Annotated in this window: 100 protein-coding genes and 2 pseudogenes (2 of these 102 cut by a window edge); 31 read left to right on the top strand and 71 right to left on the bottom strand. The window is 32.6% G+C overall.

Features of this window, described 5'->3' with window-relative positions; all coding sequences use genetic code 11:
- Both chbG and LQ682_RS02755 read left to right on the top strand, forming a co-directional pair.
- Positions 1-425: the 3' portion of a chitin disaccharide deacetylase gene (gene chbG / locus LQ682_RS02760; protein ID WP_016999838.1), read on the top strand. The gene continues 307 nt to the left of window position 1, outside the view; 425 of the gene's 732 nt are visible here — the last part of the coding sequence; the start codon falls outside the window, past its left edge; it ends in the stop codon at positions 423-425.
- Between the two features lie 21 nt (positions 426-446).
- Positions 447-1,850 (top strand): PTS transporter subunit EIIC, encoded by a 1,404-nt coding sequence (locus tag LQ682_RS02755; RefSeq protein WP_016999837.1) that lies wholly within the window; start codon positions 447-449, stop codon positions 1,848-1,850.
- 53 nt (positions 1,851-1,903) lie between these two features.
- On the opposite strand, the gene LQ682_RS02750 is transcribed toward LQ682_RS02755, so the two are convergent.
- Positions 1,904-2,245, bottom strand: a complete 342-nt coding sequence (locus LQ682_RS02750; protein WP_070045197.1) for a DUF4889 domain-containing protein — start codon at positions 2,243-2,245, stop codon at positions 1,904-1,906.
- 193 nt (positions 2,246-2,438) lie between these two features.
- On the opposite strand from LQ682_RS02750, the gene LQ682_RS02745 reads away from it, so the two are divergent.
- The 6 genes and pseudogenes from LQ682_RS02745 to LQ682_RS02720 all read left to right on the top strand — a co-directional run bounded on the left by LQ682_RS02745 (position 2,439) and on the right by LQ682_RS02720 (position 8,436).
- Complete coding sequence (locus tag LQ682_RS02745) at positions 2,439-3,329, top strand: fructose bisphosphate aldolase (RefSeq protein ID WP_103269113.1); 891 nt, start codon at positions 2,439-2,441, stop codon at positions 3,327-3,329.
- Between the two features lie 170 nt (positions 3,330-3,499).
- A pseudogene (locus LQ682_RS02740) lies at positions 3,500-4,788 on the top strand (oligosaccharide MFS transporter).
- Between the two features lie 5 nt (positions 4,789-4,793).
- Complete coding sequence (locus LQ682_RS02735; RefSeq protein WP_103269112.1) at positions 4,794-6,221, top strand: glycoside hydrolase family 32 protein; 1,428 nt, start codon at positions 4,794-4,796, stop codon at positions 6,219-6,221.
- Positions 6,222-6,407: 186 nt separating this feature from the next.
- Entirely contained in the window at positions 6,408-7,385 is a 978-nt protein-coding gene (locus LQ682_RS02730; protein ID WP_103269111.1) for a LacI family DNA-binding transcriptional regulator, read from the top strand.
- 135 nt (positions 7,386-7,520) lie between these two features.
- Entirely contained in the window at positions 7,521-7,775 is a 255-nt protein-coding gene (locus LQ682_RS02725) for an autorepressor SdpR family transcription factor (RefSeq protein ID WP_016999831.1), read from the top strand.
- Positions 7,776-7,794: 19 nt separating this feature from the next.
- Positions 7,795-8,436 (top strand): SdpI family protein, encoded by a 642-nt coding sequence (locus LQ682_RS02720; RefSeq protein WP_103269110.1) that lies wholly within the window; start codon positions 7,795-7,797, stop codon positions 8,434-8,436.
- Positions 8,437-8,609: 173 nt separating this feature from the next.
- Here the strand turns inward: LQ682_RS02720 and LQ682_RS02715 are convergent, their stop codons facing one another.
- From LQ682_RS02715 to LQ682_RS02705, 3 genes are all read right to left on the bottom strand, one after another.
- Entirely contained in the window at positions 8,610-9,044 is a 435-nt protein-coding gene (locus tag LQ682_RS02715) for a hypothetical protein (protein WP_135021587.1), read from the bottom strand.
- Between the two features lie 125 nt (positions 9,045-9,169).
- On the bottom strand, positions 9,170-9,574 hold the full coding sequence (locus tag LQ682_RS02710; RefSeq protein ID WP_239723841.1) for a universal stress protein: 405 nt from the start codon (positions 9,572-9,574) through the stop codon (positions 9,170-9,172).
- 20 nt (positions 9,575-9,594) lie between these two features.
- Positions 9,595-11,046, bottom strand: coding sequence for a SulP family inorganic anion transporter (locus LQ682_RS02705; protein ID WP_239723840.1), 1,452 nt, complete (start codon positions 11,044-11,046; stop codon positions 9,595-9,597).
- Positions 11,047-11,139: 93 nt separating this feature from the next.
- Here LQ682_RS02705 and LQ682_RS02700 point away from each other — a divergent pair, with 93 nt between their 5' ends.
- Positions 11,140-11,682: a recombinase family protein gene (locus tag LQ682_RS02700; RefSeq protein WP_103269107.1), complete on the top strand. Its 543-nt coding sequence runs from the start codon at positions 11,140-11,142 to the stop codon at positions 11,680-11,682.
- Positions 11,683-11,794: 112 nt separating this feature from the next.
- On the opposite strand, the gene betA is transcribed toward LQ682_RS02700, so the two are convergent.
- Positions 11,795-13,477: a choline dehydrogenase gene (betA, locus tag LQ682_RS02695; RefSeq protein ID WP_017000091.1), complete on the bottom strand. Its 1,683-nt coding sequence runs from the start codon at positions 13,475-13,477 to the stop codon at positions 11,795-11,797.
- Positions 13,478-13,516: 39 nt separating this feature from the next.
- On the bottom strand, positions 13,517-15,007 hold the full coding sequence (gene betB / locus LQ682_RS02690; protein ID WP_017000090.1) for a betaine-aldehyde dehydrogenase: 1,491 nt from the start codon (positions 15,005-15,007) through the stop codon (positions 13,517-13,519).
- Positions 15,008-15,213: 206 nt separating this feature from the next.
- Here betB and cudC point away from each other — a divergent pair, with 206 nt between their 5' ends.
- Positions 15,214-15,771 carry a choline uptake/conversion transcriptional regulator CudC gene (gene cudC / locus LQ682_RS02685; RefSeq protein ID WP_017000089.1) on the top strand — a complete coding sequence of 186 codons (558 nt, stop codon included), beginning with the start codon at positions 15,214-15,216 and terminating at the stop codon, positions 15,769-15,771.
- A 272-nt stretch (positions 15,772-16,043) separates the two neighbouring features.
- Here the strand turns inward: cudC and cysC are convergent, their stop codons facing one another.
- From cysC to LQ682_RS02620, 13 genes are all read right to left on the bottom strand, one after another.
- Positions 16,044-16,643 (bottom strand): adenylyl-sulfate kinase, encoded by a 600-nt coding sequence (gene cysC / locus LQ682_RS02680; protein ID WP_017000088.1) that lies wholly within the window; start codon positions 16,641-16,643, stop codon positions 16,044-16,046.
- A 24-nt stretch (positions 16,644-16,667) separates the two neighbouring features.
- On the bottom strand, positions 16,668-17,846 hold the full coding sequence (gene sat / locus LQ682_RS02675; RefSeq protein ID WP_103269106.1) for a sulfate adenylyltransferase: 1,179 nt from the start codon (positions 17,844-17,846) through the stop codon (positions 16,668-16,670).
- 15 nt (positions 17,847-17,861) lie between these two features.
- Positions 17,862-18,770, bottom strand: coding sequence for a sulfite exporter TauE/SafE family protein (locus tag LQ682_RS02670; RefSeq protein WP_103269105.1), 909 nt, complete (start codon positions 18,768-18,770; stop codon positions 17,862-17,864).
- Entirely contained in the window at positions 18,758-19,405 is a 648-nt protein-coding gene (locus LQ682_RS02665; protein ID WP_017000085.1) for an NAD(P)-binding protein, read from the bottom strand. Before LQ682_RS02665 ends, LQ682_RS02670 begins: the two co-directional genes overlap by 13 nt.
- A 5-nt stretch (positions 19,406-19,410) precedes the next feature.
- On the bottom strand, positions 19,411-20,175 hold the full coding sequence (locus tag LQ682_RS02660; RefSeq protein ID WP_239723839.1) for a sirohydrochlorin chelatase: 765 nt from the start codon (positions 20,173-20,175) through the stop codon (positions 19,411-19,413).
- A 14-nt stretch (positions 20,176-20,189) separates the two neighbouring features.
- Positions 20,190-20,960 (bottom strand): uroporphyrinogen-III C-methyltransferase, encoded by a 771-nt coding sequence (gene cobA, locus LQ682_RS02655; protein ID WP_017000083.1) that lies wholly within the window; start codon positions 20,958-20,960, stop codon positions 20,190-20,192.
- A gap of 14 nt (positions 20,961-20,974) precedes the next feature.
- Positions 20,975-22,681: an assimilatory sulfite reductase (NADPH) hemoprotein subunit gene (cysI, locus tag LQ682_RS02650; protein ID WP_239703753.1), complete on the bottom strand. Its 1,707-nt coding sequence runs from the start codon at positions 22,679-22,681 to the stop codon at positions 20,975-20,977.
- 15 nt (positions 22,682-22,696) lie between these two features.
- Positions 22,697-24,514, bottom strand: a complete 1,818-nt coding sequence (locus LQ682_RS02645) for an assimilatory sulfite reductase (NADPH) flavoprotein subunit (RefSeq protein WP_103269104.1) — start codon at positions 24,512-24,514, stop codon at positions 22,697-22,699.
- Between the two features lie 94 nt (positions 24,515-24,608).
- Positions 24,609-25,325 (bottom strand): phosphoadenylyl-sulfate reductase, encoded by a 717-nt coding sequence (locus LQ682_RS02640; protein ID WP_017000080.1) that lies wholly within the window; start codon positions 25,323-25,325, stop codon positions 24,609-24,611.
- Between the two features lie 234 nt (positions 25,326-25,559).
- Positions 25,560-27,182 carry a BCCT family transporter gene (locus LQ682_RS02635; RefSeq protein WP_064205066.1) on the bottom strand — a complete coding sequence of 541 codons (1,623 nt, stop codon included), beginning with the start codon at positions 27,180-27,182 and terminating at the stop codon, positions 25,560-25,562.
- Between the two features lie 329 nt (positions 27,183-27,511).
- Complete coding sequence (gene budA, locus LQ682_RS02630) at positions 27,512-28,213, bottom strand: acetolactate decarboxylase (RefSeq protein ID WP_103269215.1); 702 nt, start codon at positions 28,211-28,213, stop codon at positions 27,512-27,514.
- 28 nt (positions 28,214-28,241) lie between these two features.
- Positions 28,242-28,931 carry an LrgB family protein gene (locus tag LQ682_RS02625; protein WP_064205068.1) on the bottom strand — a complete coding sequence of 230 codons (690 nt, stop codon included), beginning with the start codon at positions 28,929-28,931 and terminating at the stop codon, positions 28,242-28,244.
- Entirely contained in the window at positions 28,931-29,311 is a 381-nt protein-coding gene (locus tag LQ682_RS02620; RefSeq protein ID WP_017000076.1) for a CidA/LrgA family protein, read from the bottom strand. Before LQ682_RS02620 ends, LQ682_RS02625 begins: the two co-directional genes overlap by 1 nt.
- 351 nt (positions 29,312-29,662) lie before the next feature.
- Between LQ682_RS02620 and LQ682_RS02615 the strand changes: the two genes are divergently transcribed.
- A protein-coding gene (locus LQ682_RS02615; protein ID WP_239723838.1) for an IS3 family transposase occupies positions 29,663-30,804 on the top strand; the annotation gives its coding sequence in 2 pieces (ribosomal slippage) (positions 29,663-29,933 and positions 29,933-30,804; 1,143 coding nt in all).
- Between the two features lie 309 nt (positions 30,805-31,113).
- On the opposite strand, the gene cidR is transcribed toward LQ682_RS02615, so the two are convergent.
- Positions 31,114-31,989: a cidABC operon transcriptional activator CidR gene (gene cidR / locus LQ682_RS02610; RefSeq protein ID WP_017000885.1), complete on the bottom strand. Its 876-nt coding sequence runs from the start codon at positions 31,987-31,989 to the stop codon at positions 31,114-31,116.
- 35 nt (positions 31,990-32,024) lie between these two features.
- Positions 32,025-33,359, bottom strand: a complete 1,335-nt coding sequence (locus LQ682_RS02605; RefSeq protein ID WP_103269214.1) for a sodium-dependent transporter — start codon at positions 33,357-33,359, stop codon at positions 32,025-32,027.
- A 224-nt stretch (positions 33,360-33,583) separates the two neighbouring features.
- On the opposite strand from LQ682_RS02605, the gene LQ682_RS02600 reads away from it, so the two are divergent.
- Positions 33,584-33,850 (top strand): type II toxin-antitoxin system Phd/YefM family antitoxin, encoded by a 267-nt coding sequence (locus LQ682_RS02600; RefSeq protein WP_064211819.1) that lies wholly within the window; start codon positions 33,584-33,586, stop codon positions 33,848-33,850.
- Positions 33,851-33,984: 134 nt separating this feature from the next.
- On the top strand, positions 33,985-34,773 hold the full coding sequence (locus tag LQ682_RS02595; RefSeq protein ID WP_338133590.1) for a nuclease-related domain-containing protein: 789 nt from the start codon (positions 33,985-33,987) through the stop codon (positions 34,771-34,773).
- A 164-nt stretch (positions 34,774-34,937) separates the two neighbouring features.
- On the opposite strand, the gene LQ682_RS02590 is transcribed toward LQ682_RS02595, so the two are convergent.
- The 9 genes from LQ682_RS02590 to LQ682_RS02550 form a co-directional block, all read right to left on the bottom strand.
- Positions 34,938-35,906: a sugar phosphate isomerase/epimerase family protein gene (locus LQ682_RS02590; RefSeq protein WP_103269212.1), complete on the bottom strand. Its 969-nt coding sequence runs from the start codon at positions 35,904-35,906 to the stop codon at positions 34,938-34,940.
- A 25-nt stretch (positions 35,907-35,931) separates the two neighbouring features.
- Entirely contained in the window at positions 35,932-36,972 is a 1,041-nt protein-coding gene (locus LQ682_RS02585) for a Gfo/Idh/MocA family protein (protein ID WP_103269211.1), read from the bottom strand.
- 11 nt (positions 36,973-36,983) lie between these two features.
- Complete coding sequence (locus LQ682_RS02580; RefSeq protein ID WP_017001009.1) at positions 36,984-37,700, bottom strand: ThuA domain-containing protein; 717 nt, start codon at positions 37,698-37,700, stop codon at positions 36,984-36,986.
- A gap of 20 nt (positions 37,701-37,720) precedes the next feature.
- Positions 37,721-38,797, bottom strand: coding sequence for a Gfo/Idh/MocA family protein (locus LQ682_RS02575; RefSeq protein WP_017001008.1), 1,077 nt, complete (start codon positions 38,795-38,797; stop codon positions 37,721-37,723).
- Between the two features lie 299 nt (positions 38,798-39,096).
- Positions 39,097-40,749: a Na/Pi cotransporter family protein gene (locus LQ682_RS02570; RefSeq protein ID WP_218688695.1), complete on the bottom strand. Its 1,653-nt coding sequence runs from the start codon at positions 40,747-40,749 to the stop codon at positions 39,097-39,099.
- A gap of 158 nt (positions 40,750-40,907) precedes the next feature.
- Entirely contained in the window at positions 40,908-41,276 is a 369-nt protein-coding gene (locus LQ682_RS02565; protein ID WP_017001006.1) for a Na-translocating system protein MpsC family protein, read from the bottom strand.
- 34 nt (positions 41,277-41,310) lie between these two features.
- Positions 41,311-41,802, bottom strand: a complete 492-nt coding sequence (locus LQ682_RS02560; RefSeq protein ID WP_218729557.1) for a carbonic anhydrase — start codon at positions 41,800-41,802, stop codon at positions 41,311-41,313.
- Between the two features lie 37 nt (positions 41,803-41,839).
- Positions 41,840-44,416 carry a DUF2309 domain-containing protein gene (locus LQ682_RS02555; RefSeq protein ID WP_103269208.1) on the bottom strand — a complete coding sequence of 859 codons (2,577 nt, stop codon included), beginning with the start codon at positions 44,414-44,416 and terminating at the stop codon, positions 41,840-41,842.
- Entirely contained in the window at positions 44,409-45,929 is a 1,521-nt protein-coding gene (locus LQ682_RS02550) for an NADH dehydrogenase subunit 5 (RefSeq protein ID WP_103269207.1), read from the bottom strand. The genes LQ682_RS02555 and LQ682_RS02550 overlap by 8 nt, the downstream gene beginning before the upstream one ends.
- A 408-nt stretch (positions 45,930-46,337) precedes the next feature.
- On the opposite strand from LQ682_RS02550, the gene mbcS reads away from it, so the two are divergent.
- The gene (gene mbcS, locus LQ682_RS02545; protein ID WP_103269206.1) at positions 46,338-47,918 is read left to right on the top strand and encodes an acyl-CoA synthetase MbcS; all 1,581 of its coding nucleotides are present in this window, start codon (positions 46,338-46,340) and stop codon (positions 47,916-47,918) included.
- A 98-nt stretch (positions 47,919-48,016) separates the two neighbouring features.
- Here the strand turns inward: mbcS and LQ682_RS02540 are convergent, their stop codons facing one another.
- The 6 genes from LQ682_RS02540 to mqo form a co-directional block, all read right to left on the bottom strand.
- A complete protein-coding gene (locus LQ682_RS02540; RefSeq protein WP_103269205.1) occupies positions 48,017-49,204 on the bottom strand; it encodes a thiolase family protein in 1,188 nt (395 codons plus the stop codon).
- Positions 49,205-49,235: 31 nt separating this feature from the next.
- Positions 49,236-51,494, bottom strand: a complete 2,259-nt coding sequence (gene fadB, locus LQ682_RS02535; RefSeq protein ID WP_239723837.1) for a 3-hydroxyacyl-CoA dehydrogenase/crotonase FadB — start codon at positions 51,492-51,494, stop codon at positions 49,236-49,238.
- Between the two features lie 45 nt (positions 51,495-51,539).
- The gene (gene fadE / locus LQ682_RS02530) at positions 51,540-52,745 is read right to left on the bottom strand and encodes an acyl-CoA dehydrogenase FadE (protein ID WP_017000995.1); all 1,206 of its coding nucleotides are present in this window, start codon (positions 52,743-52,745) and stop codon (positions 51,540-51,542) included.
- Positions 52,746-52,805: 60 nt separating this feature from the next.
- Positions 52,806-54,329 carry a long-chain-fatty-acid--CoA ligase FadD gene (gene fadD / locus LQ682_RS02525; protein ID WP_239723836.1) on the bottom strand — a complete coding sequence of 508 codons (1,524 nt, stop codon included), beginning with the start codon at positions 54,327-54,329 and terminating at the stop codon, positions 52,806-52,808.
- Between the two features lie 14 nt (positions 54,330-54,343).
- Positions 54,344-55,921: a fatty acid degradation protein FadX gene (fadX, locus tag LQ682_RS02520; protein ID WP_239703749.1), complete on the bottom strand. Its 1,578-nt coding sequence runs from the start codon at positions 55,919-55,921 to the stop codon at positions 54,344-54,346.
- Positions 55,922-56,500: 579 nt separating this feature from the next.
- Complete coding sequence (gene mqo / locus LQ682_RS02515; protein ID WP_239703748.1) at positions 56,501-57,985, bottom strand: malate dehydrogenase (quinone); 1,485 nt, start codon at positions 57,983-57,985, stop codon at positions 56,501-56,503.
- Between the two features lie 435 nt (positions 57,986-58,420).
- Between mqo and LQ682_RS02510 the strand changes: the two genes are divergently transcribed.
- Positions 58,421-58,723: a hypothetical protein gene (locus LQ682_RS02510; protein ID WP_017000990.1), complete on the top strand. Its 303-nt coding sequence runs from the start codon at positions 58,421-58,423 to the stop codon at positions 58,721-58,723.
- Between the two features lie 154 nt (positions 58,724-58,877).
- Complete coding sequence (locus tag LQ682_RS02505; protein WP_239703747.1) at positions 58,878-60,698, top strand: acyltransferase family protein; 1,821 nt, start codon at positions 58,878-58,880, stop codon at positions 60,696-60,698.
- 189 nt (positions 60,699-60,887) lie between these two features.
- On the opposite strand, the gene LQ682_RS02500 is transcribed toward LQ682_RS02505, so the two are convergent.
- From LQ682_RS02500 to LQ682_RS02490, 3 genes are all read right to left on the bottom strand, one after another.
- On the bottom strand, positions 60,888-61,409 hold the full coding sequence (locus tag LQ682_RS02500; RefSeq protein ID WP_239703746.1) for a VOC family protein: 522 nt from the start codon (positions 61,407-61,409) through the stop codon (positions 60,888-60,890).
- A 231-nt stretch (positions 61,410-61,640) separates the two neighbouring features.
- Entirely contained in the window at positions 61,641-62,636 is a 996-nt protein-coding gene (locus LQ682_RS02495; RefSeq protein WP_239723835.1) for an LLM class flavin-dependent oxidoreductase, read from the bottom strand.
- Positions 62,637-62,640: 4 nt separating this feature from the next.
- Positions 62,641-62,937, bottom strand: a complete 297-nt coding sequence (locus LQ682_RS02490) for a DUF3219 family protein (RefSeq protein WP_239703745.1) — start codon at positions 62,935-62,937, stop codon at positions 62,641-62,643.
- 278 nt (positions 62,938-63,215) lie between these two features.
- Between LQ682_RS02490 and LQ682_RS02485 the strand changes: the two genes are divergently transcribed.
- On the top strand, positions 63,216-65,165 hold the full coding sequence (locus tag LQ682_RS02485; RefSeq protein ID WP_239703744.1) for a PTS fructose transporter subunit IIABC: 1,950 nt from the start codon (positions 63,216-63,218) through the stop codon (positions 65,163-65,165).
- Between the two features lie 231 nt (positions 65,166-65,396).
- On the opposite strand, the gene LQ682_RS02480 is transcribed toward LQ682_RS02485, so the two are convergent.
- The 3 genes from LQ682_RS02480 to LQ682_RS02470 form a co-directional block, all read right to left on the bottom strand.
- The gene (locus LQ682_RS02480) at positions 65,397-66,014 is read right to left on the bottom strand and encodes an FAD/NAD(P)-binding protein (protein ID WP_239703743.1); all 618 of its coding nucleotides are present in this window, start codon (positions 66,012-66,014) and stop codon (positions 65,397-65,399) included.
- 156 nt (positions 66,015-66,170) lie between these two features.
- On the bottom strand, positions 66,171-67,094 hold the full coding sequence (locus LQ682_RS02475; protein ID WP_239723834.1) for an AEC family transporter: 924 nt from the start codon (positions 67,092-67,094) through the stop codon (positions 66,171-66,173).
- A 94-nt stretch (positions 67,095-67,188) separates the two neighbouring features.
- Positions 67,189-67,599, bottom strand: a complete 411-nt coding sequence (locus LQ682_RS02470) for a CPBP family glutamic-type intramembrane protease (RefSeq protein ID WP_239703741.1) — start codon at positions 67,597-67,599, stop codon at positions 67,189-67,191.
- Positions 67,600-68,122: 523 nt separating this feature from the next.
- Here LQ682_RS02470 and LQ682_RS02465 point away from each other — a divergent pair.
- Positions 68,123-69,367, top strand: a complete 1,245-nt coding sequence (locus LQ682_RS02465; protein WP_016999719.1) for a Glu/Leu/Phe/Val family dehydrogenase — start codon at positions 68,123-68,125, stop codon at positions 69,365-69,367.
- Positions 69,368-69,802: 435 nt separating this feature from the next.
- Here LQ682_RS02465 and LQ682_RS02460 read toward each other — a convergent pair whose 3' ends face one another.
- Entirely contained in the window at positions 69,803-70,687 is an 885-nt protein-coding gene (locus LQ682_RS02460; protein WP_103269195.1) for an osmoprotectant ABC transporter substrate-binding protein, read from the bottom strand.
- A gap of 229 nt (positions 70,688-70,916) precedes the next feature.
- Here LQ682_RS02460 and fni point away from each other — a divergent pair, with 229 nt between their 5' ends.
- The 5 genes from fni to LQ682_RS02435 all read left to right on the top strand — a co-directional run bounded on the left by fni (position 70,917) and on the right by LQ682_RS02435 (position 76,374).
- On the top strand, positions 70,917-71,972 hold the full coding sequence (gene fni, locus LQ682_RS02455; RefSeq protein ID WP_239723833.1) for a type 2 isopentenyl-diphosphate Delta-isomerase: 1,056 nt from the start codon (positions 70,917-70,919) through the stop codon (positions 71,970-71,972).
- Positions 71,973-72,283: 311 nt separating this feature from the next.
- Entirely contained in the window at positions 72,284-73,258 is a 975-nt protein-coding gene (locus LQ682_RS02450; RefSeq protein WP_064204412.1) for an SMP-30/gluconolactonase/LRE family protein, read from the top strand.
- Between the two features lie 114 nt (positions 73,259-73,372).
- The gene (mvk, locus tag LQ682_RS02445) at positions 73,373-74,296 is read left to right on the top strand and encodes a mevalonate kinase (protein ID WP_064204411.1); all 924 of its coding nucleotides are present in this window, start codon (positions 73,373-73,375) and stop codon (positions 74,294-74,296) included.
- Positions 74,297-74,301: 5 nt separating this feature from the next.
- On the top strand, positions 74,302-75,285 hold the full coding sequence (gene mvaD, locus LQ682_RS02440; protein WP_103268962.1) for a diphosphomevalonate decarboxylase: 984 nt from the start codon (positions 74,302-74,304) through the stop codon (positions 75,283-75,285).
- A gap of 12 nt (positions 75,286-75,297) precedes the next feature.
- Positions 75,298-76,374 (top strand): phosphomevalonate kinase, encoded by a 1,077-nt coding sequence (locus LQ682_RS02435; protein WP_064204410.1) that lies wholly within the window; start codon positions 75,298-75,300, stop codon positions 76,372-76,374.
- Positions 76,375-76,444: 70 nt separating this feature from the next.
- Here LQ682_RS02435 and LQ682_RS02430 read toward each other — a convergent pair whose 3' ends face one another.
- The 4 genes and pseudogenes from LQ682_RS02430 to LQ682_RS02415 form a co-directional block, all read right to left on the bottom strand.
- The gene (locus tag LQ682_RS02430; RefSeq protein ID WP_239723831.1) at positions 76,445-76,918 is read right to left on the bottom strand and encodes a peptide-methionine (S)-S-oxide reductase; all 474 of its coding nucleotides are present in this window, start codon (positions 76,916-76,918) and stop codon (positions 76,445-76,447) included.
- Between the two features lie 24 nt (positions 76,919-76,942).
- Positions 76,943-77,398 carry a MarR family transcriptional regulator gene (locus tag LQ682_RS02425; protein ID WP_016999726.1) on the bottom strand — a complete coding sequence of 152 codons (456 nt, stop codon included), beginning with the start codon at positions 77,396-77,398 and terminating at the stop codon, positions 76,943-76,945.
- Positions 77,399-77,582: 184 nt separating this feature from the next.
- Positions 77,583-77,759, bottom strand: a pseudogene (locus tag LQ682_RS02420) (type II 3-dehydroquinate dehydratase); the annotation flags it as partial.
- A gap of 27 nt (positions 77,760-77,786) precedes the next feature.
- Entirely contained in the window at positions 77,787-78,188 is a 402-nt protein-coding gene (locus tag LQ682_RS02415; protein ID WP_103268964.1) for a hypothetical protein, read from the bottom strand.
- A 258-nt stretch (positions 78,189-78,446) separates the two neighbouring features.
- On the opposite strand from LQ682_RS02415, the gene trhO reads away from it, so the two are divergent.
- On the top strand, positions 78,447-79,394 hold the full coding sequence (gene trhO, locus LQ682_RS02410) for an oxygen-dependent tRNA uridine(34) hydroxylase TrhO (protein ID WP_016999734.1): 948 nt from the start codon (positions 78,447-78,449) through the stop codon (positions 79,392-79,394).
- 78 nt (positions 79,395-79,472) lie between these two features.
- On the opposite strand, the gene LQ682_RS02405 is transcribed toward trhO, so the two are convergent.
- From LQ682_RS02405 to fadH, 6 genes are all read right to left on the bottom strand, one after another.
- Complete coding sequence (locus LQ682_RS02405) at positions 79,473-79,760, bottom strand: hypothetical protein (protein ID WP_345773117.1); 288 nt, start codon at positions 79,758-79,760, stop codon at positions 79,473-79,475.
- Between the two features lie 20 nt (positions 79,761-79,780).
- A complete protein-coding gene (locus LQ682_RS02400) occupies positions 79,781-81,454 on the bottom strand; it encodes a hydantoinase B/oxoprolinase family protein (protein WP_103268966.1) in 1,674 nt (557 codons plus the stop codon).
- Entirely contained in the window at positions 81,444-83,492 is a 2,049-nt protein-coding gene (locus LQ682_RS02395; RefSeq protein WP_064211374.1) for a hydantoinase/oxoprolinase family protein, read from the bottom strand. The genes LQ682_RS02400 and LQ682_RS02395 overlap by 11 nt, the downstream gene beginning before the upstream one ends.
- Before the next feature lie 19 nt (positions 83,493-83,511).
- Positions 83,512-84,051 (bottom strand): helix-turn-helix domain-containing protein, encoded by a 540-nt coding sequence (locus tag LQ682_RS02390; RefSeq protein ID WP_016999748.1) that lies wholly within the window; start codon positions 84,049-84,051, stop codon positions 83,512-83,514.
- A gap of 248 nt (positions 84,052-84,299) precedes the next feature.
- On the bottom strand, positions 84,300-84,812 hold the full coding sequence (locus LQ682_RS02385; protein ID WP_016999749.1) for a YfiT family bacillithiol transferase: 513 nt from the start codon (positions 84,810-84,812) through the stop codon (positions 84,300-84,302).
- A 98-nt stretch (positions 84,813-84,910) separates the two neighbouring features.
- Complete coding sequence (gene fadH, locus LQ682_RS02380) at positions 84,911-85,675, bottom strand: 2,4-dienoyl-CoA reductase (protein WP_070045032.1); 765 nt, start codon at positions 85,673-85,675, stop codon at positions 84,911-84,913.
- Positions 85,676-86,008: 333 nt separating this feature from the next.
- Here fadH and LQ682_RS02375 point away from each other — a divergent pair, with 333 nt between their 5' ends.
- Both LQ682_RS02375 and LQ682_RS02370 read left to right on the top strand, forming a co-directional pair.
- Positions 86,009-86,251, top strand: a complete 243-nt coding sequence (locus LQ682_RS02375; protein ID WP_218729533.1) for an AbrB/MazE/SpoVT family DNA-binding domain-containing protein — start codon at positions 86,009-86,011, stop codon at positions 86,249-86,251.
- Complete coding sequence (locus tag LQ682_RS02370) at positions 86,248-86,640, top strand: type II toxin-antitoxin system death-on-curing family toxin (RefSeq protein ID WP_218729532.1); 393 nt, start codon at positions 86,248-86,250, stop codon at positions 86,638-86,640. Before LQ682_RS02375 ends, LQ682_RS02370 begins: the two co-directional genes overlap by 4 nt.
- 80 nt (positions 86,641-86,720) lie before the next feature.
- On the opposite strand, the gene LQ682_RS02365 is transcribed toward LQ682_RS02370, so the two are convergent.
- The gene (locus LQ682_RS02365; protein WP_239723830.1) at positions 86,721-88,058 is read right to left on the bottom strand and encodes a hypothetical protein; all 1,338 of its coding nucleotides are present in this window, start codon (positions 88,056-88,058) and stop codon (positions 86,721-86,723) included.
- 373 nt (positions 88,059-88,431) lie between these two features.
- Here LQ682_RS02365 and LQ682_RS02360 point away from each other — a divergent pair, with 373 nt between their 5' ends.
- Complete coding sequence (locus tag LQ682_RS02360) at positions 88,432-90,051, top strand: BCCT family transporter (RefSeq protein ID WP_394877509.1); 1,620 nt, start codon at positions 88,432-88,434, stop codon at positions 90,049-90,051.
- A gap of 57 nt (positions 90,052-90,108) precedes the next feature.
- On the opposite strand, the gene lhgO is transcribed toward LQ682_RS02360, so the two are convergent.
- The 15 genes from lhgO to LQ682_RS02285 form a co-directional block, all read right to left on the bottom strand.
- The gene (gene lhgO, locus LQ682_RS02355; protein WP_239723829.1) at positions 90,109-91,311 is read right to left on the bottom strand and encodes an L-2-hydroxyglutarate oxidase; all 1,203 of its coding nucleotides are present in this window, start codon (positions 91,309-91,311) and stop codon (positions 90,109-90,111) included.
- A 10-nt stretch (positions 91,312-91,321) separates the two neighbouring features.
- Positions 91,322-92,608 carry a (Fe-S)-binding protein gene (locus LQ682_RS02350; protein WP_016998962.1) on the bottom strand — a complete coding sequence of 429 codons (1,287 nt, stop codon included), beginning with the start codon at positions 92,606-92,608 and terminating at the stop codon, positions 91,322-91,324.
- Positions 92,601-93,953: an FAD-binding oxidoreductase gene (locus LQ682_RS02345; protein ID WP_256933693.1), complete on the bottom strand. Its 1,353-nt coding sequence runs from the start codon at positions 93,951-93,953 to the stop codon at positions 92,601-92,603. Before LQ682_RS02345 ends, LQ682_RS02350 begins: the two co-directional genes overlap by 8 nt.
- A gap of 62 nt (positions 93,954-94,015) precedes the next feature.
- Positions 94,016-94,720 (bottom strand): FadR/GntR family transcriptional regulator, encoded by a 705-nt coding sequence (locus tag LQ682_RS02340; protein WP_239723828.1) that lies wholly within the window; start codon positions 94,718-94,720, stop codon positions 94,016-94,018.
- Entirely contained in the window at positions 94,721-96,646 is a 1,926-nt protein-coding gene (locus tag LQ682_RS02335; RefSeq protein WP_016998960.1) for a TRAP transporter permease, read from the bottom strand.
- A complete protein-coding gene (locus LQ682_RS02330) occupies positions 96,636-97,664 on the bottom strand; it encodes a TAXI family TRAP transporter solute-binding subunit (RefSeq protein ID WP_016998959.1) in 1,029 nt (342 codons plus the stop codon). The genes LQ682_RS02335 and LQ682_RS02330 overlap by 11 nt, the downstream gene beginning before the upstream one ends.
- A gap of 498 nt (positions 97,665-98,162) precedes the next feature.
- A complete protein-coding gene (gene tarL / locus LQ682_RS02325) occupies positions 98,163-99,851 on the bottom strand; it encodes a teichoic acid ribitol-phosphate polymerase TarL (protein ID WP_064211378.1) in 1,689 nt (562 codons plus the stop codon).
- Positions 99,852-99,884: 33 nt separating this feature from the next.
- On the bottom strand, positions 99,885-100,910 hold the full coding sequence (locus LQ682_RS02320; protein WP_239723826.1) for an alcohol dehydrogenase catalytic domain-containing protein: 1,026 nt from the start codon (positions 100,908-100,910) through the stop codon (positions 99,885-99,887).
- Complete coding sequence (locus LQ682_RS02315) at positions 100,903-101,619, bottom strand: D-ribitol-5-phosphate cytidylyltransferase (protein ID WP_239723825.1); 717 nt, start codon at positions 101,617-101,619, stop codon at positions 100,903-100,905. The genes LQ682_RS02320 and LQ682_RS02315 overlap by 8 nt, the downstream gene beginning before the upstream one ends.
- Before the next feature lie 85 nt (positions 101,620-101,704).
- Complete coding sequence (locus LQ682_RS02310; RefSeq protein ID WP_064211379.1) at positions 101,705-103,126, bottom strand: polysaccharide pyruvyl transferase family protein; 1,422 nt, start codon at positions 103,124-103,126, stop codon at positions 101,705-101,707.
- Between the two features lie 234 nt (positions 103,127-103,360).
- Positions 103,361-104,383 carry a lipoate--protein ligase gene (gene lplA, locus LQ682_RS02305; RefSeq protein WP_239723824.1) on the bottom strand — a complete coding sequence of 341 codons (1,023 nt, stop codon included), beginning with the start codon at positions 104,381-104,383 and terminating at the stop codon, positions 103,361-103,363.
- Between the two features lie 10 nt (positions 104,384-104,393).
- On the bottom strand, positions 104,394-105,284 hold the full coding sequence (locus LQ682_RS02300) for an SIR2 family NAD-dependent protein deacylase (RefSeq protein WP_103268972.1): 891 nt from the start codon (positions 105,282-105,284) through the stop codon (positions 104,394-104,396).
- Complete coding sequence (locus LQ682_RS02295) at positions 105,277-106,062, bottom strand: protein-ADP-ribose hydrolase (RefSeq protein ID WP_239723823.1); 786 nt, start codon at positions 106,060-106,062, stop codon at positions 105,277-105,279. Before LQ682_RS02295 ends, LQ682_RS02300 begins: the two co-directional genes overlap by 8 nt.
- The gene (locus tag LQ682_RS02290) at positions 106,063-106,395 is read right to left on the bottom strand and encodes a glycine cleavage system H family protein (protein WP_103268974.1); all 333 of its coding nucleotides are present in this window, start codon (positions 106,393-106,395) and stop codon (positions 106,063-106,065) included. It lies immediately after the preceding gene.
- A gap of 18 nt (positions 106,396-106,413) precedes the next feature.
- Positions 106,414-107,418 carry an LLM class flavin-dependent oxidoreductase gene (locus LQ682_RS02285; RefSeq protein ID WP_239723822.1) on the bottom strand — a complete coding sequence of 335 codons (1,005 nt, stop codon included), beginning with the start codon at positions 107,416-107,418 and terminating at the stop codon, positions 106,414-106,416.
- A gap of 265 nt (positions 107,419-107,683) precedes the next feature.
- On the opposite strand from LQ682_RS02285, the gene LQ682_RS02280 reads away from it, so the two are divergent.
- The gene (locus LQ682_RS02280; RefSeq protein WP_016998954.1) at positions 107,684-108,874 is read left to right on the top strand and encodes an NADH-dependent flavin oxidoreductase; all 1,191 of its coding nucleotides are present in this window, start codon (positions 107,684-107,686) and stop codon (positions 108,872-108,874) included.
- A gap of 83 nt (positions 108,875-108,957) precedes the next feature.
- Here LQ682_RS02280 and LQ682_RS02275 read toward each other — a convergent pair whose 3' ends face one another.
- Positions 108,958-109,932 carry a ketoacyl-ACP synthase III gene (locus tag LQ682_RS02275; RefSeq protein WP_016998953.1) on the bottom strand — a complete coding sequence of 325 codons (975 nt, stop codon included), beginning with the start codon at positions 109,930-109,932 and terminating at the stop codon, positions 108,958-108,960.
- A 263-nt stretch (positions 109,933-110,195) separates the two neighbouring features.
- Between LQ682_RS02275 and LQ682_RS02270 the strand changes: the two genes are divergently transcribed.
- Both LQ682_RS02270 and LQ682_RS02265 read left to right on the top strand, forming a co-directional pair.
- On the top strand, positions 110,196-111,350 hold the full coding sequence (locus LQ682_RS02270; protein WP_064204386.1) for a hypothetical protein: 1,155 nt from the start codon (positions 110,196-110,198) through the stop codon (positions 111,348-111,350).
- A gap of 1 nt (position 111,351) precedes the next feature.
- Positions 111,352-112,584 (top strand): MFS transporter, encoded by a 1,233-nt coding sequence (locus tag LQ682_RS02265; RefSeq protein WP_064211386.1) that lies wholly within the window; start codon positions 111,352-111,354, stop codon positions 112,582-112,584.
- 151 nt (positions 112,585-112,735) lie between these two features.
- Here LQ682_RS02265 and LQ682_RS02260 read toward each other — a convergent pair whose 3' ends face one another.
- Entirely contained in the window at positions 112,736-113,485 is a 750-nt protein-coding gene (locus tag LQ682_RS02260; RefSeq protein WP_064204384.1) for a glycerophosphoryl diester phosphodiesterase, read from the bottom strand.
- 279 nt (positions 113,486-113,764) lie between these two features.
- Between LQ682_RS02260 and LQ682_RS02255 the strand changes: the two genes are divergently transcribed.
- On the top strand, positions 113,765-115,343 hold the 5' portion of the coding sequence (locus tag LQ682_RS02255; protein WP_228064687.1) for a purple acid phosphatase family protein. It continues 173 nt past the right edge of the window; only the first 1,579 of its 1,752 coding nucleotides appear in the window; the start codon lies at positions 113,765-113,767; its stop codon lies beyond the right edge, outside the window.

Here is a 115,343-nt window from a genome sequence, read left to right as displayed (position 1 = left end):
GGAAAGAACAAATCGAAAAATTTTTAGAGACTGGAATTACACCTACTCATATGGATACTCATCATCATGTAAATAATTTAGACATAATAGAACCAGTATTTTTAAAATTAGCATCTGAATATCAACTGCCTATTCGAAATAATTTAGGAGATAAAAAGAATTATCCTAATTATAAAATGGTTGATTACTTTGAGTATCACCCTGAAACAATTTTAAACCCTATCGAAATCATCAGAGAGAAATATCAATTATATAAAACTGTAGAAATAATGTGCCATCCAGCATATATAGATAAATTTTTAAGAGATCATTCATCTTTTGTCATGCCAAGAATTGAAGAATTAGATTTATTAACAAGCGAACATGCAAAATCTACTTTTAATAAAGCGAATGGGATAACATTAATCAATTATTCACAATTGTAATGTCAAAGGGGGACATTTGTTATGATGAGATTCTTACAAAAGCTTGGTAAATCAATGCTGATTCCAATAGTAGCTTTACCTGCAGCTGGTATACTTTTTAGAATTAGTTCAGAAGATTTACTGGACTGGAAACTATTTCAAGCATCCGGAGCAATATTTAATAATATTGATATCCTTATAGCAATAGGTATAGCGATGGGGTTATCAAAAACTAAAGATAGAGGAATCCCTGCACTAGCTGGTTTTATTGCAATATCTATACTAAAAGAAGGACTTAATTTACTTGATTCTGATTTAAACATGAGTGTATTTGGAGGACTCATTTCAGGGCTTCTTGCAGCTTGGGTCTACAATAAATTTAAAGATGTAGAACTACCAAAAGTCTTTTCATTTTTCTCTGGAGAGAATTTTCCCATAACTGTAATTATAGTACTTATGTTACCTGTAACAGGTATATGTTTTTTAATTTGGCCTTATGCTCAGTCTTCAATTGATTGGCTAGCTCAATCACTAGTAACTTTAGGAGGACTAGGAGTATTTATAAATGGATTTTTAAATAGATTTTTACTTCCATTTGGATTACACCATGTGTTAAATACTTATATTTATTTTGGTCTGGGAGACTTTAAAACATCAGGAGGAGAAGTTGTTCATGGAGAAGTTACAAGATTTTTAAACGGAGATCCTACAGCAGGTTATTTCCTAAGTGGATATTTTGTCTCAATAATGTTCGGTGTACCTGCCATTGCCCTTGCCATATCCAAAGCAGCAAAATACAATAAACAAAATACAAAAGCTTTAATGGGTTCTGGTAGTTTTACAGCTATAGTCGCAGGTATAACAGAACCTATTGAATTTACATTTCTATTTACCTCGCCATTTTTATACTTTATACATTCTGTATATACTGGATTAGCAGGAATGACCTTATACTACTTGCACATTAGGGAAGGATTCTCTTGGGGTGGCAGCATCATTGACTATGTATTGAACCTAAGTTTATCAGATAAAGGCTGGATGATAATTCCAGTAGGCATAGGATTTTTCATACTTTATTTTATTACTTTTTACTTCTATATTATTAAACGAAAAGTTTCAATAATCGGCCAAATTGAAGACAATAATTTTGATGAAGAAAAGTCCGAAGAAGAAAAAGATTTATCTTTATCGCATAACCAATATCAATATATGTCCAAGAAAATATTAGAAAATATAGGTACTAAAGAAAATGTGATAGAATATGAAAACTGTATCACTAGATTAAGATTAGAACTTAAAGATACCTCACTGATAAACAAAGAAAAAATAATGCAAACTGGCGCTCACGGTGTTGTAATCATTGATAAACATAATGCTCAAATAATTATCGGACCAGAAGTAACTAAACTTGTTAAGGAATTTAATAAAGAAATGGATAACACCTAATTAACATTATTTTATAAAAAAACGCCAAAATCATTTAGATTTTGGCGTTTTTATTACATGTCCATGTCCATATCCATTTCATGTATTTTCATCATAAGACCATGTGGAATATCGTCATGATCTACTATATCTTTTTTATAATAAGTTTTACCGTCATCATTAGAAATAAGTTTTACAAAGTCACCTTTTTTAGGTTTAAAGTCTTCTGTATTCTTAATTTTAACATTTTCTGTTACTTTATTATCTTTTTCACTTACTACTTTTTCAGCTGTAGTGCTATTTTCCATGTAACCATAATAAGTAGATTTTTGTGTTGAAGACATCAACAATACGGCTACAGCGATTGCTACGAGAGCTAAACCAGAAATAAGTGCAATTGCGTATTTTTTATTCATTGAGAAACCTCCCTATCCTCTATAATAAAGCGTTAGTCCAATTTATGAAATGACATAGCCTTAAACTTCTTAAATTCGACATAATTGTAGAAACTAATTTATACATAATATTTTTTCATGAAACTTAAATACTTGCGATAACTTTTAATATTCATCATACTGTACATGTAGAAAATCATAAGGAGTGGAAAAAATGAGCCAAGAACAATTTGATAAAATTAAAAACGGTAAAGGTTTTATAGCAGCACTAGATCAAAGTGGTGGTAGTACTCCAAAAGCATTGAAAGACTACGGTATTGATGAAGATCAATATAATAGTGAAGATGAAATGTTTACACTTGTTCACGAAATGAGAACACGTATCATAACATCTCCAGCATTTAACGCTGATAAAATTTTAGGTGCTATATTATTCGAGCAAACGATGAATCGTGAAGTAGAAGGTAAATATACATCTAATTATTTAGCTGATAAAGGTATTGTACCATTCTTAAAAGTAGACAAAGGTCTAGCTGATGAAGAAAATGGTGTTCAGTTAATGAAACCAATAGAAGGTTTAGACGAACTATTAAAACGCGCTAAAGATCGCAATGTTTTCGGTACTAAAATGCGTTCAAATATTTTAGAAGCAAATAAAGAAGCTATTACTAAAGTAGTACAACAGCAATTTGAAATTGGAAAACAAATTATCGAAGCAGGTTTAGTTCCAATTATTGAACCAGAAGTTAATATCAACGCTAAAGATAAAGAAGAAATTGAAGATATTTTAACTGAGGAAATTGCTAAAGAATTAGATAAATTAAACGATGATCAATTCGTAATGTTGAAATTAACAATTCCAACAAAACCAAATCAATATCAATCATTAATAGAACATCCAAACGTAATTCGTGTTGTTGCCTTATCTGGCGGTTATTCAAGAAATAAAGCAAACGAATTATTAAAAGAAAATGAAGGCTTAATCGCTAGTTTCTCACGCGCATTAGTTACAGACTTATTCGCAGGACAATCAAAAGAAGAATTCGATAAAGGCCTAGCAGACGCTGTAGAATCAATCTACGACGCTTCAGTTAATAAAAATTAATAATTATAAAACTCATATTTAATTTAGTATCAATCATTTTGAATTTCATAAAAATGATTGATACTATTTTTTTATTTTATATGTTAACCGGTTGACATATCGTTTATTTAAATATACACTTCTTTATAGGAAAGCCCTTTCAAGGTTCAGGAGGTATTATTTAATTGCAAATGTTTCAAACTTTTAAGAACAAGTCTTACTTGCAGTCTTCATTTACTTTATTAATATTTTTCGCGTCATGGTCCATTTGGTGGTCATTCTTTCAAATTTGGCTTACCTCAGAAAAAAATGGTCTAGGTTTATCTGGTAGTGAAGTTGGTACGATATATTCAGCCAACTCATTCGTAACTTTAATTCTAATGTTCGCATATGGTATTCTTCAGGATAAATTAGTATTGAAGAGAAGTTTACTTATTTTCTGTGCTACGATGTCAACGTTAGTAGGTCCATTTTTCATATGGATTTATGCACCACTCATTCAAAATCACTTTACGATTGGAATAATAGTTGGTTCACTATTTCTATCTGCTGGCTTCCTTTCAGCCGCTGGTATTTACGAAGCTGTTTCTGAACGTTTAGTCGTTATTTTGATTTTAAATATGGTCAAGCGAGAGCATGGGGTTCGTTTGGTTACGCTATATCAGCTTTAGTTGCAGGATTTTTATTTGTTAAAAACCCAGAGTACAATTTCTGGATAGGTTCAATTTTAGGTTTATTTTTATTATTAAATTTAATATTTTGGAAACCTAAACAAGAAGATAAAGCTAAAGATGAAATTCGCGATGAGGATGTTGATAGTTCTATTCCGAGTTTCAAAGAGATGCTCGATTTACTTAAATTACCCCACTTATGGATAATCGTTATTTTTATTATGTTCTCATGGTCGTTCTATACAATTTATGACCAACAAATGTTCCCGGATTTTTACACACAATTATTCAGTTCACCTGAAACCGGCCAACAAATGTATGGTACGTTAAATTCTATTCAAGTATTTTTCGAAGCTTTAATGATGGGTGTTGTGCCTATCATCATGTATAAATTAGGTGTTAGAAATACTTTATTGCTTGGTGTCTGTGTAATGGTTGCTAGAATCGGACTCAGTGGTGTATTAACTACGCCATTTACGATTTCAATTATTAAAATGATGCATGCTATTGAAGTACCATTATTTATGCTTCCAATGTTTAGATATATTACGCTACATTTTAATCCTAAGTTGTCAGCCACTTTATATATGATTGGGTTCCAAATAGCTGCCCAAATTGGACAAGTTATATTATCAACACCTTTAGGAACGCTAAGAGATAACATAGGATACAGCAACACATTTTTAGTGATTTCAGGAATTGCTTTAATATCAGGAATTTTTGCGATATTCGCATTTAAAAAGGATGACGAAGATGTTTATGGTGATCCATTTACTCGTCAAAATCAAATAAAAAAGAAAGAGGTATAATTGACATGACAAATGAACAAATACAATTAACAGATGATAGATATAGGTTAGGCTACCACGTGATGGCCAAATCTGGTTGGATTAATGATCCTAATGGATTTTGTTATTTTAATGGCTATTATCATATTTTTTATCAACATTATCCATATAGTGCAGAATGGGGTCCAATGCATTGGGGACACGCAAGAAGTAAGGATTTAGTACACTGGGAAGACTTACCGATAGCACTTGCTCCGGGTTCTCCAGAAGATAAAGATGGTTGCTTCTCAGGAAGTGCTATTGTTAAAGATGATACTTTATACTTATTCTATACAGGTCATCACTACTATGGCGATGGTGACCCAGATAACTTCTGGCAAAACCAAAACATGGCTTACAGTAAAGATGGTATAAACTTTACTAAATACGAAAATAATCCAGTAATTGCTTCTGAGCCAGAAGATAATACTCATCACTTTAGAGACCCTAAAGTTTGGAAAGAAAATGATAAATATTATATGGTACTAGGAAGCCAAGAAAAAGATGGTCTAGGTAGAATTATTCTTTATAAATCTGACGATTTATTAAATTGGGAATACATTGGTGCACCAAGTAAATCTAAAGGATTAAAAACAGAAGGCTTTATGTGGGAGTGCCCTGATGTATTTAGATTAGATGGCAAAGATATTTTATTATGTTCACCTCAAGGTATAGACAAAGAAGAGAAAAAATATTTAAACTTATTCCAAAATGGTTATTTTGCTGGTCAATTTAATGACGACAACACAGAGTTTAATAGAGGTAATTTCCAAGAATTAGATTTTGGACATGATTTCTATGCAGCTCAAACAACTCAAGCTCCTGATGGTCGTAGAATCCTCATTGCTTGGATGGCGATGTGGGAAAGCGACATGCCTGAAAAAGAAGATGGCTGGGCTGGAGCATTAACTTTACCAAGACAACTACACATTAAAAACGAAAAAATATATATGAAACCTGTTAAAGAATTGAAATCACTACGAAATGAAAAACTAAATTCAGACAGCACAGAATTAAAAGATGACCTTTTATTAATAGACGATTCTTCTCATGTAGAAATTAATTTAGAACACAAATTCACATCAGAACAAAATGCTGAAACATCATTTTATTTAACTGATAAAAATGGAAATAGCATTTTAAACTTGAAATATAATTCTAACACTAATGAATTTGAGTTATATCGCAAAGATACAGATGATACAAGATATGCCAACATTCTTAGCGATGACAAAGTTAACTTGCGCATATTTATCGATACAAGTTCTATAGAGATATTCATTAATGACGGAGAATCTGTGTTCACAGAAAGATATTATTTAGAAGAAAATCCACAAGTTTGGATAAATGCTTCAGACTCAGTTTCAACGAACTACGAAATTTATGAACTAAATAATCAAGCAATCAAATTCTAATATACGTATTTACAAAACCATCAAAGTTTTCACTTTTAGTGTCTACTTTGATGGTTTTTTCGTTTATATAACACACCATGTTTATAATCCAGTATGATTTTCATTTAGTATTTAACGATACAAATACTAAATGTTTGATATAATGATGAATAATGAATTTCAATACTATGGCGAAAGGATTAAAATATGAAACCTAAATTAGATGATGTTGCTAAATTAGCCAATGTATCAAAAACTACAGTATCTAGAGTATTAAATAAACGTGGCTATTTAAGTCAAGAAACAATCGATAAAGTATACGATGCTATGGAAAAATTAAACTATCAACCTAACACTGTCGCACGTCAGCTTTATAATAAAAAGACTAATATTATAGGCCTATTATTCCCTGCAGTAAGTAATCCTTTCTTTGGAGAACTTGTAGAAGAATTAGAGAAAAAGCTATATTCCCAAGGTTATAAAGTTATAATTGGGAACTCAATGAATGATCCTGAAAAAGAGAAAAATTATTTAAATCAACTTTTATCAAATCAAGTCGACGGTTTAATCGTTGGTACACATAACCAAAATATTCAACAGTATCAAAATGAAAACCTTCCTATAGTAGCAATCGATAGAATTATGAACCAAGACATACCAGTAATCGAATCTGATAATTACTCAGGCGGTAAACAAGCTACAGAAAGATTAATTCAAAAAGGTGCTAAAAAAATCATACATACAACAGGTCCAGATACTTTAGATACACCTGCAAACAGAAGACGAGAAGCATATGAAGAAACAATGACATATCATGGACTTCAACCTATTCACTATTCTGTAGATTTTAATATCTCTTACACAGAGAAAACTGGAATCTTCAACCAAATATTTATAGATCACCCAGATGTAGATGGTGTATTCGCTTCAAACGATGTAGACGCGTTACTTATCATGCAAATTGCTAAAAAGTTCAATAAAAACATTCCTGAAGATTTACTTATTGTCGGATATGATGGTTCTAAAATTATGCGTAATATGTTTCCAAACTTAACAACAATAGTCCAACCTATTGAAGAAATAGCCAATAAAGCACTTGAAGTCTTAAATCTAAGGCTTGAAAAACAAGAAACACTATCTGAATATATACTTCCTGTTTCAATTTGGAATGGAAGTACATGTTAATAGTAAGTATGAAGGAGTCTGAGACATTTTTTATGTCTTAGGCTCCTTTTTTGAACTTATATTGACAATTTTCACTTTATATTTTATCATTTAAGTAAATACTTAAATGATTAATTGAAAGGAAAGGTGGGGTTCATGAGAGACATATTTAAAGCTTTATCAGACAAGACAAGGCGAGATATTTTAGAAATGCTTAAAGATGAGAAACTAACAGCAAGTGAAATAGCAGAACAATTTGATATGAGTCAAGCAAGTGTATCGCAGCACCTTAAAATTCTTAAATTTAATGACTTAATATATGCTGAACGTAAAGGTAAATATATCTATTACCATTTGAATTTATCAGTATTTGAAGAAGCAATTAACTGGATTATTAAGTTTAAAAACTAAAATATAAAGGAGTTTTATTATGAAAGACATATTAAAAAACACAAAAACCGCCATTTTCATCATTGGAGTAGCTATATTAACGTGGTTGATTTCATTCGCTTACTTACCAGATTCTATACCTATGCAATACAGTAATAATGGCTCAGTAAATTGGATAGCTAATAAGTATATTGCTGCCTTAATAATGATAGCCGTTATGATATTTTGTTATTTAACGTTTATATTTTCTACAAAAAAAGATCAAAAAAGGAAGAATTATTCAAACTTAGTTAATTTAGACCAATTTTTCTCTTCTTTAACACAAGGATTTTTATATATCATTTCTCTTATTATGATATTTAATGCACTTGGTCAGAACATTTCTATCAACTATATTATCCCGCTTGTATTAGCTGTAATTCTTATCATTATTGGTAACTACTTACCTAAATTACCACAAAACAAAAGTTTAGGTATCAAAAATAAATGGACTCTAAAAAGTGAAAAGAATTGGAAACAAACTCACCGATTTACATCTCGAATATATATTATCGTTGGACTTATATATTTATTACTCGGGGTATTTGGTAAAATTAATTCGTTCGTTACAATACCATTAGTTATCGCCCTCGTTATCGTGCCATACTTATTTTCATATATTAATTATTCAACAGCTAAATAAAATAATCATCCCTAAAAGTTTATTTTTGGTTCAACTTTTGGGGTGCACTTCATACTTGGATTATTGTCGTCGTTAATCCAATAACAATATCAATTCTTGCTTTTTTGATCTCTCCCATCCCCAAAATGAGCTAAAGATTTATCTCTCTAGCTCGTTTTATTTTTAAACTTTCATCAAACCTGATAAATGATTTCTTTTAAATGTTGCCAAACATCATATAATTGTAGCCACATCGCAACGTGCAACATGATGACTAATATACAAGCGATAATATGAATAATAGCGTATTTTTCTTTTATATTTATTATTTTTTCAATTATAATCACAAGTGCGCATATCATGATAAGGATAGATAAATATGGTGCTATGATATAAATCATATCTAAAGCTGTATTATATAAACTTACTTTCCATGTGTTGAACCTAAAGAAATAAGCCATACCAAAAAATATAACTAAACAAGCTATAATCACAATAATAGTAGCTAATGTCGCCTTTCTCTTTACATGAACCATTTCGCCCATTGCTAACTTTAATGGATGATATACAACAACATGTACAAATGGATATACAGAAATTATGAGTAAACATAACCATAACCAGTTCACTACCACACCCCCAAAAGTGTATATGTACAATTAACTGTATATAAATGCGATATATAAAGCAATACCAAAAAGAGCTTAAGAAATAAATCCCAAGCTCAAAATAATTATTCTAATCCCTTAGATATTTACTTTACAATTAAAACTGGTATTTTTGATCGTTTGGCTACTTTATGAGAAACACTACCCATCATCATTTCTTGAAAATTATTCAAGCCTCTTGTCCCTAGTACTATAATTTCATGTTGATGACTATTTGCTTCATTAATGACGGTTTGTGCTGGTTCTCCATGTTTTATTTTGATTTTATGTTTTATATGATTTTCTTCTAGAAATTGAGTAATTTGTGAAAGTTTTTCTTTTTGTTGCTGATTTGAATTTGCCCCATGTAAAATCACTGTTTTTGATTCATCTATTTCTACTACATTTAATACTGTTACGTGAGCTTCTGATTCTGCAATATTTAATATTTGTTGAGCTGCTCTATAACTATTTTCTGATCCATCGGCAGCTAATAAAATAGATTTATACATGTTACTCTCTCCTTTGTATATTAGTTTAAATGTCTTTCATTTAATTGACTAAGTTCAGAGATGATTTTTCTACTATCAGCATTTAATTGTTTAACGTATACACTATTTTGTTTATCTTCAAACTTTTTAACTATGGTATCAATTGCATCAACTGCTGAATCATCCCATAAATGTGCATCTGTAAAGTCTAATTCAATATGACTGTTTTCGATTGTAAAATCTAATTGCTCCATCATTAAATCTATCGAAACAAAAAATATTTGTCCTTTAAAATAATATAAATAACTTTTATCTTGTTGGTTTAATTCTACTCTAACGTTAGATATTTTTGTAGCAAAGAACAATGCACTGAAAATGACACCTACAACGACACCAATTGCAAGATTATTTGTGAACAAAACGATAATAACTGTGAGTAACATGACTACTGCATCAGATTTTGGTGCTTGTTTAATATATTTAAATGATTGCCAATCAAATGTACCAACCGATACCATTATCATAATACCTGCTAGTATAGGCATTGGGATTTGCACGACGATATCTCCTAATACAATAATAAGAAAAATAAGGACGATGCCTGCTGTAAACGTTGATAAACGGCTGTTAGCACCAGATCTAACATTTATTATAGATTGTCCAATCATAGCACAACCACCCATACCACCAAATAAACCTGTAATCACGTTTGCTATACCTTGTCCACGTGACTCTTTATTTTTATTACTATAACTATCAGTAGCATCATCTACTATTTTTGCTGTTAACAAGCTTTCAACTAGCCCAACAACAGCCATTGATAATGAAAATGGGAAAATAATTTTAAAAGTTTCTACATTAAATGGAACATCTGGTATAAGAAAATGAGGAAAAGCTCTCGTTATAGAACCTAAATCTCCTACTGTTCTTACATTTGCTCCGGTATACATATAAAGAGCAGTTAAAATGATGATTGCAATTAAAGGTGCTGGAATAGTTTTGAAGAATTTTGGAACAATATATACGATTAATAAAGTAATAATGAGATACATATAAGTACTAATTGATATACCGAATATATGTTCAAGTTGAGACATAAATATTAAAATAGCTAAAGCATTCACGAAACCAATCATTACTGATCTAGGTATAAATTTCATAAGCCTACCGATTTTGAGAATCCCTAATATTAACTGTATAATACCCATAAGTATTGTTGCAGCAAATAAATATTCAACGCCATGATCTCGAACTAGTGGTGTAACAATAAGAGCCACTGCACCAGCAGCACCTGAAATCATAGCAGGACGACCACCTACTATAGATGTAGTAGTCGCAATAATAAATGCTGCATAAAGCCCCACCATAGGGTCTACACCTGCTATAATTGAAAAAGCTATTGCTTCAGGTATAAGTGCTAAAGCCACTACAATACCTGCTAGAATGTTTTTACTAGGATTTGAAAACCATTCTATTTTTAAATTTTCAAACATAATCTAAACTCCTATTTTTATATTTTTAATAAAGTCATTATAAACAAAAGAGTTTCAAATGTATACCTTTTTGGAACTATCGAGGTGAAATATATGAAGTATGGTTATACAAGACCAGTAGAAATTTATGATTCTTTAGAACAACAAAAATTAAAATTATCCAATCAAGTTGATAAATTAATTGAAGAATCGCATTCTAACCCAGAAAACCGTAAAGAATTAAATTCTTTATTTTATAGTAAGTTAAACGATGGCGACCATTTATACATTACCGATTTATGTATTCTAGCTGATTCAGTTTCACAACTTGAAGAACTTATACAAATTGCCCAAGAAATAAATGTTACTATTTTTGTTGAGAACATTAACCTTACAATTAGCCCGGATTATCATACGACTTTTATCGAATCGCTCAGCAAAGTGATTCAATTTCAAAATGATATCATCAAATTTAGAACAAAAGTTGGTATGGAGAAGGCCAAGACGAGTGGTAAACGCATTGGTCGACCTCAACGAGATGACATTAATTTAAAAAACGCGATAGAAATGTACCACTCTAAAAAATATACACTAGAAGAAATTAAAGCAGAAACGAACATTAGTAGAGCCACTCTATATAGACATTTAAATAAATAATATAGTTTTTCATAAATAAATGAGGCTGAGCTCTAATTCATCAGTATTATTACTGAATGATTTTTGGCTCAGCCTCATTTTATTTTTTGGTTTTTATGATTTATATTTTCTTTTATTTTATTACGCCAGCATCTTTAGGATGTACGCCATGTATATAGTAATCTATTTCTTCTGGTTCTAATGGTTTTCTTCCTCTTATGATGTCTGCTGCTTTTTCTGCTAACATTAACACTGGTGAATGTATATTTCCGTTAGTTGTACGCGGCATTGCTGATGCGTCTACTACACGTAAGTTTTCCATTCCATGTACTTTCATTGTTAATGGGTCTACAACTGCCATAGGATCTGAAGCAGGTCCCATTTTCGCACTACATGATGGGTGTAATGCTGTTTCAGCATCTTTTTTAACCCAATCTAGGATTTCTTCATCTGTTTGTACAGATGGTCCTGGTGATATTTCACCATCATTGAAAGGTTTAAGTGCTGGTTGTGCTAATATTTTTCTTGCTATTCTTATTGCTTCAATCCATTCTTGTTCGTCTTCTTTTGTCGATAAGTAATTGAAGACAACTTTTGGTTTTTCAAATGGATCTTTAGATTTAATTTTCAAACTACCTCTTGAATTTGAATACATTGGCCCTATATGTACTTGGAAGCCGTGTTCAGTATCTGCTTTTTGTCCATCATAGCGTACTGCTAAAGGCAAGAAGTGGAACATTAAGTTAGGATATTCTACTTTATCGTTAGATCTTACAAATCCTCCACCCTCAAAATGGTTACTAGAAGCTGGACCTGTACGACCAAATATCCATTGCAAGCCAATGAAAGGCATCTTAAGTTTATTTAAGCTTGGTTGTTGTGAAACAGGTTTAGAAGATGCATGTTGTACATATACTTCTAAGTGGTCTTCGAAGTTTTCACCTACACCAGGTAAATGAACACGTGTTTCAATACCTAATGAATTTAAGTGTTCTGAATCACCTATACCTGATAATTGTAATAATTGTGGCGTATTGAAAGCACCACCACATAATATAACTTCTCCAGCTCCTACTGTATGTTTCTTACCATTTTTCTTATAAGTCACACCAGTAGCTTTTCTACCTTCATAGTTAATTTCTGTAACGAACGCACGTGTTTGAACAGTTAAATTTTTTCTCTTCATTGCTGGTCTCAAATATGCTGTTGATGCAGAAACTCTTCTACCATTGTGAATTTGGCTGTCAAAAGGTCCAAATCCTTCTTGTCTAAATCCGTTAACATCAGGTGTTTTGTTATATCCCGCTTGTACACCTGCATCAAAGAATGCTTGGAATAATGGGTTCTTTGCTGGGCCTCTTCTTAATTTAATTGGACCATTTTTCCCTCGGAATTGATCAGACTTATCGGCACCAAATGTTTTTTCTAATTTTTTAAAGTAAGGAAGACAGTTAGCATATTTCCATGTTTCCATTCCTTCAACTGAACCCCAACCTTCATAGTCTAATGGGTTACCTCTTTGATAAATCATACCATTGATAGAACTTGATCCACCAAGCACTTTACCTCTTGTATGTGATACTTTTCTACCACCCATATGAGGTTCTCCTTCAGTTTCATACTTCCAGTCGTAAAAACGATTACCTGAAGGATACATTAATGCTGCTGGCATTTGAATAAGTAAATCCCAAGGGTAGTCACTTCTTCCTGCTTCCAAAACTAAAACTGTTTTATCTTTATCTTCACTTAATCTACTTGCTAATACTGAACCGGCACTACCTCCGCCGATAATAATGTAATCATAAGATTTTTTCATCATGTTATCCTCCTGCATTTTACACTTCATTGTTGTATTTTATTTACTAAACCAATTAACCGGTTCAGGTTTTGTATTGGTAAATATATGTTTTGAAATTAAATATTCTTCTAATCCTTCTTTACCTAATTCTCTACCAATTCCTGATTGCTTATAGCCACCCCACGGTGCTTGAGCAAAATATGGATGGAAATCATTTATCCAAACTGTTCCCATTTTCAATTTATTAGCAACTCGATTTGCTTTAGCTATATCTTCAGTAAATACACCACCAGCTAAACCATAAATAGAATCATTTGCTAAACGTATAGCTTCACTTTCATCAGAGAACCCTTCGATTGTAACGACAGGTCCAAACACTTCTTCTTGGACAATTCTCATAGAAGTATCACAGTTTGTTATAACTGTCGGTTCAAAGAAAAAACCATCCTTTAAGTCTTCTCTATCTGGTCGCTTACCACCAACAGCAATTGTTGTACCTTCTTCTTTAGCGACTTCTATATATTTTTCAACTTTATCTCTATGTTCACTAGAAATAAGTGGTCCCATTTCTGTATCTTTATCAAAACCATTACCTAGTTTGATTTTTTTCACTCGATTAATAAAAGCTGTTTCAAATTCATCTTTAATGTCGTTGTGAACAATAATACGAGAACCCGCAGAACAAACTTGTCCAGCATGGAAATACCCGCCATTTAATGCTTGATCTACCGCTAGTTCAATGTCAGCATCTTCGAAAATAACATTAGGATTTTTGCCGCCAAGCTCTAACGCAATGTTTGTAACATGATCTGCAGCTTTTTTCATAATATGTTTACCTGTTTCAATTCCACCTGTAAATGAAACCAAATCTACATCTTTATGTGATGTTAATGTATCTCCTACTTCTGAACCTTTACCAAGAACTAAATTGATAACACCTTTTGGAATATTAGCTTCTTCCATTAATTCGAAAATTTTAATAGTCGTTAACGGTGTGATTTCACTTGGTTTGATTACTAACGAACAACCCGTCACGAGTGCCGGAGCTATTTTCCATGAAGCTTGTAGTAATGGATAGTTCCAAGGTGTAATTTGAGTTACAACCCCAACTGGCTCTTTCACTACTTTACTTTCTGAATTAGGGATAGGTGATTCGATAATTTCACCACCATCATTACCTCCTAGACCAGCAAAATACATAAACACATTATGAATATCATCCATGTCAGCATATGATTCTTCTAGTGTTTTACCTGTATCTAATGTTTCAAGCTCTGCTAATTCATCTTTGTTTTCTTTAATTAAATCAGCGATTTCTCTTACTTTTTGACATCTATTTTCACTTGTTTCATCAGCCCACACACCAGATTCAAAAGCATTTTTAGCTGCTTGAATAGCTTTAGCCGCATCTTCTGCTGTACCTTCCGAAACAGTTAGAATTACTTCCTGATTATATGGATTTACGATGTCGCGAGTAGCATTATTTGAAGCTTCTACCCACTGGCCATCAATATATTGACGCGTAGACAAATTATTTACATATCCCATAAAACTTACCTCCGTTAACTTTGTTAAATTTTTATTTAACGAACTTTACAAACTTATGTTAGCATATAAATTGAAAGGTCGTCAAATTACCTTTAATATTTGGAGCATGGCGTATCACTGTATTTCAAATAGACAAGCTAAACAAAAGCAACTACAATGTAAAAGAATTCATGATACAATTAAAGTAATTATTGGAGGTGTAGGTAGTGGCAAGTTCAGATAACTACAAAAAACAATTAGACCAAGCTAAAGATATCGTAATAAATGGCATCGGGGAGACGATGGATTTATACGGTGTTAATAGAAGTGTTGGCAACCTATATGGCACAATGGTTTTCCAAGGTAGTATGACACTAGATGAAATGCGGGAACAACTTCAAATGAGTAAACCGAGCATGAGTGCCGGCGTGAAGAAACTACAAGAGTTCGATCTTGTAAAACAACAATTCACTAGAGGCAGTAGAAAACAACACTTCATGGCTGAAAAAGATTTTTTCATATTCTTTAACAATTTCTTCCCTAAAAAATGGGATAGAGAAATTACGATTAATATGGATTCACTAAAAGAAGCAGTGGTATTACTCCAAAAAATTATTGATGCAGATGATGTTGACGCAGAAACTAAAGAGGATGCGATTGCTATTCACACACAACTAATAGAGTCCAAAAATTATTACAAGTGGCTCTCAAATATTAGTGAAGCCTTCAAAACAGGAGAAATTTATAAATACTTCCCAATACCAGAAGACGAAAACGAAGATTAATTTCAAATAAAAGCTCTACCCATTAGTTCGGATATCTAATGAGTAGAGCTTTTTTTATGTATCGTCTCGGTGTCGCGAGATATTGAATGTTGCACGTGATGACCGGCTTGCAACATTACATCCAATTACATTCTGAATCCAATAAAAACAGAGAACATCCTTTACCGTCTCAGGAGGTCCTCTGTTTTCTATCTTATGGATTATTATTTAATATATTATTTAAGGGTTGCTTACTTGCCTAGGGGTATGGTTTCGTCTCTCAAGCTTCTTACTTACAAATATTTATGTTCTTTCAAATAAGCTACTATTTCTTCTACCGCTTCTTCTACGCTATGTTGTTCTGTATCTATTATAATTTCTGGATTAGATGGTTCTTCGTATGGTGCGTTGATTCCAGTAAATTCTTTAATTTCTCCGCTTCTTGCTTTTTTGTACAGACCTTTAGGATCTCTTGCTTCACATTCGTCTAAACTGCATTTTGTATATACTTCTATAAACTCTCCATCTTCTAATATATCTCTCACGATATTTCTATCTTCTTCGTATGGAGAAATAAATGCTGTCATTGTGACCACTCCTGCGTCGACCATCAACTTTCCTACTTCGCCTATGCGTCGTATATTCTCTTTTCTGTCTTCAGGACTGAATCCTAAATTTTTATTTAAACCGTGTCTAATGTTGTCGCCGTCTAAACGATATGATGTAATCTTCTGTTCAAATAGTGCTTTTTCTAACGCTACTGAAACTGTAGATTTTCCTGATCCGGATAATCCTGTGAACCATATTACGACGCTTTTATGTCCGTTTCTTTCTTGTCTCTCGGCTTTTGTAACTTCGGAATCATGCCACGTTATGTTAGTAGATGTACTCATACTTTTTATTCGCTCCTTGCAAGATTAATTTTCTTTCAAACCTCTAATTAATACTTCAGCTACTTCTGGTCTTGAAAATTCTTTCGGTAATTGTTCACCGTTGCGTAATTTCTCTCGAACTTTAGTACCGCTAAGATGTACATGATTTGATTTATCGTGAGGACAAGTTTTTGCTGTTGTCATGTTTTCACAAATTGTGCAGTAAAATGCATGTTCGAATTTGAATATATTAATATCTATTTCATCTTCATATTGTGTGATTAATTCTTGTGCTTCATAAGTGCCATAATAGTCACCTACACCAGCGTGATCACGACCCACTATAAAATGCGTACAACCATAGTTTTTACGTACTAAAGCATGTAAAATCGCTTCTCTAGGACCTGCATAGCGCATTGCTGCTGGGTATATTACCAATCTTGCTCTATCTTCTGGGAAGTAGTGTTTTAAGATAACTTGATAACTTTCCATTCGAATGTCCGCTGGTATGTCATCTGACTTTGTTTCTCCAACTAATGGATTTAGCAATAAACCGTCTACCGATTCTAAAGCTATTTTTTGAATATATTCATGTGCGCGATGCACAGGATTTCTCGTTTGGAATCCTACTACTGTCTTCCATCCTAATTCTTTAAAAAGTGCTCTAGTCTCTGTAGGATCTAAATGAAAATCATTAAATTCGTCATGTTTAGGACGAGCCACTAATTGAATAGGACCAGCTAAATAAACATTTCCTTTTTCATATACACGTTTAACGCCTGGGTGGTCCACTTCTGTTGTACCATATACATTTTGTGCTTCTTTAACTTTATCGTAAGTATATTTTTCCTCAAGTTTTATAACGCCATATAAATAGCCATCCTCACCATAAAGTGCAACGTCATCTCCAATTTCTAATTCATCAGCTTCTTCTTCTGTCACTGGTAAAGTAATAGGGATGCTCCATACAAGTCCATTTTCTAGTCGTAAATTGTCTACTACACTTTCATAATCTTTTTGTCCTAGAAAACCTGTTAATGGACTGAAACCGCCTATAGCAATTAATTCCAAATCAGAGATACTCCATGGATTTAAAGTTATCTTCGGAAATGTTTGTGCTGCTTCTATTAATTGTTCTTTTTCGTTACCTTCAACTTGACGATTAATTAATTGACCACCGTGTGGCTTGATAGTTTCGTCTACAGTTTGAGTTGTTGATGTCATCATGCTTCACTCCTATTAGTTAATTTGATCTACTTTACTAGATTTTTGAGTTTGTACATTGAACGGGAATTTTTGATGTTGGTAAAGTGTAAATAATACTAAACCTGCCCATATTATAATGATGCCGATTTTGACGATTGTTATCGTTACAGCACTGTCTACAAAAGCATTTAAAAGTAAATTGCTATTTGTAAATATAATTAGCCCACCTACACATACAGCAAGTATGTATACAGGTAAAGTTTTTACTAACCATGCTGCGAATGGCGCTGCTACTACACCGCCTAAAGCTAAAGCCGCTACAAGTGCGATGTTAATCTGACTCCATCCAAGGAATATAATAAATCCAAGTGAAGTAGAAATCGTGACAAAGAATTCGCTCGTTGAGACTGTTCCAATAACATATCTCGGTTCTATTTTATTTCTAGATAATAGTAACGGAGTGTTAACTGGGCCCCAACCGCCACCACCAATCGCATCTAAAAAACCTGCAATAGCTCCTTGTGGAACAAGTAAAAATCCTGATAATTTACCTTCATTGAGCTCATTATTTTTTTGCTTTTTAAATACGAATTGATAAATGATATAAATCCCCATAGAGAGTAAAAATATTGCGATAAACGGTTTAATAAATTCACTGTGCAAATTGCTGAGCACGGCAGCTCCAATAAACCCTGTAATTGCACCAGGTAAAGCGAGTTTTAAAATAATCGATTTATCAACATTCTCAAACTTTAAATGTGATAGCCCTGATGCTGCAGTCGTTGCAACTTCTGAAAAATGTATCGTAGCAGAAGCAATTGCTGGTGCGATTCCAAATGTTAACAGCAATGAAGACGAGGTAGCTCCAAATCCCATTCCAAGAGATCCGTCAATCAATTGTGCTAAGAACCCCACGATTGCAAATATCGTTAATTTTCGCATATGTTACTCCTTTCTTTAGTCATTTTCGGTTGTAACGTTAACCACTCTATAAATTCTCGCTGTTTATTTTTATCAAAATATTTATCTGAAAGTATGATTTCTAATAAATGATTTTGTTCTAAACGTTCTATATTTAGTCCTTTAATGATTGATCGACAATTACTTAAAAAATCTACATATTCACCATAATCATCTGGATAATCATCTTCTAAATTTCTTAATATCGACGATACAAGCTTAGGGCTTGCGCCTCCGCTTGAAACACTTATAGTCAATTTACCTCTTTTAAATGTCCCGGGAAATATAACATCTCCCTCTTGAGCGTTACTCGTCATATTAAGCAAAGTGTGTTTAGGTACTTCCTCTTTCAGACGATTGTTTACATCTGCTTCATCTGTTGCGACAACCACTAAATCCGCATTCGTTAAATCGGTAGACGTTATTGCTTTTTTGTGCCAAATAATTTTTTGTTCACTTTGCATTCGATATATATAATTAGAAACGTCTGGGCTAATAACGTGAATTTTTGCGCCACTATTTATTAACTTTCTAACACGGCGTTCAGCAATGTTCCCACCGCCTGCTATAACAACTGTCTTATTGGATAAATCCATCAATATTGGCACGTAAGCCATCTACATCATCCTTTATTTAATGCAAATCCTCGAATTTCTTCATGGTGTATCGTTTCAAGCACTCGATCTTTCAATGCTTCTTGTATCGCTTCATGGTGACCTAAATGCTCACAAACAATGATATCGCTATTTGATTTATGATTTTGAACAGTGCTCTCAATATGTTTTTCCAGTACGCCTGTAAACCATAGATAAGGCGCAATATATATTTGAGAATGACCTTCATCAAGTGCGGATTCTAGCGCATCTTCAAAAGATGGTTCACATGCTGCTAAGTAACAAGCCTCTACATCATCAAATGGAGTTGTTTCATATAATGTTTCAGTTATTGCCGAAATATCAATTTTAGTTTGAGGATTATAACTACCCCGTCCAACGACTAACAGTTTTGCATCCGAATGAGGTAACACATGCGTTTCTTTAAGACGGTCATTAATGATATTCGTTAATCTAGGTTGAACGCCTAAAGGTTGACCATATGTAAACACTACATCTGGATGCTTCACTTTAATTTCGTTTAAAACTTCAGGTATATCTTTAAAATAATGACCAGCACTTAATAAAAGAACTGGTATGACAGATATTTCTGTCGCACCTTTTTCAATTAATTTATGCATACCTTGATGAATTGTAGGTTCTGCTAGTTCTAAGAAACATATTTCTTGAAGAGATACATCTACCTTCTCTTTCACTGTTTCAATAAAAGAAATTGCTTCTTCCGTTGCTTCTTTTATTCTGCTACCGTGACTGACGTATAGTACACCTTTCATTGTATCCCTCCGATTTAATGCATGAGTTCTGGAATATGTTTATCTTGAGCGACTTCTTCGAACCAATTTATTTTTTCTCTTAATTTAACGACTTCACCAATTACAATCATTGCTGGATTTTGAATTTCTCTAGCTCTATCAACAATATCTTTTAAAGTTCCTGTTACTGTAATTTGTTGATTGGATGTTCCGCAATGAATTAAAGCAACTGGCGTATTAGGATTTCTACCGTGTTTTATTAATATATTTTTTATTTCCGGGAGTTTTTTTACGCCCATATATATACATAATGTTTCCGGTCCCAGTGCTAGATGTTTCCAGTATTCATCTTCATCTACTGAGTCTTTAATAACGCCTGTTACAAAAGCAACTGAAGAACTATAATCTCTGTGTGTAACAGGAATGCCAGCATATGCTGGAGCTGCTACACCAGCTGTTATACCTGGAACTACTTCAAATGGTATGTCATGAGACTTTAAAGTTTCCGCTTCTTCTCCACCTCTACCAAAGATAAAAGGGTCTCCCCCTTTTAACCTTGTAACTGTCTGGCCCTCTAAAGATAAAGTAACAAGTAATGCATTGATTTCTTCTTGTTTTAGTGAATGATTATCTGGGCTTTTACCACAGTATATGAGTTTCGTATCTTCAGACGCATATTCGAGTAATGCTTTATTTACTAGTCGATCATACATAATGACATTTGACTGTTTAATTGCTTTAATACCTTTAATTGTGATTAAGTCTGGATCACCCGGACCGGCGCCAACCAAATATACTTTGCCCATTTTTCCACCTCTTTTTATTGACTATGAAAATCTTGACCTGAGTATGTTTCTTTAATAATGTCTTTACGAATAACAAAGTCTCCAAAATGTTCGCCTTCATCTTTTTCTTTTCCATACTGGATAAGAATTGGTTTTAGACTTTCTAATATTTCATCTTCACCAATATTTTCTTTAAATAATTTGTTTAAACGATCTCCTGCGAATCCACCGCCAAGGTACATATTATATTTACCTGGCGCTTTACCGATAAATGCAATTTCTGCTAGTGCTGGTCTTGCACATCCATTAGGGCAACCCGTCATACGAATTGTAATTTCCTCTTCATTTAAGCCAGCTTCATCTAATAGTCCTTCTATTTTATTGATTAAAGTTGGTAAATAACGTTCAGACTCTGCCATCGCTAAACCACATGTTGGAAAAGCTACACAAGCCATAGAATTTCTTCTTAATCCTGTGTAATGTTCACCATCAGTAATACCATATTCATCAATAATTTTTTGAATGTTATCTTTATTTGATTCATCAACATTAGCTATAATTAAATTTTGGTTTGGCGTTAAACGTAAATCACCGTCGTGAATTTCAGCGATTTTTCGAAGTGCTGTTTTTAACTGATAATCTTTAGTATCTTTAACTCGACCATTTTGTACAAACAGCGTAAAGTGCCATTTACCACTACCTTCAGTCCAACCATAACGATCACCATTATGTTCAAATTCAAATGGTTTCACTTCTTCAATTTCCCAACCTAAACGGTTATTCAGTTCATTTCTAATCCAATCAACACCGTATTTATCCACTGTATATTTGAAACGAGCGTTTAATCTGTTTGTTCTGTTACCATAATCTCTTTGAATCGTTAAAATAGCTTCAGATACTTCTACCGCTTTATCTTTATCAATATAGCCTAATAATCTTCCAACTTGTGGGTATGTGTCTGTATTACCGTGCTTCATTCCCATACCGCCACCAACTGTTACGTTAAAGCCGACTAATTTATCGTCTTCAATGATGGATATTAGTCCAATATCTTGAGAAAAAACGTCGATATCATTTGAAGGTGGAACTGCAATGCCAATTTTGAATTTACGTGGTAAATACGTTTTTCCATACATCGGTTCTACTTCTTCTTTTGTATCAACTACTTTTTCACCGTCTAACCATATTTCATGATAAGCACCAGTTCGAGGTGATAAATGATCGCTAATTTGACTAGCTAATGTATCTACCTCTTTATGTACATCAGATTGATAAGGGTTTGGATTACACATTACGTTTCTGTTAACGTCACCACAAGCTGCTAGTGAGTCCATAACCGCTTGGTGAATACTTTGCATAGAACTTTTTAGATTTCTTTTCAAAATGCCATGAAACTGAAATGCTTGTCTTGTCGTTAACTTAATTGTTCCATTTGCGTATTGATCGGATATATCATCCATTGCAATCCATTGATCTGCCGTTGCTGTACCGCCCGGAACTCTTACTCTAATCATAAAACTATAAGCTGGTTCTAATTTCTGTCTTCTTCGTTCGTCACGTATATCTCTATCGTCTTGCATGTAACTACCGTGGAACTTTAGTAACTTCGTATCATCATTTGCGATAGCACCAGTTATTTCATCATCTAAACCTTCTTGTATGCTACCTCTTAAGTAATTACTTCTATATTTTATATGCTCTAATTCATCTAATTTCTCAGATAGTTCTGTGTGAGTGCTCATATATTTTGCCCCCTCTTAATAAATATCTCTTTGATACTTTTTATCTTTCTTTAATTTCGTTAAAAATGTTTCCGCTTCTTCTTCGTTATAATGACCTTCTTTTTGGATAACGTTTAATAGAGATTGATGTACATCTTTCGCCATATTTTTCTCATCTCCACAAACGTATATTGCTGCACCTTCTTTAATCCATTGATAAAGTTCTTCGCCATTTTCTTCAATGCGATGTTGTACATAAACCTTTTCTTCAGTATCCCTTGAAAATGCTAAGTTCATCTTAGTTAACACACCATCTTTTAACCATGTTTGCCATTCTGTTTGATATAAGAAATCCGTTGTAAAGTGTTGTTCTCCAAAGAATAACCAAGATTTATTTCCGAGCTCTAATTCTTCTTTTTCTTGAATATATGATCTAAATGGTGCAATACCAGTACCTGGGCCAATCATAATAACTGGTGTATCTTCTGTTTTAGGAAACTTAAAGTTTGGATTCTTTTTCAAATAAATAGAAACTTTGTCTCCTGGCTCTAATCTTTCAGCAAATTGAACAGAGCATACACCTTTGCGATCTCGTCCATTGGCATGATATCTAACGGCTCCTATTGTAAGATGAACTTCATCTGGATTTGCTTCGTAACTGCTAGCAATCGAATATTCTCTCGCTGGTAATTTTCTAAGAATTTTATGCAGTGCTTCAGGTTGTAAATCTTCTGGTGGGAAATCATTGATTAAATCTATAAAATCTCGACCTTCTACATATCCATATATCCATCTATCTTTTTTCACTTTTTCTGATAGCACACCGTTTTCAAAAATGTCAGCTGCCTTTTTAATAATTGGTTTTGTTAATTTTGTAATTTCAAAGTAATTAGTTAAAGCATCACGTAAACTCAGCTTATCTCCATCTTCGTTAATCGGCACTTCTTCATCTGCATTCCATACGAGTGTTTCGATTAATTCTTCAACAAATTCCGGATCATTTTTCGGGAAGATACCAATACAATCACCCGGTTCAAATGCTTCGCCAAAACCTTCTAACGATAACTCAATGTGTCTTACTTCTTTATTAGATCCACGTCCATTTAAATTAATGTTCTCAAGAATTTCAGCCTCGTAAGGATTTGTTCTAGAATAAGTCTGAGTTGTTGAAATATGTTCTGGATCGACTTGAGCTGGTATATCTGATGTATTACCTGCTTCCACTGCCAAAGCATTTAATATATCTTCCATCCATTTCTCAGCTGGTTCATCAAAATCTAAATCACAATCAATACGTTGATGTAACCTTTCAGCCCCTAATTCTTCTAACTTTTTATCGAAATCTTTTCCTGTTTGGCAGAAAAATTCATAAGATTCATCGCCAAGTGCAAGTACAGAGAATCTAACGTCATTTAACTTAGGCGCCTTCCTACTATGTATAAATTCATGGAATGTGATGGCATTATCTGGAGGGTCACCTTCACCGTGAGTAGCAGTAATAATAAATAAATCTTCTACTTTCTTTAAATTCTTTGGTTTGAAATCTTCCATACATTCAAGCTGAACATTAAATGACTGTTCCTTTAATTTATTTTCTAGTGTTTCAGCTAATCCTTGTGCATTTCCTGTTTCAGAACCGTATAACACTGTAATATCTCTTTGTTTCGGTAGCGTTGCAACGCTCGTTTCTGTTGTAGGTTCTAATACTGCTTGATTTGAATCATTTTTAAATTGTGAAGCTGTCAAATAACCACTCAACCAAACTTTCTGTTCGGGTGTAAGTGTTGAAAGTAATTGAGTAATGCTTTCTGACTGCTGTTGATTAAATGGGCTATTCGTTACTGTTAACTCCAAAAATGTCACCTCATCCTGTCCAATTTTTATTTGAAAAACTAATTAATCTTATTGGTATACTATGTTTTAATGTTAAAAATTTTAGCTTGCAGTTTTACTTTGTGTGCAAGCCACATTCTGTTTTGTTAAAGTTTGTCCATCTACCTTCTCTAGAATCCCCTGATGAAGAAACTTGTGATGTACAAGGTATGCAACCTATACTCGGATATTGAAAATCATGTAGTTCATTGTAAGTTAAATCATGTTTTTCGATGTATTCCCACACATCATCCCATGTCCAATAAATTAATGGGCAAACTTTAATTGATTTAAATCTTTCATCTTTATTAATAAAATTTGTGTTTTGTCTGCTTGGAGATTGTTCTCTTCTCAATCCAGATACCCATGCAGTAGCACCAGATAGCACTTCTTCTAAAGGTTTTATTTTTCTAATATAACAACACTGATTAGGATTACTCGTCCATAAAGCAGGTTCATATTGATCAGCTTGTTCCTCTAGTGTGAGATCTGGTTTTTTAAGTTCAATATTTAGTTTTGGATATCTCTCTTTAACACGATCAATTAAGTCGTAAGTTTCTTGAAAGTGTAAGTCTGTATCTAAAAATACGATTTTAGCATCGTTTTTCACTTTAGATATTAAATCAATGAGAATCATACCTTCAGCACCAAAACTACATGAATAAACAATGGAATCTCCATAATGTTCATACGCCCATTTAATAATATGATAAGCGCCCTTTGTTTCGTCATCAGCATTTAAATTTTCAAACGGGTCCGTTTCAAAGCGTTCATAAGTTAACACTTCAGTCATGACTTAAATAACCTCCTTTTACATAAAAATGGTTTATTTTTAAACATAGCTATTTCTGAAAAATATTTTATTCTGATATGTTTACTAGGAATAATAAATTATGATGATTAGCTTACCCGATAGTTACATACATGTCAACAGTTCTTTTTTTAATTTTCTGTTAATTGAAGATAAGTAATACAAAAAAAGATTGTCAATAAGCCAATGTTTGACTTATTAACAACCTTAATTATTTTACAAATTATCATCCTCTCTTTTTTCTCTAACTTGAACAATCCTTAAAGAACGTCTTTCAACTTCTTTCAATTTATCAGCACGTTCTTCTAGTTTTATCCGATCACCTGATAAAGTCCTTATAAAGGATATCATCATCATCACAAATATACCTATTAAAGGAACACTTGCTAAAATGGAAGCAGTTTTTAAAACTTCTAAAGCTTTTTCTCCTCCTACAAGCATTAAAGAGAATGGTAATAGACATAAAGCAAATGCCCAGAAAAGACGGTTCGCTTTAAGTGGTTCGTCTATAACTTTTTTCTGTGTTGCAGCAGCTAAAATATAAGAACCCGAATCAAACGTAGTTGCTAAATATAGAAACGCTGAGATTAAGAACAATACAACCATCACTTTAGGTAATGGTAATTGATGCATCACTTCAATAATGGTAGCTTCAGGTGTATGTTGATTTAAGAACTGAATAACATCGAATTGTCCTGATAATTGAAGAAATACTGCATAGTTACCTAAAATACCAAAGAATAATACGCACCCTAAAGTTCCATAAATAATTGTTCCTAAAATAACTTCTTTCAAAGTACGTCCTTTAGAAATTCTTGCAATAAATAGTCCTATGAATGGTGCATATACGAGCCACCATGACCAGTAGAACACAGTCCAGTCTTGTGGGAAGTTCGTTTCTTTTCTTCCTCCTATGCCACCAAATGGCTCTAGCCAAGTACTCATTTGGAAGAAGTTTTTCAACATATTACCTAAACTAGAAACTGTTGTTTCCATTATAAAGACTGTTGGTCCGATAATAAGCACGATACCTAAAATAATAAATGTTAGCCAAACATTTATGTCACTTAATTTTTGAATACCTTTCTTCAAACCAGTATACGAGCTAAATGCGAATATGACTGTAATGATAAGTAATATAATACTTCGCATCACCATGTTCTCTCCGTCTAGCCCTGTCAGTCGCTCTATACCAGCCGCAATCATTGGCACACCTAGCGCAAGTGATGTTGCCGCTCCGCCAAGCAAACCAAATATAAATAAAATATCTACAGTTTTACCAAGAAATTTATCAGTCTGACCTTTTAAAATTGGTCGACAAGCATGACTAATTTTATAAATGGGCTTTTTCTTAACGAATACTAAATACCCAATAGGCAATGCTGGTAATACATATATTGCCCAAGCAATTGGACCCCAATGGAACATGCCATACATCGTAGCATATTCTAGCGCTTCATCAGTCATACCTCCTGCACCATAAGGTGGTACTTGATAATAATAAGCCCACTCTATAACGCCCCAATAAAGTATATCGGAACCTATTCCAGCACAAAAGAGCATAGAAGCCCAACTGAAATTATTGAACTCTGGTTTATCGCTAGCTTTCCCAAGTGTTACTTTTCCGTACTTACCAAAAGCTATGTATAAAACAAATCCAAATACTACTAATCCTAGTAATAGATAGACCGAGCCTAATGAATTAGAAATCGTTTCATTAATCTGTGTAATAACATACTGACTCGTTTTTGGGAAGACTATCATCGGTACTACGGCAAATAATAATACTGCTACCGTACCAAGGAACGTCCACCAGTCCATAATTTTATATTTTTGCAATCCTGAACACCCCTCGTTGTCGGTTATTATGTATCGTAAATTGAAATCATGATCAATGATTAATGAATACGACAAAACAAATCACAATGATGAGGTTATACAAGTTTTAATAATAATGCAAACTTCATACAATCTATTTCTGATGTTATTTTGAATAATTATATAATTACATTAATTAAAATGTGAACAAATATCGCTACAACAACTGTGTTAAGTTAACATTTAACGTACTGAACAAATTTAATTAACTTTAATAACGTATTTTTATGCATATTATATGAATAAAAATTTATATTAAAAAAGAGCTAGAAAATGAATTTCCAGCTCTTTTATTCTGCTTCTGAAATTTCTGAACCTATATTATTATAATCAATATCTGCTTCTAAAAATGATTGATTATCTGAAGGTAAATGTTGTTCAAATGTATCAAAGTTTTGTATTTCGATACTACCTACTTCTAATTCAAAATCTAAAACATGTCCACCAAAACTTTCAAATTCATCAATAAAATGAACGTGAAAACCACTAGCTCCAATTCCATGAAATAGTTCTGGTGTATAGAAACCTATAATTGTTCCTCTAACTTCAGGAACTACTTTTTCAGGTTGGCGTCTTGCGGATTCTATTAAACGTTGATATGGATGTTCTTGCTTAGGCATCCATCTTACATGCATATTCTTAAATGTTCCTGTTATTTTTATAGCAGAGAACAAATTTTTACTTTTCATGTTGTTCAATATTTCATCAAATACTTGGTCAGATTTTTCGTGTGCAGCATAATAAGTCTTATCTGCGCTGAATCTTGTAATTGTAGAAAATGGTGTCATTTCATTACCTTCTAATGCTTTAAACTCTCCAAATTCATTTGCATGAAATGCTCTTCCCTCTAAATATATAACTTCTCCATCTGATCCAGTTAATGTCCCTATACCTGAATCACCATGTTGTAATATCTCATCAATTGTTGCTGTTCCTTCTAAGTGACCAGCCATCAAAGTAGCTAACGTGCCATGCTGATATAAAGTTTGCATAAATAAAACACCTCCTCTTTCGTACTATTTATATATAAGTTGTGATTAAATACATTAATGGCAGTATGACAGAACTGATTACAGCAGTTAATATCATACCAATCGTACTGAAAGCTCCTGCCTCAAAATTAGCTTCTAAAGCTTTTGCAGTACCAAATGCATGAGAGGCATTGCCGTATGTCATACCTTTTGCTAAATCACTTTGAAAACGTCCTTTTGTAATAAAGAAATTCCCTAATATACTACCAATAAGACCAGTAGCTATAATAAACATAACAGTTATTGTATCTGTTCCACCCATTTGTTCTGAAACTTCTATACCGACTGCCGCTGTCATAGATCTTGGTAGTACTGTCACAATCGTTTGACTAGGGTAACCCATTATATATAGCGCACCGTAAATGACTATAAAATTCATCATAATGCCCGTCATTACACTTGTAATAATAACTTTGAAATTTGCTAAAATGAGTTTTCTAAATTTATATAAGGGATAGGCTAAACTTACAACAGAACAATCCAAGAAATTATGAATCCATGTTCCGCCTACCATATAATCAGTGTAGTTCAAACCGAATATAAGTAAAACAAAAATGATTATGATTGAAGCAATTAAAGCAGGGTTCAATAGCGGATGCTTATATTTAACTTGCAGTTTCTTAGCTGCAATATAAGTTATTAATGTTAGTACAATCATGCCTATCGCTTGAATAATCATCACATGTCCTCCTTACTTGATGGTTTAATTTTTAATAATTTTTCACTAACATAACCTGAAGATAATGCCACTAAACTTGTACTAATAATGATTAATATCGCTAGAAAAATATATGTGGGATCAATTTGATTTGCGATATCCATTATGCCAACAATTGAAGGTACAAAAAAGAGCACCATCACATTGATCAGTTTATTAGCACCAACTTCTATCCAATGTTCAGGTATCACTTTAAATAGTAACAAACAAAATAATAATGCCAATCCGACAATACTACCTGCTATAGGTATATGAAGTAATTCTCTTAACCACATGCCTAATAACGTGATGCCATATATTAACGTGACTTGTAATATTATCTTTATAAGTCGTCTCATCATATTTAATCAATCCCTTTTACTTTAAACTCTTAATCTATATTATATGAGATTACTATGTATTAATAAAATACATAATATCGATTTCTAGTATTCCGTTATGGAATACTTACGTTTTAAAGAAATATATAAGGATAATAAACAGGACTAATGTAAGCGTTAAACCTATTGATGTATAAAGGTTTAACTCAGAGTTATAAAGTACATTTAAATTATCATATAATAATATTTTTTATGTTAGAAAAAATAAAAAAGAACTTAGGAAATAATGCACTAACCCCAGGATGTGGGAGTAAAATAAAAACACTTTCGTTGAATTCATATTAAAATGAATTTATACGGAGGTGTTTTTCTATGAAAAGAGTGGCATATTCAGTTGAAACAAAATATAAAGTAGTAGAAATGAAACTTAAAGGATATAGTACAAGAGAAATTATGGATACTTTAAACATTAAAAATAAGTCCCAAGTTGATCAGTGGTGGAAATGGTATAGAAATGGTGAAACACATAGGTTCAATCAACAAGTAGGAAAACAATATTCCTACGGAAAAGGTATCGAAGAGTTAAGTACTGTTGAAATACTTAAAATTGAGTTGAAACGTAAAGAAGTAGAGAATAAAATTTTAAAAAAGTACAAAGAATTGGAAAGGAAGTGGTCCCAGAAGTAGTTGTCGAGTTAGTAAATGAATTGAAATCTAAATATACAGTGAAACTCATTTTAGAAGCTTTAGATATTCCAAAATCTAATTATTACAGATGGAAAAACAAAGATTTCAATATATCTGAGGATGAAAATGAAATTATAGAACTATGTAAGAAGCATCGTTTTACATATGGCTATAGAAAAATAACTGCCTTGTTAAATAGAAAAAATAATAAAACAATTAATCACAAGAAAGTACAAAGAATTATGCAAAAACATAATTTAAATTGTAAAGTACGCGTGAAGAAATCGAAAAGACCAGGGAATCCATATTATAAGACACATAATCTATTGAATAGAAATTTTAAAGCAGAGAAACCTTTAGAAGTACTTTTAACAGATATCACTTATTTACCCTTCGGGAATACAATGTTGTATCTTTCATCTATCATGGATGCTTACAATGGTGAAATTGTGGCATATAAAATTGGTAAAAACCAAAATAAAGAACTAGTAAATGAGACATTAAAACAACTTCAATTGGAACCAGGGACTATATTACATAGTGATCAAGGTAGTGTGTATACCTCTTATGAATACTATGCCTTATGTACAGAAAAAGGCATTACCAGAAGCATGTCCCGTAAGGGAACGCCAGCTGATAATGCCCCAATAGAATGTTTTCATGGCTCTCTAAAGAGTGAAACATTCTACTTAAACAGTGAGCTTAGAAGCTCTAATACCATTGTAATAGATATTGTCGAAAATTACATTGAAAACTATAATAAAGTTAGAATTAAACAAAAACTAGGCTACTTATCCCCTATAGAATATAGGGAATTAGCAGCCTAGAAAATAGTGTTTTTATTGAACTCCCTTAGTAAGGGTGCAGTGCCATAAACCCCTTGCTCTTTTTTTGGAGATGGAACTTATAAAATTAAGAGCTGACACTGCTTTATTGGATTAAATATTGCACAAACTCACATAGAGCACTTCTTATTGGATTATAAAGGTAGAAAATCCAATAAAAGTATGTGTACTTGGATTATTGTCGTAGTAAATCCAATTAACCATTTCGTAAACTAACGAATTCACTTTTATTCTGATACAAATTTAAAAATAAGAGGCTGAGACATAAATACATGTCTCAGCCTCTTATTTTTAAAGGTCTTGCTTTAAGAATGCCATCCACTCTTCTGTTACTTGATTCATATATGAACCTTTTTTCCATATTAGGCCGAGGTGCCAATATATTTTCTCGCCTGCGAGTTCAATGGCTCTAACTTCGTCTCCCATTTGATCTGCGATACTCTTTGGTACAATCGAAATTCCTAGACCTCTTTTAATCATATTATCTATAAAAGTTAACTGTGAGATTTTAGCTACCGTTTTAGGATAAAATCCTGCTTTACGACAGTTTTCAATTATCATATCTCTTAAATAATAATCGTCGTGTAATAAAACGAACTCTTCATCTACAAGTTCATGTATAGCAACTTTTTTCTTATGAGAAAGTTTATGAGATTGATTAAGCACTAAAAAGAGTTCTTCTTTATAAAGCGGCATACTATTAAATTTTGAAGAGTCCACTGGTAAAGCAGTCACACCGATGTCTATTTCATCTTGGCTCAAGTAATTTTCGACTGCTTTACCCCCTCCTTCAAGCACTTCGTATGTTACATCAGAATATTTTTTATGAAATTTTTCGAGATTATCTGTAATCAAATTCACTTTTATCATAGGAGATAATCCTAACCTGATATGGCCTTTTTTAATTTCAAATATATCATTCAGTTCCATTGTTAATTTATCAAATAATGTAAGGAATTCAACTGCTTTTTCGTAAAAAACTTCACCTGTATCTGTTAATTTGATATGGCGTTGTGAACGATCAAATAATGTAATATCAAATTCATTTTCTAAATTTTTAACGGCTTTACTTATTGTAGATTGAGCTACAAATAAATGTTCAGACGCTTGTGTCATACCACCATTTCTCACTATTTCTACAAAATATTTTAACTGTTTAAATTCCAAATTTTACACCTCATTTTTGGCATAACATCACGACTTTATAATGAGAAAATAAATACAATTATAATAATAATCGGTATAATATATCTCATTAAAACTCTCCATAATTTAAACCATTTTACAGATAAATGATTTCCCATACGGAATTCTTTTTCCACAAGTTCTGGATTCATTCTGAAAGATATAAATATTGCGATTAATAAACAACCTATTGGTAATAATATATTACTCACTAAATAATCTGTCGCATCAAATATAGATTTCCCAAATATTGATATGTCACTTAAAACACTATAAGACAATGTAGAAGGAATACATGCTATAAACGTCAGTAATCCTAATATCCAAACAATCTTCTTTCTAGAACGTTTACCATCTTTTTCAAATGCTGAAATAATGATTTCGAACTGACTGAATGAAGAAGTTAAAGTCGCGAATAAGAATAATAATAAGAACAATGTTAAGAATAAAGTGCCAAATGCCATTTGCCCAAAAACATTTGGTAACACAATAAATAACAATCCTGGCCCTTCAGTAGGTTCTAATGAAAAAGCAAATACGACTGGAAAAATAGCCATACCAGCTAAAATAGAAACTAAAATATTCATTCCTGATACTAATGCTGCTGATGTCGGTAAGCTTTCTTTCTTACTTAAATAAGAACTATATGTAACCATACAAGAAAATCCAACTGCTAGCGCAAAGAACGATTGACCAAGCGCAAATAGTATACCTTTTGCACTAAAATCAGAAAGATTAAATTTAAAGAAGAACGCTAGTCCCTCAGATGCACCTTCTAATGTTACTGCTCTTACAACTAAAATAAGGAAAAAAATTAGTAGCAATGGCATTAAATATTGATTCGCTCTTTCAATACCATTTTTAATACCAAAATTTAATACGAGTACATTCATTAATATAAATACAAGTACACCTAATAATGCAATAAAGGGATTCCCAATAATTTCTTCGAACATTTTCCCGTAATTTGCATCATCTGAAATTAAGTTACCTGTGATACTCATCGTTGTATAAATCGTTATCCATCCACCTACAACACTGTAGAACGATAACAATAAGAAACAACCAATAACCCCTAATCTTCCTGTTATACGCCATGGTGACTTAGGTGCTAATGTGTCGTATGCCGATACAGCCTCTTTATTAGTTGAACGACCAATGATGAATTCTGAAATCAACATTGGTAAACCTATAAATAATGTGAAAATGATAAATATAAGTAAAAATGCGCCTCCGCCATACTGACCAGCAACGTATGGAAACTTCCATATTGCACCTATTCCAATCGCTGCGCCTGCTGCTGCCATAACAAAACCTAATTTAGAAGACCATTGATCTCGTTGTTCATTCATGTCATCACTCCATTCAAATCTCTTAGTAGAAGTATAACGTATAATCGTATACTACACAGTAAGAATTTTTATGAATCAATAAATATTTATCCTTCTAGCTTTAAATTTCACGTTTTTATAGAAAATCCACTTTCAACCGAAATTTATCGGAGTTTATTTTAAAAATAGCGTATGGTAATCTTAATTCAAAGAAAAATTAATCTATAACTAAAGGGAGTGAAACAATGATACAAGATGACACATTAACGCCAGAGTATGCTAAAAAATATTTTTACAACTTGCTTAAAAAGGTAAATGAAAATCACACACCAATAATTATTAGTGATAAAAAATCACATAATAGTGCAGTAATAATTAGTAAAGATGAATGGGACAGTATACAAGAGACACTTTATTTAGAAGATATGGGAGTTATGAATAAAGTCAGAGCTCGCGAACAAGATAATAGTCTATTTACTAATGTTAATGATATAAATTGGAATAATTTATAGATGTTATTCACTGAATAAATATTATATAATAATTGTAAAAAATAGGTTGTAGGTATATGGAATATGCCACTTATTTAAAAGCGCTAAACGGTCGCTTAGCATAAAATGAAACAACTCGAGAATTATATAGACAAATAAAAGGAATAGAAGGTGAAGAATTAATTAAACAAATATTAGATCAAGAACTTAAGTTAAATTATGTGCATGATATCGAATTGGATATAAACAATAAAGTTCAAATTGATTTTTTAATTGTCGACGACGAAAAAATTATGAATTTAGAAATTAAACACTACAAAGGTGACTACTATATAATTGATAACCAACTTAAAAATAGCTATGGAAATATATTTCAAACACCTTTTCAGCAGATGAAGCGGGCTGAGTATGAACTGGAACTTATAAAATCTAAACTTGATATCAAACGTACAGTTGAATCCTATCTCGTCTTTACTAACCCTACATTTACGCTTCATACAGAAATCCCTCATCGCAATCAAGTACTACTACCTACAGAATTACACAAAATCCCAAAACTAATTAAAAATTATAAAATAGAAGAAAATAAAATTATTTTGAATAGAATAAAGACCTTGAAGAAAGATTTTTCGAAAATCTATCCAAAGAATTTATTACCTTTTGACCAAATAAATCCTGGATTATGGTGCCCACAATGCAGAAAAATAGGACACATACAATTAAATAGTCATAAGAGGTTTGGTGAATGTATGTATTGTTCGAAGAAAATTGCAAGACAATTACTATATTTAGAAAACTTAAAAGAATTATATATATTGAAAAACGAACCTTTTACTTTGAAAGAAGCTCAAATATGGTGTGATGGAAATGAATGGGCAATTAGAAAATTATGTAACCAACACTTCAAAAAAGAAGGTCAACGAAAAATTCAATATTATATTTGATTTTTTCAATAAAAACCACCATTGTTGTAAGAGCAGCATTCTTATTGGATTTTCTACCTCAATAATCCAAATACACACGTCTTTATGAAGTGCACCCAAAAGTTCAACCTAAAATAAAACCATGACCTTAGCGAGTTTTACACTCGCTAAGGTCATGGTTTTCATCATGCCCACCAAATATTTTCGAGTATTTCGTTTATATTTACGGATTGTAGATTTTGTACTGCTTTTTGGAAGCCTTCTTCTACGGACATTATAGGATCTTCATGTTCAATACTCACGACGTAATCATATCCATTGATTCTTAATGCGCTTATTATATCACCCCATACTTGAGGGCTATGTCCATAACCGACAGATCTAAATGTCCATGCTCTAGATTGTACGGAGCCATATGGTTGCATGTCTGTTAATCCGTACATATTTACATTTTCCTGATCAATGTATGTGTCTTTTGCATGGAAGTGATGAATAGCGTTTGCTTTGCCCAGTATTTTTATAGCAGCTACTGGATCAATACCTTGCCACCATAAATGACTTGGATCTAGATTCGCACCTATTGCATCGTTAGTTGCTTCTCTTAATTTTAATAACGTATGTGGTGTGTGCACCGAAAATCCAGCATGTAATTCTATTCCGATTTTAACGTTATGATCTTTAGCAAATTGTGCCGCTTCTTTCCAATAAGGTATCAGCTTCTCTTCCCATTGCCATTCATAAATTTCTGAGTATGCTGTTGGCCATGGTGTGACTGGCCAATTTGGATGTTTGGCATCTTCATCTGATCCTGGTATACCTGAAAATGTATTGACTACAGGCACTCCTAAAATCGATGCAAGCTTCACTGTTTTAATAAATGTATCGTGTGCTTGTTTAGCATGTTCTTCATCCGGCGAAACTGGATTATCGTGACAACTAAACGCACTAATTTCTAATCCGCGTTGTTTAATCGCATCCATGAAAGATTCACGTTTAGCTTCACTTTCTAATAATGCATCAACATCACAAAAATGATTTCCCGGGTTACCACCTGTTCCGATTTCTACCATCTTCAAACCTGAATTCGCGACATAATCTAACATTTCCTCAAATGATTTATCTTGAAAAAGTACTGTAAACACACCTATTTTCATATGTATCGCTCCTTTATATTTGATATTAAATTAATCTAACACTACGTCCTTCTTCACTGCTTCTATATATTGCATCTATAATGAGACTGACTTTTCGAGCTTGTTCTGGTTGTACAATTAAAGATTCTAGTCCTAAACAACTGTTCACAAAATTCATGGCTTGTCTCTGTGCTGCTAAATCTTCATTATGTTCTGCTACAGCTTTTTCATTAAAAAAGTTACCAAATTTAGGTTGATATATTTCAAATGGATACACATTCAATCCTCCATCAACGCCTGAAATACTTAAATGTATGTTATCTTCTTTAATGTTCGCTGACCAAGAACACTCAAATTGCATCGTAGACTGATCGTCAAATGTAATAAAACTAGAAACATGATCGTCCACTTCAAAAGTACTACTATCAAATGTTCCCCAGTCATTAATTTGATTAGGTGTTTTACTTAATCGGTTATAAGTTTTACCTAATACTTCAACAGGTTGGACATCCTCAAGTAACCAAAGTGATAAATCTAATAAATGACAACCGTAATCTATTAGACTTCCACCACCTTGTAGTTCTTTATTCGTAAAAACTCCCCATCCAGGTACTTTACGTCTACGCATTGCTTGAACTCTTGTAACAAGAGGACTTCCTACAGTGCCACCTTCAATTGCTTTATGAGCTGTAATAGCAGCATCTGTAAATCGATAATGGTATCCAATAGCTAACAATTTATTTGCTCTATTAGCCACTTCAATCATCGCATCACATTCTTCTTTATTCATGGCCATTGGTTTTTCACAAAATACATGAACATCTGCATTTAATGCCGCAATACTTATCTCTGCATGAAACTTATTCGGTGTGCATATTACAACTGCATCTACTTCGTTAAACATTTCTTCATAATCTTTAAACACATGAGGTATCATATGTTCTTTAGCTACTTGTTGTGCTAAATCATAGTTAATGTCTTGAACACCTACAATTTGAGCAGTACCTTTTAATTGTTTAAATGCAGGTATATGTCTGTTTTGAGCAATACCTCCAACGCCTATCATACCTAATTTTAATTTGTCCATAATTCACTCACCTATTTCTCGCTGATATGCTCTAACGGTTGAGCATTACCATATTGATGTTTAGGAGTGTTACGGTTTTCAGCCCATTCCACTGCATTTTTAATAACGTGCTGTATTTGTGAGTTATAATATGTAGGATAGCTTTCATGTCCAGGTCTAAAATAAAATATTTTTCCGTTTCCACGTTTGAAAGTTGCGCCACTACGGAATACTTCTCCGCCTTCAAACCAACTTATAAATACTGTTTCATCTGGTGCTGGTATATCAAAGTGCTCGCCGTACATTTCTTCTTTTTCTAATTCGATATATGAGTCTAAACCTTCTGTTATTGGGTGAGTAGGATCTACAACCCAAAGTCTTTCTCTATCATCTGCTTCACGCCATTTTAAATCACATGTTGTCCCCATCAAGCTTTTAAATATTTTAGAGAAATGTGCTGAATGTAAAACAATTAATCCCATTCCATCTAGTACGCGCTGCTTTACTTTTTCAACAATTGAATCTTCTACTTCATCGTGAGCTTTATGTCCCCACCAAATTAAGACATCTGTCTGATTTAATACATCATCAGTTAAACCGTGTTCTCGTTCATCCAATGTTGCTGTTTTAACATTGTGTTTTTCACTTAAAAATTCAGCTATGACATTATGAATGCCTTTTGGGTAAACTTTCTTAATTTCTTCGCTTTCTACTTCGTGACGAAATTCATTCCATACTGTTATATTCATTTAGACATCCCCTTTAGTTATTATTCAAAATAAACAGCTTTTCCTGTTTTCGCAGATTTATATATACCTTCTAATATTTGAGTGATGACAATAGCTTCTTCAGGTTTTACGACAGGATCAGTATCATTCAAAATACTATCAATCCATGAACGCGCTTCTACTTCTGCTTCATCAACTTGTTCTCCTTCATAAAAGTCCACGCCTTTATTTTCAAGTTCAACTTGAGTTGTATATAGTGAACCAAAGTCTTCACCATGTATTCTTAAGCCATCTTTCATGTCTGCTCCACCTTCAGTTCCTGAAAGTTCACATTTAGCTTCATCTACATTAAGTGAATTAAGCGCCCAACTTGATTCTAAAACGATTGTTGCACCATCTTTCATCTTGATAAATCCAAATGCAGAATCTTCTACAGTAAATTCCTTAGGATCCCATGGTCCCCAAGCATTTGCTGCATTTTCTTTTTTACCTAATTTATGGAAAGTTGACCCCATTACTGATTCAGGTTCATAGTTATCCATCATCCATAATGTTAAATCAAGTGCATGTGTTCCAATATCAATTAACGGACCTCCACCTTGTTGTTCTTCATCTAAGAATACACCCCACGTAGGCACTGCTCTTCTACGTATAGCATGTGCTTTACCATAATATATATCCCCTAAATCTCCACGTTGTGTTGCTTGACGTAAGTACTGGCTATCTGGTCTAAAACGATTTTGATAACCAATCGTTAATTTCTTACCTGTTCTTTTAGCTGCTTCAATCATTTCTTGTGCTTCTTCAGTTGTCTTAGCCATTGGTTTTTCACACATCACATGCTTGCCTGCTTCCAATGAAGCAATTGTTAATTCTTTATGCGAACTATTTGGCGTACAAACGTGAATAACATCAATCGTTTCATCTTTCAACAACTCTTTATAATCTGCATAAGCCTTTGCTTGTTCAGTACCGTAATAGTCTGCTGCTACTTCAGCCTTCTCTACATCTATATCACAAAAAGCTACAATATTTACTTCTTCAATTTTCTGCAAGCTTGGTAAATGCTTGCCATTCGCTATACCACCACAACCTATAATACCTACATTTAATTGCATCTCTATTTCCCCTTTTCAATTATAATTAATTTTTATTTTAGCAAACGCTTACATTTAATGTTATAAAAATTTATAAATATTACTCTTTATACATATCGTAAATTAAATAATGATAAACACCAATCAATAACACTTGTTTAGAAACTTATTGTTCGTATTAGAATATATTTTCATCAGATGAAAATATTTCCGCGATTTTTTAGCTTATCCTCAATATTCTCGGACATAAATTCTAACTCAAAATAAATAAACATATCACTTTTAAACTGGAATAATCAGTTAAGTGATATGCTTATTTTTTATAATCTTACTTCAGATGTTTGAGTATACGTATCTTCTCCAAGGTTAATCATTGATTCTGAAATGTTCCTTGAATGATAACCTATACGCTCTAATATTGAGATCATATCTATATATACAAGACTGCCTTCTGGTGAACATTCGCCAGAACTTAAACGTTTAATATGTTTCTTTCTTAAGTCATGTTCTAATAAATATGAATCTTCACTTCGTTTTACAACCTCATCTTTTTTAACATAATCATATACATCAAATGCTTCGAATGTTTTTTCATATGAAATTTTAACATGTTCATACAGTCTATCTATACTTTGCTCAGCTTTTTCTGAGATTCGAATATCAGATGATTCTTTTTTCTGCAGTTCATCTAAATAAGATTCTGTTAGTGCTGATACTTTCAAAATTGTTCTATTCACATCATATAATACAGATAGACGTTCTCCGTCTTTTGCTGATAATTTTTTCTCTGACAATTTATTTAAATATTGTCTAACATTATCATACATATTCTCGATGGCAGCGTGTTTTTGTTTATGTTTTTTAACAGCTTTATCATCTGTGTGATCTACTTTTTCAAGCATAGACATTGATAACTTTCCAATGTTTCTAATTTCATCTTGCGCTTCTTGCAATGCAATACTCGGCGCTCTATTGATTAAGTTATTATCTAAATATTTAGGTTTATATTTTTCATTTAAATCTTCACCAGGAATAATTTTTGTAACTAACCACGCTAATACAAAAATAAATGGTAATTGAATCAATGTGTTTGTAATGTTAAATGTACCATGTGCAAATGCGATTACCATTTCTGGATTTAATCTAAATGCACCTTGCATCCATGTAACAGCCGCTTCATAAATCGGTAAAATTAATAAGAAAATTGCCGCACCGATTAAGTTAAACAATACATGTGTAACTGCAACACGTTTAGCTGCTAATGAACCTGCTAAACTTGCTAATACAGCTGTAATTGTTGTACCAATGTTATCACCTAATAAAATAGGCAAAGCTCCGTGTAATGATATTAAATCATTCGCAAAGAATCCTTGTAATATACCAATTGTTGCACTAGAACTTTGAACGATTAATGTTACAAATGTTCCTGCAGCAACACCTAGTATTGGTGTATGAGACATATTTAGCATAATATCGTGGAATCCATCTAAATTAGCTAAAGGTTTTACTGCGCCACTCATTAGCTCTAACCCATAGAACAAAGAACCGAAACCAAAGAATATCATACCAACATTCTTAACTTTACGTTTTTGAACAAAGAATATTAAAAATGCACCAATTGCTAATATAGGTAAAGAATATTCCCCAATATCAATACCAATAATAAATGCAGTAACAGTTGTACCGATATTTGCACCCATTACGACACCAATTGCTTGTCTTAGCGTCATAAAGCCTGCGCTGACTAACCCTATCGTAATAACTGTTGTACCTGAACTACTTTGAATCAAAATTGTAACAATCATACCAGCTAATACGCCCATTATTGGGTTGCTAGTAAATCTATTTAAAATACTTCTCAGTCTATCTCCTGCTGCAGCTTGTAATCCGTCTCCCATTTGCTTAATACCATAAAGAAATATACCTAGACCACCTATAAAAGTGAAGATAATTTCTAGCGCCGACAATTCCATAAGACACCTCAATTAAATTTTTTGTAACCATTGTGAATATTAAACGATAATTGTTAATCTAATGTAAATTTTATATTAAGTTTCGTTTAATTCAACTATTTTCTTTTAAATACAAAAGAACTATGAAATTATCGCAAATAAACATTTACAAATCAACCCTATTTATTAAATAAATCTTCAATATTATTGTACATTTTAAAAATCATCATACGTTCGCCAGTACGAGAACTTAAATCAGTATGAAAACTGTCAACTTTTTCATTAGTTATATTAAATATTATTTCATAAAGATGTGAAACGTCTGATTCCACTAAAGTAGATCTCGTGCGTTTAATGGAAAGTAAACCTTCCTTTGTTTCAGAGACTTTGTATTCAGCAGGTGTTAAAATACCTTGTAAATCTACAATAATCATATCTCTTAATATATCTGTCTTCACTGACAAGGAACCTCTGCCTAAATATTCTTTTTCCCATTGTGTGATAGCTTTACTTATTGTAGATTCACAGTACCCTTTCGTCATGTCCATATCTTTCATCTCCTCACAAATTGATAAATACTCTTTAAGTTGTTTCTTGAATAATTGTTTCTGCATCATTTTCTTTGAATATTATCCCGGAAATTTTAATATTTTCCGGTACTAATGGATGGTTATAAATCTGGTTAACACTTTCTTCAATTCGTTTATGAACATCACGTTCACCATTTAACCAATCTATAATACTTTCACCATTCATTTCTGGCTTACAATTCTCAAATAAATAGTCTATCGTTTTTAAACGACTTTCCATGCTTCTAATCATTTCAGGTAAGTCAATATTAGGTAAATTATAAGCCTCGTCTTTACCAATGATGTATATTTCTCGAATGTCTTTCTGATAAATCGATATAATGATTGATCTCATAACTTCTCCATATGCTTGCGCTATTTCTGATTGATAACTATTTATAGTAAACACATGAGCTGTCTTATCAAACACTTGTCTAACAAATTCGTCTTCTGAATGTGTATTTAATTCACCTAATATCAATATATTATTTTCTTCGTTCATCATTATACATCCTCTCAGCAAAAAATTGCTCCCTATCTGTTTACCATTTAATCCATTCTCCATGTTCATTAATACTTGAAATTAATAACCAACCATTTTTCAATTTGGTGTTTAACACTTCATTTTCATTTAATAAACGTTCAATGTAATGATTAGGCGCTTGTATAACGATTAATAATCGAATCGGTGAATGATAAAAATCTTCATCTGATTTCATAACAGATTGCCACGGTAACCCTGTTAATAAATCACTAGCATTACCTTGCATTACACCAATGCCCGAAGTAACTGTTTGAGTCGCTTTACTGCCACTTCCATAAAAGTGTGGAGCAACTGTCGAAGCGTAATATTGTAGGTTTATCCATTGGGAAACAGTCGCTGGTCCTGTCAAAATAGTATTCAATAAAACGCCATCTTGATCCTTCCTCCAATCATAATTGTGCAAGAACGACCTTCCATTTAATTGTCGCTTCTTAGTTAATTGTCTTTGACCAATTATAAATGATGCATTTCGTGCTAATCCCCATTCAGGACGCACTTCACTCCAGTCACTAGATATTTTCTTAGCTTCTTTAGTAGCATTTTTCTTATCGTAATGAATGCCTGGTAATTGTGTTAATCTCAACTCGTTAGCTTTGCGACTCACTTCTGGAATTGTATTTTTTAATAATATATATGATTCTTCAGCTTCTTTCGATAATTCCGGAACATATATCCATTCAAGCTCATCAATTGTTGTACAATGTTCTGCTGCGATAAACACTGTCTCTTCAGGTATAAAAATATGATGTTTAAGTAGTCCTGTTCTAACTTCAGGTAAATTACATAACGTCGCTAGTACTTTAGCATTGAAACCACTTGCTGAACCGCCACAAGCACCACAATCTAGAGAAGCTGAATAAGGGTTGTTAGCTGTGTGACTACCATGACCGCATATCACAACTAGCGGAGCAAAACCTTCAGTTAAACTCATTAATTTTAAAGCTTCTGCCGTATAATTGATTTTTTCTTTTTCTGTAAAACCAATTGGCAAACTATCTTGTTGTCCATGATTATGTTCATGCTCGTTAATTGTTAATGTTGTTTCAGGTTTTTTCAAAAATGTATCGTTAAATTTATTAATGATACTACCTGAACTTTTCGGCATAAAGCTTCTTGTAATAGTTTGAATACTAAGCCATGGTCCAGTTAGTTCCGGTAATAATAAACTAGGTAATACATTTTGTTTCATCTTTTTAAAAGTATAAATTAAGGAAGATACTGTTTTCTTCTTATCCACATAATCATTTTCATTACTGTTCGCTTCAAATTCTTGAATTTTATGTAGCGGTTGGTTCATAACCGGTAATGAATTATGCGTATGTTGATGCCCTAATTCACATTTTTCTATTGGTAAACCGAAAAAACCCGCGATACCAATCGTTTCAAATGGTCCTTCCATTTCTAACTGTCTTCTGAAAGGTTCTGATCTTGTATCTATACAGAATGCCAATTGCGCTTTCGTTTCTTGTATTGGCATGTTATTAACAAGTTGAGAGTTAATTTCTTGTCTTAAACTTAATTCATAAGTATCTTCCCATGCTTCTAACAATATTTTCTTACGTGTAATCTCATCAAAATCAAGAGAAAATCGTATATATTCCTTTTGTTTATCTTTTGGTAATGCTAGCCATTTTTCTAAAGTGAAATCTCCCCACTCTAACCATGCAACTATTGAAGTGTAATCAACTTCTTGTTCTAATAAATCTTCAGGTACGAGATTTCCGATTAGTGACCATTCTAGAGCTAGTCTAATCGTTAAATATTCTTGTAACAGATTTTTTGTTTGATTAGATTTTTCATCATACCAAAGCATCATACCAGCCCATCCTGGTAATGAGATTAAATGCGATTCTAAATAAGATTGAATATGTTGTTGTTCAATATTCAAATTATCTAAGCAACATTCCATTGCTTCAATTGAATCTCCAGGTAAATTTTTAAATTGTTGACGTATATTTTTATTTAATGCAGGATCCAATACGACCATCTTTTTCCAAGCATTATAAAAACTTTCATTATGTGTTGGCATCGACCAACCAGATTGAGCATTATCTAAATATAATTTGCACCATTTTATAATATGATAGTTCAATATATCATTGTATGGTTCACCTGATTTACTTTGTTGATAAGCACTCAACATTTTAACTTTCTTATTTTTAGATAGATTAAATTCATCTACAGTATAATGTTGTTTTAATTCTTTTTCGTATTGCTTAACTACTTCATCTTTTAAAGTTATGCCTTTTAAAGCTTTCTGTGCAAATTGGAGTAATTCTTCTTTATCAATTTTATAGTCTGCTTTTTCTAACCAATCTTCTAATTTATTTGAAATAAAATATTCATTGATTTCTTCTTTTTTAATAGCAGATTTAATAATATTTTTATTGGCATACATGTTAATTTCTTGTGTTTCTTTTATCCATCTTGCGACTTCTTCAAAAGTTTGTTCTTCCATATTAGCCCACGGGTGTCTAGCAGCAAAAATTGAAATCGGCGATAACGGCACGATAACTCGACTTGCTGATTGTATGATATTTTTTATATTTTGCGTATTTAAGATTACATTAACCATGTTTATAACCACCTTTTACAAAATGATCTTTCAAATATCTTGGATGACTTTCAACAGAGTGATATTTTGCTTCTCCGAAATGTACAAGCCATAAATATGTCATTAAGAATATGCGAGAAGATTTATTTCTTCCTATCCACATGCTCATTAAACTACCTAACACCAACATTGCAATCATGACAGTGACAACAAAGAAAGGTGGTTCTGCAAGTTGAAATTCAAATTGTTGTAACCAATGATGAAAGAAGTTATGAATAGCGAAGTATACAACACCGATAGAGACTAATGCTGCTAAACCTATTATTCGTCCTAATTTTCCTTCTCCAAATGCAACAAGCTGTGTCCATGATACAGATAAGGACCAAGCTAATATAAGTGCACTTATGAATTGATAACTACTATAAGGGGTAATCAACCAAAAAGTGATACCTATAAATACAGCTAAGAAACGACCGACTAACACCCAAATATAAGATATGCTTTCATTCATTCTTGTAGGCACTTCAAAGTGTCTCACAGCCGATCCTGAACGTAAGAATAAAGTTGCTTTAAACAATCCATGTAATATGAGATGAATAATTGCAGCTGAATAAGCTCCTAAAGCACATTGAATAAGCATAAAGCCCATTTGCCCCATCGTAGATCCAACTAACTGCCTTTTATAATCTACATGGACTAAGCTGATGCCTGAACCTATTAATACAGAAACACTTGCAATAATAAGTAAAATTGATAACGTCCACTCGTTCATAAAAATCGGTGAAAATCTTGTTAAAATAACGCCACCCACATTTACAATTCCGGCATGCATAATTGCTGAAACAGGTGTTGGCGCTGCAACAGATTCTATAAGCCATCTATGGAAAGGCCATTGAGCGGCAGGAATAATCACTGATAATATTAATAGAAGCTGTATGATAACACCTTGCCACGAATCAAATGATTTTAAATTTTCTACAGTAAATATTGCTGAAATTGCCCATTCTCCAGATAAATAATTCACGAATAATATCGCACATAATAAAGAAAGCCAACTCACTAAGAACAAAATACCTGTTATTTTAGATGCTTCTTTTGTCACTTTCCATTGTTTGTTCAATTTTATTAACATTGTTAAACAAAGTAGCGTGATGCCCCACAGTCCTGTCATAATTCTCAAGTCATCACTCAACCATGCTACAGAGGCGAAAGTTGTCATTATCGTAAACAATGTAAAATACTTTCGATAATGCGCATCTCCGTATAAATATCTCAATGAAAACCTTTGGATAATTAATCCAATCATCAATATAAAGAATGCAAGTAGCCAAGATAATACATCTAAATGCCATGGACCAATTTCTAGATTTTCTCGAATAAAAATCGTCCCAATTAAAGCAATAAATGTAGGAACCGAAAAAATGATTAAATGATATTTAGTGTAACGTAATGGTACTTTATGTATAAGAAATAACAATCCGCTTAAAATCGCTATAACTAATGTGATGAAAAATAATACTAATAAACTCATCATATTGACTACTCCTTTATATATGACTTAAAAATAAAAAAGCCGACAATTTAAAACAAATCATTCATAATGATTTGCTATAATTGTCGGCTTCAACCAAACATACTTAACGTTGTTTGTATTGCTTCCTTTATTATTAAAATATAGAATAATATTTATTATTTCCTGAGAAATAGTTCATTTTTTATTAATAGTTTTAGTAAACTTCTTTTTCAATTAACCAATATATATCAGCCAATTGCTAAAGAATCTATACCCAAGCTATTTTTTATATACTTTTATAACATATATTTATTTTGTAAAATTGTCAATAAAAAGTCCTAAATTATATGTTATAAGTTTTATTTATTCGTATTAAATAGTAATCATTGTTAAAATGTATAAATAATCTAAAGATATAAGGAGATAGTTATGGACAATTCAAATTTAATCGCACCTGAAACTTATAATATCGTTAATGAAATAGAAAAATATGCAGTGGACCAAACAAAAGAAGCCATTGTTTTTGAAGATATATCAGGTGATGTACAACATATTACATATTCAGATTTAATGAAAAACGCAAATAAAGTCGGGAATGTTTTTAAAAACAACGGGCTTAAAAAAGGTGACAAAATATTAATACTGATGCCTAGATCTATTGTGACTTACGAAATTTATACTGCCGCATTAAAATCAGGGCTAATCATCATTCCAAGTTCAGAAATGTTAAGAACTAAAGATTTACAACATAGAATTACACACGGTGAAATAGATGCAGTCGTTTCAATCTCTAATTCTACAAATGAATTTTATAATATTAAGGAATATGAGCAATTAACGAAATTCATCGTCGGTGATGAAGAAGAAAATTGGATTCCTTTAGACAAAGAAAAAGCTGACGCGAGTGAAACATTAGAAGTAGACAAAACAAAACGCGATGATATTGCGCTACTTTCATACACGTCAGGTACAACTGGGCTTCCTAAAGCAGTCGTGCATACACATGGTTGGGGATATGCTCACATTCAAACAGCACCTAAACATTGGTTAAGCATTAGTGAAGGCGATACTGTTTGGGCAACTGCTGCTCCAGGCTGGCAAAAATGGGTATGGAGCCCATTCTTATCAATTTTAGGTTCAGGTGCTACAGCTCTTGTATACAACGGTAAATTTGACGCTAAAAAATATTTAGATTTACTAGAAAAACACGAGGTTAACGCGCTTTGCTGTACACCAACTGAATACCGTTTAATGGCTAAACTTCCTAACTTAGCTGATTACACTTTAAAAAATCTACATAGTGCTGTTTCAGCAGGCGAACCATTAAACAAAGAGGTAATAGAAAAATTCCAAGAAAACTTTAACATTAAAGTTAGAGACGGCTACGGTCAAACTGAAAATACATTGCTAATCGCATTCTTAAAAGACACTGAAAGCAGAATCGGTGCAATGGGTAAAGCAATTCCTGGCAGTAATGTCGCAATCATTGATGAAGATGGCGAACCAATTACAGACGGTTCAACAGGTGATATCGCTGTTTCATTAGATTCACCTTCTTTATTCCAAGGTTATTATAAAGATGAAGAACGTACTGAAGCTTCAAAAAGAGGCAACTACTATGTAACAGGCGACCGCGCAAGATTAGATGAAGATGGATACTTCTGGTTCAAAGGAAGAGAAGATGACATTATCATTAGCTCAGGATATACAATCGGGCCATTTGAAGTTGAAGACTCATTAACGAAACACCCTAAAGTACAAGAGTGTGCAGTCGTAGCTAGTCCAGATGAAATCCGCGGTAACATTGTGAAAGCTTTTGTTATTTTACAAGAAGGTGTTGATGGTGATGATGCACTTGTAAAAGAACTACAAACATACGTAAAACAAGACGCGGCACCTTATAAATATCCAAGAGCGATTGAATTTGTAAATACATTACCTAAAACTAATTCAGGAAAAATAAGACGCGTAGAATTAAGAGAAGCAGAACAAGAAAAATATAATAAATAACTAAATCTTATATAAACAAAAAGCTCCTAATCCATTAATTAAACACAAAGGATTAGGAGCTTTATTTTGTAACATATTATTTAGTTCTCAAATTTAATTTATCTTACATATTCAAAGATACCTGCTGCACCCATACCTACTCCAATACACATTGTGACCATTCCATATTTAGAATCTGGTCTTCTCTTCATTTCAGATAAGAGCTTAGCAGTTAGCATTGCACCTGTTGCCCCTAGTGGGTGACCTAATGCTATTGCACCACCATTAACGTTTGTCTTGTTAACATCTAGCCCTACTTTATTAATTGAAGCAACTGTTTGTGAAGCAAAAGCTTCGTTTAATTCAACTAAGTCAATATCTTCTACATTAAGATTTGTAAGTTCAAGTACTTCTGGAATTGCGTATGCTGGGCCAATACCCATTATTTTAGGATCAACACCTACTGCTTTAAACCCTACAAACTTAGCAATTGGTTTAACACCTAGTTCTTTCACTTTATCACCAGACATCAGCACTACAAATCCTGCTCCGTCTGTTAAAGGTGCTGATGTTCCAGCAGTTACCGTTCCATCTGCCTTGAATACGGTTCTTAATTTGGCTAATGTTTCAAGATTTGTTTCTGGTCTGATTAACTCGTCTTCTTTGAATATTTCTTTTGATACGACAGGGCCGTTTTGGTCATAACTTACTTTATGAATGTCTAGCGGTATAATTTCATCATCAAATTTCCCCGCTTCACGTGCTTCATTAGCACGCTTATGACTTTCTACTGCATATTTATCCTGTTCTTCTCTAGAAACATTAAATTCATCTGCTACCATTTCAGCCGTTAATCCCATCGGATAAGAAACACCTGTATCTTGTTCTTGCAACTCTGGATTGTTCGTTGGTTCATTACCGCCCATTGGCACGGCACTCATTAATTCTACACCGCCAGCAACTAACACATCTGCTTGTTCTGACATAATTTCATTAGCTGCTATTGCGATTGTTTGTAGTCCTGAAGAACAGTAACGATTCACAGTTTGTCCTGGCACTTCTTTAGGAAGACCAGCTAACAACGCGATTGAACGCGCCATATTTTGTCCTTGTAAACCCTCTGGGAAAGCATTGCCGAGTATTACATCGTCTACCATACTGTAGTCGAATGATCCTTCTATTTTATCTAATACACCTTTTAAGACTTGTGCACCAACTTCATCAGGTCTTTCATGGAATAACGCGCCGCCTGGCTTTGCTTTACCCGCTGCTGAACGTCCGTATGCTACTATATATGCATCTTGCATTGATATCCATCCTCTCTTTTTCAACTCATCATTAATTGCGTAAAGGTTTTCCTTTTTCTAACATATGTGAAATACGGTCATATGTTTTTTCGTTTTGTAAGAGTTGTAAGAATCCTTCTCTTTCTAATTTTTGAAGGTATCTTTGGTTTATAAATGTGTTGCGTGGCAAGTCTCCGCCAGATAATATATGTGCAACTTTCATTGTAATTTCGTAATCATAATCACTAATAAAGCGGCCTAAACGTTGTGCGTCCAATTGACCTTGAGCTAGCGCTTTAAAGTCTCTACCTAATGCAGTATATTGCGCTTTTGGTTTTGGAATATAATTTGTTTCTGATTCATATTTCGCTTTATTTAACGCTACTTCAACACGTTTTTCTTTATTGAATATGATAGAGTCTGTATCTCTTAAATAACCATAGCGTTTAGCTTCATATGCATTTGTTGAAACTTTAGCTAGACCTACGTTCATTAATACTTTTGAAATAGACTCTTGCTTATCATTTTCTTTATGATTTGTTCTTAGCACTCTATCAGAAAGCTCAGCTAATCCACCACCACTTGGTAATAAGCCTACACCTGTTTCAACTAATCCTATATACGTTTCACTTGCTGCTACCACGAATGGCGAGTGAAGTACAACTTCACAACCACCACCTAAAGCTCTACCATGCACGGCAGTTACGATTGGTTTAAGTGAATACTTCATTCTGTTGAAACTCTTATGCAAGTTATCAATGGCTGGACCAACTAAATTTTCCACATCTTTAGATTCGTGCGCTTGCTTCATTAAATATAAATTTGCACCAACACTGAAATTATTACCATCAGCGTATATAACCATACTTGTATAATCTTCTTCTTCTAATAAATCTATAGCTTCTATTAAATCTTCAGCAAAACCATCTGATACGATATTATTTTTACTTTGTAATTTAAATAACAATTGATCTTTGTTTGCCACAGATAAATTAGAGTCTTCTTTATTCCAAATTTCACGGTCAATAAATTCCGATGTAGGCGTTACACGTTCTATTGTTTCTCCATCTTTATAGAAACTTTCAGTTTGATTTTCAATCCACTCTGGTAACTCACCAAGCTCATCTTTCATACGTTTTTTAACTCTTTCGAAGCCCATTAAATCCCAAAGTTTAAATGGACCTGCTTTCCAGTTAAATCCCCAAACTAAAGCTCGATCAATATCTTTAAAGTCAGAAGCAGCTTTTGGTACATTAATTGCTGAATAATAGAAATTATTTCTTAATGTTTCCCATAAATATAATCCTGCTTTATCTTCTGCATTAAATATCACATCTAAATTTGATTTTAAATCTTTACTGAATTTAGATAAAATTTCTAATTGTGGTGGTTCAGGCTGTACGTATTCATCCGAATCTATATCATAAACTAAACGTGTCTTTTTATCTTTTTTATAAAAGCCTTGTTTTGTTTTACGACCTAACGAACCGTTTTTAACGAGCGTTTCTGCAATTTTTGTATCTTTGAAATAAGGCTCTTCTTCTGGAATTTGTTGTAGCCCTTTAATAACAGTGACCGCAATATCTAATCCGACTAAATCTGATAATCCGTAAGTTCCTGTACTCGGTCTACCGATAGCACGTCCTGTTAAAGCATCGACTTCAACAATTGAAAATCCTTGTTCTTCCCCTCGATACATAATGTCATTCATCGTTTGTGTTCCGACTCTGTTTGCTACAAATCCCGGAACATCGTTAGCGACAACAACACCTTTACCTAATATTTCTTCAGCAAATGTTTGTGTTCTGTCTATAACATCTTTTGAAGTATCTTTATTCGGTATAACCTCTACTAACTTCATAATACGAGGCGGATTGAAGAAGTGCATACCTAAGAATCGTTCTTTATCTTTTGGTTCAAACACTTTTGATATTGCTTCAATAGGAATACCAGAAGTATTTGTCGCAAATATTGCATCATCTTTAGCTACTGATGTTACTTGTTTCCATACTTGATGCTTAATCTCTAGTTCTTCTTTCACCGCTTCAATATAGATATCAGCATCATCTTCACCATTTAAATCATCTTGAAAATTACCGTATGATAAGTTAGAAGCAAATTCTAAATTAAACAATAACGGTCTTTTTTTGTCTGTTATCGTTTCATATGCTTTTTTAGAAATTTTATTAGGATCTTGCTCATCAATTACTATATCTAATAGTTTTACTTTCAATCCTGCGTTTACTAATAGAGCAGCTATTTGACTTCCCATTGTGCCTGCACCTAGAACGGTTGCTTTTTTTATAGTCATAAAAAGTCCTCCAATATATTCTGTATTTCTTTACTTGTTATTGAATTAAAGAAAGGCTGAATCACCTGTTAATGCGCGCCCTATAACTAAAGCGTTTATTTCATGTGTACCTTCATATGTGTATACTGCTTCAGCATCCGAGAAGAATCTTGCAATATCATATTCAGCGAGAATACCGTTACCACCTGTAATACCTCTACCCATTGCAACTGATTCTCTAAGTCTCAATGAATTCATCATTTTTGCTGTTGAAGTTGCAACTTCATCATACTCACCATGGGCTTGCATTCGCGCAAGTTGTGCACAAGTTGCCATCGCTTGAGCTAAGTTACCTTGCATCATAGCTAACTTCTCTTGAATTAATTGATATTTACTAATTTCTTTACCAAATTGCTTACGCTCAGTCACATAATCCAATGTAGCGCGTAATGCACCTGCTAATGCTCCAGTAGCCATGTACGCTACACCAGCACGTGTTGAATAAAGTACTTTTGCAATATCTTTGAAGCCATTAATATTTTGTAATCTATCTTCTTCTTTAACTTCTACATTTTTTAAACGAATTATTGTATTTGGTATAATTCTTAACGCTATTTTATTTTCAATAATTTCAATATCTACACCTTCTTGTTCAGGCTTAATAATGAAACCTTTAGGCTTACCTGTTTCAACATCTACTGCATAAACTGGTATAACATCAGATAAGTTTGCACCGCCTATCCATTTCTTCTCACCATTGATAATCCATTTATCTCCTTCTCTCTTTGCTGTTGTTTCTAATCCACCAGCAACGTCTGATCCATGTTCAGGCTCAGTTAAAGCGAAACATGTTCTCAATTCGTGAGATTGTAATTTAGGAATATAATAAGCGATTTGTTCTTTGCTTCCGCCAAACAAGAATGAATTGTGTCCTAAACCTTGATGTACACCTAATAGCGTAACTAGTGAAACATCAAATCGTGCTACAACATATGACATGAAAAATTGGAATAATTGACTCGGTGTTTTAGCACCTTCACGGCCTTCAAATAATAATGGATTATTAAAATAATCTAACTTACCCATATCATCAAAGAAATCTTCTGGAACTGTCGCATTTATCCAATGTTCATTAATAGTTGATCTATATTTTTCTTCTAACAAATCATTTAATTGTTTAAGAAATTTCAATTCACCGTCTGTTAAGTCTTTAGAAATATTGAGTATATCTTCTGGAAATAATTCTTTTAATGTTTCTTCTCTGTTTGTCATAATAGTAACCTCCATTTAAAATGATAACGCTTACAATAAGATTTAAAAAAATATAATGCTTTATTCTAAGTCATTTTCTTTATTATTTTGTTTCGCTTTCTTATTCATCATTTTTTGAATTTCTAATTTATCGGGTTTTGAAGTAGATGTTAATGGCATTTTCGTAACTTTCAAATACATTTTCGGAACTTTATAGCCTGCTAAATGCTCCTTCATATGTTTATCTAATTTTTCTTCATAATCAGGATCATCTTCTGATAGTAACACAGCTGCAGATACGGATTCGCCAAATTTCTCACTCTCAAACCCTACGACTACACCTTGAGCTACTAGAGGATGAGATGCAAGGACTGCTTCAACTTCAGAAGGTAACACGTTTTCCCCGCCTGTAATAATCATTTCTTTTTTGCGGTCTACAATATAAATATCTCCATCTTCATCAACTCTCGCCAAATCTCCTGTTAAGAAATAACCATCTTTAAAGTTTTTCTCGGTCGCTTCAGGTTTATTCCAATAACCTGGCGTTACTTGTTTACCCTTAATTGCAAGCTCTCCGATTTCTCCTACTCCAACTTCTTCATAATCATCATTGTATATACGTACCTTAACGTACATGACAGGTTTGCCGATACTCATTGGTTTCTTCACTGCATTTGTAGGTGTATTAACTAATGCTAATGGTGCTTCCGTTAATCCATAACCATTAATTAAATTTAAACCCATGCTTTGGAATTTTTTCTGCACGCCTGGAAGCGGAGCAGACCCACCTTGAACAAGAAAGTCTATATTTTCAAAGCTTTTCATATCAAAGTTTGGTGCTACTAACATCGCATAATACATCGTCGGAATAAGTGTTAAATAATTAGGTTGATACTTCTTCATTAAATCATTTAACTGTTCACCTTCAAAGTAGCGATGCAGTACAATTGTGCCACCTGCCATCAATAATGGAATTGTTAAATCATTAAAACCAAATACATGGAACATTGGTAATGATACGATAGTAGAGAAATCAGCGTTTACTTTATAAGTTAAAATCGTATTTACAGCATTTGTTGTGAATGATTCATACGTAAACATAACACCTTTAGGTAATCCTGTTGTTCCACTCGTATACATTAATGATGCTAAATCATCTTGCCCCACATCTACTGATTCAAATGGTCGATGATTTTTCGGATCCACTATTTCATCATATTCTTTAGAATCTATATCTAAATGTAAATACTCATCTGGTATACCTTGTAAACTACTCAGATGCCTAGTGGAATAAAATATCATTTTAATATTTGAATCTTCTATCACACTTTCGATTTCATTTGGTTTTAGACGCCAATTCATCGGAAAGTATACTGCGCCTATTTTAAATGAAGCAAACAATAAATCTAAAATTGACACATCGTTTGGCGCAAAAATACCAACGACATCACCACGTTTAACCCCTTGTTCTTGTAGGTGATTCGCTAAGTTTTCTGCCCTTATATTCAATTCTTGGTAAGTCCATTCCGTGCCTTTTAACGGATCGATGACTGCTGGTTTCTCTTCATCAAATTGCGCTCTCGTTTTTATCCAATCGTAATTCATATTAAACGCCCCCCTTAATAGTTTGAACTATTATCTTGAATACTTCTTTGCAAGCCTCCCCAATTTTCTTGATAAATGTCTCGATTTATCATTTTAAGATCATCAGCGATAATCGGTTGAAATGCCAAGTTAGCGAGTACATCTTTTTCTAAATCTAAACCTGGCGCAATTTCAATCAATTTCAGACCATCATCAGTTAATTGGAATACAGCACGTTCAGTAACATAATAAACTTCTTGTCCTAATTTTCTAGAATATGCAGCATTGAAGTCTAAATTTTTAACTTGTTCTACAAATTTCTTTGTATGACCTTCTTGTTCAATGACCAACTCATTATTGCTACAAGTAGACTGACTTCCTACTACCATCGTCCCTGAAAATACAATTCTCTTAACTGTTTGGCTAATATCAACGAATCCCCCACAGCCATTCATTCTATCGCCATACATCGAGACATTAACATTTCCATGTTGGTCGATTTCAGCAAAGCTTAAATATGCTACATCCAGTCCACCGCTATATATAAAGTCCCAAGTCATTTCATGTCTCATTCTTGCATCTAAGTTATAGTTCATACCGAAGTATTTCCTACTTCCTACCATTCCACCAAAGTTACCAGTATCAACGTTTAACTGCACTAAGTCATGTGCTTCTTCTTCTACTAGCATATTTGATAGTTCATTGTTGATTCCAAAACCAATACTGACTACATCATCTCTTTGTAGAAATTGTGCAGCTCGACGGAGAATAACTTTACGTATATTAAACTCAATAAATGGTTCAAGCATTTTATTGATTCTGTATTCACCTGATAAAGCAGGGTCATAATATGCTTGTGGAAGTTGTCGATGATATTTCGGATTATCGTTCACAACTACATAGTCTACAAGTTCACCTGGTATAAATACTTCAGTCGGCTTGAAACTACCACTTTCCACAATTTCTTTAACTTGTACGATGACTTTCCCACCGTTACTATGAGCTGCTGCTGCAACGCCATAACCTTCACCTAAGTGTGCTTCATGATTCATAAAAATATTACCTTCACTATCTGCATATGTACCACGAAGAAGTGCAATATCGGTTTTAGGAAAATCATAATGTAAGTATTCTTCATGATTCACTTCTAGTAAACTAACGATATCTTTTTTAGTCACTTCATTCACTTTTCCACCTGAATATCTTGGATCTATGTTCGTATTAAGTCCTATCTTAGAAATCGTGCCAGGAAACAATTTTGAATCTCGTCTATAATGCGTCGCCATTAAACCTTGAGGCAACATGTAAGCTTCAATTTCATTGTTTTTTATCGCTTCAATCGTTTTAGGTGAACCAATAATAATACTTGCAATCAGTCGTTTAACCATCCCACGACTAACAAATGAATCTAAATCATAACCATCCCCACGGTAATCACTAATATCATTTGCCAACATAATAGTTAAATCATCAATTTGCCCAGTTTTCTCATGAGCCAAAGCAATATGTTTTAAAACATTAACCGGTAAATTAGCAACTGATAATGCAGCAATAGATATTACATCACCAGACTTTACAATATCTTTTAAATCATTGAACGAAATAATTTTCATTAGACTAACCCCCAACTATCTATGATGCAAACATTTCATAAAAGACCCCCTCAAATAAATGTAAGCCCTTACATTTATAAATATAACACATTGTAAATATAAAACAAAAGTAAAAAGGTATACGACAATATCTTTTCAATCATTAAATAATTGCTTATAACTAGAACTTAGTACCACATCACATACTGTAGTGATAATGCTTTTAGAAACAATTTTATTCCGCAGAAAAACGTAACTAAAATACAAAAATTAAATTATCAAAAATCACTTTTATATATGAATATAGTAATAAATTGATTTATAAAAAAATGAACTTATTAAGTTTTATATCAGAACGATTGATATTATAAGCATCATTTTTATAAATATTTAATAATATTCAGTATTTTTGTTTGATATATGAAGTAATTTTCTCGTATATTATCCTATTAATAGATTTTAAAAAATAAAGTTAAATTGATATGTTGCACGTGGTACCTCTCTTGCAACATGCGGGGACGTTAAAACTTCAATAAAAAAACAGCAATTCGTTTATAAGACGAATTGCTGTTTTTTATTTTCTTATGTTACTTTTACGCTTTATGATTCTAATTCAAGATCTTTGCTTGTAGCTTTTCTTGTTTTCTTCAATAAATCAGTATCTTCAATTAAAGATTCACCGTATGAAGGGATAATTTCTTTGATTTTTGGTTCCCATTTTTTGATATATTGTGGGAAGTTCTTTTCAAATACTTCTAAAGCTACTGATACTGATGTTGAAGCTCCTGGTGATTCACCTAATAAAGCAATGACAGTGTTATCTTTAGAGTTTACAACTTCAGTACCGAATTGGATAAAGCCTCTACCATGTTCTTCTGTATCTTTAATAACTTGAACACGTTTACCAGCAATGTGTAAATCCCAATCCTCATCTTTAGCATTAGGAACATAGCGGCGTAATTCTTTCATACGATCTTCTTTGTTCATAAGTACTTGCTGAATTGAGTATTTAACTAATGACATGTTTTTAACACCAGATGATAACATCGTTACCACGTTACTTGGATTAATAGATTTGAATAAATCTAAGTTAGAACCATTTTTCAAGAATTTTGGTCCAATTGCTGCGAATGGTCCAAATAAAAGACTTTCTTTACCTTGAATGTAACGTCTATCTAAGTGTGGAACTGTCATAGGTGGTGTGCCTGGTGGTTCTTTACCATACACTTTCGCATCATGTTCATTAACAATTTTCGGATTATTACAAACTAAGAATGCACCACTAATTGGGAAGCCTCCAAGATGTTTACTTTCAGGTATTTTAGTTTTTTGTAGTAATGGAATTGCATTACCACCTGCACCGATGAAGATATAATCAGCAACATGTGTTACAACTTCACCTGTTTCTAAATTACGTACTTCAACTTCCCATTTGCTGTCTTCACGTTGTTTGAAATTCACAACTTCTTGACGGAATTGTACTTCTGCATTGTCATGCTTTTCGATGTTTTTAACTAATTTACGTGTTAATTCACCGAAGTTTACATCTGTACCTTCATCAATTTTACTAGCAGCTAGAGGTTCGTTAGAATTACGACCTTCCATGATTAATGGCATCCATTCAGCTAATTTTTCATGATCTTCTGAGTAATCTAACCCTTCAAACATCGGTAATGATTTTAAAGCTTCATAACGACGTTTTAAGAAATCAACATTGCGCATACCCATAACAAAACTGATATGAGGTAATGGACGGATGAATTCTTTAGGATTCTCTATCGCTTTGCTTTTAACTAAATGAGACCAAAATTGTTTAGAAATCTCGAATTGTTCGTTAATTTCTTTAGCTTTCTCTACATCGATAGAGCCATCTTCTTGTTCTACTGTATAGTTCAATTCACATAACGCTGCGTGACCTGTACCAGCATTATTCTTTTCATTTGAACTTTCAATAGCCGGTTGGTCTAAACGTTCAAAGATTTTAAGGTTCCAATCCGGTTCTATGTCTTTTAAGAAAGAAGCAAAAGTTGTACTTAGAATACCAGCGCCAATTAATATGATGTCTTTTGGTTGTGTATTATCCATTCATAATCACCTTTCTAAATTATAATCAATTATATTCTAAAATTTTTATTTGAATATAACGATAAAAAGCTTAAATAAATTATTGATTTACATAAGAAATGTATAAATAAAGCGCTTTATAAGCTAATATTAAAACAATAGTAAGGAAAAGTAAATTACAACATTTTTAATGATAGTAATATTTCCCTAACATTTTTGGGATATTATGGTTTTGAAGAAATCTATACATTATATGTTCCCTGTATATCGAAAAAATAACGTTTTTTATTATTTTGAGCAAAGGTATTGTGTTTTCTTCTGTGTAATAATACACTAGAATTACTAATAGTATTGAGCAGGTGATTATTTCTAAAGCACATTATGATTATTTTTCTTCCTCTTGTTTTAACGATATGAATTTTGTACGGATTTCGATCATTTCAAGGAGGTTTTATTATGGTTATTAAAGGTAAAAATTTAATTAAAGTGAATCGCCAAAATGAACAAAGATCATCCGGAATTTCAGTCATGATTGAAGAAGGTGGCTTAGGTGCTGATAATTACTACCAAATTATTAAATCTAACCCTGGTCATGAGGAATCAGAAGAAAACATTTTTCAATTTGAAGATGAAGTAAGTAATAAAAGTAATACAGCACTTATTGATTTGCTTATTTTAAATGCTCAAGAACACAACGCGGAAAATTATAAGGAAGCATTAAACATTATTAAATCTGAACTTCTTAAACGTATGGACTAAATTATTCTAATTAAGTTCAAACCACCTAGCAATTGCTAGGTGGTTTTTTTATTATAAATACGTAGCCTTTTATTTCCTTTCAATGTATAAATATGGTAAAAAAAGATATAATTTTGTCTATTAAGGTTATTTTATATATTAAGGAGATTCGGAAATGATTTCTAAGAATCCAAAGACAGCTATGTCATTAAACACTAGGTATTTGCCTGGTTTGGACGGGTTACGAGCCATTGCTGTTATCGCTATAATTATTTATCATTTAAACCCTAAATGGTTGTCTGGTGGTTTTATCGGCGTTGATACTTTCTTCGTCATTTCTGGTTATTTAATTACAAGTTTATTGTTAAATGAATTTCAGCAAAATGGACATATTAATTTATTACATTTTTGGGAAAAGAGAATTAAAAGATTATTACCTGCAGTATTGTTTCTCATTGCTAGTGTCTGTATTTATACATTATTATTTGAACCATCTATTATAAAAGATGTGAGACACGATGCTATAGCAGCAATATTTTATGTTTCGAATTGGTGGTATATTTTTCATCATGTAAGTTACTTTGATAGTTTCAAATTAATGCCTTTAAAACATTTATGGAGTTTAGCTATAGAAGAACAATTTTATATCATATGGCCAATTTTCCTTTCGTTGTTTTTTAAAAAGGGCGTGTTTAATAAGAAGGCAGTCTTATGGACTTTTATTGTTTCTATTATATCAGTATTAATCATGATATTTTTAGCACAGCCTAATGCAGATAACTCTCGTGTATACTTCGGTACTGATACTAGATTACAAACATTATTACTTGGAGTGTTGTTAGCTTATATTTGGCCGCCATTTAGATTAAAGCGTCATGTCGCTATTCCATTAAAGTTAAGTATAGAATTCATTGGTTTAGTATCTTTATTTATTTTACTTTTCTTCATGTTCACAGTATCTTCAAGTGATAATTGGTTTTATTTTGGCGGTATTTATATAATATCTTTATTAACTTTACCAGCTATAGCAAGCAGTGTTCACCCAAGTACATTGTTATCTAAAGCATTAGGTAATCCATTATTCTTATGGATTGGACAAAGATCTTACAGCTTATACTTATGGCATTATCCAGTTATAGTTTTTATAAATCGTCACTTTGTGCAAGGGCAAATTCCTATATACATAATAATAATAGAAATTTGTTTAACGATTTTATTTGCTGAATTTTCATATCGTTATGTGGAGATTCCATTTAGAAAATATGGGTTTAAATATTTAGTAATACCTAAAGGGCACCTCAAGTTTATATTTATGCGTATTACTATAATCATTTTATTAATCGGCGTAACATCTTTAACATTATTTGGACATTTTGATTACTTACATCAAAATAAAACGAAAGAAAATTTAACTTCTTTTCAAACTTCAGGTAAAGAAACCGATGATAAAAGTATCATCAAACCTGTTCCACCAATTTCAGTAAACAAAGAACTAACTGATCACAAAAATACGGAATCTAATAAAGACGAGCCAGTACCATTATTTATAGGAGACTCTGTAATGGTCGATATCGGTAAACAACTTCATCAAAATTATCCTTCTTCCATAATAGATGGCAAAGTTGGTAGAAATTTAAATGACGCCATCCCATTGGTTAAAGACAAATACAGTAAATACACGACATCAAAACATAAAGTCGTAATTGAACTTGGTACAAATGGAGATTTTACATATGAAAAATTAAAAGAATTGGTTAATAAATTCGGAAAATCACAAGTCTATTTAGTAAACACACATGTACCAAGAGATTGGGAAGACGATGTAAACAAAAAATTATACAAGCTTGCAAGTCAAAAAAATAATGTTCATCTAATAGATTGGCACAGCAAAGCTAAAGGACATTCTGACTACTTTGCATACGATGGTGTTCATCTTGAATATAAAGGCGTGAGGGCTCTCGTAGAAGAAATAGATAATCACCTCAATGATAAATAGATATAATTATAAAAAAATGAGTCTGGGACATAAATAATTGTCCCAGACTCTCTTTTTGTATTGGCAGTAGCTGACTGGTATGAAAATGCGCTTATAACAAGCTTTTTTCATACCTAGTCATCCTTGCCAGGGTGGGACTACGAAATCTTTTTAATAAAATGAGATTTCTGTCCCACTCCCATTTTTTAATTATTTCTTTGGGATAAATACTTCCGCTTCACTGTCAGAAGGATAATAAAACCCTTCTGGTACTGTTTGTAACTCTATCAAACTGCCCCATGGCGCTTTAACATAAACCGTTTTATTACCTGCAGTGTCTTCGTATTTTGTATTGTCATGTGGTTGTGAAATGGGTTCTCCACCTGCTTTTTGAATTTGTTCAAAAGCTTTTTCAAAATCATCTACGTAAAATGAAATATGCGTAAAACCAATATCTTGCAACGAAGCTGGTTTTGCTTGTTTAGCATCTTGAAATTCAAACATTTCTATATTCGGACCATTGCCAAATACCATCATTCTTTTTTTTATAATTTTTGCCCCTTCTTCTAACCCAAGAATATGTTCTACATGTTCTCCATCACGGGGGCTTTCATCTTTCTTCTGACTATCATAAGCAATTTTACCGTCTAGTCCTTCTTTAAAGAATTTTGTAGCATCTTCAATATTCGGGACCGTTAAACCTATATGATTTATACCTCTCGATATACCCAAAATGTATCACTCCTTATGAATTCATTCCTATTTATCATAACAATAAATATTATTTAATTAAAATAAAGTATTATAAATCTTTGTTGCGTTCTTTTTTCTTTTTAGACCGTATTGTTTCTTCTATGATTGAGCCAACAACAAGCCCTACTGAGATGATTATTTTACCTATTAAAAGTAACATGCTCATCACCATCCTATTTTGATATTCATATAGCAAAATAATGAATACCTTTATAATAATACCTCTGCTATTAAACAATAAGAATTAAATTTATCATCTAGAGAATACGTTACCGTGTTTATCATAATTTCATCACACTCATATTCTTTTTCAAGTGCTTTTAATTGAGTCTTCACTGTTTTTTGGTCACCGATAATCATTTGTCGTTTCATATTTTCGATTTTTTCTTTCTCTTTATCAGTGAGTTTATATTGCTTAGCCGCTTCAATTGAAGGTACTCCATTTTCATCTTCTAACTTTTCTTTTTGAATAGACCAAATTAAACTGCTTAATGCTATTTCCTCCGCCTTTTTATTCGTTTCAGCACAAACAACTGATACTGTAAGAATGACTTCTGGTTCTTGGTTCTCATATCTTTTCACGAAATTGTCCTTATACGTTTGAATAATTTCAGTGCCTTTATTGTCACTCATAAAATAACCAAAAGTATATGGCAATCCATTTTTAGCAGCAAGTTTCGCACTCTTTTCACTTGTGCCTAATAACCATGGTGTTGCAGACTTTTCTGGCTTAGGTAACGCTGATAAAGATTTAAACTCATGTCCATCTGGAAAACTACCATCTAAAAAATTCAACAGTTCTTCTAACAATTCAGGTAAAGCAAAGACTTTCTGCAAATAATTTGTAGACAAAGCATTAGTCGCTTCTGCTGAACCACCTGGTGCTCTACCGATACCTAAATCTATGCGATTAGGAAATAAAGTAGCTAAAGTATTGAATATTTCTGCCACTTTATAAGGTCTGTAGTGTGGCAGTAAAATAGCACCCGCTCCAATTCGAATCGTTTCAGTATGTCCACCAATATAACCTAACAACACTTCTGGAGTTGAACTTGCAAGATGTTGTAAATCGTGATGTTCCGTTAACCAATATCTCGTATAACCAAGTGACTCACCTATCTGAGCTAACTTCAAAGAATGATTTAAAGCTTCACGTGACGTTTGATTTGATGAAACTGGCGATTGATCCAATATGCTTAACCTCATAAACTCAGTCCTTTACTTCTTCTGGTACTTCAGTTAACACTAATCTATATTGCGCAACTTCTCCTTCTTTATACAAGTTTGTAAGTGAAGTTGAATAGTTATAAATCTTACCTCTAAACGAAATATCCTTTTCAGGAATACGAATATCGAACACTTCTTTATATAATAAAACGGCTATATCATGATATTCCTCACTCGTTACGTCAAATTCAATTAAAACCGTATAAGCACCGTTATCTTTCGAATCGTCAAAATGCGTTACTGAAATTAAAGTATCATCTATATATATTTCTTTAACCACATTATCTCTCCTTTTGTTGCCGCTTGACTATGTGCATTTTGTTAATTAGTTTGCACATTACTTCTATATACTCAGTATAATATTTATATACCCTTATTACTTATATTTTGTTTATGGTGAATGAATGACACTACTTTTTATATTTTCAAAATTCACAAATATAAATTTATATATTTATTAACTTAGCTTGTTAAATAGAAAATTAATGATTAAAATTATATTGAATATGAAATATTTAAACATATTTAATTTAAAAGGAAACAAAGGGATGTGTAAATATGAAGATATTGGCTATAACATCTTGTCCTAACGGGATAGCGCATACTTATATGGCTCAAGAAAAATTAGAGCAAGCTGCTAAGGACATGGGTGTAGACATTAAAGTCGAGACGCAAGGTGGTGTCGGCGCTGAGAATGTCCTTACAGCGAAGGAGATTAAAGAAGCTGACGGTATTATTATTGCTGCTGATAGACAGGTTGATTTATCAAGGTTTGATGGTAAATTATTAATCAACGAAAATGTTAGAGAAGGCATTCATAATCCACAAGGTCTCATTCAACGTATTATTGATAAAGATGCACATGTACATCATGTAAATCGTGATGAAAATGAAGAATATGACGAAGACGACAACAATAAAAGTGGTCTTCAAATGGTCTATCAACATTTAATGAATGGTGTTTCCTTCATGGTTCCATTTATTGTTGTTGGGGGTCTTCTTATCGCTATATCTTTAACTATCGGTGGTGAAACGACTCCAGGTGGTTTAAAAATCCCTGACGGTTCATTTTGGAAATCAGTTGAAGATATAGGTACTTTATCATTTAGTTTCATGGTCCCTATTCTTGCTGGTTATATCGCCTATAGTATTGCTGATAAACCTGGTTTAGTCCCTGGTATGATTGGTGGGGCTATTGCAGCTGACGGTAGTTTTTATGGAAGTGAAGCTGGTGCTGGTTTTATAGGTGGTATTATTGCTGGTTTCATCGCTGGTTATATAGCAAAATGGATTAAAAACATCAAAGTTCCTAAAGCGATGGCACCAATTATGCCTATCATTATTATTCCAATTATTTCATCCTTTATTGTTGGGCTCATATTTATATTCTTAATAGGCGCACCTATTGCGAGTATATTTGAAGGATTAACTTCTTGGTTGAAAGGCATGCAAGGCGCAAATATTGTTCTACTAGCCCTCATTATAGGTGCTATGATTGCATTTGATATGGGTGGTCCAGTAAACAAAGTAGCATTCTTATTTGGTTCAGCGCTGATTGCTGAAGGTAACTATGCTGTTATGGGTATGGTTGCTGTTGCGGTATGTACTCCACCTATTGGTTTAGGTTTAGCAACATTTGTAAACAGACGTAAATTTAACAAAAGTGAAATCGAAATGGGTAAAGCTTCATTTACAATGGGATTATTCGGTATTACAGAAGGCGCAATACCATTTGCTGCTCAAGACCCGTTACGTATTATCCCTTCAAATATGATTGGTGCAATGGTAGCTGCTGCTATCGCCGCAATTGGGGGCGTTGGTGATAAAGTGGCTCATGGTGGACCAATCGTTGCAGTGCTTGGTGGAATCGAACAAATATTATGGTTCTTTATAGCAGTTATTGTAGGTAGTCTTGTAACTATGACCGCTGCTTTAATGTTGAAAAAACCTGATAATTTAGCTACAGAAACAGCTGGTGTTGCCGACACAAGTGGCAGTACAAATGAATTTAGTCAAGAACAAAACACGACTCATACGAATGAATCGACTGAAGATAGTAATGATGAAATGAACGTGTTTGATAAAAATATTATTTCTTTATCTGATGAATCAATGACGAGAGATCAAGTAATAGAAAACTTAATAACTCAATTAAAATCTCACGACTACATTGATGATGAACAAAGTTTACTTTCAGCAGTATTAGAAAGAGAATCACAATCTACAACAGCAATAGGTATGAACGTAGCCATTCCACATGGTAAATCATCAGCAGTAAAACAACCTGTTGTAGCTGTATTAAATAACAAGCATGGTGTAGATTGGGAAAGTTTAGATGGCACATTACCAAAATTAGTCTTCTTAATTGCTGTTCCAAGCGATAGTGATGATACACACTTAAAATTATTACAACGTTTATCACGTGCTTTAATGAATGATGACATCCGTAATAGTTTAATAGAAGCAAAAGATAATCAAGAAATTTATAATATATTACAAGAAATATAAAAATAAAGGATTAAGGCAGAAAATTAATTTTCCTATACAGATATCTTAGTCCTACCCCGGCAATCATGCCAGCTACTGCCAATATAATAAAAGAGCCTGAGACATTGATTATGTCCCAGGCTCTTATTATATATATATAAGGAAATTAGTCGGTTTTAACGGGCTATAGTTCGTAAACAAGCACTTTAGCGCTGTAATGGTAATGATAATTTAATACATATACTTTTGATTTTATAAGTATGTACATTTTAATATCGACATATAAATCAATTTTAAGGTTAAATGAGCAGCTGAAATACCACTACCTATAACATGAGACGTTGATTTGTATTGAATATCTGTTTCTTCAAATATGTGTTGTATATCTTCTTGTCCTTTATACATACTAGGTATTTTAGGCTGATGATTACATCCTGATGCTATAACAACTACATCTGAATTTATTGCTTCACCGCTCTCTAGTCTAATTAACCAAGTTTCTTCAGTTTTCTTTATATCGACTGCTGAATCTTTAATATGACATTCAGTTAAATTGTAATGTTCTATTAGCTCATAAATATGATGCATGAACATTTCACGTTGTGGCCTTTTATATTGACCGTATACGCCTCCTGCATAATCATGCTTCTTATAATATTGTTTTAAATGAAAAGGATTTGGATGAACATGATGTACAATCGGAGATCTTAAGAACGGCATACTGATATCATTTGTACGTTTATCAAATTGATGACAAAAGACATCGTGAGGATCTATAATTTTTAAATCTTTGTTATTTAAACCTAAAGTCTTCAATTTAAGTGCAATTGTTATCGCATGTATACCTCCGCCAACAATGGTCCATTTCATATTATCACCTTTATCCCTTTTATAATTACCTTTAAATCGTAACGATTATGATTTATATAATACCTTATTATATAAGCAATTTGCAAATGATTTTCAGAATAACGAAAAAGTCCGAGACTATTCTTTATGTCTCGGACTCATCTTCAATATTCTATTTTAAAAAATCATTTGTGATAAATATATAACGATTACAACAGTGATAACACTGAATAACGTTGATAAGAAGACCAATTCTGCAGCGAGTTCAGGATAATTATCATATTCTTGTGCGATAACTGAACTGTTAACTGAAGTCGGCATTGCAGAGGCGATAAATAGCGTTTGACCTACAACACCATCGATTCCCATAACTTTAATAATGGCTAAAGCAATTAAAGGTCCTATAATAAGTCTAATAAAGATATAAATATAAGAAGATGTCCACTTAAAACTAAATTTAATATTAGCAATTTGAGCACCTAATAATATAAGTGCAATTGCAATCATTGCACCTGAAAGATAACTCACAGTAGTCCAAATAAAATCTGGAACAGCAACATCGTTATAATTTAAAATAACTGCTAAAACTAACGCGTAAATGATAGGCATTTTAAAATAATTTAACAATGCTTTTAGTTTACCAATTTGAACAGATTGAATCGCAAACACACCATATGTAAATGTAAAAATATTTTGCATCGTTAAGACAATAACTTGTGCAGACATCGCGACCGGATCACTTTTAAAGACTAAATCATTAACAGGTGCCCCATAATTCCCAGAGTTGAAAAAGAGAACACTATTATTAAGCGTTGTCGCTTTAGCTTTATCGAGATTTTGAACTTTAGAAATGGAATACGCAGCCACATATAATAAGGCTACATATATAATGAAGAAAACCATAACGTAAAAAAGCATGTCTAGTGCCAAACTTGTTTTATAAAATTTAACAAAAATAAATCCTGGAACAAATACATTTATATTTAATTTAGCTAATGTACTTAAATCCAATTTAAATCGTTTCTGTAAAACATACCCCAATGAAATCATAATAAAAATAGGCAATAAGACACTCTTTAAAATAAAAATCATTTCAGCCATCCGAACACCCCTTTAAAACACATTAAATCCATAATATCATTCTTAATTAGTATAATGTAAACTTATTAAAAGAAATTTCATTTTAAAAGTATATTTACTCAAATGAAAATAAATATAAAGTTTGCATTGTCATATGTGTAAAAACGTGTGCGAGCATGGCACTTTCTAAATAGTATTTATAATAAAGAAAACCATAAACTGTTCCTGCAAATGTATTAAGAGTAATAACTTTAACAATGATTATAAAATAATGTTCATCTATTCCTACTAATTCTGAAGGAAGATGACCTAAAGAAAATATCACTGCTGATAATATGATACTTATTATATAAATGAAAGTTGTTTTTCTTTTAAAAATCTTAATTAACATAAATGTTATAAACGTCATTAACCTGAATCTCGTGATAAGTTCTTCTATTATACCTCCGTAAGATATCCCGCCAAGTAAATTAATAAAAGAAGCTTTTTCTACAATCATATCTTCTGGGCCACTATTAAAAACCAAATTCCCCATACCTAAAAAAAGGCCAACTAACTAACAAACTTAAAATAATAATTGAAACATAGACTAGCAATGGTTTTAGATTGATTTTCATTTATAACACTCCTTGTCGAAATTTAAGACAAGTATAATTTATGACGTTACGTCATAAGCAATAGTTTTTTTAAATCACAAATAAAAAAGAGACGCCTGCTTATACACTAGATAGTTATTATACTCATTATATTAATAACAGCTAATTCATATTATAACACCACTTTCCATTAAATACCAATCAAAACATATCCATACTTTTCCGATACTAATAATGAAGAAATATTATAATAAAGTTACTTATATTTCATTTGTAAGATGAGTCTTTTTTCATAATCTAATTCGCTTTTTTATTAAATTTCCAATATACTATTTATTAAATAACTTTTTAGAGTTTTTTGTAAATTCAGTTAATTATATTGAATTATTTTTTTATTCGTATTATTATTTACTTTAGCATGTTTTTTCTAGACAGAGAATAGGAGAGTCAACTATGAATGAAAATAGTAATTTAGTAACTTCTACACAGAGTATTGTAAAAGAGGCATTACATAAATTAGGTTACGATGATGGCCTTTATGAATTAATCAAAGAGCCAATGAGATTCTTTAAAGTTCGTATACCAGTTAGAATGGACGACGGTTCAGTAAAAACTTTTACAGGCTATCGTTCTCAACATAATGATTCAGTTGGACCTACAAAAGGCGGTATTCGTTTCCATCCAGATGTCGATGAAAATGAAGTTAAAGCTTTATCTATGTGGATGACATTAAAATGTGGCATTGTTAATTTACCGTACGGTGGTGGTAAAGGTGCCATCCAATGTGACCCTCATGATATGAGTAAGACTGAGGTGGAACGTTTATCACGCGGTTATGTTAGAGCAATTTCTCAAATCGTCGGACCTACAAAAGACATCCCTGCACCTGATGTGTATACAGATGCACAAACTATGTCTTGGATGATGGATGAGTATAGTTTAATGAATAAAGTAAACGCGCCAAACTTTATTACAGGTAAACCACTTAGTTTAGGTGGTTCATTAGGACGTGAACAAGCAACTGCTTTAGGTGCAGTCATCACTATTGAAGAAGCGGCCAAACGTAAGAATATTAATATAGAAGATTCACGTGTTGTTATTCAAGGTTTTGGTAACGCAGGTAGCTTTATTGCTAAAATTCTTCACGATAAAGGCGCTAAAATTGTATGTATATCTGAAAGTCGTGGTGCTTTATACAATCCAGATGGCTTAGATATTGATCATTTACTAGAACTTAGAAAAGAACACGGTCGTATTACACCACTGTTCGATGACCTTATTACAAACGAAGAACTTTTCGAAATTGATTGTGATATTTTAGTACCAGCTGCTTTAGCAAACCAAATCACAGCAGACAACGCACCAAAAATTAAAGCTAAGATTGTAGCAGAAGCTGCTAATGGACCTACTACACAAGAAGCAACGCGCATCTTAACAGAAAAGGATGTTTTATTAATCCCTGACGTTTTAGCAAGTGCTGGTGGTGTTACTGTTTCTTACTTTGAGTGGGTACAGAACAATGATGGATTATATTGGTCTGAAGAAGAAGTCAATCGACTATTAAGAGAGAAACTAGTAGAAGCGTTTGATAAAGTATACGAAATTTCACAAAATAGAAACTTAGATATGCGTTTATCAGCTTATGTTGTTGGTGTTAGAAGAACAGCAGAAGCAACACGTTTCAGAGGTTGGGCGTAAGATAAACAGTTGATACAACTAGGCTTAATATATTTTTAAATGAACTATTAAACCCCTCACTATAGCTTATAGTGAGGGGTTTTTATTGGATCTTCTAAGACAATAATACAAGTACACACACCCTTATTGGATTTTCTATGACATTAATCCAAGTAAACACACTTTTATTGGATTTACTACGACAATAATCCAATTAACCACACTCTTATTGGATTAACTACAACAATAATACAAATACATACACCCTTATTGGATTTTCTATGACATTAATCCAAGTACATACCTTCTTATTGGATTTTCTATCTCGTTAATCCAAACACATCCCTCTTATTTCTTTCTCTCTAATTCAATAATAAAGCTGAAACACTAATAAATGTCTCAGCTTATTATCATTAATTTAATTTCTTATTCGCTTCGTCATCTACCGTTTTGTTACTACTCAAAATAATTATGCTTCTTTAAGAACTTTTCCGCTATAACAGCTGGTTCTTCTTTTTTACCATCTGCTCGGTAATTCAGTTTTTGCATTTTTTCAGTAGATACTTTGCCAATTAATTTTTCTATAGACTTTTTAGCTTTTGGATTCTTCTTCAAATACTCATTTGTTGCTAAAGGACTTGCATCATATGGTGGGAAGAAATGACGATCATCTTCTAATGTCACTAAATCATATGCTGCAATTCTTCCATCTGTCGTATAACCAAGTGCTGCATCGATGCTTTTATTCTTCAATGCATCATATACGAGTCCAATCTGCATTGTGCGTATATTTTTAAATTCAAATCCGTAAGCTTTTGCGAATGCTGGATAACCATCACCTTCACGTTTAATCCATGTAGCATCACTTGCTACTCTCAATTCATCTTTATGTTTCTCTAAATCTGATACTTTTTTCAAGTTGTATTTTTCTGCTGTTTCTTTCGTCACAGTAAAAGCAAAAGTATTTTCAAATCCGTAAGAGTCGAAAAATGTTTGATTAAATTTATTTTGAAAACCAGCTTTAACCGCTTTTTCTGCTTTTTTAGTATCTGTAATAGGATCAGAATCTAATGCACCGACTAAATCTGTACCCGTATATCTTGTAGCAGAAATTTGAGCGTCATCATTCATGATTGCATTATGCTCAATAACAGCAGACCCGAGGTTATTTACAATAACAGGTTTAACTTCCCCATCAGTATCATGCTCAATTTGCAGTCGAATCATATGTGCCATAATTTGAGACTCACTTGTCGCAAGTGCTGTAATTTTCACAGTTTGAGGTGAAGCACCACCTATACCAGGCAATGTACAACCGCTTAATAATAGTGTACAAATCATAATTAAAGTAAATTTTCTTAGTTTAATAACTTTTCTCCTCCATAAGTTTTATATTTATATAATATTATATTATCACAAATAATTAATTTTGTTTTATACCCTACATAGTGGACCGGTTAAAGACTGCCCATTATTATATTGTTTAGTTTATATTCAATATGACAACTGATATAATATGAATGAGATAAAAATAAAACATTTAACATATAGATGCATGGAGGATAAATGAATGGACGACTCATTAAGAAGCATTAGAAAGAATGAACATATACAATTAGCTTTAGATACTTATCAAGCAAAGGGAACTGATTTTGATAAGGTTCAGCTAATTCATCAATCCATTCCTTCAATTAACAAAAATCAAATAGATTTATCTGTTAAGCTCTCTCATTTTACTTTTAAACATCCTGTTTATATAAATGCGATGACTGGCGGTAGCGAGCGTGCTGCACTCATCAACAAACAACTCGCTCAAATTGCGAAGGCTTGTCAAATTCCTATGGCTGTTGGTTCTACTCATTCAGCGTTGAAAGACCCAAATGCCGAATATAGCTTTACAGTTGTAAGAGAAGAAAATCCAGACGGTATTATTTTTAGTAACGTTGGTGCCGATATTGGCTATAAAAATGCGCAAAAGTCTATCGACCTCTTACAAGCTGATGCATTACAAATTCATGTTAATGCACCTCAAGAGCTTATTATGCCTGAAGGTGATACTGAATTTGAACACTGGTTAACAAATATAAAAGAGATTAAAGAACATATAAGCGTACCCGTTATCATTAAAGAGGTTGGTTTTGGTATGAGCGCTGAAACTATTCAAAAAGTTAAAAATATCGGTATCCAATATGTTGATGTGAGTGGTAGAGGTGGAACAAACTTTGCAGATATCGAGAATCAAAGACGTCCTTTAAAAGACATGGCATTTTTAAATATGTGGGGGCAAAGTACCGTACAAAGTCTAATAGAAGCAAAATTATTGGCGACAGACATTCATGTATTAGCTAGCGGTGGCGTTAAAAATCCTCTCGATGCTATAAAGTGTTTAGTATTAGGAGCAGAAGCGGTCGGATTATCAGGCTACGTCCTTAAACAACTAGATGAATTTGGATTAGAACATACAATTGATAACATGAAGCAATTTATAGAACAAATGTATATCATTGCGAATTTACTAAATGCCTCGAAAATATCTGAATTAAAAGCAATAGACTACGTATTTTCTCCAGATTTACAAAGTTACGTTGATCAACGTACAAAGTCCATTAATGATAAGTTAAAATAAACATATCAGGGACATAATTATGAGTTGTTCCTTTGTTATATAAACCAAACTATGAAGTACACTCCTAAAGTTCGACATCAAATAACTTTAGGAGTTTTTTCTTATATATATAAACATTTATCTTTAAATTTTGTTTTCTAAACCTTTATATATTACCTATGTATACATATTGTTTATAAGTAATATTTCAACATATTTTTTAATTTTTAATATATGATATTAAGTGATAATATAAAAGGCATATATAGAAGATATCTTTTATTATTTACATAGATTTAAATGAATAATATAACGATAAAGGAGAATGTGTTATGACTCATAAAGAAATTCCAACTCTTTACTATACAGAAGCTTCTAAAAGTGCAGTACCACTCCTTTCAGGTGAACAAAATTTACAAACAGTTACAGCTGAACCATGGTTAAAAATTTCAGACGAAGGACTTCAACTTGAAGGTTTATGTTTCGACAGAGACCATAATTTATTTTTGTGTGAAGTTTTTGGTGGAAAAATATTTCGCGTTGATTTACCCGAGAAGAAAGTAAATACAGTCTTTCAATCTGAAAAAACAAACCCTGCTGCTGTAAAAATTCATAAAGATGGTCGTTTATATTTATGTTATTTAGGGAATTTTAAAGATTCCGGCGGCATTATTTCAGTTGACTCTGATGGCAAAAACCCTCAAAGTATAGTTTCAGATATAGACACTGAATATTGTGTAGATGATTTAGTATTTGATAGTAAAGGTGGATTTTACTTCACTGATTTTAGAGGTTATTCAACAAATCCTCTGGGTGGCGTATATTATGTATCGCCCGATCATCAATCAATCACACCAATCATTCAAAATATTTCTGTCGCTAATGGTATAGCTTTAAGTACAGATGAGCGTGTACTATGGGTTACTGAAACGAATGCCAATAGATTACATCGCATTTCATTAGAAGAAGATGGTGTAACAATTGAGCCATTTGGTGCTTCTATACCTTATCACTTTACGGGTCACGAAGGTCCGGACTCATGCTGTATTGATAGTGACGACAATCTTTACGTAGCAATGTACGGTCAAGGTAGAGTGCTTGTATTTAATAAGCGAGGCTATCCAATTGGACAAATTTTAATGCCCGGACGTGACGAAGGTCACATGTTAAGGTCTACCCACCCTGCCTTTATTCCTGGTACAAACCAATTAATCATTTGTGCTAATGATATTGAAAGTGGCGGAGATTCTTGGTTGTTTACAGCAAAAGGATTTGCAAAAGGTCATAATAGTTACCAATTTCATTAATGAATAAATGGAAATTTTAAGGTAAGGTCTTTGAATATATTTGACAGTAGTTTTATAATGGTAAAGTGTTATTAAAAATGAAAAAAATTTGAAAGTGCTAAAGGTGATTGAAGTATGACACAAACAGGATACGGGGAAGCAAATGGGAAAGTTATTTTAATAGGAGAACACGCTGTAACATTTGGACAACCTGCAATTGCTATTCCCTTTAAATCTGGTGTAGTTAAAGCAACGATAACATCATTGAAAGAAAATGAACGTTCTTTTATTAATAGTGATGTATACGAAGGGTTTCTAGATGAAGCACCTGAACATATTAAATTAGTTGTAACCCGTTTCATTAATAAATATGAAATACCCCAACCTATTAATGTTACATTTGAAACAAACTTACCGCCGTCTAGAGGTCTAGGTTCTAGTGCAGCGATGGCAATAGCTTTTATAAGAGCAAGTTATAATTATTTAAACAAGCCTCTTTCTGATGAAAAACTCATTGAAGAAGCAAATTGGGCAGAAAAAATTGCACATGGTAAACCTAGTGGTATAGACACACAAACCATTGTTTCGAATAAGCCCGTATGGTTCCAACAAGGTGAAGTAACGACTTTAAAACCTTTAGCTATAGAAGGATATATGGTTGTAATTGATACTGGTGTAAGAGGTTCTACTAAAAAGGCAGTAGAAGATGTTCACCGTTTATGTGATAATAGTCAAGAATATATGCAATATGTAGAACATATTGGCGTGCTTGTGCACGAAGCGAATCAAGCAATCAACAATAATGACTTCAATCAATTAGCGCATATTTTTAAGCTTTCTCAAGAAAACTTACGCAAACTTACTGTTAGTCATGATCAAATAGAAGCACTTCTTGAATTAAGTCAAAATCAAGGTGCTATTGCTGGGAAATTAACTGGCGGTGGTCGTGGAGGCAGTATGATTGTATTAGCTCAAGATCTTGGAACTGCTGAAAAAATATCAGCCAGTGCTCTTGAATTTGGTGCACACCATACTTGGATTGAATATTTAGGAGGTTAATCAGATTGAACAACTGTGGTAAAGCGCGTGCCCATACTAATATTGCTTTAATAAAATATTGGGGTAAAGCAGACGAAGATTTAATTCTTCCAATGAATAATAGTTTATCGGTCACACTAGACCGTTTTTACACGGATACGAAAGTCACTTTCAATCCAGAATATACTAAAGATACATTAATATTGAATGGAGAAGAAGTGAGTGATGACGAAGCTAAGAAAATTTACCGCTTTATGGACCTCGTTAGAGAACGAAGCCAAACCTCCATGTATGCATATATCGAAAGTATAAATTATGTACCAACAGCCGCTGGACTTGCTTCGTCAGCAAGTGCATATGCAGCATTATCGGCAGCATGTAATGAAGCCTTACAATTAAACATGTCTAAGAAAGATTTATCTAGACTAGCTCGTAGAGGTTCAGGCTCAGCATCTAGAAGTATTTTTGGTGGATTTGCAGAATGGGAAAAGGGACATGATGATGAAACGTCTTATGCTCACGCTATCGATGCAAATGACTGGGAAAATGAACTCTCTATGGTTTTTGTCGTAATTAATGATAAATCTAAGAAGGTTTCTAGCCGTTCTGGTATGTCTCATACAAGACAGACTTCCCGCTTTTATCAATATTGGTTAGATCATGTTGATGAAGATATTCAATCTGTAAAAGAAGCAATTAACAACAAAGACTTTAAACATTTAGGTGAAGTTATAGAAGAAAATGGTTTACGCATGCATGCTACCAATTTAGGTGCTCAGCCGCCTTTCACATATTTAGTACCTGATAGTTATCTCGTGATGGAAATTGTTCACCAATGTCGCGAAGCCGGATACCCTTGTTACTTTACAATGGACGCGGGGCCGAATGTGAAAATTCTAACAGAGAAGAAAAATCAGCAATACATTTTAAATGCATTACTTCAACATTTTAAAGAAGAACAAATAATTGCGAGTGATATCACGCACACAGGAATTGAAATTTTAGAATAAGGAAGAGATAAAATGATTCAAGTGAAAGCCCCAGGAAAATTATACATTGCTGGAGAATACGCAGTGACTGAACCTGGATACAAATCCGTACTAATAGCAGTAGATCGTTTTGTTACAGCCACAATAGAAGATACAAATGGAAATACAGGGTTAATACATTCCAAAACCTTGCATCATGAGCCTGTAACATTTATAAGAGCTGAAGATAATATTATTGTTTCAGATACTGATGCTGCTGAACAATTAAAATATATTACACAAGCAATCGAAGTCTTTGAACAATACGCGAAAAGTTTCAATATACCAATGAGACCATTCAATATTACAATTGATAGTAATTTAGACGATGCAAATGGTCATAAATATGGAATTGGATCAAGTGCTGCTGTATTAGTCTCTGTAGTCAAAGCTTTGAATGAATTTTATAACTTACAATTATCTAATCTATACATTTATAAACTCGCTGTTATCGCAAACATGAAATTACAAAGTTTAAGTTCTTGTGGTGATATCGCCGTCAGTGTATACACAGGTTGGTTAGTTTATAGTACTTTTGATCATGTATGGGTAAAAGAACAAATCGAAGCTACATCAGTCAATGAAGTACTTAAGAAAAATTGGCCTGGCCTTCATATAGAACCGTTACAAGCCCCTGAACGTATGGAAGTATTAATCGGTTGGACTGGGTCGCCCGCTTCTTCACACCACTTAGTAAGTGAAGTGAAACGTTTAAAAGCAGATCCTATATTCTACAGTCAATTTTTAGAAAAATCTCAAATGTATGTAGAACAGCTCATCCATTCATTTAAGACAAATTATATACAAGGCGTGCAGGAGATGATTCGACAAAATCGAAAAATCATCCAAAAATTAGATTCACTTGCTACAATTGATATAGAAACAACACACCTTAAGAAACTATGTGATATTGGTGAGAAATTTGGTGGCGCAAGTAAAACGTCTGGCGCTGGCGGTGGAGATTGCGGTATTACAATAGTAGAAAATAATATTAACAAACAAAAAATATACGACGAATGGACAAAAAATTGTATCAAACCGTTATTATTTAATATATATCACGGACAATAACTAAAGTTTTTAAAACTAAAAACGCCACATAAAAAATGAAATAAATTCATTTTTTATGTGGCGTTTTATATTAATTTTGATACTTTTTTAACAATGCCTTAGGTATATGACAGTAGTCGTTTGGGTATTTAGTTAATCTATCTTGATGTTCTGGAGCGCTTTTTATGTAGTTAGTTAATAACTTAATTTCTACAGCTATTTGACTGGCATCATCTCGACTACTTATAAACGCTCTAGCTTCTTCTAGATGTGCTTGTTCAGTACTATATAGACCTGTTCTATACTTTAATCCTTCATCTTGCCCTTGTTTATTAACACTATATGGATCAATAATTTCAAATAAATAATGTATTAAATCATTAATAGATACAATTTCAGGATTATAAATAACTTTCACACATTCAGCATAACCATCATACGGACCCTCTAATGTATGACTCTCTCCATTCGCTCTACCAGCTTCTGTATCTATGACACCTGGCAAAGTTTTAAAGAAAGCTTCTACGCCCCATAGACAACCACCTGCTATATATACAGTTTCCATAACTAATCCTTTCTTAATTAAAAATTAGTATTTAAATCCATTTTCCTCAACGAACGCATCTGAAACATCTCTTAATTCTCTCAATTCGCTAGGTGCATTATCTAAAGTCTTTTTACTCGCTTTTTCAAACATACGAGCGAACATTTCTAATTCAGCGTTATACAATTTTTCTGCTTGTTTATAGCCTTCTTCTGTTAAATCAATTAAAATAACACGTCTATCTTCTTTAGATGGCGTTCGATAAATCAATTCTTTCTTCTCAAGCTTATCAATAATATAGGTCATACTGCCACTTTTAATTAATACGTTTTTACTAATTGATAAGATAGATTGTGCGCCCCATTGATATAAAGCTCCTAATACTAAAAAATCATTAACTTTAATATTTTCTTCTCTACATATTTCAAAAAGCCCCTTTTGGACGTTTTGAGAAGCTTTTATAAGATTGACATATATGCTCTGTACTTGTCGATTCTCCATATTGCAAAAACTCCTTGATTATCATTTTCCATTCCAATGTTTTGTATATCTTATTTTTATTTTACTATAAATACCTAAACATTTGGTTAAACACCATTAAAATATAGAAAAAAGAGGTTAAAGAACCTCACATGTGTGAAATAATATCAACAACATGGGCACCTTAACCTCTTCAACTTACATATTATTTTATAGCTGAATAAGCAGCTCTTAAACCAAGTAAATAACTTTCCACTCCGAATCCAGTCATTTGACCTGTAACGATATCTGCAAAGACTGAATGATGTCTAAATGATTCACGTGAATGAATATTAGACATATGAATTTCTACAACTGGACATTCTAATATGGCTAATGCATCACTTGGCTCTATCGGTAAATTCATAGGTTATGCAAATAGCACAATATAAAATGTAGAAGCTGGTCCTGGTATTTTTAAAGAAACAAAAACATAAAAGACCAAAGTCGAAATCAGGACGAGCAATATACCAAATAGAAGTTGGTTACAAACTGTCAAAGTACCTAAAAACATACAAATAGATAGCAATATTGCAGATACGAGTACAGTTTGTACTTTCGACTTGAACGTCCCTTTAATCGCATATATATGAGCTAATGTTCCTGTTGCTACAAGTAATCCTAAATCTGTTCTACCTAATAAATAACCAATCAAGATGGGAACAGCAATTAACAAACCTTGTCTAATACCTTTTTTCAAATTCAATCGTTCAGTATGTAATGTCATCAAACTGGAAAAATACTTACTTATCTTATGAACTAAATCTCTCACTGTATCCCTCCTTTTATAAGTGATTTTATTTGTTAATTTACACATAAGTACACAAAATTATTGTAGAACAACTTATAAATCATTACAATAAAACTCCTTTCATAACATTTTACAAAATTAAACAATTGAAATATGCAACTTTTTTGATACAATATAATGAGGATAAAATATGCCCTCATTTAAAAGGGACAACTACAAATTATAAACACTTAAAAATTTTACACATAATACTATTTAAAATATAAGAGGAGAATGAAAATGGATTACAGAGTATTATTATTTTATAAATACACAACAATCGATGACCCTGAAACTTTTTCAGCAGAGCATTTAGATTTTTGTAAAGACTTAGAATTGAAAGGCCGTATTTTAGTTGCAAACGAAGGTATTAACGGGACTTTATCAGGTACTAAAGAAGCAACTGATCAATACATGGAACATATGAAAGCTGATGAACGCTTCAAAGATATCGTATTTAAAATAGATGAAGCTGAAGGGCATACTTTCAAAAAAATGCACGTTCGTCCTAGACCAGAAATTGTTGCATTAGACTTAGAAGAAGACGTTAACCCTAAACAATTAACTGGTGAATATTTATCACCAAAAGAATTTAAAGAAGCTTTATTATCTGACGACACAATAGTAATTGATGCAAGAAATGACTATGAATATGACTTAGGTCATTTCCGTGGCGCAATTCGTCCTAACATCACAAGATTCAGAGACTTACCAGACTGGATTAAAGAGAATAAAGAAAAATTCATGGACAAAAAAATTGTCACGTACTGTACAGGCGGTATTCGTTGTGAAAAATTCTCAGGTTTCCTATTAAAAGAAGGATTTGAAGATGTTGCACAATTAGAGGGTGGCATCGCTACTTACGGTAAAGATCCAGAAACTAAAGGCGAATATTGGGACGGAAAAATGTACGTATTCGATGAGCGTATTAGCGTAGACGTAAACCAAGTAGAAAAAACAGTAGTCGGAAAAGAATGGTTCGATGGTACACCTTGCGAAAGATACATCAACTGTAGCAATCCAGAATGTAACAGACAATTCTTAGTTACAGAAGAAAATGAAGCGAAATATCTTGGCGCATGCTCACACGAATGTGCAAGCAAAGAAAACAACCGCTATGTTAAAGCACATAACATTAGCGACGAAGAAAAAGAAAAGCGCTTAGAAAACTTTAAAGAACTAGTTTAAAATATAATGATAAAGAGTTCGGGACATTGGTTAATGTCTCGAACTCTTTCTTTGTATTGGCAGTAATAGACTGGAGACTTATGTTGTACGTTCTTCTGTCAATAACGATGGTCTTCCTGTTTTAGCACCTATATATCCGCTAATGGTATTTCCTATCCACTGAAATACAACCATTGCCAACAGTGTAATCCATACAACATGAATCAATTTAAACGATCCCGCTAATGAAGCTCCTACCATAAGAACAGGTATTGTAAACTCTAAACCTCCAAAAATGACTGCAGGAGTGGACCAATGTTGTCGTTGAGACTTTGGAACACTTTCTAAAGGATTATCCGCTTTAGAAAAACTATTATTTTCACTCATAGATTCCCTCCATTAATGACTTATTTATAATTGTAAATTTCTTTTGCTTGCTGCAGAGTTATATATTCATTTTTGATATCTTTTTCTATCAACTTTTTAGCTCTTTTATGTGGATCGCCAAACCCTCCACCGGTTGCTGTTCTTAATATTACTTTATCTCCTTTATTTAATGGATACTGATTATACTTACCAAATGGCCCATCTAATTCACCATTTGATTTCTCTATTAAAAATTCATTATTTGATCCTTCATGTCCACCATCAGCTCCCCAAGTGTTTTGTTTATGATGCCCAAAACTACCTGTAAAGAATTGTCCATCAGTTAATGCTTTATAAGTTCGAATAACACCAGGACCTCCTCGATACTCACCTGCACCTCTACCATCTGTTCTCATACTATATTCTTCCACTTGGACGCCATAAGTAATTTCTGCAATTTCAACAGGTACATTGAATGTTTCTCCATCTGACACACAAAATTGACCAGTATCTCCATCAAAACTATTAGAAGCACCCCATCCCCCTACGGATGGTTCAACAATGAGGAAGTTTCCATCTTTATCTGGATGTTTTCCTCCCATTATTACAACACATACAGACAGTAAATGACCCGCCGTTAATCTGTCAGGAATAACTGGTGCTAATGCTTTCCAAATTGTTTCTGAGCCATATAGCATAGACTCCCAATACATAGAAACTGGTGCAGGACGTTGAGCTGAAATGATTGAACCTTTATCTGTAATAATTTTTAATGGTCTAAAAGCTCCATCATTTACTTCTTGGGATGGATTTGTAATTGCTAAAAAGATTGTCCTAACTGCCGATACTAGTCCTGTATAAGAACTATTAATTGGACCTTGTACTTGTTTAGAGGACCCTCTAAAATCACAAATAAATTCATCTTTTGTGATAGTTAATTTTAATTTAATTGGTATTTGTTCATCTGAAATACCATCATCATCAATTAATTCATCAATTTCATAAATTCCTTGAGGTAATTTTGATATTTCATTTAATGTAGATTTTTCACCTTGATCCAAAAATCGCTCCATACTTTCAAGAATAGATTGCGTTGTATATTTTTTACATAAACCTTGAATACGTTTTTCACCTGTTTTAAGCGAAGCAATTTGCGCTCTCATGTCACCAATTGATAACTCAGGAAAACGAACATTTGATTCAATCACTTTAACTAACGCCTTGTTTTCTGCACCTTTGTCATATAATTTCACGCATGGAAATTGAAGTCCCTCTTGATATACATCAGTAGAATTAGTAGACATTGAACCTGTATCTTTTCCACCTACTTCTGTCCAATGTGCTTTATTAGCAACAAATGCAACCAGTTCACCATCTTGGAAAATTGGTAAAACAAGTCCTACATCACACAAATGTGAACCTCCGCCTTCGTATGGATCATTAATTAAAAATACATCTCCTTCATTAATGTCATCTCCATACGTTTTCAAGGTTTCTTTTACCATGAAAGATAACATACCTATAAAACCTGTAACGCCATTACCAAGTGTTACAAGCTCTCCTTTTTTATTAGTTAAACCACATGCGTAATCTAACACCTCGTATATAATTGGACTCATTGAAGTTCTTGCTAAAGCTATGAACATTTCTTCACCAGTAGAAATTAAAGAATCTTTTATCACTTCATATGTGAATGGATCAGTTTTATAACTCATAATTATCTCCTCCAATATGAATAATCAAGTTTCCATATGAATCTTTAGTGACTGCATCTTTAGAGTTAATCGGTATTGTTGTAGACTTTTCTTCAATAATTGCTGGACCTTCAATTTTTTCTCCGATTGCTAAATAATCTCTATCATAAACTTTTACCTTTTTCCATCCCTCATTCTCAAAGTAGACTTGACGCTCCTCTTTCACTGAATCTCCTTTGGGTACAGTAATCTCTTTAATTGTTGGTTTTTCAATTTTACCTATTACACTAACTTTTAAATTCACTATTTCAGTTCCATTTTCCTCAAGTGCATAAGTATATAATTGTTCGTGCTTTTTATGAAATGCTTGGATTATATCATTAAGATTATTTTCATCCACTTTATCAAATGGCACTGTTACTTCTACAGGATGGTCTTGCCCTTCATATCTCAAGTCCATTAACTTTGTAACTACTATTTGTTGATTATTTACATCTTCATTTTTCAAAGTACTAACTGCTTCATCAACTAATTCCACAAATTTATTGTTAATTTCTTTGTAATTTAAATCTTTAGTATTAGTAAGATGTGTTTGAGCATAATCATGTCTTAAATCAGACATTAACATCCCCCATGAAGCAAACACACTTGAAGTAGAGGGAACTATTACTTTCTTCACGCCTAATTCACGAGCTAAGTCTTGAGAATGCATAGGTCCTCCTCCACCTATAGCAACCATCGTGAAATCACGTGGATCATAACCCTTTCTAACAGATATTAACTTTAATGCATTTAGCATGTTTGAATTCGCTATTTTAACAATTCCCATAGCTGCTTCATCTAGTTCTACATCCAAATGATCAGTAATTGATTCGTGAAATTGTTTTTTGACCTCTTCAATTTTAGTATCTGTATCAAAATTAGAAATATTTAACCTTCCTAATAACAAGTTTGCATCAGTAGTAGTTGGTTCTATTCCACCTTTTCCATATGCTATCGGTCCAGGTTCAGCTCCAGCAGATTTCGGGCCAACTTTAATAGATCCACCTTCATCAAACCAAGCTATAGATCCTCCACCATTTCCAATTTCAACAATATCTACTACAGGTACTTTCATAGGGTAACCAGCATAATTATTCGTTCTTTCCAAATGATAATCAGTTGTAACTTTAACGTTACTGTTTTCAATCAATGAACATTTCGCTGTTGTACCACCTATATCTAAAACAATTAAATTATTCTCTCCAATCATTTCTCCTAACACAGCGGCACCAAATATACCTGAAACTGGACCAGACTCTACCATATTTATGGGCGCTATTTTAGCGTGATCAAAAGTGCTTGTTCCACCGTTTGATTGCATTACATAATTTCTGCTACTTGAACTATTCTCTATAATATTTTTCTCTAAATTAGATAAATACTCATTAGCAATTGGTTTAACATAAGCATTCAACACCGCTGTAGAGGTACGTTCGTATTCTCTCCATTCATTATTCAATTCAGTAGAATAAGTAGTTAAAAATTCAGGGTATTTTTTATTAATATACTGAGCTATTTTCTTTTCATGTTCATTATTTAGATAACTATGTAATAATGAAATAGCTATAACTTCAACATTTTCTTCCTTAAAATAATGAATAATTTCATCAATTTCCTCAACATTCAACTCTTGTATAACTTCACCTTTATAATTCAGACGTTCCGTAACTTCACGGCGAAGATGCCTTTCAACAATTGGAGTTGGTTTTTTATATCTAACATTAAATAAATCTGGTCTATTACCACGTGCAATTTCTAACACATCTCTAAAACCTTTAGTCGTTATAAGACCAGTTTTAACACCTTTCTTTTCAGTTAAAGCATTAATAACAATAGTTGTTCCATGAATAAACATGTCAATGTCTTTTAAATTAATTTTAGCTTGTTCAAGCACATTGAATATCCCAGCCTCAAAATTTTTAGGAGTTGTATCTGCTTTACCTACGATAATATTTCCATCGTTATCTAATGCAACCAAATCTGTAAAAGTACCGCCAATATCTGTTGCAACTCTCATTTCCATTCTCCTTTCAAATTTAAAATATTTTAGGTGTAACTACACTTAATATAACTGCAGGATTTTGAGATTCATTAATATAATAATGATTCAAACTGGAAGGATAATGAATAATCTCACCCTCATGTACAATATGCTTAACATCATCAAGATAAAACGTTAATTCACCCTCGATAATGTAATACATTTCTTCACCATCATGTCTAGAAACTTCACTACAATCATCTGGATAAATAGTAATAATAAAATTCTCTAATTTTCTATTTTCAAAATCACTAGAAACACGTTTGAAATTTTGATGAGATCTATTTATCTTAAATGAATCAATTTCATCTGGAATAACATGAAAATTCGTTTCAATTTTAGGTTTAAAAAATGAAGTAATATCAACATTCAAAGCATCCGCTATTTTATTCAAAGAAGTAATCGCTATAGAAGACTCCCCTCGCTCTACTTGTGATAAAAAACTTGTAGATAAGCCGGTTTGACTACTCATTTGTTTAAGTGTTAATTCCTCTTTCATTCTAAAATACTTAATCATACTCCCGATTTCTTCCATAAAAATAACCTCCCTTTTACAGTATTAGTGTAATTCAGAACAATATAACACAAATAATACTTAATAAAAAGAATTTTCGGAAAATTCTAAATAAAAAAACTAGCCACATAGGTTAAATAGACCGTCTGTGACTAGTTTTATTTATATTATTTTCAATAACTTCTTCTGATGATTTCCACTGAAATAATTCTGAAGCTTCTATTGAACAGGCCAGGACATAACTGTACCAGCCTGCTATATTTCTTCATTTATTGTGATAACGCTAATTTAATATGCGCTAAATGGTGTTCTTCATGCCATGATAATTTCGCTACTTTAAATGCTACTGAAGTTTCTCCGTCATCTTCATGCGTAAATTTACGTTTCAATTGTTCTTCACTTAAGTTTCTACCAATTGCTACAATACGTTCATTCATTCCTTCAAGCATTCTAATTGAACATTCGACTGGTAATTCATTGTCTGGCGTTTCTATCCATTTTTGTTGGTCAAACGCTGGTACAGTTGGCTTTCTATCATCTGTTAATGCGAGTTTTAAACGTTGATACATATTCAACTGTGAATCTGCTATATGATGCACAAGTTGTCTTACTGTCCAACTGCCTTCTCTGTATTTCTTGTTCAATTCTGAAGGGTCTAATTCGTCTACCGTTTCTCTTAAGCGATTTGAATAATTCCCGATTTCATCCAGCCATTGTTGGATATGATCAAATGTTACATGTTCTGGAAACTGTAGTTCACCTATTGGAAACCTTGCATCCATCTTTATCACCTTTCTCTTTTTATATGAAACATTTTGATTACACTACTAATATTCTCTATTTTAAAGAATTTAAACGTAGTGTCATAAATAGAACCATATTAAAATGGATTTTTATTTAGCCACTGTCCGCCATCCATCGTCATACAAGCTCCATTTATATAACCCGCTTCATCAGAAAAAATATAACGTGCTAATCCAGCAATTTCTTCAGTTTGCCCAAATCTTTTTAAAGGTACACTATTCAGTGATTGTTGTCGTGCTTCTTCTGAAAGTGATAACTTTTTAGAGCCACCTGTATTTTCAATAGGACCCGGTGCAATTGCATTTACTGTGATGCCATATTTAGTTCCCCATTCCACTGCAAGTGTTCTTGTCATAGCGAGCACACCTGCTTTTGCGCTGGCCGAATGGATAACACCAGCACCTGCACCCCATGAATATGTTGCAACCATATTGATGATGCGGCCTTTATGCCCAGTTTTAATCCATTCTTTGCCTACAGCTTGAGAACAATACCATGTGCCATTTAGCACAATATCTATAACGGAATTCCACCCATTAATCGACAAATCTTCAGCTGCACATAAAAAGTTTCCAGCTGCGTTATTAACTAGTCCATCTATTTTCCCAAAAGTCTTAACTGTTTCATCAACTGTATATTGAACTCTTTCTGGGTCTCTAACATCCATATCTATACAAAGGATTTGGCCTTCATACTGCTCAATCTCTTGCTTTGTCTTCTCGAGATTTTCTAATTTACGACCTGTAATAACGACTTTTGCACCTTCTTCAGCGAATCTTTTCGCCATCCCTTTTCCCATTCCACTACTGCCACCTGTTACAATAATCACTTTATCTTTCATATATACTCTCCTTAGTAATACAAAATATAATTCTTATAGTAAGCGCTTACATATAAGTGTACAACATGTTTTCAGAAAGAACAATTGTAATTCATTATAGCAGTATATTAAAAAACAGAAGACACTCTTTTATAACCTCAAGAATGTCTTCTTCTATAATTAAAAGAATAAAATGGAGCCATTAGTTTAGTCGATATCCGAAGTGAAACACAAATAAACATTAGAAAAAGATAAGTTAAAAAAATAATTAATACGACATAATTGAAAAGTTCAAGAAAACTGGTAACATAAAAGTATATACATGTATATACTTTTATGTTGGGAGTGAATATTATGGAGATATTGAATGTAAAAAAAATAAGAAAAGTAGGAAATAGTAGAGTAATTACCATTCCTAAAAATGTTATGGAAGCTATTAACATTCATGAAGGAGACGCAGTTGAATTTATTGAAGAAGATAATAAAATTTGGTTAAAACCAAGTAAATCAATCAATGAACACGATGATATATTGAAATTAGCAGATGAAATTAGCAATAAGTATGATGATGTCTTCAAAGGGTTAGTTGATAGATGATTAGATATTTAACCGAGAAAGAAATTATTACATTTAATATCTATGTTATTCAAAAGTATAGCCCTAAAGAGCCTATAGGCGTAGTCGATGCAACTGCTCTAAATATGTTAGTAAATGCACTGAAACAATATGTATTTGGTATAGAACAATATCCAACACTTGCGTTGAAAGCGAGCAACTTATTTAGAAATCTTGTGAAAAAACACGTGTTTTATAATGGAAATAAAAGAACCGCATTTATGTGTTTAAATATCTTTTTAAACTTAAATGGTTATGAGTTAGAAGTTAATACAAAAGAAGCTATAGATTTTACTGTTATGATAGCAACACATGATCTACAAGAAGATGATATTGAACAATGGATCTTAAAGCACATAAAAATAAAGTAAGTTTACTGAAGAAATATTCTCATAGAAAAACACCTTTGCACAATTCATTTTAATATGAATTATACGAAGGTGTTTTTAATTTATTCTCCTGAACCTACTTCTTCGCCATCTTCATCGTATTCTGTAACGACACCGTCTTCGTCAATAATATAAGAACCTGCTAAGTTACCGTCTTTATCTAAGAATGAAAAGCCCCATTCTCCGTCATCATTTTTTTCTGGTTCTTTAAATGTATATTTGTCGGTATCTAACTCTTCTCCTTCATAAGATTCTACTTTATCTATCACATTGTCTCGCGTAACTTCTTCATTTTCATCGTCTTCATCCATATCATTGGATTTATTTTCTTCTTTAGTTGTACCATCAAACATTTCTACTACTCTTTCTATTTCTTCATCTGATGCATCATATAATTTCACAACTTTCGGGTTGTTTATAATGCTTTCAGATTCTTTTTGTGACCAATCATCATCTTCCAACCATTTTTTATCATGGAAGTGTGATGGCACATCATAAATTGAAATAGTACCATCATTATTATTTTTATAAACTACTTGCCCAGCAGCTGTAGGCGTACCTGCCAATCGTTGTACCCCTTTAGGATATTTGATAGTATGCTCTTTGTTGTATGGATTTAAATATTCGCCTTCTATTGAATCATGGCTTAGTTCTGGTTTCATGCCGCTAGAATTGTCTGAATCTCTATAGCTTGGTAAAGCTGTCAGCCATACTTGGGCATAATATTCATCACTATTCGTATCTTCTTGAGATGTACTACTGTCATTCTTTGTCTCCAAGCTTTCTCCATATTTAATTTTATTTTCTAGCTCTGAAATTTTACTGTTATCTTTATGATTATTATATAAATCGGCAATATTAAAACTTGCGAATGTCTCACTATCTTTCACATCGTTATAATCTGAAATAGGAGATTGGGTATATATGTAAACAACTTGATCTTTATTTATACCAACTATTGTTGCGTAACTACCTTTAGAAGGTGACATTCCATAGAACTTCATACCATCAGGTTTATTTTTCATTTTTCCTAATTCTGGACTTTCCGATAATTCTACTTTATCTACAGAATGTTTTATTTCTTCACCAGCTCCAGTTTTTTGTGTATAGCTGCCAGATAATAATTCATCTGCAGTTATGACTTCAGAATCTATTTCAGGTTCTAACAAAGTCATCGCAACACTTTGTGTTTCTGAAATGTTAGTTACTTCTTTATCTGAATTCGATTTAGAAGTTTCATTATTGCTGTTACTATCTTGTGCATTTTGATTCTTTTGTTCGCTTTTTTGTTCATTGTTACTTGAGTCTTTATTCTCAGGTTCATTACCTATACTAATACTACAACCTGCAATTGTTACTGATGACACTAATACAATTCCAAAATAAAATATTTTTTTCATAAAAGGCATCCCCTTTTTTAATTATTAGAAAATATTCATATCTATTGTAACAAAGATAATGGTTATGAAATGTATAAATCATAATATTTAAAAATTATTAAAGATATGTTTTAGGAGAATCGATGATAAAAAAAGAAGCTGAGACATTTATAAATGCCTCAGCTTATCTTTGGGAATAGGTACTCTAATACCTAGTTTTATGAGTTTGTAATTCTACTTTGAGTAGATATCCAAACAATAACACGTTTGTTTTGTTTTGTAAATATTTACTAATTTATATTTTATTAAAATACAATTTGAAAATTCTAATCATCTTTGTTAAAGTATTAGGCGTTGTTTTTAATACTAATAAACGAGGAGGTTTATTTTACTTATGGAATCTCAATTGAACGAAAATAAGCCTAAAAAAGGTTATTCGCTAGTATTTACAATCAGTTCCGTAATTGTTGCTATAATCGTTTTACTAGGCGCAATTTTTCCAGTTAAATTTAATGACATTGGTGATAAAGCCACTGCCTGGATAACTGAAACACTTGGCTGGTATTACATGATTGTTGTAATAGCCATGATTTTCTTTTGTATTTTCTTAATGCTAAGTCCAATAGGGAAATTAAAATTAGGGAAACCTCATGAAAAACCAGAATTTAATACTGTTTCATGGTTCGCTATGCTATTCAGTGCTGGTATGGGGATCGGGTTAGTATTCTGGGGAGCAGCTGAACCTATTGCTCACTTCGCTGCACCTCCAAAAGCAGATCCTAAAACTACTGCAGCTTATGCAGAAGCGTTACAATCAGTATTCTTCGATTGGGGCTTCCATGCATGGGGCGTTTATGGTGTAGTAGCTCTAGCATTAGCATATTTCCAATTTAGAAAAGACGAACCGGGATTAATTTCAAAAACATTACGTCCTGTATTCGGAAGATATGTAGATGGACCACTAGGTATTGTGATTGACGTATTATCTGTTATCGCTACTATCGGTGGTGTAGCCGTATCACTTGGTATGGGTGCGTTACAAATTAACGGTGGTTTAAATTATTTATTCGGCGTACCAAATAATATTGCCATACAATCTATTATCATTATTATTGTAACGATTTTATTCTTAACAAGTGCTTGGTCAGGATTAAATAAAGGAATTCAAATTTTAAGTAACGTAAACATTAGTATTGCAGGTTTATTATTAATCGCTGTACTTATTATCGGACCATCAATACTTATGTTAAATGCATTTACAACTACAACAGGTAACTTCTTACAAACATTCCTACAAAACAGTTTCGACACAGGTATGTTTAATTCACAAAAAGCAGATTGGATGTCTGATTGGACATTCTTCCAATTAGCTTGGTGGATAAGTTGGAGTCCATTCGTTGGGGTGTTTATAGCACGTGTATCAAGAGGACGTACAGTACGTGAATTCATCGGTGGCGTTATGCTTGTACCTGTTCTTATCAGTTTCATATGGTTCAGTGTATTTGGTGTACTAGGTATTGAAACTGCTAAGAAACATCCAGCAATTTTCGATATGCCACCAGAAACAGCATTGTTTGGTGTATTTAATGAAATGCCATTAGGATTAATACTATCTATTATTACACTAGCATTAATCGCAACATTCTTTATTACATCAGCAGACTCTGCAACATTCGTATTAGGAATGTTAACGACACGAGGTTCATTAAACCCAAGCTCATTTATAAAAATCGTTTGGGGTGTCGCACAATCACTAATCGCGTTTATACTATTATTCACTGGCGGAGATAACGGACTAAACGCATTACAGAACACCGCCATAATAACCGCATTGCCGTTCTCGGTTATTATTATATTTATGATGATTAGTTTCTATAAAGACGCAAACAGAGAACGTAAATTCCTCGGTCTTACATTAACGCCAAAAAGAACCCGAGAAAGTCAAAAACTAGCAAACCTCTCAGATCAAGAACTATTAAACTTAATTAAAAACGAAAGAAAACAAGATAGATAATAATAAGAAAAGCTCTTCATTAGTATACAGACTAGTGAAGAGCTTTTTATATAACAACTATTTCAAAATCGATAATTGTTCAAATTCTTTTGAAATAGCTTTTCCTATTTCAATCGAGCATGTTGCTGCTGGTGATGGTGCATTTAATACATGTAATGAATGCTTACCTTTCTCAAACACAAAATCATCTAGCAACGTTCCATCGCTTAACATAGCTTGGGCTCTTACGCCCGCTTCAATCGGTTCAATATCTTCCTTTCTTAACGATGGAATAAGTTTTTGTGCATTGTTAACGAAAGCACGTTTATTAAATGATCGATAATATTCTCCAAGTGCTTCTTTAATATTTTTTATACCCATCTTATATAACCCAGGAAATTTTAAAATCTCTAATGTTTCTGATTTATCTAATCCAATTTTTTTATAAGCTTCTTTTCTAAGACCTAATACAGCATTAGGTCCGACATCTACCCCGCCATCTATCATATTTGTAAAATGCACGCCTAAAAATGGTAACTCAGGATCTGGAACAGGATATATTAATGTTTGAACATACTTCTCTTTAGATTCATTAAGTTGATAATACTCTCCTCTAAACGGAATAATTTGAATATCTGTATTTACGCCACTCATCCTAGCAATTTTATCACTATATAATCCAGCACAATTTATAATGCTTTTTGATTTGAATTGTTGCTCATAACTATTAAGTACAATTTTATCCTCAGATGTTTTTATCGATGTAACTGGAGTATTAAAATTGATTTCGCCGCCTAATTCTTCAAATAATAATTTGAATTGTTCAGTCACCTTTTTATAGTTTACTATCGCGGTTTCTTGAACTTTTATACCCCCAACTGTTTGAACATAAGGTTCTATTTGGTTTACTTCTTCAGCATTTAATAACGTCACTTGAAGTCCATTTTGTAATCCTCTTTCATAAAGCGCTCTTAGTCTATCTAACTCATTTTCATCAGTTGCAACAATTACTTTGCCACATTGATTGTAAGGAATATTGTATTCTCTGCAGAAATGAATCATAGATTGTGAACCCTTTTTACTAAATTCTGCTTTATGAGAACCAGGCTTATAATAAATGCCGGAATGGATAACGCCACTATTGTGACCTGTTTGATGTTCAGCAAGATTATTTTCTTTCTCTAGTAAAAGAACATCCAAGTCAGGATTTTGAAGTTTCAAATGATAAGCTGTACTAAAACCTATAATACCGCCACCTATAATTATTACATCCCTTTGCATATAATTCCTCCTAATCACGTATACCGCATGCTTCTGCTACGACTTCAACTATATGTTTGACAGTTACTTGATTGCTTAACCCTTCTCTTTCTACTCCTAATTGCATTTGCATATGACAACCGGGATTTGAAGTGATAATCATATTAGGCTTTGCTTGTTGAACATATTCCATTTTATCATCCAAAATTTTCATAGATTCATCAAAATGTATAATATTATAAATACCAGCCGAACCACAGCATAATGATTGTCCTTCCATATCTACCATATCAAGGTCAGGTACCTTACCTAAGACGCTTTTTGGTGATTTAAATACTTTTTGTACATTTTCTAAATGACAAGATGGTTGATATACAGCTTTGTATGGCATTTTATAATTAAATTCTAATGATAAATCATCCATTATTTCTGAAATATCCCTTACTTTTTTAACAAATTTTACTGCTCTTTGATGCCAATAGCTGCCTTTTTTAAATAACTTGTCATATTCTTTAAGCGATGCACCACAGCCTCCAATCGTATTAACGATATAATCTATATCGGTATCGGCATATGCTGCTATATTCTTTTTAGCCAATTCGATAGTATCATTTGTTTCACCTGCATGATGTTGTAAAGCACCACAACAAGTTTGATTTGGTACTTCATGAACTTCTATATCATGTTGTTTCATAATTTTAATTGCTAAGTTATTGATTCTAGAGAAAAAGGCATCCATAATACACCCTTGGAAAAAGGCAACTTGTGTTTTTGTTTGTGTCTTAGTTTTATTTACTTTTTCATTATCATGGATTTTACGTGTTTTTTTCACATCGGGTAAAGCTAAATTTAACTTACCATACTTTGTTTCTTTTCCTAAAAGATGATTTTTGTTTATTAAGTTTTTAGCACCTAGCTTCTCATAGTAATATAATGCATAATTTATTTTTCGAATGACACCTTTTTTAGGTAAAATATGTTTGAACGTTACATTTCGAGCTAACTTTTCACTTAAGCCCATCTTTTTATCTTCTTTTATGACTTCAACTGCTGACATTAATATATCTCCGTATTGAACATTTGTTGGACATACTGTTTCACATGCTCGACAACCTAAGCATAGATCAATACCTTCACTCATATCTCCGATTGAGACCTTACCTTCAGCAGCCATTTTCACCAGATTAATACGTCCACGCGGAGAATGTTTCTCCTTTTCAAAAGCTATATAAGTTGGACATACTGGTAAGCAATATCCACATTGAACACAGTCAAACGTTGCTTGATAATCTAATTTGTCCACTAATGTATTATTCATTTCGCAACACTAACCTTTCTTCTCCCTTTTCAGGAAATATCTTTCCAGGGTTAAGAATATTCTTAGGGTCTAATGCTTTTTTAATCATTTGTTGATAACGTACCCCCGCTTCACCCATTTCTTTTTTGATAAACGCTTTTTTCATGACGCCAATACCATGTTCCCCCGAGAGCGTTCCACCTAATTCAATCGCATAATTAAAAATTTCTTCCACAGCATCTTCTGTCTTACGTACTTCATTTTCATCTCGCATATTTGTATTAATTGTCGGATGTAAATTACCATCACCTGCATGTCCAAATACAACGATATTTAAATCATATTTAGTTTTAATCTCATCGATTTTCTTAAACATTTCCGGAATTTTACTTAATGGTACTGTTGCATCTTCTGAAATTTTCGTATAACCACTTTCAACTACTGCAGGTGAGACAAGTTTTCTAACTTGCCATAATTTATCTTCTGCTTCTTTAGATTCAGCAATTTCAACATTTTCAACATCTATTTCTTTTAATGCTTTTTTGATAGTATCCAATTCATCACCTAAATTCTCTGGATTACCATCGACTTCAATTAATAATATAGCTGCTGCATCTCTAGGCAAATCTAATCCTGCATAGTCTTCAACTTTATTTAATGCATTATGATCTAAAATTTCCATTTTCGAAGGTCTGACACCTGATGTTAATATTTTGGATATAGACTTTCCTGCTGTGTATAAATCATCAAATATAACCATCGCTGTTTTTGTAGCTAAAGGCTTAGGTATTAAGCGTAACGTAGCTTCAGTAATAATACCTAGTGTACCTTCTGAACCTATTAACAATTTTGTTAAATCATATCCTGTGACATTTTTAATCGTTTGGCCACCAGTGCGTATAACTTCTCCATCTGGCATAACAACTTCTAATCCAATAACATAATCTTTTGTTACACCATATTTTATACCACGTGGACCTCCAGCATTCTCAGCTAAATTACCACCAATTGTGCATACCACTGAAGAAGAAGGATCTGGTGGATACATTAAATTATGCTTTTCTGCTAAAGCATGTATTTTTCCTGTAATCACACCAGGCCTTGTCTTTATGATTAAATCATCAGGATATATTTCAAATTCATCATTCCACTGAGAAAAATCAACTACTATACCACCTTTAACTGGCAAAGCTCCCCCTGACAAACTTGTGCTTGCACCTCTAGCATAAATAGGAATGATATATTCATCTGCTAATTTCACTACATTTTGGACATCTTCCGTAGATAACACTTGAACTACATAATCCGGCATATATTGACCGAACGATGCATCAAAACCATAAGAAACAAGATCTGAAACATCCATAAGTAATCTGTCCGCGAAAATTTCTCTTAATCTCTGTTCAATCTCCTTGCTTTTCACATTTATCACCTACACCTTTTATCTCCCAATTTTTTGCGCATTGTAACTAAATGTTCTTTCATAGCCTTTTTTGCATTGTATTCGTCTTGATTTTTTATAGCCTGATATATCATTTCATGTTCATGAATTACACTCTCTCTTTTTTCAAGCATACCTATATTTAACTTTAATGAATATGATAAAGCATTTACATGAATATCCTGTAAATTTTCAAATGTTTTGATTATATATTGATTCTTAGTACTTTGAACAATACATTTATGGAAATTATAATCAGGATCTATGCCTAAAGCATATTCATCTTGATGTGTTTCTATATATTCATGAAAAGCATCTTCTATTAATTGCATATCTTCTTCAGTTCTTCTAAGTGCACAAATACCTGCTGCTTCAGCTTCTATAATTGTTCTCATTTCTAAAATATCAAGCAAATCTTTCTCTGAGAATCTACCATAAGCATGCTGCCTAAACGTATCAGAAACGTCATGATTAATAACAAAGCTACCTTTGCCTTGAAATGATTCAATATATCCGGCTGAAGCTAGTTTACTCAGTGCTTCTCTTATAGGATATCTACTCACTTCAAATTCTTTAGCTAATACTGACTCTGAAGGTAATTTATCACCAACTTTATATTTGTCATTTTTAATTCTTTCTACTAATTTATTAAAGATGACTTCTGATAAACGTTTTGAGCTAGCATTTTTCATTTATGTTACGCCTACTTTCCTGAATTTAATATAATGAACACTCATCAATAATATAACTCCAATAATCCCTACAATACTTGTTATAATTTCAGGGAATATTAACATTACTGCAAATACAATAAATAAAATTCTTTCTAATATATTCAACTTCGTAAATAAATAATTTCCCATACCAGTAACTAACGCATAAATACCTACTAATGAAATTAAAATTGTCACTATTAATTGGCCATAATTTAAACCGCCTGTAGTTGCATCATTTAGTAACAACTCTGGGTGATATACAAGTAAAAATGGAATTATAAATCCTGGTAACGCTAATCTTAATGCAGTCCAAGATGTTTTTACAGGATCTGCTTTTGCAATACCAGCTCCAGTATAAGCAGCAAGTGCTACAGGTGGTGTTACGTTTGACATCGCTCCAAAATAAAATACAAAGAAGTGTGCTGCTAGAGGTTCTACACCTGCTTGTACTAATGACGGAGCTACTGTAACAGCCACGACAATATAAAGAGCTGTTGAAGGTAAACCAAAACTCAAGACTATACAAGTTACCATTACCATAATTAATATAACTATTAAATGACCGCCTGCTATATCAATAACATTGTAAGCCAGCATAGAGCCAACACCAGTCATACCAACTGTTGCAATCACTATTCCTACAGAAGCACAAGCTAAAGCAACTTGAATAGAACCTTTGGCTCCGTCTATTAGAGCCTCTAAGAAACTTTTTGGCGTTACCCGATTTGTCTTATCTGTTGTACAGTAAGAAGCGATAATCGAAGAAATTATTCCGGCGAATCCTGCAAATATAGCTGTCTTACCGATTAACAGAGCTACAATAACTACAATAATAGGTAATAATAATGCGCCTCTTTCTTTTAATACTTTACGTACTAAAGGGATATTTTCTTTACTAACTCCTTTTAAACCTTTCTTTTTAGCTTCTGTATCAATTGCCCATATTAAAGCAATATAATAGAATACAGCAGGGATAATACCAGCTAATACAATCGTTGTATAAGGAACACCTAAAAATCCGGCCATTATAAATGCAGCTGCTCCCATAATTGGTGGCATAATCATACCTCCAGTTGAAGCTGCCGCTTCAACTCCACCAGCGAATCGAGGAGTAAGGCCTATATTTTTCATTAATGGAATTGTAAACGATCCAGTTGTTGCCACGTTGGCAACGGCACTACCGTTTAATGATCCAGTTAAGGCACTAGATATGACCGCAACTTGTGCAGGTCCTCCACGGCGTTGACCTGCAATAGCTAAAGCCAAATCATTAAATAACTTGCTTGCGCCACTAACACCCAAAAATGCTCCAAATAAGATGAATAACATAATATATGTAGCAGCAATGGATAAAGTACTACCAAATATACCTTCAGTTGTCATATAAAATCGATATAAAAGTCGATTTAAACTAAAGCCAGAATGTGCAAAATCAATAGGAAAATAATTACCATACAAAGCATAAATTATTGCAAATATACTTAATAAAGGAATAAAAATACCTATTGTTCTTCTTGTTATTTCGAATAATACGATAATAGCTATAACTGCAAAAATATAATCTGTTGTATTTGCATGTGATGCTCGGTCAACATGTAACGTATTATAATTTAGAATGATATATCCAATTCCAAGTAACGCTAAAATTATAAATCCAATATCTATAATAGAAGGATGATGTTTATCAATACCTCTTTTATTCAACGGATATAATAAAAAACCTAATAACACTATCAATAATAAAAATATTGAATTTTGATGAAATGTTTGCAGATTTAAGAAACTTGAAGCTGCTAACACAAATAAAGATAAAATTATAGCCAAACCATTTAGGATGTATTTACTACCACCTTTTAATTCTCTAACAGAATCTACGATTTCTTTTTCTGGTTTATTTTTCATCTTGATGACCCCCTTTGCTTTCTTTTTCTTTAACTTCTTCAGGGATTAATCGATCATCAATTTTGAGACCTTTTTCTTTATAATAACGGTATGCACCTTCATGCAATGGAGTATTTAAACCATTTAGTGCAGTTTCCAACTTCATTTCTTTCGCAGAGTTATGTACATCAATCATAAAATCTCGATTTTCGTGCAACATTTTAGTTAAATTATAAACCATGTCTGCGTCCATTTCTTTAGTCGTAACTAAAATATTAGGTTGTGCAATTGTTTGAATATCCTTCTTTTGCTTAGGATATGTTCCTTTTTTTATTGTATAGCGATACCAAGTATCCACTTGACTGTTAATTTGTTCCATTTGCTTATCTGTCACTTCTAAAATAGTAGCATTTACCCCTGAAGCATACATATCAGTAATCGATGATACAGGTACACCTGCAGGTAACGAACCTCCATCAAGCCTGCCATCTCTCATAGAAGAAATCGTTTCTTCATATCCCAAATATTCAGGAGATATATCTTTTTTTGATTGGCCAATACCTTTCATCATCATTAAAGTTGATTGTTCAGTACCACTGGCTCTAGGACCTACTGAGAAAGAACTTCCTTTAATATCAGCAATTGTGCCAGTTTCCACTTCGCTATTTTTTAATACAAAATGTTCAACATTAGGCCAAATCATGCTCATTGAACGTAAGGAATCATACTTTTCTCCTTTATAAATTCCTGTTCCTTGAGATGCTTGAGTAGAAATCAAACCTTGTAAAATTGAAAAGTCAGCTTCATTCTTTTTCATTAAATCAATATTTTCTACAGAACCTGCAGAAGATTGACCATTAAATTTAGTATTTTGACTTCGATAATGCTTAGTCCATAACTGTCCCATGCCAACACCTATAGGATAATAGGTACCCCCTGTTGACGCTGTCGCAATGTTATATGTTTTCTTTTTCTCAAAATTACAACCTGCCAATATAACAACTAAACATACTAGTAAACTGATCAAGCGAAACTTCATACTATATCCCCCCTAATTATAAATAAAGCGCTTTCACTTGTATTACAAGTTTATATTTCAGAGTTACATTTTTCAACATATTTCTGAATATTTTTTCAATTAATTGTATAAATAGATGGTGTTAACCCCATTATTATATGAGTTGAATTATAAATTTTTCTTTTTATTTTCTTTTAAATATTTGCATTAAACAACCATATCAACGCTCTCGCTGCCTATTTGTACAATAATAGGCAAATAAATACAGTTAGGAATTATTTTTATTCAATTAGGGAAAATATGACAAATTTTCAATTTTTACGTTTATACTAAAGTTAATTCAAAAAGAAAAGGAGGTCCTTCAAATGGGTATCGCTGAAATCGTAGGTGGAATTGTAGATATTATTAAGACTATCATTAACAAATTCGCTTAATAACTAGCTTTTCTTTTAACATTATAAAAAAGAGGAAATCATCAGTTGGGTTGATGATTTCCTTTTTTAATTTTGGCTATACATTTTAGCTTCCAAATAAATCTCTGACAATTCTTTCGCTTGATTTGCCATCCTGATATTTAAAGTGCTTGTCTAAGAATTTTGGCACCTTTTCTTCTTCAAAGTCTTTGTTATCTAGTGATTCTATCAGTTCTTCGAAGGTTTCTACGATTTTACCAGGCACAAACGTTTCATATGGCTCGTAAAAATCTCTTGAAGTAATATAATCTTCTAAATCAAATGCATAGAATAACATTGGACGTTTGAACACAGCAAATTCATAAACTAGCGAAGAATAATCACTTATTAGAATATCTATGACAAACAGTATGTCATTTACTTCTCTAAAGTCTGATACATCTACAAAATATTTTTTATATTCTCTAGGAATGTTCAGTTTATTCTTCACAAACGGATGCATTTTAAATAAAACAACCGCATTGTTTTCACGACAATAGCGTGCAAAACGAGTTAAGTCAATTTTGAAAAATGGGTAGTGAGCACTTCGATGACCATTTCCTCTAAATGTTGGTGCAAAAAGGATAACTTTTTTCCCTTTAATAATCGGTAATTCATCTTCCATTTCTGCTATAATTTTTTGTTCATAGTCTTTATCAAATAAAATATCCGTTCTTGGTACACCAGTAGGTATAATATATTTTTCTTTAATACCAAATGCTTCACCGTAGTATGGGATATCATTTTCTGATGAAACATAAGCTTTTGTATAGTTTCTATGGTTAGGAGAATTGAAAAAAGGGCCTCCTTTTTTACCTGTACGACTAAATCCGACTGTTTTAAATGCACCCACTGCATGCCATAGTTGAATGATTTCTTGGCTCTTTCTGAATTTAATAGTATAAAGAAGTGGATGATAGTCATCAACAAATATATAATCAGCTTTTCCTAATAAGAATGGAAACCTAAATTTATCAATTAACTTTCTTCTTTCTGTAATATCAGATTTGAAAATCGTATGAATTTTATATTTTTCATCTAATTTTTTATCTAACATTTCATTATAAACAAATTCAAAGTTACCAGACATTTCTGCACGCGAATCTGAAGTAAATAATACTGTGTTCCCTTTTTTTAAGTGAAAGAATTTTGTAATATTAAATATTGTTTTAAAGAAAAAGTTACGTACTTTAAATGATCTTTTGTTATATTTACTTCTGTACTCTTTATATTTAGTTACTATCTTCTTTTCTTTTGGTTTTGGAGCTTGGAATTTAATGTCTAGTACAAACTCGTTAACTTCTCTAGAAATTTTAGGTATTACTTTGTAAGTTGTTTTTTTAGAGTCGCCGCCTCTTTTAAATTCATGCTTAAAGTAGCTTAATAAATAATTATTTTTTCCATTACGCGTTTCTATTTCTTCATAATGCTCTAATTGTTCTTCATCTAATTCATATTTTAATGGGTCTAATAATGTTTCATTAACATTTGCAATATAATCAAATTTACCTTTATAAACAAGCAAATATTGATCAGATGGTAAATAATTCCCATCATCTAATATAGCAACATTAAAACGTGCTATAAAATGATTACCATCTATTTTCACATCATTTGCCTGTAATTCTTTTGTTTCTGTTAAATTTCTAAGAATGAATCCATTACTTACTATTTCTATATCTTCAGCATAACCTTCGATAAAAAGTTGGATTCTTTCCCAATATATATTTACAACTTTTAACTTATACTTACTCAACTTTTCTTTCCACTCCTAAGCTAATCTCAGTCGTTACATTACCCACTTTATAACCGTTTTACCCCAAGAGGTTGACAGGTCAGATTCAAAAGCATCAACTGCATCATTTATAGTTCTTACTTCAAATTCTTGGCCTTTAAGTAAAGATAATTTTTCTATAACGTCTGGATATATTCTATAAAATTCAGCAATATCTTTAAAATCTTGCGCACCACTTCTACTACTGCCTATCATCGTAATGCCTTTTTCCAACACTAAACGCGTGTTTACTTCAATAGGGTATTCGCTAACACCTAGTAAAGCAATACTGCCTTCTGGTGAAATTAAATTAATAATTTGATCGACTGCAGATTGACTGCCTTTTCCGCCGACACATTCAAAAGCATGATCAATTATTAAATCTTCTGGTACACGGTTAATATAAAATACCTCATCTACAAATGAGAAATGACTTAACTTAAAATCCGTTTTCCCAAACACGTAAATTTTCGCTTCTGGATATAACTTACGTAATAAAATAGATGTTATAAAGCCTAAATTACCGTCTCCCCATATGCCAAAACTGCCTTGTGTTTCTATAGATTTCTTCTGAAATCGTTGTATAGCGTGCCAACTTACAGACACGAGTTCTGAATATGAAACAACACTCAAATCTATATCATCCGGTAATTCAACGATTCTATCATGTTCCATAAAGACATAATCTTGCATAAAACCATCAAAACCACTTGATCTAAATTTACTACTTGGTAAATAGTTTTCACTGATGACTTCGCTTTTTTCAATAGGTGTATTCGGTACCATAATCACTTTCGTCCCGACTTTATACTCGCCTTTGTTATCGTATACAACCTCTCCTACGCCTTCATGTACTAATGACATAGGGAGTTTCTTTTCAAGAACTTGTTCATTACGACTACCAGTATAGTATCGTTGGTCAGCCGCGCAAATTGATAAATATAAAGGTCGTACGATAACTTTATCACTCTTAATATTCTCATTATTATAAGTCACTTCAAATTGACGGGGCGCTACAAGTTGATAAACCTGATTAATCACTCAACATCCCACCTTTAATAATAGAATTGGCAACTTTTAAATCATAAGGTGTTGTAATTTTAATATTGTAAAGTTCCCCATCTACTAATTTCACTTTTTTATTTAAAACAACGAGTATTTTACAAGCATCTGTTAAAATTTTTTTATCTTCATCAGATAAGTTATAGTAACTATTTTTCAATAAATTAATGTTAAACGATTGTGGCGTCTGGCCTTGATACATATAATCTCTTACAGGAATGCTTGAAATATCTTCTTTATTTTCAGATTCGATAATTGTATCTGTTGCAGGAATAACAGTATCAACTGCACCATGTTCAAGAACTAGATCAATGTTCTCTTTAATAATACGTCTTGTTAGGAAAGGACGAACTGCATCATGCGTTACAATAACATCTTCATCCGTTACTGATTTAAACTCTGAAATCGCTGCAATGATATTCATAATTGTTTCATTACGGTCTTCTCCGCCTTTTATTACTTCAACTCTATCGTCGTTAATATTAAATTTATTTAATGTGTCTTTGGTGTGAGAAATCCACTTTTGCGGTGTCGCAATATAGATTTTATCAAACTCTCTTGTTAATAAAAATTTCTCAACTGTATGTATAATGATTGGTTTACCATCAAGATCTAAAAATTGTTTTGGCAAAGGAACGTTTCCCATTCTAGAACCGATTCCACCTGCTAATATTCCAGCATATATCATTTAATTAACCCCCGCTTTTATATATTTTGATGATTTATTAAACTTAAATCCTAATAACCTAAGATTTAAATCTTAGGTTAAAAGCTTACTCCTTTTTGATTTTTTCTTTTATAGTTGAAAGTGCAGTACCTACACTTATACCCATACGCGTAGATTTTCTCTTTAATACTCGTGTTAGGTTATCAATTTGTTTATATTCTTTCTTAATTATTGCTTGTTGTTTTTTTACTTTCTTTCTTAATTCTTTATTCGTTTTATTAGTTTTATTTTCTTTTGACTCAGCTAATTCAGTATATCCAATTAACCTATTTGAAATTTCAATTGGTGATAACTTATTAATAGGTGCTAACATATTAGGTAATTTGATTTTTTCTAATTGTTTATCTAATGGTGGATTATTATAGTATTCATAATTATATATATGATCTAAACCATTTTTATTCAAAAATTCTATAAAGTTATCAAAGTTTCTAGCTTGCACTTTTTCAGGCGCATGAAAGTCAAGTCGCTCTACTAGCTCATCCAATGTTACCCCAGATTTTAATTCGCTCTCTTCTATATGTGTTAAATTATGATATTCAGCTAACTCTTTCATACGCGCATCTTTTGTTAACAGTAAACTAGGAGTGCCTGCAATTGTAGCTGTTATATTACCATGTAGTCTTGCCCCTACTGCAAAATCCATTTCTCCCATAAAATCTATCCATGATTTAGCATTTAAAGGATATCTCACTTTATCTTCTTCATAGTATCTATCATTTATAGTATTAGGATAAAAATCAGTATTTTCACCTAATTTTTGATTACCTAAATATGTCATTTTGAATTCTTTCATCCATTGAGGAATAAAATAATAGTTATCATATTTATCAGTAACACTTGTTATGAATTTCAAAACATGTTCTGGTGAAAGTTTAGAAGAATTTATTGCCACAGTAGAGTTTTCATGAAGATTTAAATCTTTGATTTTTAAATCTCTGCCAAAAGCATACATAGATGGACAGCCTATAACCACATGGTCTACTCCTTCTTTAAATCCAAGTGAAGTTAAGTAATCAGCTGTAATTTGTCCCCTTAAGCCAATTATGTTCGAACGCTCCAATACAGCATTAACAAAATCTTTAACTTCTTTATCAAATGAAAATCCATCTTCAACATTTTTATCTATAGGAGCTTTAACACCTGCACCAATTACAATGACTGGGATATTCAGTTTTTTAAATAATTTTGTATAAGCTTTTAAACTTGCAACAAATGTATCACGAAATGCATCTGCTAATGGGATAATATAAGCATCATAATTTTTATTAATATAATCAGCATCATTTTCGTTTATTCTATATCTATCAGGAACAATTTCTACATTTTCAGTTGTTAAGTTTCTATAAATACTATAGGCGTAAATTAAATTACCTATATTCCCTCCTATTAAATTATTAAGAATCATCTCTTCAGGCGCTTTAATTTCATTTGGAGCTATACCTGAACGTATTAAGTATCTCTTCAAAAACTTCCCCTCCTAAATTATTCACTTATTACATTTTATATCATTAGTTAACAAAAATAAAATGAATTATATATAATTTAAGTAGATATATAAAGTTTTTCATACGTTTTTATAATAACTTAAATATTTAAATACTATACTAATAAAGTTATTCCCTTTTTGAATTTATTGATTTTACTTTAAAAAACCAAAAACGCCATAATGTATCCATTTAGGCGTTTTACTTTTTTACTATTAACTTAAAATTAATTGAGTAAGCTCTGCTGACGTAATATTGCCAAAGTAATATTTTAAGTTTATTTCATCTAACGCTTTAATAAGTTCTGCTTTGACTACTTTTGTGCCTATTAATGCTTCTTCTACTTCTGTGATATCTCCTTGACCAAAGAAATCTCCGTAAATTCGACATTTGGCAATTCGATTTTGTTCTATGGATAATGTTATGTCGACTGTGCCACAATTGAATCGGTCACTGCGATTATATTCATATTTAGGTGAACGTCCGTAGTTCCAATCCCAGTTTTTATATTTTTTCGCTGCAAGTTCATCAATTGCATCCCAATCTTCTGCGCTTAATTCATATCGTTTCGCTTCTTTAATATCATCAATACCCATAATTTGTTCGACCATTAAATTTTTAAATTCGTCTATCGTAACATTTTTATATTTTTCATCTAAGTAATCACGAATATTGCCAACGCGAGCACGCACGGATTTTATACCTTTAGATTCAATTTTTTTACGATTTGGTTTAAGTACATTTACCATTGGCTCATAATCGACATCTAATAATAAAGAATAGCCGCCATATATACGATTGTTAATAAGCGTCATAGCTGCTCCTGATACTTTTTTATCATGAATTGCTAAATCATTACGCCCGCTTTGAATCACTTCTGTAGCTCCTAAATTATGTAGGGCATCGATTGCTGGCTCGTAAAACCTCTGAAAATCTCCATAAATAGAAGTATCTTTTTCAAGAATACAGCACATATTTACAGCACCACGATCAACATATACTGCGCCTCCCCCTGTATCTCGGCGGACAACTTGTATATCATGTTCGTCTACATAATCTTGATTAATTTCTATAGCTGTATTTTGGAAACGGCCAATCTCGACTTTCGGATCACAGTAATATGGAAACAAAATATCATCATCCAAGAAAATATTCTGACTTACATAAACTTGCATTGCTAAGGCTATTGCCCCGTCTGCAATATATTCTCTATTACGAATAGGTTCAATTAAATACATATCATCACTCCTAATTTTGTAAGATTTGTTGTGCATCTGTTATTAAAGTAGAAATGTCTTCTGTTAAATGTATTGTTCTATCTTCTATATTTTTAGGAATGCGATACGCTTTTTTGTTTAAAGTCATATAAACTGCATTTTCGTTATGGCGTGTCATACGTTGGAAAGGATGTTTCACAAATTGAGGTGTTGTGTAACCAATGCCAATTTCTATATAAAGAACTTTGTCATCTTGATGTTTTTCTAAAAATGCATTATACCGATCTAACTGTGCATGAAAGTCAGCATCTTCTACCATACCTACTTGTGCTTTACGTTTATTTATTTCCATAGGTGCATCACATTTCGGACAATGTGGAATGAGGTCCCAAGGGATTTTCATATCTTCTTGTTGTTCTACCATTTGTCTAATTGCATCATCATCTCGATACGTTTGAGCATGACAGTGTTGACTACATTGCCATAAAATATATTTACCTTGGATGTGGAACACTTTACCCATATCATATTCAGCTATATCAAAAGCATTATCCGCATTAGTTGTTATAATATGGTGTTCTTTACCTTTAAGCATTTCTTTTAATGCAATATATGACTTACCTACAGGTTGATCTATATAATTTAATTTTACAAATCGACTTTCAAAAGCCCAATATTCTTGCCAACTTTCAAAAGGATGTAAACTCGCTTGTAACATATCAAAAAATCCATACTTTTCGATAAAGTCTGGAAAGTTCTTTGTAAAACGATCGCCAATATACGTGAAGCCATCAGAAGCTGACATACCAGCACCAATACCAACTACGACCGCATCCGCTTCTTTAAAAGCTTGAGCAATTACTTCAGCTTGGGTATTGTCGGTTTGGTTCAATGTTAATGCATCCCATGTTTCTTTATTCATGTTGACTGAGTGCCTCCTTGTATAATTGGAAATCTTTATCTTTTAAAACATTAAAAATAACTTTTATAGGTGAATTTGTTTCGTTTAAATAATTTAACGTTGTTTCTATTGCAATTTTTGCCGCCTCTTCTTGTGGAAATCCAAATACACCAGTTGAAATACAGCAGAATGCTAAATGCTTCAATCCATTTTCATCAGCCAGTTTTAAACAACTTCGATATGATTTCGCAAGCAAGTCTTTATTCATTTGTGAGACAGGTTTTCTTTGAACTTGTGGTCCTACTGTATGAATCACATATTGGGACGGTAAATTATATGATGACGTAATTTTAGCTTTACCTACGCCTTCTTTTTTACCTTGTTTTTTAATAATTTCATCGCATGCTAAACGAAGCTGTACGCCAGCTTTTGTATGAATAATATTATCAATACAATTATGGTTAGCCTGCATACAACCTAAGAACTTACTATTAGCAGCATTCACAATACCATCTACTGCTAATGTAGTGATATCACCTTGCCATAAATAAATATTTTGGTTTAATTCTGGCTCCAAATCTTCAATATATGTTACATGCTTTTGGTTAATTTCTGATAAATAAGCATCTTGTACTTGGATAAAAGCATCGTCTATTGGTTTAGGGGGACGAACATTTTGGAGTCCGCGATACAGCTCCCACTTACTTCGTCCCTCATCAACAATAGGGTTGTCTCCATGTGCTTCATTCCATAAATAAGCTGTGAGATAAGCGAGTCTCTCATCTTGTGTTTGTTTCATTTATGCCTCAGGTAATGCGTTAAATGCAGTTTCGTCTACATTTTCTAATTTAACTAACCAATTTTCTTCAGGTTTTTCAGAGTTTAAAATTGTTGGCTCATCTTCAGCTTTTTTATTACGTTCCACGATTGTACCTGCTAATGGAGATTGTACATCTAACACTGTTTTAGATGCTTCAATACTTACAATTTCATCATCTACATTTATGTCGTCTGGTCCCATAAATTCTACATAACCTACAGTTCCAATATCATCTTGTAACTCCGGTGTCATTCTAAAAACATATTGATTATTTACTTTTTCTACCCATAAGTAATTCGCTAATTTTTTCATTAAAAATCTTCCTTTCATTTATAAATATATTTCTGATAATAACTCTAAAGTTCTACATCTCTGTTTAATTCCTGGATGTAATGGTACTAATAAGACTTCATTTGCTTGGAAATCTTCGACAAGTCGATCTACTTTAAGTTTAACTTGTTCTTTCGTCCCTACAATAACACGTGCACGATGTTGTTCAATCAAACGTTGATCTCGTTCACTTAATTTATATGATTTAGCAGTTTCAATAGATGGAAATCGACTGAATTCAGCAAACTGTTTTTTGCCTAGTAACCATACATCTAATGATTGTAACAAGTCTTCAGCTTCTTGTTCAGTATCTGTAACAATAACAAATGTTGTTATCATAACAGTGGGGCTCATATTTAATGATGTGCGATTAAAAGCTTTGCGATAAGTATCGACACTTTCTTTTGCACTATCAATTTGAGCTTGATTAGGTAATAAAAACGTACCTAACGTCAAGCCTATTCCTTGCTCAGCTGCAATCTGAGCTGATTCAGCACTTGTACAAAGTAGCCACATATCCGAATGATGAGATAAATGAGGTTGAGCAATTAATCCTTTATAGCGCTGACTTTCATCTTGATTCGTAATATAATGACGTATATCTTTGATGCTTTGCTCATAATCTAGGAGGTCTGTTTTACCTTCATTCAAAGCACGTTTAACAATCGCAGTTCCTAAATTGCTACCAATGCCTAAATCCGTTCTATTTGGAAACAAACCTTCTAACAATCTAAAGTTCTCTGCTATTTTATACGGGCTATAATGTGGTAACATAACTCCACCAGAGCCTAATTTAATTCGCTTTGTTTCTGATAATAAATGCATCATCATTAATTCAGGACTACTGCAGGCAAACGCTGGCACATCGTGATGCTCTGTTAACCAAAATCTCTTAAAGTTAAGCTTGTCTGCTAACTTAGCCAGTTTCACAGTATCTTGCAAAGCTTCTTCAGCGCTTTTCCCTTCATCTATCACAGCGTAATCCAATACACTTAATTCAATCAAACCATCATCTCCAAGATTACTTACATCACTGCTAAAATCATGTTCGACTATATTATGCATGATGATGTATGAAATATCACATTTATTGCTTAATCCCTTTTTGTCCAATATATATTATAACTTTTTTATCAGTATTTTGTTAACCATTTATGCAATTATTAAATTTCCAGCATATAAATATTCATTTAGCTATTTGTTTATTGATTATTAAATTTTTCAATGTTAATTTGAAAGTAATGAAAAGCGCGAAAGAGGATGTTATAACATGAATAAATACTCACCTTTATTAGAATCACTTCAATTGCCTAATGGCGTTGTATTATCAAACCGTTTTGTACTTTCACCGATGACAACAAATTCATCTACTAAAGAAGGTCATATTACAGAAGAAGATTTAAATTACGCCAAAAGACGTGCAGATTCAGCACCTTTGCAAGTAACTGGCGCAGCATACATAGAACCTTACGGACAATTATTTGAATATGGATTTAATATTTCTGACGATGCTTGTATACCGGGGTTAACTAAAGTTGCTAAAGCAATGAAAGGTTCAGGCAATAAAGCTATTTTACAACTTGCACACGCAGGTCGTTTTTCTAATCATGCTATTTTAAAATATGGACAAGTTTATGGCCCAAGCCCAATGTCATTAAATTCACCTATTAAACATGAAGTACTAGAAATGTCAGTTTCTAAAATAAATGAAGTAATACAACAATATGCTGACGCAACTTCGCGTGCTATTCAAGCAGGATTTGATGGTGTCGAAATATCTATAGCACAACGTTTACTTATACAGACATTCTTTTCTACATTCTCAAATGAACGAACAGATCAATATGGAAGAAACACATTAGAAAACAGAGCAAGATTCGGATTGGAAGTCATGGAAGCTGTCCAAAAAGTAATCGATAAAGAAGCACCTGATGATTTTATTTTCGGTTATAGAGCGACTCCTGAAGAAACACGAGGAGATAAACTTGGTTATACAATCGATGAATTTAACCAACATTTAGACTGGGTATTAGAAGTTGCAAACATTCATTATTTAGCTATCGCTAGTTGGGGGCGTCATATTTACCAAAATACAACGCGCACACCTGGTAAATATTTTGGCAAAAGAGTAAATCAAGTCGTATATGAACATTTAAATGGAAGAATACCACTTATCGTTAGTGGAGGTATCAATTCTCCAGAAACAGCTTTAGATGCACTCCAAAATGCAGATATGGTCGGAATGTCTTCACCTTTCGTTACAGAACCTGATTTTGTTCATAAATTAAAAGAAGGCAGACTCGAAGAAATTAATTTAAATGTAACATCAGAAGAACTTGTATCATTAGCAATTCCAAAAGCAGCTTTTAAAGACATCGTACGCATGATGGATTATGGGGAAGGTCTAGAAAAGAAAGCACGAGACGAATTACGAAAATTAGAAAAGAATTATGATGACTAAATTTCCTTAACAAAAGCTCCTAACCCGTTAAATAAAGTTTAACGAATTAGGAGCTTTTTTGAAAAATAGAGTTTCTTGCCCTCTTATATTCCCCATTTTATTAATGAACTTGAATATGTCAAACCACCGCCAAAGCCAAATAACAGTATTGTTTCGCCTTTTTTAATATCTCCTCTGTCTACTGCATCATCTATAGCAAGTGGTATCGTAGCTGAAGATGTATTGCCGTAATAAACTAGACTATGTAGCGTTTGTTCAAATGGATATTCACTTCTCTTACAGATGTTCTGTATCATTTTCAAGTTTGCACTGTGTGGTACAAACCAATCTACATCTTTCAATTCTACATTTGCTTTTTCAGCTACTTTTTCTATTTCTCTTGGTACCATTTTAATTGCCCATTTATACACTTCTTTACCATTTTGATTTACAAAACCGATTTGTTCTAAATCTTTTCCGAACATCGTTTTACTTACATCTGTACAGTATAAACTTTCAGCTAATTTTCCTTCTGAGCCACTTGTGGAGGTGATAAAACTTGATTCTTCATCATTTTCTATTAAAAATGCACCCGCGCCATCACCAAATAAAACACACGTATTACGGTCAGAATAATCAGTGATTTTAGATAAAACTTCACCTGCAACGACAATAATTTTATTGTACATACCTGATGATATATATGCATTTGCCATATTAATACCATATACAAATCCTGCGCACGCTGCATTAACATCTATTGCAGCAGCATTTTCAAGACCTAGTCTACCTTGTACATATGAAGCTACACTTGGCGTTCTATAGTCCGGTGTTAAAGTTGAGACAATTATTAAATCCACATCGCTAATGTCTTTATTATATTTCTTTTCTAAATTTTTAATAGCTTCATAACATAAATCAGATGTAAATTCGTCATCTGCTGCTATACGTCGTTCTTTAATACCTGTACGTGAAATAATCCAATCGTCACTTGTTTCAACTAGTTGTTCCATATCTTCGTTTGTTAATACTTTTGATGGCTTATATGAGCCAACAGCTGTAATTTTTGCATGAGTCATCTTTTCCCCACCTCATCTTGATAGAATTCTTATTTTCTTTTTAAAATAATACTTTTGTTATTCATTAAATGATGTGAACTACTTTTTTTTATTATCGTACTATAAACAACTATACTCCTAGATTTTAAATTAATAAATGGTCATATTATATATTTTTTGTGTATAAAGTATGTTATTTGGTTTTTTCTTTTGCTCTGAATATGATTAAATCAGGATAATACGGGAATTAATAAATGGTCATATAAGTTTAAGGAGGTCACCTTATGAAGGCTATAACAGTTGGATTGATTCCTTCTCCAGATATGCCAAATAAATTAATTGATAAAGTAATCAATCAACTAGAGGAAACTTTCAAATCTAATATAGATTCAAACGTGGATTGGCACTTTGAACAGGAAGTAGCTCCTATGATTGGCACATCTGAGCATATGGATGAAACACTCGATTTAATAAAAGATAAAAAAGATCAAAACAATTGGGATTATGTTATTTGTGTCACTGATTTACCGAGTATTTCTGGTAAAAAAGCAGTCGTATGTGATATAAACACAGACACACATTCAGCATTTCTTTCTTTACCAGCTCTTGGTGTAATTAATTTAAAGAAGAAATTGAAAAGCTTTCTAGCTTTTGTGCTTAATTACATGTATCGCAAAGAAGACGATGTTGATTTATTAAAAAATAAAGGATTTAAATTTGCCAAAATATCTAAAGTAACACCTAATGAGGACAATTCAACCCAAACTGTACGAATTATAATAGAATCTGCTGCTATAGGTTGGATTCATATTATTGCTGGGATGACTTATGCTAATGAACCATGGTCAGCAATAGGTGATTTCAAAAAGATTATATCTGTTTCATTTGCGACAGGTACGTATGTGTCTATTTTTTCAACGCCTTGGGATTTAAGTATTTCATATGATTATTGGCGTTTTATTTTATTAACGCTTTTATCTTTAATAGGGATGACTGCATGGTTAATTTATTCTTATAAGCTTTGGGAGCATCCTTCTACAAAAACACAAAGGATTTATCGAAATGCTTATAATTTAACAACATTTATGACGGTAGGCTCGATTACTATATTTCACTACCTTTTACTTTTTGTGTTACTCGGAATAAGTGCGTTACTTTTCGTGCCACCTGAGTTATTTACATCATGGACTTCTTTAAATAGCATACACCCAACTTTCATAGACTATGTTAATTTAATTTGGTTCATTACTTCACTAGGCTTTTTAGCAGGAGCTTTAGGTTCAACAGTTGAGAATGCTGAAAAAATTCGTCGCGTAACGTATTCTTACAGACAATACTATCGTTACGAATACATTTCTCAAAGTCAAAGTGAAGATGATAAAGAAAATGAAGAACAATATGAAGGTGAAAAACAATCGCATAGAAAGGAGGAGAAATAAGATGACTAAAAATAAAATAGTCGTAGGTATAGTTGCAGCCCCTGGCCTCCCTGAAAATTTAGCTTATCAACTTGAAAATGAACTACCTGAAACTTTATCTAAATATATAAATTCAGATGTTGAATGGAAAATTAGTTTAACAATCGATCCTTTAACGGGTTCAGCAGAATCTGTTGAACGAATCTATGAAAAAACAAATGACTACAATCATTCTAATGAATGGGCTTATACGATATGTATAACCGATTTACCAGTCTTTCAAGAAAAATATGTTGTAGCTGTCGATATTAATAAAGACACTGGTACAAGTCTTATTTCTCTCCCTTCATACGGTTGGAGACCAATGAAAAAAAGAGCGAAACATACTATCGTTGGCATTATTAAAGAAGTAAATGAGTACAAACATAAAAATAAAAATAAAGAATCAGAAACAAGCCATGAATTGATGAATAGCCAATTTCCTTTATCATCTCTTAAACGTACATCACACTATATAGAAAATACTAAATCAGAACACGTTCAATATTTAGTATCCAATAAAACATTTGGGGCATTTAGATTAATAAGTGGTATGACTTTTGCGAACAACCCGCTCAATATGATGTCTAGTTTAAGTAGTGTTGTGGCAATAGCTTTTACAACTGGAGCATTCGGTATCGTTTTTACAACAATGTGGAATTTAAGTTATGTTTATACAGAGTGGCGATTATTTTGTATGACGATTGTTGCAGTTTTAGGTATGATGATTTGGACAATTGTAGCACATCGTTTGTGGGAGCCTATTAAACAAAGTGAAGATCGTCGCATTACGAGATTGTATAATTTTACAACGGTTTCTACTTTAGCAATTTCATTGATTATTTATTATGTGACATTATTGATTTTATTCTTAGTAGCCGCCCTTGTGATTTTACCGCCTGATTATCTCGGTCAAACATTGAAGATGGGCAGATCAGCAGACTTCATAACTTTCTTTAACCTTGCATGGTTCGCAGCATCAATTTCTACTGTTGCCGGAGCAATTGGCGCAGGCTTAAATAATGAAGAATTAATACTCGAAAGTACTTATGGCTATAGACAAAAAATGCGTTACAAACGCATCAAAGAATTACGAGAAGAAAAAGAACAACAAGAAGCTGAAATCGAAGAAGAAGACAAAGCAGAGCAACAAGAAAAAAAACAAGACAATAAAGATCAAACAGTCTATAACACGGATAAAAATCAAGAGAAATAAGACTACCCGTATCAGTACGGTCAGACAACCCTTAGACTCCCTCCATGTAAATTCGTCTATAAATATTAAAATTGTCTCACGTGAAACAGAAATATTAAAAAAGCCTTAGCTTAAAACCTAATTACATTAGTAGGTTTATAGCTAAGGCTTTTTATGAATTTGATAAATGAATTAATTTATCAGCGTTATCTGTGAAGATACCATCTATTCCCCAATTTGCGAGTTGATTCGCACGGGATGCTTTATTAACAGTCCAAACGTTAATTTCATATCCTGCTTCTTTAATCACACTTATTTTAGATTGCGTTAACTGAGATGAATCTTGAACATTAACAGTTTTAGAATGACAATAATCTAAAATTGTTCTCCAGTCTTCTCTGAAAGATGTTGTCCAGAATAAACAAGCTCGTTTATATTCCGGCATTATTTCATGCGATAACTTGATTAATACAAAATTAAAACTTGAAATAAGAACTTCAAGATTAGAGTTTAACTGAGCTAACTTTTCCTTAACTTGTTTAACCATACTATTGGAAAGTGCAGTTCCATTTGGTCCAGTTACACCTTTTAATTCTACATTCAAATTCATATTATATTCATTTGCTATTTCAATCACATCGTCAAATGTTGGCAAAACTTCATCTTTGAATTTCGAACTATACCAAGATCCGGCAGATGCAGATTTAATGTCACTATAATTATATTGAGTTATTTCCCCGGTCATATTTGTCGTACGATCTAAATAATCATCATGAATAATAATTAATTGTTCATCTTTCGTAATGGCTACATCAAGTTCCAACCATTTTACATCCTCAATTTCGGATGCTGCTTTGAAAGATGCAATCGTATTTTCTGGAGCTTTACTAGGCAGCCCTCTATGTCCATAAACGGTAAGCATATCTTCACTCCTTAACTATATTGAAGGTTCTATTAATCTACTACCCTCTTTTTTTGTATTTTAGATATAAAGAACGTCCAACACAAGAAATATGAGTCTCTTGTAAAGGTCATTCTATTAGTTTATTAGCGGTTTAAAGCAAGTTATGTATTTTAACAACATCTTAATATTAATTTAACATCCCATTGCTATAATTCGAAGTAATCATACATAGGAGGTTCTTAAAAGATGAAAAGTGGAAATTTGTTAAAGTTTGTCACAGCAAGTACAGCAAGTGTTATGTTACTCTTACCTGGTTCACAATATGCAGATGCAAGTGGAGCGGGAAAAGCACCTGAGCAAAACAGTTCCCAAGCCCAAAGTAATCAATCTATCAAGATTATGCAAGAAAAACCTCAAGTAGCGCCCGTGCCTACAAATAACAACCCAAATCGTATAATCGCTAATTTTAATGGTGATACAAGAACACAAATGGGTTTTAGTTGGTACACGACAAATAAGTTTAATGATGCAAAAGTATGGATATCAGAAACGGGAGATTTTAGTGACGCGCAAGTAGTTAATTCAAAGCCTAAAAAAGTAAATTCTAAATATGTCGAACGAGATAAAAACGGGAATTTCATTTTTGCTGATGTAGAGAAAGACGATGAAGGCGAAATTATTAAAGATAGTAATGGTAAAGAAAAAATTAATGGCTATTATACTGATGAGAATGCTAGCGGTGCGGAATGGACTAGCGGTGATAAACACGGTAAGTCTGAATTAACTACCGTTCCAGAGTATACATATAAAGCTAAAGCTCAAAATTTAAAGCCGAATACAAAATACTATTATAAAGTTGGTAGTGCGAGTGGTCCACAAAGTGAAGTTGGTCAATTCAAAACATCTGGTAACAGTGGTGATGAATTTAAATTCGTACAGTATACTGATACACAAAATGCTTACTGGAATGAACATGTAAGAAACGAAGCTCAATTCGGTGCTGATACAATTCAACAAGCAATTCAAACAGCAGGAGATCCAAATTTCGCATTACACACAGGTGATTTTGTTGAAACTGCTGAAGTTGAAGATGAATGGGTAGATTTATACGAGCGCTCAAGACCTTCATTTTTATCTGTTCCAGTCGCTTCTGCTCCAGGAAACCACGATGAATATGCTTTAAGTGAAGACGATGACAAATTATTAGGTCAATTTAACAAACACATGAACGTGCCAAAAGAAAATAATGCAGTAAATGGTGGTTCTTATTACTCATTTGATTACAACGGTGCACACATGGTTGTAGCAAATACAAATGACAACAAAAAATCTAAAGATAATCCTGATGAAAAAGCAATCGGCAAAGAACAAATGGATTGGATTAAAAAAGATATTAAGCAAGCAAAACAAAACGGTGCAAAATGGATTATTTTAAACCTGCATAAACCGATGTATTCAAAATCTTATCATGCACTATCCGATGAAGATGTTAATAAAATTAGAAATGAACTGACAAAAGAGATTGATGAATTAGATGTGGATTTAGTGTTACAAGGTCACGATCATGTTTTATCACGAACTAAACCATTGGAGCATACTTCTACTAAAAATAGCTTTGTAAACGCAAAACCTGAAGATGCACCACAAGTTTTAGGAAAAGACCATGTAGAATATTATGATAATCCAAATGGTTCAGTCTATGTGTTGCCAAACACAGGTGGTACAAAAGCTTATGATGCTATTTATGATCGTTCATTAGAACACATCAAAAAAGTACGTCCTGAATTAGGAGATTTAACACAACAACAATTAGATCATTACAACAGCTTGTTCGCACTTGGCAATCAACCACATAAATCTAAAGCTTTTGATACTA

The sequence above is a fragment of the Mammaliicoccus sp. A-M4 genome, from assembly GCF_022386955.1.
In the GTDB taxonomy this organism is placed as follows: Bacteria; Bacillota; Bacilli; order Staphylococcales; family Staphylococcaceae; genus Mammaliicoccus; species Mammaliicoccus lentus.
Note: the sequence above shows the minus strand (reverse complement) of the source record. Positions and strands in the feature narration are given on the sequence as shown.

Excerpts from the sequence above, each read along its gene's own strand:
- LQ682_RS02755 (WP_016999837.1), top strand. The coding sequence starts at position 447 with ATGATGAGATTCTTACAAAAGCTTGGTAAATCAATGCTGATTCCAATA.
- LQ682_RS02750 (WP_070045197.1), bottom strand. The coding sequence starts at position 2,245 with ATGAATAAAAAATACGCAATTGCACTTATTTCTGGTTTAGCTCTCGTA.
- LQ682_RS02745 (WP_103269113.1), top strand. The coding sequence starts at position 2,439 with ATGAGCCAAGAACAATTTGATAAAATTAAAAACGGTAAAGGTTTTATA.
- LQ682_RS02735 (WP_103269112.1), top strand. The coding sequence starts at position 4,794 with ATGACAAATGAACAAATACAATTAACAGATGATAGATATAGGTTAGGC.
- LQ682_RS02730 (WP_103269111.1), top strand. The coding sequence starts at position 6,408 with ATGAAACCTAAATTAGATGATGTTGCTAAATTAGCCAATGTATCAAAA.
- LQ682_RS02725 (WP_016999831.1), top strand. The coding sequence starts at position 7,521 with ATGAGAGACATATTTAAAGCTTTATCAGACAAGACAAGGCGAGATATT.
- LQ682_RS02720 (WP_103269110.1), top strand. The coding sequence starts at position 7,795 with ATGAAAGACATATTAAAAAACACAAAAACCGCCATTTTCATCATTGGA.
- LQ682_RS02710 (WP_239723841.1), bottom strand. The coding sequence starts at position 9,574 with ATGTATAAATCTATTTTATTAGCTGCCGATGGATCAGAAAATAGTTAT.
- LQ682_RS02705 (WP_239723840.1), bottom strand. The coding sequence starts at position 11,046 with ATGTTTGAAAATTTAAAAATAGAATGGTTTTCAAATCCTAGTAAAAAC.
- LQ682_RS02700 (WP_103269107.1), top strand. The coding sequence starts at position 11,140 with ATGAAGTATGGTTATACAAGACCAGTAGAAATTTATGATTCTTTAGAA.
- betA (WP_017000091.1), bottom strand. The coding sequence starts at position 13,477 with ATGAAAAAATCTTATGATTACATTATTATCGGCGGAGGTAGTGCCGGT.
- betB (WP_017000090.1), bottom strand. The coding sequence starts at position 15,007 with ATGGGATATGTAAATAATTTGTCTACGCGTCAATATATTGATGGCCAG.
- cysC (WP_017000088.1), bottom strand. The coding sequence starts at position 16,643 with ATGAGTACATCTACTAACATAACGTGGCATGATTCCGAAGTTACAAAA.
- sat (WP_103269106.1), bottom strand. The coding sequence starts at position 17,846 with ATGACATCAACAACTCAAACTGTAGACGAAACTATCAAGCCACACGGT.
- LQ682_RS02670 (WP_103269105.1), bottom strand. The coding sequence starts at position 18,770 with ATGCGAAAATTAACGATATTTGCAATCGTGGGGTTCTTAGCACAATTG.
- LQ682_RS02665 (WP_017000085.1), bottom strand. The coding sequence starts at position 19,405 with ATGGCTTACGTGCCAATATTGATGGATTTATCCAATAAGACAGTTGTT.
- LQ682_RS02660 (WP_239723839.1), bottom strand. The coding sequence starts at position 20,175 with ATGAAAGGTGTACTATACGTCAGTCACGGTAGCAGAATAAAAGAAGCA.
- cobA (WP_017000083.1), bottom strand. The coding sequence starts at position 20,960 with ATGGGCAAAGTATATTTGGTTGGCGCCGGTCCGGGTGATCCAGACTTA.
- cysI (WP_239703753.1), bottom strand. The coding sequence starts at position 22,681 with ATGAGCACTCACACAGAACTATCTGAGAAATTAGATGAATTAGAGCAT.
- LQ682_RS02640 (WP_017000080.1), bottom strand. The coding sequence starts at position 25,325 with ATGACTGAAGTGTTAACTTATGAACGCTTTGAAACGGACCCGTTTGAA.
- budA (WP_103269215.1), bottom strand. The coding sequence starts at position 28,213 with ATGCAAACTTTATATCAGCATGGCACGTTAGCTACTTTGATGGCTGGT.
- LQ682_RS02625 (WP_064205068.1), bottom strand. The coding sequence starts at position 28,931 with ATGATTATTCAAGCGATAGGCATGATTGTACTAACATTAATAACTTAT.
- LQ682_RS02620 (WP_017000076.1), bottom strand. The coding sequence starts at position 29,311 with ATGATGAGACGACTTATAAAGATAATATTACAAGTCACGTTAATATAT.
- LQ682_RS02605 (WP_103269214.1), bottom strand. The coding sequence starts at position 33,359 with ATGAATGAACAACGAGATCAATGGTCTTCTAAATTAGGTTTTGTTATG.
- LQ682_RS02600 (WP_064211819.1), top strand. The coding sequence starts at position 33,584 with ATGATACAAGATGACACATTAACGCCAGAGTATGCTAAAAAATATTTT.
- LQ682_RS02590 (WP_103269212.1), bottom strand. The coding sequence starts at position 35,906 with ATGAAAATAGGTGTGTTTACAGTACTTTTTCAAGATAAATCATTTGAG.
- LQ682_RS02585 (WP_103269211.1), bottom strand. The coding sequence starts at position 36,972 with ATGGACAAATTAAAATTAGGTATGATAGGCGTTGGAGGTATTGCTCAA.
- LQ682_RS02580 (WP_017001009.1), bottom strand. The coding sequence starts at position 37,700 with ATGAATATAACAGTATGGAATGAATTTCGTCACGAAGTAGAAAGCGAA.
- LQ682_RS02575 (WP_017001008.1), bottom strand. The coding sequence starts at position 38,797 with ATGCAATTAAATGTAGGTATTATAGGTTGTGGTGGTATAGCGAATGGC.
- LQ682_RS02570 (WP_218688695.1), bottom strand. The coding sequence starts at position 40,749 with ATGGAATTGTCGGCGCTAGAAATTATCTTCACTTTTATAGGTGGTCTA.
- LQ682_RS02565 (WP_017001006.1), bottom strand. The coding sequence starts at position 41,276 with ATGGACATGACGAAAGGGTACTGTGAATCTACAATAAGTAAAGCTATC.
- LQ682_RS02560 (WP_218729557.1), bottom strand. The coding sequence starts at position 41,802 with ATGATGAACGAAGAAAATAATATATTGATATTAGGTGAATTAAATACA.
- LQ682_RS02555 (WP_103269208.1), bottom strand. The coding sequence starts at position 44,416 with ATGGTTAATGTAATCTTAAATACGCAAAATATAAAAAATATCATACAA.
- LQ682_RS02550 (WP_103269207.1), bottom strand. The coding sequence starts at position 45,929 with ATGATGAGTTTATTAGTATTATTTTTCATCACATTAGTTATAGCGATT.
- mbcS (WP_103269206.1), top strand. The coding sequence starts at position 46,338 with ATGGACAATTCAAATTTAATCGCACCTGAAACTTATAATATCGTTAAT.
- LQ682_RS02540 (WP_103269205.1), bottom strand. The coding sequence starts at position 49,204 with ATGCAAGATGCATATATAGTAGCATACGGACGTTCAGCAGCGGGTAAA.
- fadB (WP_239723837.1), bottom strand. The coding sequence starts at position 51,494 with ATGACTATAAAAAAAGCAACCGTTCTAGGTGCAGGCACAATGGGAAGT.
- fadE (WP_017000995.1), bottom strand. The coding sequence starts at position 52,745 with ATGACAAACAGAGAAGAAACATTAAAAGAATTATTTCCAGAAGATATA.
- fadD (WP_239723836.1), bottom strand. The coding sequence starts at position 54,329 with ATGAATTACGATTGGATAAAAACGAGAGCGCAATTTGATGAAGAGAAA.
- fadX (WP_239703749.1), bottom strand. The coding sequence starts at position 55,921 with ATGAAAATTATTTCGTTCAATGATTTAAAAGATATTGTAAAGTCTGGT.
- mqo (WP_239703748.1), bottom strand. The coding sequence starts at position 57,985 with ATGGATAATACACAACCAAAAGACATCATATTAATTGGCGCTGGTATT.
- LQ682_RS02510 (WP_017000990.1), top strand. The coding sequence starts at position 58,421 with ATGGTTATTAAAGGTAAAAATTTAATTAAAGTGAATCGCCAAAATGAA.
- LQ682_RS02505 (WP_239703747.1), top strand. The coding sequence starts at position 58,878 with ATGATTTCTAAGAATCCAAAGACAGCTATGTCATTAAACACTAGGTAT.
- LQ682_RS02495 (WP_239723835.1), bottom strand. The coding sequence starts at position 62,636 with ATGAGGTTAAGCATATTGGATCAATCGCCAGTTTCATCAAATCAAACG.
- LQ682_RS02485 (WP_239703744.1), top strand. The coding sequence starts at position 63,216 with ATGAAGATATTGGCTATAACATCTTGTCCTAACGGGATAGCGCATACT.
- LQ682_RS02480 (WP_239703743.1), bottom strand. The coding sequence starts at position 66,014 with ATGAAATGGACCATTGTTGGCGGAGGTATACATGCGATAACAATTGCA.
- LQ682_RS02475 (WP_239723834.1), bottom strand. The coding sequence starts at position 67,094 with ATGGCTGAAATGATTTTTATTTTAAAGAGTGTCTTATTGCCTATTTTT.
- LQ682_RS02465 (WP_016999719.1), top strand. The coding sequence starts at position 68,123 with ATGAATGAAAATAGTAATTTAGTAACTTCTACACAGAGTATTGTAAAA.
- LQ682_RS02460 (WP_103269195.1), bottom strand. The coding sequence starts at position 70,687 with ATGATTTGTACACTATTATTAAGCGGTTGTACATTGCCTGGTATAGGT.
- fni (WP_239723833.1), top strand. The coding sequence starts at position 70,917 with ATGGACGACTCATTAAGAAGCATTAGAAAGAATGAACATATACAATTA.
- LQ682_RS02450 (WP_064204412.1), top strand. The coding sequence starts at position 72,284 with ATGACTCATAAAGAAATTCCAACTCTTTACTATACAGAAGCTTCTAAA.
- mvk (WP_064204411.1), top strand. The coding sequence starts at position 73,373 with ATGACACAAACAGGATACGGGGAAGCAAATGGGAAAGTTATTTTAATA.
- LQ682_RS02435 (WP_064204410.1), top strand. The coding sequence starts at position 75,298 with ATGATTCAAGTGAAAGCCCCAGGAAAATTATACATTGCTGGAGAATAC.
- LQ682_RS02430 (WP_239723831.1), bottom strand. The coding sequence starts at position 76,918 with ATGGAAACTGTATATATAGCAGGTGGTTGTCTATGGGGCGTAGAAGCT.
- LQ682_RS02425 (WP_016999726.1), bottom strand. The coding sequence starts at position 77,398 with ATGGAGAATCGACAAGTACAGAGCATATATGTCAATCTTATAAAAGCT.
- trhO (WP_016999734.1), top strand. The coding sequence starts at position 78,447 with ATGGATTACAGAGTATTATTATTTTATAAATACACAACAATCGATGAC.
- LQ682_RS02405 (WP_345773117.1), bottom strand. The coding sequence starts at position 79,760 with ATGAGTGAAAATAATAGTTTTTCTAAAGCGGATAATCCTTTAGAAAGT.
- LQ682_RS02400 (WP_103268966.1), bottom strand. The coding sequence starts at position 81,454 with ATGAGTTATAAAACTGATCCATTCACATATGAAGTGATAAAAGATTCT.
- LQ682_RS02395 (WP_064211374.1), bottom strand. The coding sequence starts at position 83,492 with ATGAGAGTTGCAACAGATATTGGCGGTACTTTTACAGATTTGGTTGCA.
- LQ682_RS02390 (WP_016999748.1), bottom strand. The coding sequence starts at position 84,051 with ATGGAAGAAATCGGGAGTATGATTAAGTATTTTAGAATGAAAGAGGAA.
- LQ682_RS02385 (WP_016999749.1), bottom strand. The coding sequence starts at position 84,812 with ATGGATGCAAGGTTTCCAATAGGTGAACTACAGTTTCCAGAACATGTA.
- fadH (WP_070045032.1), bottom strand. The coding sequence starts at position 85,675 with ATGAAAGATAAAGTGATTATTGTAACAGGTGGCAGTAGTGGAATGGGA.
- LQ682_RS02375 (WP_218729533.1), top strand. The coding sequence starts at position 86,009 with ATGGAGATATTGAATGTAAAAAAAATAAGAAAAGTAGGAAATAGTAGA.
- LQ682_RS02370 (WP_218729532.1), top strand. The coding sequence starts at position 86,248 with ATGATTAGATATTTAACCGAGAAAGAAATTATTACATTTAATATCTAT.
- LQ682_RS02365 (WP_239723830.1), bottom strand. The coding sequence starts at position 88,058 with ATGAAAAAAATATTTTATTTTGGAATTGTATTAGTGTCATCAGTAACA.
- LQ682_RS02360 (WP_394877509.1), top strand. The coding sequence starts at position 88,432 with ATGGAATCTCAATTGAACGAAAATAAGCCTAAAAAAGGTTATTCGCTA.
- lhgO (WP_239723829.1), bottom strand. The coding sequence starts at position 91,311 with ATGCAAAGGGATGTAATAATTATAGGTGGCGGTATTATAGGTTTTAGT.
- LQ682_RS02350 (WP_016998962.1), bottom strand. The coding sequence starts at position 92,608 with ATGAATAATACATTAGTGGACAAATTAGATTATCAAGCAACGTTTGAC.
- LQ682_RS02345 (WP_256933693.1), bottom strand. The coding sequence starts at position 93,953 with ATGGATGTTTCAGATCTTGTTTCTTATGGTTTTGATGCATCGTTCGGT.
- LQ682_RS02340 (WP_239723828.1), bottom strand. The coding sequence starts at position 94,720 with ATGAAAAATGCTAGCTCAAAACGTTTATCAGAAGTCATCTTTAATAAA.
- LQ682_RS02335 (WP_016998960.1), bottom strand. The coding sequence starts at position 96,646 with ATGAAAAATAAACCAGAAAAAGAAATCGTAGATTCTGTTAGAGAATTA.
- LQ682_RS02330 (WP_016998959.1), bottom strand. The coding sequence starts at position 97,664 with ATGAAGTTTCGCTTGATCAGTTTACTAGTATGTTTAGTTGTTATATTG.
- LQ682_RS02315 (WP_239723825.1), bottom strand. The coding sequence starts at position 101,619 with ATGATATATGCTGGAATATTAGCAGGTGGAATCGGTTCTAGAATGGGA.
- lplA (WP_239723824.1), bottom strand. The coding sequence starts at position 104,383 with ATGTATTTAATTGAACCTATTCGTAATAGAGAATATATTGCAGACGGG.
- LQ682_RS02300 (WP_103268972.1), bottom strand. The coding sequence starts at position 105,284 with ATGAATAAAGAAACATGGGATGCATTAACATTGAACCAAACCGACAAT.
- LQ682_RS02295 (WP_239723823.1), bottom strand. The coding sequence starts at position 106,062 with ATGAAACAAACACAAGATGAGAGACTCGCTTATCTCACAGCTTATTTA.
- LQ682_RS02290 (WP_103268974.1), bottom strand. The coding sequence starts at position 106,395 with ATGAAAAAATTAGCGAATTACTTATGGGTAGAAAAAGTAAATAATCAA.
- LQ682_RS02280 (WP_016998954.1), top strand. The coding sequence starts at position 107,684 with ATGAATAAATACTCACCTTTATTAGAATCACTTCAATTGCCTAATGGC.
- LQ682_RS02275 (WP_016998953.1), bottom strand. The coding sequence starts at position 109,932 with ATGACTCATGCAAAAATTACAGCTGTTGGCTCATATAAGCCATCAAAA.
- LQ682_RS02270 (WP_064204386.1), top strand. The coding sequence starts at position 110,196 with ATGAAGGCTATAACAGTTGGATTGATTCCTTCTCCAGATATGCCAAAT.
- LQ682_RS02265 (WP_064211386.1), top strand. The coding sequence starts at position 111,352 with ATGACTAAAAATAAAATAGTCGTAGGTATAGTTGCAGCCCCTGGCCTC.
- LQ682_RS02260 (WP_064204384.1), bottom strand. The coding sequence starts at position 113,485 with ATGCTTACCGTTTATGGACATAGAGGGCTGCCTAGTAAAGCTCCAGAA.